The 110,160-nt window shown below is 71.1% G+C and carries 109 protein-coding genes, 1 tRNA gene, 1 other RNA gene, 4 pseudogenes and 2 riboswitches; of the genes and pseudogenes, 65 read left to right on the top strand and 50 right to left on the bottom strand.

Annotated features, from left to right (window positions below; translation table 11 throughout):
- Positions 1–62: 62 nt before the first annotated feature.
- The 5 genes from ACFYZZ_RS11535 to ACFYZZ_RS11515 all read left to right on the top strand — a co-directional run bounded on the left by ACFYZZ_RS11535 (position 63) and on the right by ACFYZZ_RS11515 (position 4,007).
- Complete coding sequence (locus tag ACFYZZ_RS11535; RefSeq protein WP_386572191.1) at positions 63–521, top strand: peroxiredoxin; 459 nt, start codon at positions 63–65, stop codon at positions 519–521.
- A gap of 138 nt (positions 522–659) precedes the next feature.
- On the top strand, positions 660–1,235 hold the full coding sequence (locus ACFYZZ_RS11530; protein ID WP_386572193.1) for a TerD family protein: 576 nt from the start codon (positions 660–662) through the stop codon (positions 1,233–1,235).
- A gap of 106 nt (positions 1,236–1,341) precedes the next feature.
- A complete protein-coding gene (locus ACFYZZ_RS11525) occupies positions 1,342–1,920 on the top strand; it encodes a TerD family protein (protein WP_389173997.1) in 579 nt (192 codons plus the stop codon).
- Positions 1,921–1,969: 49 nt separating this feature from the next.
- The gene (locus tag ACFYZZ_RS11520; protein WP_389173994.1) at positions 1,970–3,115 is read left to right on the top strand and encodes a DUF475 domain-containing protein; all 1,146 of its coding nucleotides are present in this window, start codon (positions 1,970–1,972) and stop codon (positions 3,113–3,115) included.
- A gap of 157 nt (positions 3,116–3,272) precedes the next feature.
- Complete coding sequence (locus ACFYZZ_RS11515; protein WP_386572465.1) at positions 3,273–4,007, top strand: Tellurium resistance; 735 nt, start codon at positions 3,273–3,275, stop codon at positions 4,005–4,007.
- A gap of 23 nt (positions 4,008–4,030) precedes the next feature.
- Here the strand turns inward: ACFYZZ_RS11515 and ACFYZZ_RS11510 are convergent, their stop codons facing one another.
- Positions 4,031–4,834, bottom strand: coding sequence for a TerD family protein (locus ACFYZZ_RS11510; RefSeq protein WP_386572197.1), 804 nt, complete (start codon positions 4,832–4,834; stop codon positions 4,031–4,033).
- A 177-nt stretch (positions 4,835–5,011) separates the two neighbouring features.
- Between ACFYZZ_RS11510 and ACFYZZ_RS11505 the strand changes: the two genes are divergently transcribed.
- From ACFYZZ_RS11505 to ACFYZZ_RS11495, 3 genes are read left to right on the top strand one after another with little or no spacing between them, the layout of a single operon-like run.
- The gene (locus ACFYZZ_RS11505) at positions 5,012–6,178 is read left to right on the top strand and encodes an HpcH/HpaI aldolase/citrate lyase family protein (protein WP_389173990.1); all 1,167 of its coding nucleotides are present in this window, start codon (positions 5,012–5,014) and stop codon (positions 6,176–6,178) included.
- A 22-nt stretch (positions 6,179–6,200) separates the two neighbouring features.
- Positions 6,201–8,648, top strand: a complete 2,448-nt coding sequence (locus ACFYZZ_RS11500) for a phosphoribosyltransferase (RefSeq protein WP_389173987.1) — start codon at positions 6,201–6,203, stop codon at positions 8,646–8,648.
- Positions 8,648–9,460 (top strand): HAD family hydrolase, encoded by an 813-nt coding sequence (locus ACFYZZ_RS11495; RefSeq protein WP_389173985.1) that lies wholly within the window; start codon positions 8,648–8,650, stop codon positions 9,458–9,460. Before ACFYZZ_RS11500 ends, ACFYZZ_RS11495 begins: the two co-directional genes overlap by 1 nt.
- Positions 9,461–9,475: 15 nt before the next feature.
- Here the strand turns inward: ACFYZZ_RS11495 and ACFYZZ_RS11490 are convergent, their stop codons facing one another.
- Complete coding sequence (locus ACFYZZ_RS11490) at positions 9,476–9,694, bottom strand: zinc ribbon domain-containing protein (RefSeq protein WP_389173982.1); 219 nt, start codon at positions 9,692–9,694, stop codon at positions 9,476–9,478.
- 334 nt (positions 9,695–10,028) lie between these two features.
- Here ACFYZZ_RS11490 and ACFYZZ_RS11485 point away from each other — a divergent pair, with 334 nt between their 5' ends.
- The 3 genes from ACFYZZ_RS11485 to ACFYZZ_RS11475 all read left to right on the top strand — a co-directional run bounded on the left by ACFYZZ_RS11485 (position 10,029) and on the right by ACFYZZ_RS11475 (position 14,803).
- Positions 10,029–12,167 (top strand): transglycosylase domain-containing protein, encoded by a 2,139-nt coding sequence (locus tag ACFYZZ_RS11485; RefSeq protein WP_389175718.1) that lies wholly within the window; start codon positions 10,029–10,031, stop codon positions 12,165–12,167.
- 53 nt (positions 12,168–12,220) lie between these two features.
- On the top strand, positions 12,221–13,516 hold the full coding sequence (locus tag ACFYZZ_RS11480) for a hypothetical protein (RefSeq protein ID WP_389173979.1): 1,296 nt from the start codon (positions 12,221–12,223) through the stop codon (positions 13,514–13,516).
- Positions 13,517–13,675: 159 nt separating this feature from the next.
- Positions 13,676–14,803 carry an amidase domain-containing protein gene (locus ACFYZZ_RS11475; protein ID WP_389173976.1) on the top strand — a complete coding sequence of 376 codons (1,128 nt, stop codon included), beginning with the start codon at positions 13,676–13,678 and terminating at the stop codon, positions 14,801–14,803.
- Here ACFYZZ_RS11475 and ACFYZZ_RS11470 read toward each other — a convergent pair.
- Together ACFYZZ_RS11470 and ACFYZZ_RS11465 are read right to left on the bottom strand one after the other, a co-directional pair.
- Positions 14,791–15,330 carry a DUF4383 domain-containing protein gene (locus ACFYZZ_RS11470; RefSeq protein ID WP_389173973.1) on the bottom strand — a complete coding sequence of 180 codons (540 nt, stop codon included), beginning with the start codon at positions 15,328–15,330 and terminating at the stop codon, positions 14,791–14,793. The two genes, ACFYZZ_RS11475 and ACFYZZ_RS11470, sit on opposite strands and share 13 nt — an antisense overlap.
- 81 nt (positions 15,331–15,411) lie before the next feature.
- Positions 15,412–16,791 carry a hypothetical protein gene (locus ACFYZZ_RS11465; protein ID WP_389173970.1) on the bottom strand — a complete coding sequence of 460 codons (1,380 nt, stop codon included), beginning with the start codon at positions 16,789–16,791 and terminating at the stop codon, positions 15,412–15,414.
- Between the two features lie 183 nt (positions 16,792–16,974).
- On the opposite strand from ACFYZZ_RS11465, the gene ACFYZZ_RS11460 reads away from it, so the two are divergent.
- Positions 16,975–17,049, top strand: a tRNA-Val gene (locus tag ACFYZZ_RS11460).
- Positions 17,050–17,096: 47 nt separating this feature from the next.
- On the opposite strand, the gene ACFYZZ_RS11455 is transcribed toward ACFYZZ_RS11460, so the two are convergent.
- The gene (locus ACFYZZ_RS11455; protein WP_389173967.1) at positions 17,097–17,441 is read right to left on the bottom strand and encodes a hypothetical protein; all 345 of its coding nucleotides are present in this window, start codon (positions 17,439–17,441) and stop codon (positions 17,097–17,099) included.
- Positions 17,442–17,525: 84 nt separating this feature from the next.
- Positions 17,526–18,422: a ketopantoate reductase family protein gene (locus ACFYZZ_RS11450; RefSeq protein WP_389173965.1), complete on the bottom strand. Its 897-nt coding sequence runs from the start codon at positions 18,420–18,422 to the stop codon at positions 17,526–17,528.
- A gap of 93 nt (positions 18,423–18,515) precedes the next feature.
- On the opposite strand from ACFYZZ_RS11450, the gene ACFYZZ_RS11445 reads away from it, so the two are divergent.
- The 6 genes from ACFYZZ_RS11445 (at position 18,516) to ACFYZZ_RS11420 (ending at position 23,809) form a co-directional block, all read left to right on the top strand.
- Positions 18,516–18,749 (top strand): DUF2277 domain-containing protein, encoded by a 234-nt coding sequence (locus ACFYZZ_RS11445; protein ID WP_386572215.1) that lies wholly within the window; start codon positions 18,516–18,518, stop codon positions 18,747–18,749.
- 116 nt (positions 18,750–18,865) lie between these two features.
- Positions 18,866–19,816: a MerR family transcriptional regulator gene (locus ACFYZZ_RS11440; protein WP_389173962.1), complete on the top strand. Its 951-nt coding sequence runs from the start codon at positions 18,866–18,868 to the stop codon at positions 19,814–19,816.
- 29 nt (positions 19,817–19,845) lie between these two features.
- Positions 19,846–20,427 (top strand): GNAT family N-acetyltransferase, encoded by a 582-nt coding sequence (locus ACFYZZ_RS11435; protein WP_389173959.1) that lies wholly within the window; start codon positions 19,846–19,848, stop codon positions 20,425–20,427.
- 145 nt (positions 20,428–20,572) lie between these two features.
- Entirely contained in the window at positions 20,573–22,495 is a 1,923-nt protein-coding gene (locus ACFYZZ_RS11430) for an FAD/NAD(P)-binding protein (RefSeq protein ID WP_389173956.1), read from the top strand.
- 121 nt (positions 22,496–22,616) lie between these two features.
- A complete protein-coding gene (locus ACFYZZ_RS11425) occupies positions 22,617–23,072 on the top strand; it encodes a DoxX family protein (protein WP_389173953.1) in 456 nt (151 codons plus the stop codon).
- A 137-nt stretch (positions 23,073–23,209) separates the two neighbouring features.
- A complete protein-coding gene (locus ACFYZZ_RS11420) occupies positions 23,210–23,809 on the top strand; it encodes a DedA family protein (protein WP_389173950.1) in 600 nt (199 codons plus the stop codon).
- An 87-nt stretch (positions 23,810–23,896) separates the two neighbouring features.
- On the opposite strand, the gene ACFYZZ_RS11415 is transcribed toward ACFYZZ_RS11420, so the two are convergent.
- On the bottom strand, positions 23,897–24,541 hold the full coding sequence (locus ACFYZZ_RS11415; RefSeq protein ID WP_389173947.1) for an HNH endonuclease family protein: 645 nt from the start codon (positions 24,539–24,541) through the stop codon (positions 23,897–23,899).
- Between the two features lie 377 nt (positions 24,542–24,918).
- Between ACFYZZ_RS11415 and ACFYZZ_RS11410 the strand changes: the two genes are divergently transcribed.
- Both ACFYZZ_RS11410 and ACFYZZ_RS11405 read left to right on the top strand, forming a co-directional pair.
- Positions 24,919–25,500, top strand: a complete 582-nt coding sequence (locus ACFYZZ_RS11410) for a TMEM165/GDT1 family protein (RefSeq protein ID WP_389175716.1) — start codon at positions 24,919–24,921, stop codon at positions 25,498–25,500.
- 145 nt (positions 25,501–25,645) lie between these two features.
- On the top strand, positions 25,646–26,314 hold the full coding sequence (locus ACFYZZ_RS11405) for an HAD-IA family hydrolase (protein ID WP_389173944.1): 669 nt from the start codon (positions 25,646–25,648) through the stop codon (positions 26,312–26,314).
- A 255-nt stretch (positions 26,315–26,569) separates the two neighbouring features.
- Here ACFYZZ_RS11405 and ACFYZZ_RS11400 read toward each other — a convergent pair whose 3' ends face one another.
- Entirely contained in the window at positions 26,570–27,547 is a 978-nt protein-coding gene (locus ACFYZZ_RS11400; protein WP_389173941.1) for a peptidoglycan-binding protein, read from the bottom strand.
- A gap of 161 nt (positions 27,548–27,708) precedes the next feature.
- On the opposite strand from ACFYZZ_RS11400, the gene ACFYZZ_RS11395 reads away from it, so the two are divergent.
- Positions 27,709–29,748, top strand: a complete 2,040-nt coding sequence (locus ACFYZZ_RS11395) for a DHA2 family efflux MFS transporter permease subunit (RefSeq protein WP_389173938.1) — start codon at positions 27,709–27,711, stop codon at positions 29,746–29,748.
- On the opposite strand, the gene ACFYZZ_RS11390 is transcribed toward ACFYZZ_RS11395, so the two are convergent.
- Positions 29,741–30,259: a GNAT family N-acetyltransferase gene (locus ACFYZZ_RS11390; protein ID WP_389173935.1), complete on the bottom strand. Its 519-nt coding sequence runs from the start codon at positions 30,257–30,259 to the stop codon at positions 29,741–29,743. The two genes, ACFYZZ_RS11395 and ACFYZZ_RS11390, sit on opposite strands and share 8 nt — an antisense overlap.
- Positions 30,260–30,343: 84 nt before the next feature.
- On the opposite strand from ACFYZZ_RS11390, the gene ACFYZZ_RS11385 reads away from it, so the two are divergent.
- From ACFYZZ_RS11385 to ACFYZZ_RS11375, 3 genes are all read left to right on the top strand, one after another.
- Positions 30,344–31,063, top strand: coding sequence for a helix-turn-helix transcriptional regulator (locus ACFYZZ_RS11385; protein WP_389173932.1), 720 nt, complete (start codon positions 30,344–30,346; stop codon positions 31,061–31,063).
- Between the two features lie 114 nt (positions 31,064–31,177).
- Complete coding sequence (locus ACFYZZ_RS11380; protein WP_389173930.1) at positions 31,178–31,597, top strand: nuclear transport factor 2 family protein; 420 nt, start codon at positions 31,178–31,180, stop codon at positions 31,595–31,597.
- A 65-nt stretch (positions 31,598–31,662) separates the two neighbouring features.
- Entirely contained in the window at positions 31,663–32,112 is a 450-nt protein-coding gene (locus tag ACFYZZ_RS11375; RefSeq protein WP_389173927.1) for a hypothetical protein, read from the top strand.
- 4 nt (positions 32,113–32,116) lie between these two features.
- On the opposite strand, the gene ACFYZZ_RS11370 is transcribed toward ACFYZZ_RS11375, so the two are convergent.
- Complete coding sequence (locus ACFYZZ_RS11370) at positions 32,117–32,587, bottom strand: DUF1992 domain-containing protein (RefSeq protein ID WP_389173924.1); 471 nt, start codon at positions 32,585–32,587, stop codon at positions 32,117–32,119.
- Between the two features lie 121 nt (positions 32,588–32,708).
- On the opposite strand from ACFYZZ_RS11370, the gene ACFYZZ_RS11365 reads away from it, so the two are divergent.
- Positions 32,709–33,101 carry a hypothetical protein gene (locus tag ACFYZZ_RS11365; protein WP_386572236.1) on the top strand — a complete coding sequence of 131 codons (393 nt, stop codon included), beginning with the start codon at positions 32,709–32,711 and terminating at the stop codon, positions 33,099–33,101.
- Positions 33,102–33,179: 78 nt separating this feature from the next.
- Here the strand turns inward: ACFYZZ_RS11365 and ACFYZZ_RS11360 are convergent, their stop codons facing one another.
- From ACFYZZ_RS11360 to ACFYZZ_RS11345, 4 genes are all read right to left on the bottom strand, one after another.
- Complete coding sequence (locus tag ACFYZZ_RS11360; RefSeq protein WP_389173921.1) at positions 33,180–33,851, bottom strand: O-methyltransferase; 672 nt, start codon at positions 33,849–33,851, stop codon at positions 33,180–33,182.
- Positions 33,852–33,920: 69 nt separating this feature from the next.
- Positions 33,921–35,048: a DUF2330 domain-containing protein gene (locus tag ACFYZZ_RS11355; protein ID WP_389173918.1), complete on the bottom strand. Its 1,128-nt coding sequence runs from the start codon at positions 35,046–35,048 to the stop codon at positions 33,921–33,923.
- Between the two features lie 4 nt (positions 35,049–35,052).
- On the bottom strand, positions 35,053–35,793 hold the full coding sequence (locus ACFYZZ_RS11350) for a DUF6193 family natural product biosynthesis protein (RefSeq protein WP_389173915.1): 741 nt from the start codon (positions 35,791–35,793) through the stop codon (positions 35,053–35,055).
- Positions 35,777–36,220: an ATP-binding protein gene (locus tag ACFYZZ_RS11345; RefSeq protein ID WP_389173913.1), complete on the bottom strand. Its 444-nt coding sequence runs from the start codon at positions 36,218–36,220 to the stop codon at positions 35,777–35,779. The genes ACFYZZ_RS11350 and ACFYZZ_RS11345 overlap by 17 nt, the downstream gene beginning before the upstream one ends.
- Positions 36,221–36,292: 72 nt before the next feature.
- Here ACFYZZ_RS11345 and ACFYZZ_RS11340 point away from each other — a divergent pair, with 72 nt between their 5' ends.
- Complete coding sequence (locus ACFYZZ_RS11340; protein ID WP_389173911.1) at positions 36,293–37,120, top strand: helix-turn-helix domain-containing protein; 828 nt, start codon at positions 36,293–36,295, stop codon at positions 37,118–37,120.
- The gene (locus tag ACFYZZ_RS11335) at positions 37,101–37,283 is read left to right on the top strand and encodes a DUF397 domain-containing protein (RefSeq protein ID WP_389173908.1); all 183 of its coding nucleotides are present in this window, start codon (positions 37,101–37,103) and stop codon (positions 37,281–37,283) included. The genes ACFYZZ_RS11340 and ACFYZZ_RS11335 overlap by 20 nt, the downstream gene beginning before the upstream one ends.
- Here the strand turns inward: ACFYZZ_RS11335 and ACFYZZ_RS11330 are convergent.
- Positions 37,267–38,436 (bottom strand): steroid 3-ketoacyl-CoA thiolase, encoded by a 1,170-nt coding sequence (locus ACFYZZ_RS11330; protein ID WP_389173905.1) that lies wholly within the window; start codon positions 38,434–38,436, stop codon positions 37,267–37,269. The two genes, ACFYZZ_RS11335 and ACFYZZ_RS11330, sit on opposite strands and share 17 nt — an antisense overlap.
- 230 nt (positions 38,437–38,666) lie before the next feature.
- On the opposite strand from ACFYZZ_RS11330, the gene ACFYZZ_RS11325 reads away from it, so the two are divergent.
- A complete protein-coding gene (locus ACFYZZ_RS11325; RefSeq protein WP_389173902.1) occupies positions 38,667–39,902 on the top strand; it encodes a cytochrome P450 in 1,236 nt (411 codons plus the stop codon).
- A gap of 69 nt (positions 39,903–39,971) precedes the next feature.
- On the opposite strand, the gene ACFYZZ_RS11320 is transcribed toward ACFYZZ_RS11325, so the two are convergent.
- Positions 39,972–40,403 carry a hypothetical protein gene (locus tag ACFYZZ_RS11320; RefSeq protein ID WP_389173899.1) on the bottom strand — a complete coding sequence of 144 codons (432 nt, stop codon included), beginning with the start codon at positions 40,401–40,403 and terminating at the stop codon, positions 39,972–39,974.
- Between the two features lie 125 nt (positions 40,404–40,528).
- Here ACFYZZ_RS11320 and ACFYZZ_RS11315 point away from each other — a divergent pair, with 125 nt between their 5' ends.
- A complete protein-coding gene (locus ACFYZZ_RS11315; protein ID WP_389173897.1) occupies positions 40,529–41,212 on the top strand; it encodes a hypothetical protein in 684 nt (227 codons plus the stop codon).
- A gap of 27 nt (positions 41,213–41,239) precedes the next feature.
- Here ACFYZZ_RS11315 and ACFYZZ_RS11310 read toward each other — a convergent pair whose 3' ends face one another.
- Together ACFYZZ_RS11310 and ACFYZZ_RS11305 are read right to left on the bottom strand one after the other, a co-directional pair.
- Positions 41,240–42,499, bottom strand: coding sequence for a hypothetical protein (locus ACFYZZ_RS11310; protein WP_389173894.1), 1,260 nt, complete (start codon positions 42,497–42,499; stop codon positions 41,240–41,242).
- Between the two features lie 59 nt (positions 42,500–42,558).
- Positions 42,559–43,245 (bottom strand): YoaK family protein, encoded by a 687-nt coding sequence (locus tag ACFYZZ_RS11305; protein ID WP_389173890.1) that lies wholly within the window; start codon positions 43,243–43,245, stop codon positions 42,559–42,561.
- Positions 43,246–43,348: 103 nt separating this feature from the next.
- Between ACFYZZ_RS11305 and ACFYZZ_RS11300 the strand changes: the two genes are divergently transcribed.
- Positions 43,349–44,602 carry an alpha/beta hydrolase family protein gene (locus ACFYZZ_RS11300; protein ID WP_389173887.1) on the top strand — a complete coding sequence of 418 codons (1,254 nt, stop codon included), beginning with the start codon at positions 43,349–43,351 and terminating at the stop codon, positions 44,600–44,602.
- Between the two features lie 42 nt (positions 44,603–44,644).
- On the opposite strand, the gene ACFYZZ_RS11295 is transcribed toward ACFYZZ_RS11300, so the two are convergent.
- The 6 genes from ACFYZZ_RS11295 to ACFYZZ_RS11270 form a co-directional block, all read right to left on the bottom strand.
- Entirely contained in the window at positions 44,645–45,058 is a 414-nt protein-coding gene (locus ACFYZZ_RS11295) for a transglycosylase SLT domain-containing protein (RefSeq protein WP_389173884.1), read from the bottom strand.
- Between the two features lie 339 nt (positions 45,059–45,397).
- Positions 45,398–46,228, bottom strand: coding sequence for an ECF transporter S component (locus ACFYZZ_RS11290; protein WP_389173881.1), 831 nt, complete (start codon positions 46,226–46,228; stop codon positions 45,398–45,400).
- Positions 46,225–48,066: an ABC transporter ATP-binding protein gene (locus ACFYZZ_RS11285; RefSeq protein ID WP_389173878.1), complete on the bottom strand. Its 1,842-nt coding sequence runs from the start codon at positions 48,064–48,066 to the stop codon at positions 46,225–46,227. The genes ACFYZZ_RS11290 and ACFYZZ_RS11285 overlap by 4 nt, the downstream gene beginning before the upstream one ends.
- Positions 48,063–49,253, bottom strand: coding sequence for a CbiQ family ECF transporter T component (locus ACFYZZ_RS11280; protein WP_389173875.1), 1,191 nt, complete (start codon positions 49,251–49,253; stop codon positions 48,063–48,065). Before ACFYZZ_RS11280 ends, ACFYZZ_RS11285 begins: the two co-directional genes overlap by 4 nt.
- On the bottom strand, positions 49,246–49,899 hold the full coding sequence (locus ACFYZZ_RS11275; RefSeq protein ID WP_389173873.1) for an SCO2322 family protein: 654 nt from the start codon (positions 49,897–49,899) through the stop codon (positions 49,246–49,248). The genes ACFYZZ_RS11280 and ACFYZZ_RS11275 overlap by 8 nt, the downstream gene beginning before the upstream one ends.
- Positions 49,896–51,125, bottom strand: a complete 1,230-nt coding sequence (locus ACFYZZ_RS11270) for a prenyltransferase/squalene oxidase repeat-containing protein (RefSeq protein WP_389173870.1) — start codon at positions 51,123–51,125, stop codon at positions 49,896–49,898. The genes ACFYZZ_RS11275 and ACFYZZ_RS11270 overlap by 4 nt, the downstream gene beginning before the upstream one ends.
- A gap of 109 nt (positions 51,126–51,234) precedes the next feature.
- Positions 51,235–51,370, bottom strand: a riboswitch (cobalamin riboswitch).
- A 58-nt stretch (positions 51,371–51,428) separates the two neighbouring features.
- Between ACFYZZ_RS11270 and ACFYZZ_RS11265 the strand changes: the two genes are divergently transcribed.
- Positions 51,429–52,094, top strand: a complete 666-nt coding sequence (locus tag ACFYZZ_RS11265; RefSeq protein WP_389173867.1) for a phosphotransferase family protein — start codon at positions 51,429–51,431, stop codon at positions 52,092–52,094.
- Positions 52,095–52,343: 249 nt separating this feature from the next.
- Here the strand turns inward: ACFYZZ_RS11265 and ACFYZZ_RS11260 are convergent, their stop codons facing one another.
- Positions 52,344–53,390, bottom strand: a complete 1,047-nt coding sequence (locus tag ACFYZZ_RS11260; protein WP_389173864.1) for a hypothetical protein — start codon at positions 53,388–53,390, stop codon at positions 52,344–52,346.
- 249 nt (positions 53,391–53,639) lie between these two features.
- On the opposite strand from ACFYZZ_RS11260, the gene ACFYZZ_RS11255 reads away from it, so the two are divergent.
- The 4 genes from ACFYZZ_RS11255 to ACFYZZ_RS11240 all read left to right on the top strand — a co-directional run bounded on the left by ACFYZZ_RS11255 (position 53,640) and on the right by ACFYZZ_RS11240 (position 57,626).
- Positions 53,640–54,242 carry a helix-turn-helix domain-containing protein gene (locus tag ACFYZZ_RS11255; RefSeq protein ID WP_389173861.1) on the top strand — a complete coding sequence of 201 codons (603 nt, stop codon included), beginning with the start codon at positions 53,640–53,642 and terminating at the stop codon, positions 54,240–54,242.
- Positions 54,243–54,365: 123 nt separating this feature from the next.
- Positions 54,366–54,965: a hypothetical protein gene (locus ACFYZZ_RS11250; RefSeq protein ID WP_389173859.1), complete on the top strand. Its 600-nt coding sequence runs from the start codon at positions 54,366–54,368 to the stop codon at positions 54,963–54,965.
- Positions 54,965–56,221, top strand: a complete 1,257-nt coding sequence (locus ACFYZZ_RS11245; protein WP_389175714.1) for an MAB_1171c family putative transporter — start codon at positions 54,965–54,967, stop codon at positions 56,219–56,221. Before ACFYZZ_RS11250 ends, ACFYZZ_RS11245 begins: the two co-directional genes overlap by 1 nt.
- Entirely contained in the window at positions 56,214–57,626 is a 1,413-nt protein-coding gene (locus ACFYZZ_RS11240; protein ID WP_389173856.1) for an FAD-dependent oxidoreductase, read from the top strand. Before ACFYZZ_RS11245 ends, ACFYZZ_RS11240 begins: the two co-directional genes overlap by 8 nt.
- Here the strand turns inward: ACFYZZ_RS11240 and ACFYZZ_RS11235 are convergent.
- On the bottom strand, positions 57,619–58,062 hold the full coding sequence (locus tag ACFYZZ_RS11235; protein ID WP_389173853.1) for a nuclear transport factor 2 family protein: 444 nt from the start codon (positions 58,060–58,062) through the stop codon (positions 57,619–57,621). The genes ACFYZZ_RS11240 and ACFYZZ_RS11235 overlap by 8 nt on opposite strands.
- Positions 58,063–58,102: 40 nt before the next feature.
- Positions 58,103–59,143, bottom strand: coding sequence for an MBL fold metallo-hydrolase (locus ACFYZZ_RS11230; RefSeq protein ID WP_389173850.1), 1,041 nt, complete (start codon positions 59,141–59,143; stop codon positions 58,103–58,105).
- A 167-nt stretch (positions 59,144–59,310) separates the two neighbouring features.
- Between ACFYZZ_RS11230 and ACFYZZ_RS11225 the strand changes: the two genes are divergently transcribed.
- The 4 genes from ACFYZZ_RS11225 (at position 59,311) to ACFYZZ_RS11210 (ending at position 62,895) form a co-directional block, all read left to right on the top strand.
- The gene (locus tag ACFYZZ_RS11225; protein ID WP_389173847.1) at positions 59,311–60,192 is read left to right on the top strand and encodes a GNAT family N-acetyltransferase; all 882 of its coding nucleotides are present in this window, start codon (positions 59,311–59,313) and stop codon (positions 60,190–60,192) included.
- A gap of 81 nt (positions 60,193–60,273) precedes the next feature.
- Positions 60,274–61,725 carry an aldehyde dehydrogenase gene (locus tag ACFYZZ_RS11220; RefSeq protein WP_389173844.1) on the top strand — a complete coding sequence of 484 codons (1,452 nt, stop codon included), beginning with the start codon at positions 60,274–60,276 and terminating at the stop codon, positions 61,723–61,725.
- A gap of 3 nt (positions 61,726–61,728) precedes the next feature.
- A complete protein-coding gene (locus tag ACFYZZ_RS11215; protein ID WP_386572275.1) occupies positions 61,729–61,962 on the top strand; it encodes a ferredoxin in 234 nt (77 codons plus the stop codon).
- Positions 61,963–62,031: 69 nt separating this feature from the next.
- Positions 62,032–62,895, top strand: a complete 864-nt coding sequence (locus tag ACFYZZ_RS11210; protein WP_389173841.1) for a tetratricopeptide repeat protein — start codon at positions 62,032–62,034, stop codon at positions 62,893–62,895.
- Positions 62,896–62,983: 88 nt separating this feature from the next.
- A riboswitch (TPP riboswitch) is annotated at positions 62,984–63,159 on the top strand.
- Between the two features lie 64 nt (positions 63,160–63,223).
- Here ACFYZZ_RS11210 and ACFYZZ_RS11205 read toward each other — a convergent pair.
- Together ACFYZZ_RS11205 and ACFYZZ_RS11200 are read right to left on the bottom strand one after the other, a co-directional pair.
- A complete protein-coding gene (locus ACFYZZ_RS11205; RefSeq protein WP_389173839.1) occupies positions 63,224–63,619 on the bottom strand; it encodes a hypothetical protein in 396 nt (131 codons plus the stop codon).
- Positions 63,616–64,257 (bottom strand): TetR family transcriptional regulator, encoded by a 642-nt coding sequence (locus ACFYZZ_RS11200; RefSeq protein WP_386572280.1) that lies wholly within the window; start codon positions 64,255–64,257, stop codon positions 63,616–63,618. Before ACFYZZ_RS11200 ends, ACFYZZ_RS11205 begins: the two co-directional genes overlap by 4 nt.
- A gap of 221 nt (positions 64,258–64,478) precedes the next feature.
- Between ACFYZZ_RS11200 and ACFYZZ_RS11195 the strand changes: the two genes are divergently transcribed.
- From ACFYZZ_RS11195 to ACFYZZ_RS11185, 3 genes are read left to right on the top strand one after another with little or no spacing between them, the layout of a single operon-like run.
- Positions 64,479–65,939, top strand: coding sequence for a glycosyltransferase family 4 protein (locus ACFYZZ_RS11195; protein WP_389173836.1), 1,461 nt, complete (start codon positions 64,479–64,481; stop codon positions 65,937–65,939).
- Entirely contained in the window at positions 65,933–66,724 is a 792-nt protein-coding gene (locus ACFYZZ_RS11190) for a class I SAM-dependent methyltransferase (RefSeq protein ID WP_389173833.1), read from the top strand. The genes ACFYZZ_RS11195 and ACFYZZ_RS11190 overlap by 7 nt, the downstream gene beginning before the upstream one ends.
- The gene (locus tag ACFYZZ_RS11185) at positions 66,721–67,791 is read left to right on the top strand and encodes a prenyltransferase (RefSeq protein ID WP_389173830.1); all 1,071 of its coding nucleotides are present in this window, start codon (positions 66,721–66,723) and stop codon (positions 67,789–67,791) included. The genes ACFYZZ_RS11190 and ACFYZZ_RS11185 overlap by 4 nt, the downstream gene beginning before the upstream one ends.
- 21 nt (positions 67,792–67,812) lie before the next feature.
- Here the strand turns inward: ACFYZZ_RS11185 and ACFYZZ_RS11180 are convergent, their stop codons facing one another.
- Positions 67,813–68,109 (bottom strand): hypothetical protein, encoded by a 297-nt coding sequence (locus ACFYZZ_RS11180; RefSeq protein ID WP_389173827.1) that lies wholly within the window; start codon positions 68,107–68,109, stop codon positions 67,813–67,815.
- A 150-nt stretch (positions 68,110–68,259) separates the two neighbouring features.
- On the opposite strand from ACFYZZ_RS11180, the gene ACFYZZ_RS11175 reads away from it, so the two are divergent.
- Positions 68,260–68,826 carry a hypothetical protein gene (locus tag ACFYZZ_RS11175; RefSeq protein ID WP_389173824.1) on the top strand — a complete coding sequence of 189 codons (567 nt, stop codon included), beginning with the start codon at positions 68,260–68,262 and terminating at the stop codon, positions 68,824–68,826.
- On the opposite strand, the gene ACFYZZ_RS11170 is transcribed toward ACFYZZ_RS11175, so the two are convergent.
- The 5 genes from ACFYZZ_RS11170 to ACFYZZ_RS11150 all read right to left on the bottom strand — a co-directional run bounded on the left by ACFYZZ_RS11170 (position 68,823) and on the right by ACFYZZ_RS11150 (position 74,483).
- Positions 68,823–69,833 (bottom strand): LLM class F420-dependent oxidoreductase, encoded by a 1,011-nt coding sequence (locus tag ACFYZZ_RS11170; RefSeq protein ID WP_389173821.1) that lies wholly within the window; start codon positions 69,831–69,833, stop codon positions 68,823–68,825. The genes ACFYZZ_RS11175 and ACFYZZ_RS11170 overlap by 4 nt on opposite strands.
- A gap of 105 nt (positions 69,834–69,938) precedes the next feature.
- Positions 69,939–70,772 carry a DUF5336 domain-containing protein gene (locus tag ACFYZZ_RS11165; RefSeq protein WP_389173818.1) on the bottom strand — a complete coding sequence of 278 codons (834 nt, stop codon included), beginning with the start codon at positions 70,770–70,772 and terminating at the stop codon, positions 69,939–69,941.
- Between the two features lie 85 nt (positions 70,773–70,857).
- Positions 70,858–71,814 carry an N-acetylmuramoyl-L-alanine amidase gene (locus tag ACFYZZ_RS11160; protein WP_389173817.1) on the bottom strand — a complete coding sequence of 319 codons (957 nt, stop codon included), beginning with the start codon at positions 71,812–71,814 and terminating at the stop codon, positions 70,858–70,860.
- Positions 71,815–71,901: 87 nt separating this feature from the next.
- Complete coding sequence (locus tag ACFYZZ_RS11155) at positions 71,902–72,555, bottom strand: class I SAM-dependent methyltransferase (RefSeq protein WP_389173814.1); 654 nt, start codon at positions 72,553–72,555, stop codon at positions 71,902–71,904.
- Positions 72,556–72,749: 194 nt separating this feature from the next.
- Complete coding sequence (locus ACFYZZ_RS11150) at positions 72,750–74,483, bottom strand: MFS transporter (protein WP_389173811.1); 1,734 nt, start codon at positions 74,481–74,483, stop codon at positions 72,750–72,752.
- Between the two features lie 163 nt (positions 74,484–74,646).
- On the opposite strand from ACFYZZ_RS11150, the gene ACFYZZ_RS11145 reads away from it, so the two are divergent.
- The 4 genes from ACFYZZ_RS11145 to ACFYZZ_RS11130 all read left to right on the top strand — a co-directional run bounded on the left by ACFYZZ_RS11145 (position 74,647) and on the right by ACFYZZ_RS11130 (position 78,809).
- Positions 74,647–75,834, top strand: a complete 1,188-nt coding sequence (locus ACFYZZ_RS11145) for a beta-ketoacyl synthase N-terminal-like domain-containing protein (RefSeq protein ID WP_389175712.1) — start codon at positions 74,647–74,649, stop codon at positions 75,832–75,834.
- A gap of 75 nt (positions 75,835–75,909) precedes the next feature.
- The gene (locus ACFYZZ_RS11140) at positions 75,910–77,397 is read left to right on the top strand and encodes an MFS transporter (RefSeq protein ID WP_389173809.1); all 1,488 of its coding nucleotides are present in this window, start codon (positions 75,910–75,912) and stop codon (positions 77,395–77,397) included.
- Positions 77,398–77,448: 51 nt separating this feature from the next.
- Positions 77,449–77,988 (top strand): SigE family RNA polymerase sigma factor, encoded by a 540-nt coding sequence (locus ACFYZZ_RS11135; RefSeq protein ID WP_389173806.1) that lies wholly within the window; start codon positions 77,449–77,451, stop codon positions 77,986–77,988.
- A 29-nt stretch (positions 77,989–78,017) separates the two neighbouring features.
- Positions 78,018–78,809 carry a hypothetical protein gene (locus ACFYZZ_RS11130; protein WP_389173803.1) on the top strand — a complete coding sequence of 264 codons (792 nt, stop codon included), beginning with the start codon at positions 78,018–78,020 and terminating at the stop codon, positions 78,807–78,809.
- 13 nt (positions 78,810–78,822) lie between these two features.
- Here ACFYZZ_RS11130 and ACFYZZ_RS11125 read toward each other — a convergent pair whose 3' ends face one another.
- Complete coding sequence (locus ACFYZZ_RS11125) at positions 78,823–79,434, bottom strand: response regulator (RefSeq protein ID WP_386572306.1); 612 nt, start codon at positions 79,432–79,434, stop codon at positions 78,823–78,825.
- Between the two features lie 226 nt (positions 79,435–79,660).
- Between ACFYZZ_RS11125 and ACFYZZ_RS11120 the strand changes: the two genes are divergently transcribed.
- Entirely contained in the window at positions 79,661–81,229 is a 1,569-nt protein-coding gene (locus ACFYZZ_RS11120) for an alpha-L-arabinofuranosidase B (protein WP_389173800.1), read from the top strand.
- Here the strand turns inward: ACFYZZ_RS11120 and ACFYZZ_RS11115 are convergent.
- Positions 81,207–82,484, bottom strand: coding sequence for a sensor histidine kinase (locus tag ACFYZZ_RS11115; RefSeq protein WP_389173798.1), 1,278 nt, complete (start codon positions 82,482–82,484; stop codon positions 81,207–81,209). The two genes, ACFYZZ_RS11120 and ACFYZZ_RS11115, sit on opposite strands and share 23 nt — an antisense overlap.
- A 313-nt stretch (positions 82,485–82,797) precedes the next feature.
- Between ACFYZZ_RS11115 and ACFYZZ_RS11110 the strand changes: the two genes are divergently transcribed.
- From ACFYZZ_RS11110 to ACFYZZ_RS11100, 3 genes are read left to right on the top strand one after another with little or no spacing between them, the layout of a single operon-like run.
- Entirely contained in the window at positions 82,798–83,673 is an 876-nt protein-coding gene (locus ACFYZZ_RS11110; RefSeq protein ID WP_389173795.1) for a MaoC/PaaZ C-terminal domain-containing protein, read from the top strand.
- A 24-nt stretch (positions 83,674–83,697) separates the two neighbouring features.
- Positions 83,698–84,774 carry a Zn-dependent alcohol dehydrogenase gene (locus tag ACFYZZ_RS11105; RefSeq protein WP_389173792.1) on the top strand — a complete coding sequence of 359 codons (1,077 nt, stop codon included), beginning with the start codon at positions 83,698–83,700 and terminating at the stop codon, positions 84,772–84,774.
- Positions 84,775–84,786: 12 nt separating this feature from the next.
- Entirely contained in the window at positions 84,787–85,728 is a 942-nt protein-coding gene (locus tag ACFYZZ_RS11100; protein ID WP_389173789.1) for a 3-oxoacyl-ACP reductase, read from the top strand.
- Between the two features lie 343 nt (positions 85,729–86,071).
- Here ACFYZZ_RS11100 and ACFYZZ_RS11095 read toward each other — a convergent pair whose 3' ends face one another.
- On the bottom strand, positions 86,072–87,250 hold the full coding sequence (locus tag ACFYZZ_RS11095) for a hypothetical protein (RefSeq protein WP_389173786.1): 1,179 nt from the start codon (positions 87,248–87,250) through the stop codon (positions 86,072–86,074).
- Between the two features lie 188 nt (positions 87,251–87,438).
- On the opposite strand from ACFYZZ_RS11095, the gene ACFYZZ_RS11090 reads away from it, so the two are divergent.
- From ACFYZZ_RS11090 to ACFYZZ_RS11080, 3 genes are read left to right on the top strand one after another with little or no spacing between them, the layout of a single operon-like run.
- Positions 87,439–88,296: a Nif3-like dinuclear metal center hexameric protein gene (locus ACFYZZ_RS11090; RefSeq protein WP_389173783.1), complete on the top strand. Its 858-nt coding sequence runs from the start codon at positions 87,439–87,441 to the stop codon at positions 88,294–88,296.
- Positions 88,293–89,036 (top strand): zinc ribbon domain-containing protein, encoded by a 744-nt coding sequence (locus tag ACFYZZ_RS11085; protein ID WP_389175710.1) that lies wholly within the window; start codon positions 88,293–88,295, stop codon positions 89,034–89,036. Before ACFYZZ_RS11090 ends, ACFYZZ_RS11085 begins: the two co-directional genes overlap by 4 nt.
- A gap of 12 nt (positions 89,037–89,048) precedes the next feature.
- Positions 89,049–90,284: a bifunctional RNase H/acid phosphatase gene (locus tag ACFYZZ_RS11080; protein WP_389173780.1), complete on the top strand. Its 1,236-nt coding sequence runs from the start codon at positions 89,049–89,051 to the stop codon at positions 90,282–90,284.
- On the opposite strand, the gene ACFYZZ_RS11075 is transcribed toward ACFYZZ_RS11080, so the two are convergent.
- Together ACFYZZ_RS11075 and yaaA are read right to left on the bottom strand one after the other, a co-directional pair.
- On the bottom strand, positions 90,256–90,921 hold the full coding sequence (locus tag ACFYZZ_RS11075; protein ID WP_389175708.1) for a bifunctional 4-hydroxy-2-oxoglutarate aldolase/2-dehydro-3-deoxy-phosphogluconate aldolase: 666 nt from the start codon (positions 90,919–90,921) through the stop codon (positions 90,256–90,258). The genes ACFYZZ_RS11080 and ACFYZZ_RS11075 overlap by 29 nt on opposite strands.
- 97 nt (positions 90,922–91,018) lie before the next feature.
- Positions 91,019–91,801, bottom strand: coding sequence for a peroxide stress protein YaaA (yaaA, locus tag ACFYZZ_RS11070; protein ID WP_389173777.1), 783 nt, complete (start codon positions 91,799–91,801; stop codon positions 91,019–91,021).
- Between the two features lie 69 nt (positions 91,802–91,870).
- Between yaaA and ACFYZZ_RS11065 the strand changes: the two are divergent.
- A pseudogene (locus ACFYZZ_RS11065) lies at positions 91,871–91,993 on the top strand (hypothetical protein); the annotation flags it as partial.
- A gap of 13 nt (positions 91,994–92,006) precedes the next feature.
- On the opposite strand, the gene ACFYZZ_RS11060 reads toward ACFYZZ_RS11065, so the two are convergent.
- The gene (locus ACFYZZ_RS11060; protein ID WP_389173775.1) at positions 92,007–93,611 is read right to left on the bottom strand and encodes an FAD-dependent monooxygenase; all 1,605 of its coding nucleotides are present in this window, start codon (positions 93,609–93,611) and stop codon (positions 92,007–92,009) included.
- 48 nt (positions 93,612–93,659) lie between these two features.
- On the opposite strand from ACFYZZ_RS11060, the gene ACFYZZ_RS11055 reads away from it, so the two are divergent.
- From ACFYZZ_RS11055 to ACFYZZ_RS11025, 7 genes and pseudogenes are all read left to right on the top strand, one after another.
- A complete protein-coding gene (locus ACFYZZ_RS11055; protein ID WP_389173773.1) occupies positions 93,660–94,280 on the top strand; it encodes a TetR/AcrR family transcriptional regulator in 621 nt (206 codons plus the stop codon).
- Positions 94,281–94,488: 208 nt separating this feature from the next.
- The gene (locus tag ACFYZZ_RS11050; protein WP_389173771.1) at positions 94,489–94,671 is read left to right on the top strand and encodes a hypothetical protein; all 183 of its coding nucleotides are present in this window, start codon (positions 94,489–94,491) and stop codon (positions 94,669–94,671) included.
- Positions 94,605–95,423 carry an AraC family transcriptional regulator gene (locus tag ACFYZZ_RS11045; RefSeq protein ID WP_389173769.1) on the top strand — a complete coding sequence of 273 codons (819 nt, stop codon included), beginning with the start codon at positions 94,605–94,607 and terminating at the stop codon, positions 95,421–95,423. The genes ACFYZZ_RS11050 and ACFYZZ_RS11045 overlap by 67 nt, the downstream gene beginning before the upstream one ends.
- A gap of 26 nt (positions 95,424–95,449) precedes the next feature.
- A pseudogene (locus ACFYZZ_RS11040) lies at positions 95,450–96,229 on the top strand (DMT family transporter); the annotation flags it as partial.
- Between the two features lie 118 nt (positions 96,230–96,347).
- An RNA gene (gene rnpB / locus ACFYZZ_RS11035) (RNase P RNA component class A) lies at positions 96,348–96,752 on the top strand.
- Positions 96,753–96,800: 48 nt separating this feature from the next.
- A pseudogene (locus tag ACFYZZ_RS11030) lies at positions 96,801–97,516 on the top strand (transposase); the annotation flags it as partial.
- A gap of 337 nt (positions 97,517–97,853) precedes the next feature.
- The gene (locus tag ACFYZZ_RS11025) at positions 97,854–99,782 is read left to right on the top strand and encodes a BTAD domain-containing putative transcriptional regulator (RefSeq protein ID WP_389173767.1); all 1,929 of its coding nucleotides are present in this window, start codon (positions 97,854–97,856) and stop codon (positions 99,780–99,782) included.
- A gap of 75 nt (positions 99,783–99,857) precedes the next feature.
- Here the strand turns inward: ACFYZZ_RS11025 and ACFYZZ_RS11020 are convergent, their stop codons facing one another.
- The 4 genes from ACFYZZ_RS11020 to ACFYZZ_RS11005 form a co-directional block, all read right to left on the bottom strand.
- Positions 99,858–100,568: a DUF4097 family beta strand repeat-containing protein gene (locus tag ACFYZZ_RS11020; protein WP_389173765.1), complete on the bottom strand. Its 711-nt coding sequence runs from the start codon at positions 100,566–100,568 to the stop codon at positions 99,858–99,860.
- A gap of 113 nt (positions 100,569–100,681) precedes the next feature.
- Positions 100,682–101,107, bottom strand: coding sequence for a hypothetical protein (locus tag ACFYZZ_RS11015; protein WP_389173763.1), 426 nt, complete (start codon positions 101,105–101,107; stop codon positions 100,682–100,684).
- Between the two features lie 127 nt (positions 101,108–101,234).
- Entirely contained in the window at positions 101,235–101,504 is a 270-nt protein-coding gene (locus ACFYZZ_RS11010) for a hypothetical protein (protein WP_389173761.1), read from the bottom strand.
- Positions 101,505–101,506: 2 nt separating this feature from the next.
- A complete protein-coding gene (locus ACFYZZ_RS11005; RefSeq protein WP_389173759.1) occupies positions 101,507–101,869 on the bottom strand; it encodes an ArsR/SmtB family transcription factor in 363 nt (120 codons plus the stop codon).
- A gap of 72 nt (positions 101,870–101,941) precedes the next feature.
- On the opposite strand from ACFYZZ_RS11005, the pseudogene ACFYZZ_RS11000 reads away from it, so the two are divergent.
- Positions 101,942–102,283: pseudogene (locus ACFYZZ_RS11000) on the top strand (AMP-binding protein); the annotation flags it as partial.
- A 655-nt stretch (positions 102,284–102,938) separates the two neighbouring features.
- Here the strand turns inward: ACFYZZ_RS11000 and ACFYZZ_RS10995 are convergent.
- The 5 genes from ACFYZZ_RS10995 to ACFYZZ_RS10975 form a co-directional block, all read right to left on the bottom strand.
- The gene (locus ACFYZZ_RS10995; protein WP_389173757.1) at positions 102,939–104,006 is read right to left on the bottom strand and encodes a hypothetical protein; all 1,068 of its coding nucleotides are present in this window, start codon (positions 104,004–104,006) and stop codon (positions 102,939–102,941) included.
- Between the two features lie 381 nt (positions 104,007–104,387).
- Positions 104,388–105,098: a DUF4097 family beta strand repeat-containing protein gene (locus ACFYZZ_RS10990; RefSeq protein WP_389173756.1), complete on the bottom strand. Its 711-nt coding sequence runs from the start codon at positions 105,096–105,098 to the stop codon at positions 104,388–104,390.
- A gap of 14 nt (positions 105,099–105,112) precedes the next feature.
- On the bottom strand, positions 105,113–105,613 hold the full coding sequence (locus ACFYZZ_RS10985) for a hypothetical protein (RefSeq protein WP_389173754.1): 501 nt from the start codon (positions 105,611–105,613) through the stop codon (positions 105,113–105,115).
- A gap of 121 nt (positions 105,614–105,734) precedes the next feature.
- Entirely contained in the window at positions 105,735–106,004 is a 270-nt protein-coding gene (locus ACFYZZ_RS10980; RefSeq protein ID WP_389173752.1) for a hypothetical protein, read from the bottom strand.
- Positions 106,001–106,369: an ArsR/SmtB family transcription factor gene (locus tag ACFYZZ_RS10975; protein WP_389173750.1), complete on the bottom strand. Its 369-nt coding sequence runs from the start codon at positions 106,367–106,369 to the stop codon at positions 106,001–106,003. The genes ACFYZZ_RS10980 and ACFYZZ_RS10975 overlap by 4 nt, the downstream gene beginning before the upstream one ends.
- Positions 106,370–106,555: 186 nt before the next feature.
- Here ACFYZZ_RS10975 and ACFYZZ_RS10970 point away from each other — a divergent pair, with 186 nt between their 5' ends.
- On the top strand, positions 106,556–106,774 hold the full coding sequence (locus ACFYZZ_RS10970) for an MbtH family protein (protein WP_389173748.1): 219 nt from the start codon (positions 106,556–106,558) through the stop codon (positions 106,772–106,774).
- Positions 106,775–106,834: 60 nt separating this feature from the next.
- Positions 106,835–110,160: amino acid adenylation domain-containing protein (locus ACFYZZ_RS10965; RefSeq protein WP_389173746.1), on the top strand; the 3,326-nt coding region annotated here is incomplete at its 3' end.

The following is a 110,160-nucleotide window of genomic DNA, read 5'->3' as shown; positions in this document are numbered from 1 at the left end:
TAGGGTGGTTCCGAGCGTTTGCACGCTCTCACCCGATCAGCCCACCGAAGGGATGCAGGACGATGGCGATCCAGGTCGGCGACAAGGCGCCCGACTTCGAGCTCAAGGACAACCACGGCCGCTCCGTGAAGCTTTCCGACTTCCGCGGCGAGAAGAACGTGGTGGTGCTCTTCTACCCCTTCGCCTTCACCGGCGTGTGCACCGGCGAGCTGTGCGAGCTGCGCGACAACCTGCCGCAGTTCTCGGACCGCGACACCCAGCTGCTCGCCGTCTCCAACGACTCCATCCACACCCTGCGCGTCTTCGCCGAGCAGGAGGGCCTGGAGTACCCGCTGCTCAGCGACTTCTGGCCGCACGGCAACGTCTCGCGTGCCTACGGCGTCTTCGACGAGGACAAGGGCTGCGCCGTCCGCGGCACCTTCATCATCGACAAGGAGGGCGTCGTGCGGTGGACCGTGATCAACGGCCTGCCGGACGCGCGCGACCTGAACGAGTACGTGAAGGCGCTCGACACCCTGTGATCCGGCCTCGAGGCCGACACCTGTGAGTCATCGGGTCCAGGGTCTGCGGGGGCGGGAACCCGTCACTAGGATCGGCACGTTGATCCCATATCCGAGCACGACGGGGCTCCCCGCCCCTGGACATCACATGGAGGACTCGTGGGAGTCAGCCTCAGCAAGGGCGGCAACGTATCGCTGACGAAGGAGGCCCCGGGCCTGACCGCCGTCATCGTCGGTCTGGGGTGGGACGTGCGCACCACGACCGGCACCGACTTCGACCTCGATGCCAGCGCGCTGCTGCTGAACACTTCCGGCAAGGTCGCGAGCGACCAGCACTTCGTCTTCTTCAACAACCTCAAGAGCCCCGACGGCTCCGTGGAGCACACCGGTGACAACCTCACCGGTGAGGGCGAGGGCGACGACGAACAGATCAAGGTCAACCTGGCCGGCGTCCCGGCCGACGTCGACAAGATCGTCTTCCCGGTTTCGATCTACGACGCCGAGAACCGCCAGCAGTCCTTCGGGCAGGTCCGCAACGCGTTCATCCGCGTCGTCAACCAGGCGGGCGGGCAGGAGATCGCCCGCTACGACCTCAGCGAGGACGCCTCGACCGAGACCGCCATGGTCTTCGGCGAGCTGTACCGGCACGGCCCGGAGTGGAAGTTCCGCGCCATCGGCCAGGGGTACGCCTCCGGTCTGCGCGGCATCGCCCAGGACTTCGGCGTCAACGTCTGATCCCAGCAGGGTTCCGACACCCTTACCGTCCGGCGCCGCACCGTTTACGGTCGGCGCCGGACGCGCAGGACAACCAAAGAAGCACCACAAGGGGAGGACCAGCATCATGGGCGTCACGCTCGCCAAGGGAGGAAACGTCTCCCTGTCCAAGGCCGCACCGAACCTCACCAACGTCATGATCGGGCTCGGCTGGGACGCGCGCTCCACCACCGGCGCCCCCTTCGACCTGGACGCCAGCGCCCTGCTGTGCGGCGCCGGGAACCGGGTGCTGGGCGACGAGTGGTTCGTGTTCTACAACCAGCTCACGAGCCCCGACGGCTCGGTCGAGCACACCGGTGACAACCTCACCGGTGAGGGCGAGGGCGACGACGAATCGATCCTGGTGGACCTGGCCAAGGTCCCGCTCCAGTGCGAGAAGGTCATCTTCCCCGTCTCGATCCACCTGGCCGACGAGCGCGGCCAGACCTTCGGACAGGTCTCCAACGCCTTCATCCGCGTGGTCAACCAGGCCGACGGCCAGGAGCTGGCCCGCTACGACCTCAGCGAGGACGCCTCCACCGAGACGGCCATGATCTTCGGCGAGCTCTACCGCTACCAGGGCGAATGGAAGTTCCGTGCGGTGGGCCAGGGGTACGCGTCGGGGTTGCGCGGCATCGCTCTAGACTTCGGAGTCAACGTTTCGTAAAGCTGAGTACGGCTCGGGGGAGACCCGTACCAACACGATGGGGTAGCCAGTGCTTCTGAAAACCTTCGGCTGGTCGTTCGCGGTTACCGCGATCGGTCTGGTCGCTGCGGTCTTCTACGGGGGGTGGGAGGCCTTCGGCATCGTGGCGATCCTCTCCGTCCTCGAGATCTCGCTCTCGTTCGACAACGCGGTGGTCAACGCCGGAATCCTGAAGAAGATGAATGCCTTCTGGCAGAAGATCTTCCTCACGGTCGGTGTTCTCATCGCGGTCTTCGGCATGCGGCTGGTCTTCCCCGTCGTCATCGTCGCGATCAGCGCCAAGATGGGCCCCATCGAGGCCGTCGACCTCGCTCTCAACAACAAGGACCGCTACCAGGAGCTGGTCACCGACGCCCACCCGGCGATCGCGGCCTTCGGCGGCATGTTCCTGCTGATGATCTTCCTCGACTTCATCTTCGAGGACCGGGACATCCAGTGGCTGCGCTGGATCGAGCGGCCCCTGGCCAAGCTCGGCAAGGTCGACATGCTGTCGGTCTGCATCTCCCTGATCGTCCTGCTCATCACCTCCTTCACCTTCGCCACCAGCGCCCACCAGCACGGCGGCGCCCACGTCGACAAGGCGCAGACGGTCCTGATCGCCGGCATCGCCGGCCTGATCACGTACATGATCGTCGGCGGTCTCTCCGGCTACTTCGAGGACAAGCTGGAGGAAGAGGAGGAGCGCGAGCACGAGGAGGAGGAAGAGGCCGCCCGCACCGGGAAGAAACGTTCTCCGGTGGTCCTGGCAGGCCAGGCCGCGTTCTTCATGTTCCTCTACCTCGAGGTCCTGGACGCCTCCTTCTCCTTCGACGGTGTGATCGGCGCCTTCGCCATCACCAACGACATCGTCCTGATGGCGCTGGGCCTCGGCATCGGCGCGATGTACGTCCGTTCGCTGACGGTCTACCTGGTCCGCCAGGGCACCCTCGACGACTACGTCTACCTGGAGCACGGCGCCCACTACGCGATCGGCGCCCTGGCCGTGATCCTCATGGTCACCATCCAGTACGAGATCAACGAGGTCATCACCGGTCTCGTCGGCGTCGTCCTGATCGCCTGGTCCTTCTGGTCCTCCGTCCGCCGCAACCGGGCCCTGGCGGCCGCGGAGGGGGAAGCGGGCTCGGACGAGAAGGCCGAGATCTCGTCCGGGGTCTGACATCCGGAGACCCCGCGACCCCTGAGCGCGCCCCTTACGGGCAAGATCAGGGACGTGACGGGGTGTGGCATCCCGTCCGGTGAGGAACGCTCTGTTCGGGGCGGCCGACGTGGTCGGCCGCCCCGACGGCGTTCGGGACGAGTACGTGGGGGCGGCAATGGGGTTCTTCGACGGGCTGCGGGGCAGCCGGGCCGAGTTCGACTCGGGCAGCGCGGCGAGCAACGCGATCGAGCTGACCCGGCGGCACCACCAGGTGTCGCTCACCAAGCAGGACGCGGCCACCGGGCATCTGCGCGTCAACCTGACCTGGCGGATGCGGACCACCGACTTCGACAGCAACCAGCGCACCAGCCTCTTCCGGCACCCCTTCAAGGCCCTCAAGCCGCCGGAGGTGCTCGGGCACGGGCAGAGCATGGTCAACGTCGACCTCGACCTGGGCTGTCTGTACGAGCTGGCCGACGGCACCAAGGGGGTCGTCCAGCCGCTCGGCGGCTACCTCGGCGATGTCAACGCACCGCCGTACATCAAGCTCAGCGGGGACGACCGGTTCGGGTCGGCGTCCGGCGAGACGATGTACATCAACCTGGACCACCGGGACGCGATCAAGAGGCTGCTGGTCTTCGTGTACATCTACGACCAGACGCCGGCGTTCGACCGTACGCACGCGATCGTGACTCTTTACCCGAGCAATGGGCCTCGTATCGAGATAGGCCTGGACGAGCGGCATCCTCAGGCTCGGTCATGTGCGGTGGTGATGATCGAGAACGTGAAGGGGGAGCTGGTCGTCCGGCGCGAGGTGAAGTTCGTGTACGGGTTTCAGGGGGAGCTGGACCGGTTGTACGGGTGGGGGCTGACCTGGGGGCGCGGGTACAAGTCCAAGGTGGAGAAGTAGTCGCCTTCTGGGTCGGCCGTCCCCTAGCGGCCGATGAATTGTGGCCCTTGGGGCGGCAGCTGGAAATTCGGGTCCGGGGCTGTCGGGGCCGGCTGGGGCTGGGGATAGCCGTAAGCGGGCTGGCTCGTCGGCTGGGGGTAGCCGTAGGCCGGCTGCTGCGGTGACGTGGGCTGCGGGTAGCCGTAGGCCGACTGGGGCGGGACCGTCGTCGGCTGCTCGGGGGGCAGGGGCTGGGACGTGGTTTCGGGCAGGGGCAGGGGCTGGTGCGCCTCCTCCTCCGGCTCCGACTCGTCCACCGAGATGCCGAAGTCCGTGGCGAGGCCCTTCAGGCCGTTCGAGTAGCCTTCACCCAGCGCGCGGAATTTCCAGCCCTCCCCGCGCCGGTACAGCTCGCCGCAGATCATGGCGGTCTCCGCGCCCGTCTCCGGCTTGATCTCGAAGTGGGCCAGCGGCTCGCCGTCGACGACGGCGGCGTCGTACAGCAGGATGCACAGGGCCGGGACGCGGTCGAAGGTCTCGCCGTCCGCGGAGGCGACCAGCAGGATGCGGCCGACGCCGGGCTCGACCGCCGAGAGATCTGACTGGATGGTGTCGGTCAGGCCCTCGGTGATCCGCTTCTTGCCCAGCCGCCAGACCTTGCCCGAGGGGTGCCGGGGCTGGTTGTAGAAGACGAAGTCCTCGTCGGAGCGCACCCGGCCGTCGGTGCCCAACAGCAGCGCCGAGGCGTCCACGTCAGGGACCCCCTGTCCGGGGGTCCAGCGCAGCACGGCGCGCACCGTGGTGGCTTCGAGCGGGACGTTGGACCCCTTCAGCATCGCGTGCGTCATGCGGTCATCCTGCCTTCTTGGTCCTGGCCACGACAATGCGGGGGGTGTCGGCACCGACACAGGTGAGTTACCGGAAATTCATGCCCGAGGGGAACCTTCGACATGGATCCCTACGTACTATTACCGGCCACCCTTTACCCAATCCACAAGCTCGGCTTGCGCGCACTGAGGAGCCGTATGCGTCATTTCGGGCACATCGCCCCTGAGGTGCGGCAGCGCCTCTTCCACCAGGAGCCGTGCGAGTTCACCGCCGACTCCCCGGCCCGGCTGCTCTCCGCGGCCCTCGGTGCCACGCTCTACAGCCCGGCAACCCGGCCGCGGCTCGCCGACGACATCGTCAAGCAGGCCGGCAGCGGCGTGGTCTCGATGGTGCTGTGCCTGGAGGACTCGATCGACGACGCGGACGTCGTGGCCGGCGAGGAGAACCTCGTCCGGCAGTTCGCCGACCTCGACTCCCGCGCGGGCGTGGAACCGCCCCTGCTCTTCATCCGGGTGCGTGCCCCCGAGCAGATCCCCGACCTCGTGCGACGCCTCGGAGTCACCGCGCGGCTGCTGTCCGGGTTCGTCATACCGAAGTTCACCGAGGAGCGCGGCCTCCCGTTCCTGGAGGCCCTCACCGCCGCCGAGGCCGAGAGCGGGCGCCGGCTGTTCGCCATGCCCGTCCTGGAGTCGCCCGAGCTGCTGTACCGCGAGTCCCGGGTCGACACCCTGGAGGGCATCGCCCGCGCGGTCGACAAGTTCCGCGACCGGGTGCTGGCCCTGCGCCTCGGCGTCACCGACTTCTGCTCCTCCTACGGCCTGCGCCGGGCCCCCGACATGACCGCCTACGACGTCCAGGTCGTCGCCTCCGTGATCGCCGACGTGGTCAACATGCTCGGCCGGGCGGACGGCACCGGCTTCACCGTGACCGGGCCGGTCTGGGAGTACTTCCGGGTCCCCGAGCGCATGTTCAAGCCGCAGCTGCGGCAGAGCCCGTTCCTGGAGGTCCAGGCCGTCGAGCTGCGCGAGAAGCTCATCGAGCACGCGATGGACGGCCTGCTGCGCGAGATCTCCCTCGACCAGGCCAACGGCCTGCTCGGCAAGACCTGCATCCACCCCTCCCATGTGCTGCCCGTGCACGCGCTGTCCGTGGTCAGTCACGAGGAGTTCAGTGACGCCCAGGACATTCTGCGGCCGGAACGCGGCGGTGGGGGTGTACTCCGGTCGGCCTACACGAACAAGATGAATGAAGTGAAGCCGCACCGCGCCTGGGCCGAGCGGACCCTGCTCCGCGCCGAGGTGTTCGGCGTCGCACGCGAGGACGTCGGCTTCGTGGAGCTGCTCGCCGCCGGCATACCCGGCTGACTCTCATCAACCCAAGGAACGCATGAAGAACGCAGTGAACGACGGGGTCTGGTCCGGCACCTGGGTCGCCGAGCGGCTCGGCGTCGGACTCGAGGGCGACGACGGGCTCCAGGCCCTGCTCGGGCTTGCGCTGCGCCGCAACCCCAAGCGGGCCCACCTGCTGGTCTCCCACGTGCTCGGCAAGCACGTGCCGCAGTCGCCGTCCGTGGTCTACGGCCATGGCTTCCGCCTCGGCCGCCGGGTCCGCGAGCTGCTCGGCGAGACGGAGGCCGCCTCGGCGGTCGTCCTCGGCTACGCGGAGACCGCCACCGGCCTCGGCCACTCGGTCGCCGACGGCCTGGGCCTCGCCCCGTACCTGCACTCCACGCGCCGCCCGGTGGCCGGGGTCGCCCGGGCGGGCGGCTTCGAGGAGTCCCACTCCCACGCCACCTCCCACCTGCTGCTCCCCGAGGACGCGGTGCTCCTGGCCGGAGATGGGCCGCTGGTGCTGGTCGACGACGAGTTCTCCACGGGTAACACGGTGCTCAACACCATCCGTGACCTGCATGAACGTTATCCGCGGCGGCGGTATGTGGTGGTCGCGCTGGTCGACATGCGCTCCGCCCAGGACACCGCCCGCCTGGAGCGGTTCGCCACCGAGATCGGCGCCCGGGTGGACCTCGTCGCGGCCGCGACCGGGACCGTGCGGCTACCGGAGGGCGTGCTGGAGAAGGGGCAGCAGCTGGTCGCCCGGCACGAGCCCGTTCAGGAGGCACCGGAGCCGTCGTACGGCCGGATCACCCGCGTCGACCTCCACTGGCCCCCCGGCCTCCCCGACGGCGGTCGGCACGGGTTCACCCCCGCCCATCGCGCCCGGCTGGAGGCCGCGCTGCCCGCCATGGCCGCGCGGGTCGCCGAGGCGCTGCCCGCCGACGCCCGGCGGGTGCTCGTGCTCGGCTTCGAGGAGCTGATGTACGCCCCGCTGCGGATCGCCCGCGAGCTGGAGCAGGTGATCCCCGCCGAGGTGCGCTTCTCCACCACCACCCGCTCGCCCGCCCTCGCGGTCGACGACCCCGGCTACGCGATACGCACCCGCCTGGTCTTCCCCGCCCACGACGACCCGGCCGACGGCCCCGGCGACCGGTACGCCTACAACGTCGCCGGTGCCGGCTTCGACGCCGTCGTCGCCGTGGTCGACTCGGTCGCCGACACCCCCGCACTGCACGCCGCCGACGGTCTGCCGGCCCGCCTCGCCGCCCACACCCCGCACGTCCTGCTCGCGGTCGTCCCCTCGTACGTCCCCGAGCCCCTCTCCTCCCCCGAAAGGCCGGACATGCTGCCCGAGCCCCTCCGCGGCCCCGCCTTCTCCTCGTACGCCCCCGAAGAGGTCGGCTGGCTGCTGCAGGACCTCTCGGACGTGACGCTGGAGGCGCCGACCGAGGAGCGCGAGGAGGCCATCCAGAGCGGCGGCGCCCACTACGCCGAGTCGCTGCCGGTCGAGTACCAGCCCAGCGAGCAGTACCAGGAGCTGTTCCACAGCGCCCTGGACGCCTCCGCCGCCCGGATCGCCCAGGCCGTCGGTGTCGTGACCGAGACCGTCATCGCCGAGCGGTCGCCCCGCCCGGTGCTGGTCTCCCTGGCCCGCGCCGGCACCCCGGTCGGCGTGCTCATGCGCCGCTGGGCCCGATTCCGGCACGGCCTCGAACTCCCGCACTACGCCGTCTCGATCGTCCGAGGCCGCGGCATCGACGCCAATGCCCTGCGCTGGCTGGCCGCCCACCACGACCCCCGGGACGTCGTCTTCGTCGACGGCTGGACCGGCAAGGGCGCCATCACCCGCGAACTCGCCCAGGCCATCGAGGAGTTCGAGGACAAGGAGGGCATCACCGGCTTCGACCCGGAGATCGCCGTACTCGCCGACCCGGGCTCGTGCGTACGCACCTACGGCACCCGCGAGGACTTCCTCATCCCGTCCGCCTGCCTCAACTCGACCGTGTCCGGGCTGATCTCCCGTACGGTCCTGCGTGCGGACCTGGTCGGCCCGAACGACTTCCACGGCGCGAAGTTCTACCGCGAACTCGCCGGCGCCGACGTCTCCGTGGCCTTCCTCGACGCCGTCTCCGCCTGCTTCCCCGAGGTCGCCGACACCGTCGACGCGGCGGCCAAGGAGCTGATGGCCGAGGACCGCACCCCGACCTGGGAAGGCTGGCAGGCCGTCGAGCGGATCAGCGAGGAGTACGGCATCCACGACGTCAACCTGGTCAAGCCCGGCGTCGGCGAGACCACCCGGGTGCTGCTGCGCCGGGTGCCATGGAAGATCCTGGCCAAGGCCGGCGCGGGCGCCGACCTCGACCATGTGCGACTGCTGGCGGAGCAGAGAGGGGTTCCGGTGGAGGAGGTCGGCGAGTTGCCGTACACCTGCGTGGGTCTGATCCACCCCAAGTACACCCGGGGCGCCACGGGCGCCGACGGCAAGGCGGTGAACGTCTGATGCCGGTGCTGGTGGCGAGCGACCTCGACCGCACGCTGATCTACTCCTCGGCGGCCCTCGCGCTGACCATGCCGGACGCGCGGGCGCCCCGGCTGCTGTGCGTCGAGGTCCACGAGAGCAGGCCGCTGTCCTACATGACCGAGACGGCCGCCCAGCTGCTGACCGACCTCGGCGACACGGCCGTCTTCGTGCCGACCACGACCCGCACCCGCAAGCAGTACCAGCGCATCAACCTGCCCGGCCCGCAGCCGGCCTACGCGATCTGCGCCAACGGCGGGCATCTGCTGGTCGACGGCGTCACGGACCAGGACTGGCACGCACAGGTGCTGGCCAGGCTCGCCGAGGAGTGCGCGCCGCTGGCGGAGATCCGCGAGCACCTGATGACCTCCGCCGACCCCCTCTGGGTGCGCAAGCACCGGGTCGCCGAGGACCTGTTCGCCTATCTCGTCGTGGAACGCGAGCTGCTGCCCGAGGAGTGGGTGAAGGAGCTGGCGGCCTGGGCGGAGAACCGGGGCTGGACGGTCTCGCTCCAGGGCCGCAAGATCTACGCCGTCCCCAAGCCGCTCACCAAGAGCGCGGCCGTACGCGAGGTCGCCCAGCGCACCGGCGCCCATCTCACCCTGGCCGCCGGGGACTCCCTGCTCGACGCCGACCTGCTCCTGGCCGCCGACCGCGGCTGGCGCCCCGGCCACGGCGAACTGGCCGACAGCGACTGGAGCGCACCGGAGATCAGCGCGCTCCCCGAGCGTGGCGTGCTGGCCGGGGAGCGGATCGTACGCGAGTTCCTACGGGCCTCCCGCCCGAGGGCCTGACCCGCACGGTCGGCGTCAGCCGCAACAGCCTCCGCCGCAGCAGCCGCCCCCGCCGCCCGCCCGGGGCGCCGGGGCCGGCGCGGCGGAGCTGCCGCCCACGGCCACCGTCGACAGCAGCTTGACCGTGTCGTCGTGGCCCGCGGGGCAGGCGGCAGGCGCGCCGGACTCCGCCATCGGACGGCTCAGTTCGAAGGTGTCACCGCACGTACGGCAGCGGTACTCATAGCGAGGCATGCGCACAGGTTAACCGGAGTGGCGCTTGTCACAGCACCTCAAAGTTTTATGAGTGTTCGCTTGTGCCCGAAACTGGTGCGGAGATTTTGAAAAGATCGCTGATAACTTAGCTTAGCCGCGAGGAGCCGTAAGACCGGGGGAAAAGGGGGGTTCACCGCGCCGCGATGAACGACCATCGCGGCGGTGTCCACCTTGCTGAGTCTGAACCGCGCGCGCAAGGACCAGTGCGAGGGGAGACGCAGCCTTGGCCAAGTCATGGCAGCGGCCAGAGGGCGACGGGGACGACGAGAGTGCCCGGCCCGAGGAGCGGCAGCCGCAGGAGACGGACGCCACTCTGCATCTGAAGGTCGACGCCCTCCGTGCGGACGTCACCATGCAGTTGCGGGTGCCCCCGCCGCCAGAGCCTGCCGCCTCCGGCGGCCGCGCACAGCGCCGGCGCAGCTCCCGCCTCCCGGCGCGCGCCCGCCTCACCGTCGCCGCCACGTCCGTCCTCGCCCGGCTGCGTGCCGTCGCGGGCCCCCGGCTCGCGCCGCTCGCCCCGTACGCCCGCCGCCTCAGACCGCTGTACCCGCGCCCCGGCCGAATAGGCTGGCGCCGCTGGATACCCTCCTGGCGCCAGTGGCTCGGCGCCGCGCTGTCCGGCTTCACCGTGCTCAGCCTGTTCCTGTTCATCGCCTACGAGATGACGGACATACCGAAGAACCTCAATACCTTCGCCACCCAGCAGGACAACGTCTACTTCTGGTCCGACGGGACGCCGATGACCCGCACCGGCTGGGTGCGGCGCCAGGACATGCCCCTCAAGGACATACCCGAGCAGGTCCGCTGGGCGGTGCTCGCCGCGGAGAACGCGAGTTTCTACTCGGATCCCGGTATTTCCGTCAAAGGCATCACCCGCGCCGTGTGGCGCACCGTCGGACAGGGGGACACCGAGGGTGGTTCCACCATCACCCAGCAGTACGTCAAGAACGTCTACCTGAATCAGAACCAGACCTTCAGCCGCAAGTTCACCGAGGCGATGATCTCCCTCAAGCTCGACAACAAGATGAGCAAGGACCAGATCCTGGAGGGCTACCTCAATACCAGCTGGTTCGGCCGCGGCACCTATGGCATCCAGCGCGCTTCCCAGGCCTACTACGGCAAGGACGTCAGCAAGCTCAACGCCAGCGAGGCGGCAGTGCTCGCCTCCATGCTGAAGGGCGCCGCCCTCTACGACCCCACGCTCAGCGAGGCCAACCACAAGCGGGCCGTGGAGCGCTGGTCCTGGATCCTGGACCGGATGGTCGACATCGGCAAGCTGTCGCCGGCCCAGCGGGCCACGTACCGGACGTTCCCCGAGCCGCTCAAGTCGGGCGCGGTCTTCGACACCGGCAAGCAGAGCGACTACCTGGTGGAGCTGGCCCAGCAGTACGCCAAGAAGGCCGCCCACATCTCCGACCGGGACTTCGACCTCGGCGGCTACCAGATCTACACGACCTTCGACCGCAAGCGGGAGAACGCGCTGACCGACGCCGTCGCCAAGGCCCGCGAGCAGGGGAAGAAGGACCACCCCCTGCAGGCGAAGGCCGCCCACTACGGCGCCGCCTCGGTCGCCGCCGACGGCCGGATCCTCGCCGTCTACGGCGGTCCCGACCACCGTAAGCAGGGCTACAACGAGTCCAACGCGACCACCGTCAAGGCCGGCTCGGCGTTCCTGCCCTTCGTCTACGCCGCCGGTCTGGAGCACGGGGTCCACAAGAGCCGCGGCGGACCCGCGACGCCCGTCACACCCGAGACCGTCTACGACGGCGACGACGGCGTCCCCGTCACCACGCCCGAGGGCCCCTACTGGGACCGCAGCGGCAAGAAGGTCGCCGCCCACAACGACGGTGAGACGTCCTACGGGCAGATCACCCTGGACAAGGCCCTCGCCCAGTCGGTGAACACGCCCTTCATGCAGCTCGGCATGGACACGGGCCTGGACAAGGTGAGCGAGACCGCCGTGGCGGCGGGCCTGCTCTCCTCCAGCATGGGCCCGCAGGTGCCCGCCCTGTCGATGGGCAACTCCACACCCAGCGCGATCCGGATGGCGAGCGGATACGCCACCTTCGCCGCCTCCGGCACGCACACCGAGCCGTACTCGGTGCGCCGCATCACCCGCAACGGCACCCAGGTGCCCCTGGCCACCCCACGCCCGCAACGGGCGATGGGCGCGGACGTCGCCGAGAAGGTCGAGCGCGCGCTGACGGAGTCCTACCGCCGCGCCCACCCGACCAGCACGGCCCAGGTGTCGGGCAAGGCCGGCACCACCGACGACGACAGCGCCGCCTGGTACGTCGGCACCTCCGCGTCCGTGTCCACCTCCGTCGTCGTCTACCGCATCGACCTGACCAAGTCCCTGGAACCCCTGTCGCTCGACGGGCTCGCCGGAACCACCGCCGACGACGTCGACGTCCCGTACGGCATCTGGGCGCACGCCACGGGCCTCGGCTGACCCCCGGGGCTCCGCGCCGACCTCCCTCCCCTCGCACCAGAATGAGCCGCCGCATGAACAAGAAGCCGCAGACCGGTCGTCGCCGCCGGGCCAAAGCCCGCCCCCGTCCCACGGGCGTCGGGATGCGGACCCTGGCCGCCCTCCTCGCCGTCGCGTCGGCGACCGCGGGCTACCTGGTGCTCAGCCACCGGGACGACACCGCGCCCGCCGCCTCCAGCAAGGACTCCTCCAAAGCCGCCGCGCCGAAGCCCGGCAAGACGGCCGCGTGGGACGGCAGGACGAAGATCCTCGGCGACGGCTCCACCTCCTACACCGGCCCGCAGAAAGGGCAGTTGGTACCCAAGCCGCTCAAGCCCGGTGAGAAGCCGCCCCAGTTCGTCGTCTTCTCCTGGGACGGCGCTCTGGAGGGCAGCGACCACCTCTTCTCGCACTACCGGGAGCTGGCCAAGGAGTACGACGCCCACATGACCTTCTTCCTCACGGGCATCTACCTGCTGCCCAAGGACAAGAAGACCCTTTACCACGGCCCGCAGCACGACCCGGGCGACGCCGCCATCGACTACGCGACCGACGACCACATACGCACCACCCTGGAGCAGCTCCGCGCGGCCTACGACCAGGGCAACGAGATCGGCACCCACTTCAACGGCCACTTCTGCGAGAAGAAGGGCGGCGGCGACTGGAGCGTCGAGGAGTGGAAGAGCGAGATCGACCAGTTCTACGACATCGTCGAGCACTGGAAGACCAACACCGGCTTCAAGGACATCGCCGCGCTGCCCTTCGACTTCAAGAAGGAGGTCGCCGGCGGCCGCGCGCCCTGCCTGGAGGGCCAGAAGAACCTGCTGAAGGCCATCAAGGCCTACGGCTACGGCTGGCGTTACGACGCCAGTTCCACCGGCGACTTCCAGATATGGCCCGCCAAGAAGAACGGCGTCTGGAACTTCCCGCTCCAGCTGCTCCCCTACGAGGGCGGCGACTACCAGGGCCTGTCGATGGACTTCAACTTCCTCGCCAACCAGTCCGACGGCCAGACCGACGGCAACCCGGCCGACTACCCGCAGTGGGAGAAGGAGACCGTCGACACCTACATGGCGGGCTTCAACCGCGTGTACTACGGCAGCCGGGCACCGCTGTTCATCGGCAACCACTTCGAGAACTGGAACGGCGGCATCTACATGAAGGCCATCGACCAGGTCGTCAAGAACGTGTGCACGAAGAAGGGCGTCAAGTGCGTGTCCTTCAAGGAACTGTCCGACTGGCTCGACGTGCAGAAGCCGGCGACCCTGCAGCAGCTGCGCGCCCTTGACCCTGCGCAGTCGCCCCGTGACTGGTCCACGGTGGTCAAGTAACGTTCGTGCGCCGCAAGTTCCACTTGTGCAACCCCCTTCACAACTGGCGCACATGTCATGCGAAGATGCCCTCGCCCGGTCGGTGTGCCGGTGTAGAGGGGAACATCATTGAAATCAAGAAAACTGAGCCGTAAGGGGCGTCGCGCCGGCATAGTCTCGGTGGCGGCCGCCTCGGTCGTCGCCGGTGTGGCCCTGGTGCCCAACTGGAGCGCGGGTGCGGCGGTCGTGGACGACCCGACGGTGGACGCCGCGACCAAGGCGACCTTCCAGAAGCTGGCCGACGCGGTCTTCACGGACCGCACGGACGCCCTGGTGGACCGGAGTGACCAGCACGGGTCCAAGCCGCTGGCCTCCACCTTCTCCGGAGACGTCAAGCTGTCCTCCGGGCAGTCGCGCCAGGAGAACTCCGCGCTGAGTGAACTGCGCGGCCGCCAGTCCCGCCTCGCGAAGCTGGGCGAGAAGTACAGCAAGGCCAGCACCCGCGTCACGCTGGACGCGACGCGCGTGACCGGTCGTACGGCCAAGGCCGACGTCACCGAGACCACGTCGCTGACCTACGCGAAGGTCAAGGGCACCGAGCCGAAGACCACCGGCTTCCAGGCCCACCACGAACTGACCTTCAAGGCCGACCGGCAGGGCAACTGGCAGCTGACCGGTGTCCGTGACACGGACGGCGGCTACCTCGCCGTGAACCAGGTCGCGAGGCCGTCCTCCGTGAAGGCCAGCCCGGCCGACGACGGCCCGCCCGAGGCGCCCCGCGCGGCCACCTCGTGGCCCGCGCCGGCCAACCGGAAGAACGTCACCACCGGCGCCTACGACTACAAGGCGATGGTGGCGTACGCGACCAAGTACTGGAACAACTACAACCCGGACTACCCGGACTACAACGGGCAGGGCGCGGGCGGCGACTGCACCAACTTCGTCAGCCAGTCCCTGAAGGCGGGCGGCTGGAAGCACGTGCCCGGCTACACGTCCGACTTCCACAAGTGGTTCGGCAACGCCGACATCCAGTCGGACTCGTTCGTCGGCGTCAACGAGTTCTCCTGGTTCGCCCTGTCCTCCAAGCGCGTCACCAGCCTGGCCAACGTGTACCAGCTGGACATCGGTGACGTGCTGCAGATGGACTTCAACCGGGACGGGTCCAAGGACCACTCCATGATCGTCACGTACCGCAGCCCGTACGGCGTGCCGTACGTGACGTACCACTCCAACAACACCTACAACCGGTCGGTGGCGAGCCTCGTCGCGTCATACCCCAGCGCGGCTTTCTACGCCTACCGCACCTGATCCCCTGCTGCATCGGCCCGCTGCTCCGCGTCGGGGTGGCGGGCTCGCCAGTACGGGTTGTCGTGCGGCAGGGCCGAGCCGACTCTGCCGTACATCCCGAACACCATGAGCAGCACGCCGACCACGAAGCTGAACAGCACGTTCTGGATCTTGAAGGCCAGGAAGTTGTAGTCGCCGTCGAGCAGGGACAGGTTCAGGAAGCCGCTCAGGATGAACAGGATGCCCAGCGTCATGTTCAGCGTCGACGCGAAGTTCCCGCCGATCACCATCCCGACGAACAGCAGCAGCCCGACGCAGACGGACAGGACGCTCAACGCGCCGTTGGTGTTCAGGCCCATGGCGGTGTTCCCGCCGGTGTCGAAGAAGCCGATGTTGTCGGTGAGGCCGAGAATCCCGAAGGCGAGCAGGAACAGGCCCATCAGGCCCGCGCCGATCCGGTAGACCGTGTTCAGGCGGTGATCGACGGGGAGATGGTCGTCCAACCGCATCCGGTGACGCTCTGCCCTGTGCGTGGTGTGTGAGGCCATCTTCGCCTCCCTGTGCGTGCTGGCGGCGGCCCTACGTACCTTCCCCCCAATATCCGCCCGGTGCGGCCCGGCGGCAACGGCTCAGTGCCCGGGGCCCCCGCGCTCCTCCCGGATCTGCGCCACCACGCGGGCCGTGCTCTGCCGCACGGCGTCCGTCTCGGTCAGGAAGTGCCAGTAGTCGGGGTGCCGGCCCTCCAGTGTGCCGATCGCCCGTTCCAGCCGCGCCACCGCGTCGTCCAGCGGACGCGCGTGCCGCGGATCCGGGGTCGTACGGCCGGTCATGGCCAGCCGCTGGGCGTCCCGGATCGCGAACCGGGTCCGCTGGATCTCCTGCTCCGGGTCCTTCTGCACGGCGTTCAGCCGGGTCAGCCGGTCACCGGCGGCCGACACGGCCTCGTCCGTGGTGTTCAGCAGCGCCCGAACCGTCGACAGCAGCGAGGTGGCGTCCGGCCAGCGCTGGGCGTCCCGGGCGGCCTGGGCCTCGCGCAGCTTCAGCTCGGCCTGGTGCACGTTCTCCACGGCCTGCGTGGGCACCTGCTGCAGGTCCTGCCAGCACGCGGCAGCGAACCGCCGCCGCAGCTCGCTCAGCACCGGGTCCACCTGGCCCGCCCGGGTGGTCAGCGCCTGGGCCCGGGTGCGCAGGCTCACCAGCCGGTGGTCGATCTCGGCCGCCTTCTCCGGCAGCCGCTCCGCCTCGGCCCGGATCGCCGCGGCCTCCCGCTGGATCCGCTCGGCCCGCTCCAGCGTCGGCGCCACCCCGTGCCGGCCGGCTCCCTGGTTCAGCTTGGTCAGCTCGGGCGAGAGCACGGCGAGCCGCGCGGCGAGGTCGTCGGCCCTCAGGCCCTTCTCCCGTACGGCGTCCAGCGCGTTGCTCGCGCCCAGCAGCGCCTGCCGGGCCCGCTCCACCGCCGGGGCGAGCCGCGCCAGCTGGGTCTCGGCCTTGCCGAGCAGCGGCCCGAGCGAGCTGCCGAAGCGGTCCAGCTCCTGCTTGACCCGGACCAGTTCGTCCCTGGCCGCGGTCAGCTCGCCGCGCGCCCGGGCGGCCGTCGCGGCCTCCAGGTCGTCCCGGTCCAGGTCATGGGCGTCCACGGCCTGGATGTAGCGCTGGCTGACCTCGTCGATCCGGTTGCCCAGCGCCGCGAAGTCGGCCACCGCGCGCCGGGCGGCGGGGGAGTCGTCGACGGCCGAGATGGTCTCGATGGAGATCCGCAGGTCCCGCTGTGCCGTGTCCAGCTCGTAGAACGCGGCCGCGGCGGCATCCTTCGCGGCCTGCGCCTCGGCCCGCTGGCTCTCCGCGCGACCGCCGAACCAGCGCCGGGTACCGCCGCCGGCGAACGCGGCGGGCAGCGCGAGCGCGGCGAGCACCGGCAGGCTCATCAGGGTGAGGGTGTCGCGCAGAGCCGAGAGGGCGCCCGAAGGAGGGTACGACCTCGTCGCCGGCGTGCCCGGTGTCGCCGTCACATCCCTCTCCCGTGCTGTTGTTCGCCCTGGGTGGTGTCATTCTCCCACCCGTTCAGGACGAACACACGGGCCGGTCAGTTCGCCGTGTGCACCGTCACTTTTCCGTCCGGCCGGGAGCTGCCCGCGCCCCGGACGGGGTTTGCGGCACCGCCCCCCTGGCCATGTAGGCTGTCGACCTGTCCCGGGTGCGTAGCTCAGGGGTAGAGCGCCTGCCTTACAAGCAGGATGTCGGCGGTTCGAAACCGTCCGCGCCCACCAGGAGAAGCGAGAAGCCCCCGACCGGTCCCGGTCGGGGGCTTCTCGCGTCACTCCTTGTCCTCGGCCGTGTCTTCGTGGGCGTGCTTCAGCTTCGTGCGGGCCTCGACCCGCTCCGCCGCCGTGACCTCGGACCAGAAGCGGTGGCCGCTGACGAACACCGCCAGTTCGTGCTCGCGCCGCCGCAGCTTCTCCACCTCGGCCTGCTCGTCCGCCGTCCAGCCGGGGGAGGCGGGCCGCTCCACCTTCCGCCAGCCGTTGTCGTCGCTGAAGCCGTCCCTCGGCTCGACCGACCAGGGCAGCCGCTTGAGCAGGGCCGACAGCTCGGCCCGGACCTGATGCAGCTCCTCCTGACCGGCGAGGAGGTCACTGGGGAATTCATAGGTCTTAGCCACGCGGCAATGCTACGCCTGTTCGATTTTGGGTGGCGAGTTCGCTTGTGAGGTTCACGCGAACGAGTAGCGCCCGCTCCCCCCGGCTCAGTGGCCGGCGGCGCGCAGTTCCTGCACCAGACGGGCCGCCACCGGCACCGGTACGCCGTGCCGGTCCGCCGCGCGCAGCAACGCCCCGCCGATGGCGTCGAGTTCGAGCGGGCGGCCCGCCTCGGCGTCGCGCTGCATGGAGGACTTGGCGGCCGGCGGGAAGGCGTCGTACCGGGCCAGGGCCTGGGCCGGGTCCGTGGGCGCGCCGCAGGCCCGGCTGACCGCGGTGGTCTCGGCGACCAGGGCCTCCAGCTCCTCGCGGTGGCGGGTGCGGATCTCGCCGAGGGGGAGGCCGTAGCGGGTGGTGAGCAGGGCGAAGGGCGCCAGGAAGGACATCTTCGACCAGAGGGCCGTCGTCTCGTCCCCGAGTACGCGGGTGGTCACGCCCGCGCCGGAGAGGGCGCCGGCCAGGGCTTCGAGGCGGGGGCGGGGGACGGCGTCGCCCGTCAGGTCCATGTCCACGAAGTCGCTGCCGTGCTCGATCAGGCCGGGGGACAGGCGGGTCGACTCCACTCGGATCACCGCGGGGGCCACGCGGTCGGGCCGGTAGCGGGTGCGCAGGGCAGCGGGGTGTTCGACGCCGTTCAGGAGCGGTACGACGAGGGCGTCGCCGAGGACGGCGGACGGGACGCGGGTGAGGGCCGCGTCCAGGGTGGTGTGCTTGACGGCGATCACGCAGGCGTCCACCGGCTCGCGCAGCTCGGTGTCCGTCTCCACGGGTGCGGTGAAGTCGCCGAACTGGCGGCTGCGGACCTGGATTCCGGTGCCGCGCAGCGTGTCGGCGGTGGCCTGCCGGGCCAGACAGATGACGCGGTTGCCGGCGCGGGACAGGAGGGCGGCGAGGAGGCCGCCGGTGCCGCCGGGGCCGAGGATCGCCACGGTGTGCTTCGTCATGAGGATGTTCCTCTCGTCGGTCGGCCCCGGGAATCGGTGGCCGCCTTCGGTGGGATCTTCGCAGGGGCGCGCGCCGTGCGTGAGACTGGGGGCATGTGCCGGAGTATCAAGACGCTGCGTCCGCCCGTACTGCCCGGTGAGGCCACCGAGGACGACATCCACGCCGCCGCGCTGCAGTACGTGCGCAAGGTCTCGGGGTTCCGGGCGCCCGCCGCCCACAACCGCGAGGTGTTCGAACAGGCCGTGCAGGCCGTGGCGGAGGCCACGGCGCAGCTGCTGGGCGGGCTGGAGGTGCGCGGGCAGTCCGTGCGCGGCGCGGCGGGGTAGGACCTGCGTGCCGAGGTGGCCGGAGCGGCGGCCGGTCGCCGCTCGAGCCGGTCGCGCTGCCCGTGCCGTCGCCGGGCGCTTGAGTCTCCCGCAGGGGGAGACCCGAAGGTGGGGTCATGGACGGCGGCACCCTGTACTCGATGTACTCGATCGGTGAGCTGGCCCGGCGTACCGGGCTGACGGTCAAGACGATCCGGCTCTACTCCGATCGCGGCCTGGTGCCGCCGGCCGACCGCACGCCCGCCGGTTACCGCCGCTACGGCCCGGACGCCGTCGCACGTCTCGCCCTCGTACGGACCCTGCGCGAGCTGGGGCTCGGCCTCGACACGATCCGCCGTGTCCTGGACCGGGACCTCCCGCTCGGCCGGGTCGCCGCGGAGCATGCCGCTGCCCTGGACGTGCAGATCGGCATCCTGCGGCTGCGGCGGGCGGTGCTGGTCGCGGCGGCCGGGCGCGAGGCCACCTTCGAGGAGATGGAACGCATGCACCAGCTCGCCACCCTGTCCGAGGCCGAACGCCGGCGCCTGATCGACGACTTCCTCGGCGCCGTCTTCGGCGGCGCGGCGGATCGTACGGGCCCTGCCGGGGCCGCCCTGCGGTCGTTGACCCCCGAGCTGCCCGACCGGCCCACGGAGGAGCAGGTCACGGCGTGGGTGGAGTTGGCGGAGCTGTCCCTGGACCCGGACTTCCGGGCCCGGATGCGGGGGCTGGTCGAGGAGCACACGGGCGAACGGTTCGACGGCGCCGCCGTGCCGCCGCGGCCGGACGTCGTCGCCGTCACCCGTGATGTCGTGGCGGCGGCCGTGTCCTCGGGAGTCGGTCCGCGGTCCGAGCAGGCCGAGCCCGTCGTCGCACGCCTCACCGCGGCCTGCGCGGGCGTCGTCGGCCGGCCCGACGACGCCGAGCTGCGTGCCTGGCTGGTGCGTCACCTGGCCACGGTGAACGATCCCCGCTGGGACCGGTACGGCCGCCTCCTCGCCCTGATCAACGGCTGGCCCGCCCCGGATCCGCTGACTCCCGTGATCGAATGGGCAGTTGAGGCGCTGAGCACGGGAACGGCCCGGTGACAGTGCCGTCGAGCGATCGGGAGGACCGCATGTCCACGGCACGGGTGGAAGTGGCCGCCACCCCCTCAAACCCCGCTCTCCTGCTGAGGCCGTGGTGCCCGCAAGACGCGGCCGCGCTGGTCGAGGCGTACCGCGACGCCGCCCTGCGCCGCTGGACCAGCGGGGTGGTGGAGGACGAGGCGGGCGCGGCCCGGTGGATCGGGGAGCAGGCGCGCGGGTGGGAGGAGCGGCGCCGGTTCGCCTTCGCCGTCGTGGAGTCCGGGCCCGGACCGGAGCGGGTGCTGGGGCACGCGGTCCTGAAGTTCACCGAGGCCCCGGGCGCCTCCGCCGCCGAGGTCGGCTACTGGACGGCGGCCCCCGCGCGCGGCCGGGGAGTGGCGCCGCGCGCCCTGCACGCGCTGACCGAGTGGGCCTTCGCGGCCTTCGGCGGTGACGGGCTGACCCGCCTCGAACTGCTCCACCAGGCGGACAACGCGGCCTCGTGCCGGGTCGCGCAGAAGTGCGGGTACGCGTTGGCCCGGCTGCTTCCGGCGGCGCCGCCCGCGTTCCCGCTCGACGGGCACGTGCATGTGCGGGAGTACGGCCAGCAGCGCGCAGCCGTCGCGCGCTGAGTGTGCGTCCATGACCGGAATGACGGACAACTCGGGGCGGTGAAAGGCGTATCGGGGCGGGCGGGCCCAGGGGTCCGACCGCCCGGCGAGCCGCGGACCGGCATGATGAGGCGGACCGTCCGCTTCCTGTGGGCGGTCTGCTGCCATGCGCCCCACACGCCCGGGAGTCACGCCGTTGTCTGCACCGATCCAGGAATCCCCCACGGTCTCCGTCGCCCTGGTCGGGGCCGGACCCCGCGGAACCAGCGTCCTGGAGCGCCTCTGCGCCTCCGCACCGGAACTCGTTCCGCCGGGCGTCCGGCTGACGGTCCACGTGATCGACCCGGCGCCGCCCGGCCCGGGCCGGGTCTGGCGGACCGCGCAGTCGGCCGAGCTGCTGATGAACACCGTGGCGAGCCAGGTGACGCTGTTCACCGACGCCAGCGTGGACTGCTCGGGCCCGATCCGCCCGGGCCCCAGCCTGCACGAGTGGGCGGACGGCGAGCTGGGCCCGGACGACTACCCCACCCGCGCCCACTACGGCCGCTATCTGGAGTGGGTGTTCGCGCGGACCGTCCGGTCCGCCCCGCGTGCGGTGCGCGTCGAGACCCACCGGGCCCGTGCCGTACGGCTGGACGACGGACCCGGCGGCGGCCAGACGCTCACCCTCGACGACGGCCGGGTGCTGTCCGGGCTGACCGCGGTCGTCCTCGCCCAGGGACACCTGCCGACGGCGGCGGACGCGGAGCAGGAGCGGGCGGCCGGACACGCCGAACGGCACGGCCTGCGCCACATACCCCCCGCCAATCCGGCCGACGTCGACCTCTCCCCGCTCGCGCCCGGCGAACCGGTGCTGCTGCGCGGCCTGGGCCTCAACTTCTTCGACCACATGGCCCTGTTGACCACCGGCAGGGGCGGCCGCTTCGTCCGCGCTGCCGACGGCGTCCTGCGCTACCGGCCCTCCGGACGCGAGCCGCGCCTGTACGCGGGCTCACGGCGCGGGGTGCCGTACCAGGCGCGCGGCGACAACGCGAAGGGCCCGTACGGCCGTCATCTCCCGCAGGTGCTCACCCCCGAGGTGATAGCGGCCTTCCGCAAGCGCGCCGACTCGGGTGAGGCGCCCGACTTCCTGGCGGAGATATGGCCGTTGGTCGCGAAGGAGGTGGAGACGGTCTACTACGGCGCCCTGACCGGCCGGCCCGACTTCGCCGACCGCTTCCTCGCCGTCCCGCACGGCGATCCCCGGGAGGCGGCGCTGCTGGCGGAGTTCGGGGTCGGCGCCGGCGACCGCTGGAGCTGGGAGCGGATCTCCCGGCCGTACGGGGACCGGGAGTTCACCGAGGCCGGGCAGTGGCGGGCGTGGCTGCTGGCGTATCTGCGCGAGGACGCGGCACAGGCCGCCCTGGGCAACGTACGCGGACCGCTGAAGGCGGCGCTGGACGTGCTGCGCGACCTGCGCAACGAGATACGCCTGGTGGTGGACCACGGCGGCCTGACCGGCGCCTCCCGGCGCGCGCACCTGGACCGCTGGTACACCCCGCTCAACGCCTTCCTGTCCATCGGCCCGCCCCGGCGCCGGATCGAGGAACTGGCGGCCCTGGTCGAGGCGGACGTGGTCGAGGTGCTGGGGCCGCGTCTGGAGGTGCGGGCCGAGCAGGGGGCGTGGACGGCGCACTCGCCGGACGTGCCGGGGCGGGCGGTGCGTGTGACGACCCTCATAGAGGCGCGTCTTCCGGAACCCGATCTGCGACGGACCGCCGACGAGCTGCTCGCGGGGCTGCTGGCGAGCGGCGACTGCCGGCCGCACACCGTGGACGGGTACGAAACCGGAGGACTGGACGTGACACGGCGGCCCTGCCATCTGATCGACCGTCAAAGTCGCGTACACACAAGGCGGTTCGCGTTCGGTGTGCCGACAGAGGGCGTGCACTGGGTGACCGCCGCGGGCGCCCGCCCAGGGGTGGATTCGGTCACGCTTTCGGATGCCGACGCGGTGGCGCGAGCCGTCCTACGTGCGGCCGCGGCCGATGCGGAACCGCAAGCGGATGCGGAACCATGGCCAAATGTTGAACTTGCAAGCATGAATTAGGTCCGCCTAACCTGGGTCCCTCGTTCGGTACCGCCGCCCCCACGACCGGCCTGGCACCGCTTTGTCCGGCTACTCCGGACGGCCTGGCCGGCCACACCGACACCGAAGAGGAGCACCCCCCATGTCCGCACGCCTCAACTCCGCTCAGCCGTACGTCATCGGCATCTTCCGCATCGTCATCGGCCTGCTGTTCGCCGTGCACGGTGCCGCCTCGCTCTTCGGCGTCCTCGGCGGCGCCGCCGGCACAGACGGCGGCACGATCCCGTCCGGCACCTGGCCCGGCTGGTACGCGGCCGTGATCCAGCTGGTCGCCGGCGGCCTGGTCCTGCTCGGCCTCGGCACCCGCGGCGCCGCGCTGATCGCCTCCGGCTCGATGGCGTACGCGTACTTCGACGTCCACCAGCAGGCCGCCCTGTGGCCCATCCAGAACGGCGGCGAGCTGTCGGTCCTGTTCTGCTGGACCTTCTTCCTGCTGGTCTTCACCGGCTCCGGCGCCTTCGGCCTGGACCGGCTGTTCGCCCGGCGCGCGGGTGAGACGCAGCAGTCGGCCGCGGAGCGGGCCACGATCGCGGCCTGACCGCCGTCGCGCGTGTTCACGCGCGCGAGTGCGTGCGTGAACACACTGCGTCGATCACATGTGCCCCCCACGAACCTCCTGTCACACCCTCGGCGTACGCTGTATGGCTGTCATGGGGGAACAACGGGGGAGTTGTCGTGTGGGAGAGCGTGGGGTCACTGGCCGCCGTTCCATGGATCTACGCCATGGTGGCCCTGTCGGTACTGCTCGACGTCTTCGTGCCCGTGCTGCCGAGCGGAGTGCTCGTCATCACGGCGGCCACGGCAGCGGCGGCGGGTACGGGCGCGGCGACCGGTGACGTGCCGGACATCGTCACCCTGATCCTCTCCGCCGCGACCGCCTCGGTCCTCGGCGACCTGCTGGCCTACCGGCTGGCCTGGCGGGGCGGTGAGCGCCTGGACCGCACGATCGCCCGGTCCCGCCGCCTGACCGCCGCGCAGGAACGTCTCGGCGAGGCCCTGTCCCGCGGTGGCGGCGCCCTGGTCGTCCTGGCCCGCTTCGCCCCCGCCGGCCGCTCGGTCGTCTCGTTCTGCGCGGGCGCCGCCCATCGCCGCGCCCGCGACTTCGTCCCGTGGTCCGCCCTGGCGGGCCTGTCCTGGGCCGTCTACAGCGTCGCCCTCGGCTACTACGGCGCCCGCTGGCTCGGCGCCACCTGGCTGGCCACGGGTGTGTCCGTGGCGGCGCTGTTCGGCGCCGGGGCCGCGGCCGGCTACCTGATGCGGCGGCGGCCGGCGTAGCCGTCCGGACAGCCGACCGCCCTCCGCGACGGCCCGCCCGCGGGCGGAGGTCGAGGAGGGCGGAGGAGGGCGGGGGAGCGGCAGCGGTCAGCAGCTCGCCAGGTAGTTCGTCAGCGCGGTCTTCTCCGCGGAGTCGACCGAGAGGTCGTAGTAGTACTTCACCTGCACCCAGGCGCGGACGTAGGTGCACCGGTACGCCGTGCGCGACGGCATCCAGGTGGCCGGGTCCTGGTCGCCCTTGGCCTGGTTCACGTTGTCGGTGACGGCGATGAGCTGCGGGCGGGTCAGGTCGTTGGCGAAGGCCTGGCGCTGGGAGGTCGTCCACCGGCTGGCGCCGGAGTCCCAGGCCTCGGCGAGCGGGACGAGGTGGTCGATGTCCAGGTCGGCGGCGGCGGTCCAGGTGGCGCCGTCGTACGGGGAGTACCAGCTGCCGCTGGTGGCCGCGCAGGAGGAGTCGGTGACGACGTTCGAGCCGTCCCGCTTGAGGACGGTCTCGCGGGTGTTGCAGGCGCCGCTGATGGTGATCCAGTGCGGGAAGAGGTCGCGGCTGTAGCCGGTGCGGTTCTCGGTGGCCACGGTCAGCTGGGAGAGGTAGCTGCGGGCGGTGGCGCCGCTGACCGGTGTGGGGAGGGCGGCGGAGGCGCTCGGAGAGTTGAACAGGGCGACGGAAGCTATGAGTCCGGTAAGGACGGAGAGTATGCTCAGGCGTCGACGCGCGTAGAACTTCGGCATGCGAACTCCCTGGTGGGGTGGGGGTGTTGGAGCGCGAGCGAGGGAATGCTCGCGGTGCCGTGTTGCCGGAAGGTGAGCGCTCGGTAAGAAGCTAGTGACGTGTTCATGACATGACAAGCGCCACGGCGGAACTTTCGCCTCGCGTACTATGGGATGCGCAGAAGGGGAGTAGCTCTTCGCCGGACCGTCGACATACTGCTCAGCCAGCCTGAGCCGGCGCCCGGAGGCGGGTCCTTCCAGGACCGCCCAGCGAGACCTTCGGCAAGCAGTGCACGCCCGTGCCCCACGGCATGGGCGCCGAGTGTGCTGCCATGCCGAGGTGTCTCATGTGAGGTCCAGCACTCTCGGCGGGGCAGCCCCCGACCGATTGAGGAATGTTGATCAGCATCACCGTGACGGCGCTCGTGTTCGGCGTCATCTTCCTTGCCGAACTGCCGGACAAGACCGCGCTCGCCGGCCTCGTCCTCGGCACCCGCTACCGCGCCTCGTACGTCTTCGCGGGCGTTGCCGCCGCCTTCCTGCTGCATGTCCTGCTCGCCGTCGCGGCCGGCAGCGTGCTGACCCTGCTGCCCCGGCAGATCGTGCACGCGATCACCGGTGTCCTCTTCCTCGGTGGCGCCGCGACGCTGCTGATGAAGAAGGGCGAGGACGAGGAGGAGATCCGCAAGCCGGCCGACCAGTCCTTCTGGAAGGTCGCGGGCGCGGGTTTCATGCTCATCCTCGTCGCCGAGTTCGGTGACCTCACCCAGATCATGACCGCCAACCTCGCCGCCCGCTACGACGCCCCCGTCTCCGTCGGCCTCGGCGCGGTCCTGGGCCTGTGGGCCGTGGCCGGGCTCGGCATCGTCGGCGGAAAGGCCCTGATGAAGCGGGTGCCGCTGCGGCTGATCACGCAGATCGCGGCCCTGCTGATGCTGGGGCTCGGTGTGTGGAGCCTGTACGAGGCCGTGGTGGCCTGAGCTGAACGGTCGGTGAACGCTCGCCGGAGGCGGTGGCGGACCCGGGGCATGTTTTGTACCGTGGAGGAACAAAGTGGCTCCCGCCCGTTTTCCCTGACCGGCGGGCGGGGCCGCCTTGTCCCGTTCTCCCTTCTTGGAGCTGCCGATGCCGGCCACCGCCCCTACCACCGTCCTCACCGCCCGCGCCCTCCTGCTCGACATGGACGGCACCCTCGTCAACTCGGACGCCGTGGTCGAGCGCATCTGGCGGCGCTGGGCCGAGCGGCACGGGCTGGACGGCGACGAGGTCATGAAGGTCGTCCACGGGAGGCAGGGCCACGCCTCGATGGCGGTGCTGCTGCCCGAGCGGCCGGTCGAGCAGAACCTCGCCGACAACGCCCGCATGCTCGCGGAGGAGACCGCCGACGTGGAGGGTGTGGTCGAGGTTCCTGGTGCGGCTGCGTTCCTCGCCTCGCTGCGGGGTGTGCCGCACGCGCTGGTCACCTCCGCCGACGTCGCCCTGTCCACCGCGCGCATGGCTGCCGCCGGGCTGGCGCTGCCCGAGGTGCGCATCACGGCCGAGTCGGTCGGCGCGAGCAAGCCCGACCCCGAGGGCTTTCTGAAGGGGGCTGCCGAGCTGGGGATCGATCCCGGGGAGTGTGTGGTCTTCGAGGACTCGGGTGCCGGTATCGCGGCGGGGCGCGCTGCTGGGATGCGGGTCGTGGGGGTAGGGCCGCGGGCCGGCGCCCACGGGCCCGATGCCGTCGTACGGGACCTCACTCAGGTGCGGGTCGAGGTCGTGGGGGACGGCTCCGTCCGTCTGCACGTGGGATAAGCGGGTTCTCCGCCCCCGCCGCCCCTACCCGTCCCATCCCCAGGGGCTCCGCCCCTTCGACCCGGCCAGGGGGCTCCGCCCCCTGAACCCCCGATCGGCCTGAACGGCCTCGTCCTCAAACGCCGGACGGGCTGAGATACCCGAGGCCCCCTTTTCGACCCACCGAGTCGGGTGGTGGGTGGGCATAGGTCGGGGGTCCAGGGGGCGGAGCCCCCTGGGACGGTGGGGTGACTCCGTTGGACCGGCCTCAGAGGGTCACGGCTTCGTCGTCTCCGACTCCAGGCTCTCCCGGGTGGCCGGCCCGTACACGCCGAGCGGGTCGTCCGTAAGACCCCGGGCCCACTGGTATGTGCGTACCGCGTCCTCCACGGGGCGGGTGAAGGCGCCGTTCACCTCGTCGTCGTAGAGGTTCAACTGCTGCAGGCGGAGCTGGAGTTCCGTGACCTCCGGACCCCTGTCGCCACGCTGCAGCACCGGCGCGGAGCCGGTGGGCGCCGCGTTCGGGGTGCCCAGGGTCGTCGCCGAGGGGGTGGGGGAGGCGGAGGGGGACGGGCTGTGGGAGCGGGTGGGCGTCGGGGTCGGAGAAGCGGACGTGGCCGTCGGGGTCGGGGTCGGGTCCAGCGACGGGGACGCGGGTGGTGAGGAAGGGCGGGGCGAGACAGGCGCCGCGGGGGCCGACGAGGTGCCCGGTGTCGTCGTGTCGGGGACGCTCGGGCGTACCTCCTGAGCCGCCCGGTCCCGGGCCGGCGGGTGGTACGAGAACAGCCCGCTCGCCATACCGGCCGCCGCCACGACCGCGATCGCCGCACCGGCGACGGACAGCAGAACCGTACGGCGGGAACGACGCGGGGGTGCGTCGTCCGCCGGGCTCGCCTCGGGCTCGTCAGGTGGTTCCTGCTCGAAGAGGCTCAGGTCGGCGGTGCTCGCGCCGGGCATCGGACGCAGCGGAAGAGTGGCCTCGACGACCGGCACCGGGCGCGTCTGCGCCGCCGAACCCTCGTCGGAGGCACCCGCACCCGCACCCGCGCCCGCGCCCGCCCCCGCGTCCGTGCCTGCGACCTCGACATACGGGCGGATGCGCAGCGGGTTGAAGTCCTCCGCCGCTGCCGCCTGCGCCGTACGCGCCTCGCGCAGGGCGTCCGACGCCCGCTGGGTGCAGTCGCAGGACGGGGTGTTGTCCGCCCCCCTCGGCGCCCCGCATTCCGGGCAGGTGTGGCCCGTCGGTTCCGTCACGCGTAAGTCCCCTCCCCTCGGGAACTCCCGAGTTTATGCAGACCTCCTCCACATCCACCGAACCGGGACACGCGGCAAACCGGCCACAGAGGGACCTCAACAGGCCATAAACGGCCACACCGCCGAGGATGGTAGGAGTCCCCGAGCCCCGGGAGGTCTCCATGACCCTGGAAACGCACGGTACGGCGAAGGAGATGAAGGCCGCCGAGCAGGTCCCCGGCAACGTCCTCGTCTCGATCGGTGCCCTCCTGCTCGGACTGCTGCTCGCCGCGCTCGACCAGACCATCGTGTCGACCGCGCTGCCCACCATCGTCAGCGACCTGGGCGGGCTGGAACATCTGTCCTGGGTCGTCACCGCCTATCTGCTCGCCTCGACCGCCGCCACCCCGCTGTGGGGCAAGCTCGGTGACCAGTACGGGCGCAAGAAGCTGTTCCAGACCGCGATAGTGATCTTCCTCATCGGGTCCGCGTTGTGCGGCATGGCGCAGAACATGCCGCAGCTGATCGGCTTCCGGGCGCTGCAGGGGCTGGGCGGCGGCGGACTGATGGTGCTGTCGATGGCGATCGTGGGCGACATCGTGCCGCCGCGTGAACGCGGGCGATACCAAGGGCTGTTCGGTGCCGTGTTCGGTGCGACCAGTGTGCTCGGGCCGCTGCTCGGCGGGCTGTTCACCGAGCACCTGAGCTGGCGCTGGGTGTTCTACGTCAACCTGCCCGTCGGCGTCGTCGCCCTCGCCGTGATCGCCACCGCCCTGCGCATCCCGCGCCGGGCCGCGCACCACGTCATCGACTACCTCGGCACGTTCCTGATCGCCGCGGTCGCCACCTGCCTGGTGCTGGTCGCCTCCCTCGGCGGTACGACGTGGGCGTGGGGCTCCCCGCAGATCATCGGGCTCGCCGTGCTGGGCGTCGTCCTCGCCATCGCGTTCGTCGCCGTCGAGCGGCGGGCCGCCGAACCGGTCCTGCCGCTGGGGCTGTTCCGCATCCGCACCTTCAGCCTCGCCGCCGTCATCAGCTTCATCGTCGGCTTCGCCATGTTCGGCGCGATGACCTATCTGCCGACCTTCCTCCAGGTCGTGCACGGCATCTCGCCGACCATGTCCGGCGTGCACATGCTGCCGATGGTGATCGGCCTGCTCCTGTCCTCGACCGCCTCCGGGCAGATCGTGAGCCGCACCGGCCGCTGGAAGGTCTTCCCGGTCACGGGCACCGCCGTCACCGCCATCGGCCTGCTCCTGCTGCACCGGCTGGACGCGCACAGCTCGACCGCCGTGATGAGCGTCTACTTCTTCGTGTTCGGCCTGGGCCTCGGCCTGGTCATGCAGGTCCTCATCCTCATCGTGCAGAACGCGGTCTCGTACGAGGACCTGGGCGTCGCCACCTCCGGAGCCACGTTCTTCCGCTCCATCGGGGCCTCCTTCGGCGTCGCCGTCTTCGGCACCGTCTTCGCGAGCCGTCTCGGCGACAGTCTCGCCGCCGCCTTCCGGGGCGTGCGTCTGCCGCCCGGTGTCTCGGCCGACGCGCTCCAGTCCGACCCGCGCGGCATCGCCGCCCTGCCGGCCTCGCTGCGCCCGGCCGCCCTGGACGCCTTCTCGTCCTCCATCACCGACGTCTTCCTGTACGCCGCCCCGGTCGCCTTCCTCGGCTTCGTGCTGGCGTGGTTCCTGAAGGAGGACCGGCTGCGCGGCTCGGTCACCGCGCCGGACGTCTCCGAGACCATCGCGCCCAACCCGGTCGAGCGCTCCTCCTACGACGAGGTGTGCCGCGCGCTGTCCGTGCTCGGCACCCGCGACGGACGCCGCGAGATCTACCGGAAGATCACCGAGCGGGCCGGGTACGACCTGCTGCCCGCCGCCAGCTGGATGCTGCTGCGCATCCGCAGGTACGGCTCGGTGGAGCCGGGGCAGCTCGCCGAGCGCACGGACGTGCCGATGCAGGCCGTACTCGCCGCCGAACGCCAGCTGGAGGAGCGGCACCTGGTCGACCGCCAAGGCCTGGACCTGACGTTCACCGAGTCCGGCCGTGAGGCCGCCGAACGGCTCGCCAAGGCCCGCGAGGAGTCCCTGGCCGAGCTGCTCGGCGACTGGTGGCAGCCGGGCCGCTCCACCGACCTGGTCCAGCTGGTGAAGGAACTCACCGGCGAACTGTGCGGCTCGGAGCGCGAGCGGCCCCGCGACGGGGCTTCGACCAGGCTCAGTTGACGGTCTCGGGGGCCGACAGGTCCTTGCGGAACCAGTGTTCGGCGTACTGGTCGTCGTTGTGGGGCCCGGTCTCCGTGTAGCCGAGACGGGCGTACAGGGCGCGGGCCTCCACCAGGTCGCTGCGGGTGTCGAGGATCAGTTGCCGGGCACCCAGCGCGCGGGCGGCCTCCTCGGCGGCGCCGACCAGGAGCGCGGCCCCGCCCCGGCCGCGCATCGCCTCGTACACGAACACCCGGGTGAGTTCGGCCGTGTCCGCGTCGAGCAGCCGTACGCCCGCCGAGCCGGCCGGTGCACCGTCGTACCGGGCGATCAGCAACTGCCCGGTGGGCGGCGCGAGTTCGACACCCGTCTGGGCCGCGACCTCGCGCTCCAGCTCGTCCGGTTCGGTGCGGTGCCCCTCGTGCAGGAGGTACCAGCGGTCGCTGACCTCCGTGTAGTACGCCCGCCACAGTGCGGCGGCGGCCGGGCAGTCGTACGGTTCCGGGGCGATCGTCCAGGTCATGCGGGCCATTCTCGGGCGCCGGCGCGGACCCTCCGCAAGCGAATATGCGCGACCTCGGGTGAGTCGCGCACCCGCGTGCGGAGACTGTCTGTCGTGAACCGAACCGACCGTCTCTACGCCCTGGTCGAGGAGCTGCGCGCCGCCGCACCCCACTCGCGCAGCGCCCGCGCGCTGGCCCGGCGCTTCGAGGTCAGCGTCCGCACCATCGAGCGCGACCTGCTGGCGCTGCAGCAGTCCGGGGTGCCGATCCACGCCGAGCCGGGCCGCACCGGCGGGTACGTGCTCGACCGGGAGCGCACCCTGCCCCCGCTGACCATCACCCCGGCCGAGGCGACCGCCCTGGCCGTCGGGCTGCACACCCTCGCCGGGACGCCGTTCGCGGCGGACGCGCGCAGCGCGCTGCACAAGGTGCTGGCCGTGATGCCCGGCCGGGAGCGGCGGGCGGCGGCGCAGCTGGCCGGGCGCGTGCGGCTGCTCGTACCGGCCGCGCGCCCGGCCCGCAGCGCCGAGCCGGTGGTGCCCGCCGCGCTGCGGGAGGCGCTGTCGGCGGGGAAGGTGCTGCGCCTGCAGTACGCCGACGCGGCGGGCGCCGCCACCGCCCGCGACGTCGAACCGCTCGCCTTCCTCGGCGGCGAGGAGCACTGGTACCTGGCCGCCTGGTGCCGGCTGCGGGACGCCCCGCGCGGCTTCCGCCTCGACCGCATCCGTACGGTTGCGGCGCTCGACGAGCGGGCCCCGGAGCGCGCCGTCGACCTGGCCGCGCTCGACACCCTCGGCTCGGACCTCGTCCCCCTCGGCGAGCTGGGAATGTGACGGCAATCACCGACAGGGGGGTGTCGCGGGGGAGGCGGAGGCTGGTGCCGGTTCCGATCAGCGACGACCGATACCGACGACCGATACCGACGACCAGTACCGGAGGCACCAGAAATGACGACCACGGCATCCCCGACCCCGACGGCCGGCACCCTCACGCCCGCCCGCGGCGGCACCCTCTTCGACCGCTGGACCGCCCTGTGGAACGGCGACTTCAGCGACCCGGAGGCCTTCCTCGCGCCCGACTTCCGCATCCGCTTCGGCAACGACCCCGACAACGCGGCCACCGACGAGATCCACGGCCCGGCCGGCATCGTCGCCTTCATCTCCGCCTTCCGCACGCAGAAGCCCGGGCTGCGGTTCGTCGTCGAGGGGACCGCGCTGGTGGACGGCGGGCTGGGGCAGGCCGCCGTCCGCTGGTACGTGACCGGGCCGGACGGGGCCGACAAGAGCGGCATCGACCTGATCGAGGTGGCGGACGGACGCATCGCGACCGTGTGGTCGGTGACCGGGCTGCGCCGCTTCGCGTCCTGACGGCCGTTTGTGGCCCGCCCGCCGGGGTCACCCGGGGGGAGAACCGGCCGAAGGAGAGGTGGGCCATGGTCAAGGACTGGGAGACCGGGCCCGTGCGGCCCGCACCCGCCATGGACGACGAGATGCCCGAGGACGGGCTCGGCGTGCCCTCCCCGGGTGGGATCACCGCACGCGAGGCGGCGACGACGGAGGGCCGGGCGGCGGACGCCTGGCCGGCGCCGCCCGGCCCGGAGGGCATGGCGCTGCGCGTCCCGCTGCTGCCGCACGAGGAGCGGGAGCAGTGGGAGCGGCGGCTGCTGCAGACGGCGGCCGGGTTCGTGGACGCGCCGCGCACCGCGGTCGAGGAGGCCGACCGGGAGCTGGAGGAGATCGCCACACGGTTCACCGAGGCCGTGACGCGGCGCCGCCGGACCCTGCGCATGTCCTGGCAGGAGGGGGTGGAGAGCGACACCGAGCAGCTGCGCCTGGCCCTGCGGGACTACGAGGAGCTGGCCGGACGCCTGCTGCACTTCTGACCGGCTACCCGTGCGAGCCCGGAACGTCCCCCGAGACGTCCCCCGACACGTCCCCAGTGACGTCCTCCGTGGCGGCAGCCCTCCGCTGCCGCCACTCCCGTACGACCTCTTCGACGTCGTACGGCTTCTTGCCCAGCGGCGGGCCGGGCGGCGGCTTGAACATCATGTCGCGGATCTTCACGTTGACGTCGGTGATGATCTTCCGGACGATCCGCTCCGAGGGTGCCGCGTAGGCCGCCGCGAGCGCGTCCTCGGCCTCCTTGCGCAGCGCCAGCGCCGGCGGCAGCACCGCAAGACCCTCGCGGGCCATCTTCCGCTTGACCCACCACAGTTCGTCGTACGTGGAGTCGACGCCGGCGGGCAGCGGCTCGCCCGCGCCCGGCAGATGATCGAACTCACCCCGCTGCTGGGCGACGCGGATCTGGTGATCGACCCAGGACTCGAACGGGACACCCGGTGGCTTTCGCTCGGTCATGAACCCATTGTGCCGGACGCGACCCGGCCGGGCGTTTTATCATGCGGCGGCGGTGCACACAGTCACCGCACAAGACGTTTCCGACGTCTCAGCTTCTTCGGGTCCTCCAGGGGGAACGCACGTGCTCGAACTGACCATGGCCACCGTCTCCGGGGCCGACGCGGGCGCCACGGCCGGCATGACGATGGCCGACGCGCCCAGCGAGCCGGGCGCCGTGCTCCGGGTGGGCCGGGACGCGTCCGTGTGCCGGCTGGTCACGCCCGACGACTGGCTGTTCGTCTCCCGGGTCCACCTGGAGTTCCTGTGCGGCCCCGACGGCGGCTGGCAACTGTCCTGGCTGCGCGGCTCGCAGGCCGAGCCGTCCGCCGAAGTCCGGCTGATCGTCGGGGAGTACGCGCAGACCATCGCCTACGGCGGGGTCGTGACGCTGCCGCGCGGCGGCTCCGGCGAGGTCATAGTCCAGGACCGCACCGCGCCGCGCAGCATCAACGTGGGCTTCTTCCACGAGGCGTGAGCCCCGTCCCGCGAGGGCCTGGGTCCTGCAAGAGCCTGGGTCCGCTAGGGCCTGGGTCCCACAAGGGCCTGCGGGCTGTCAGCCCAGCACTCGGGCCAGCGCGAAGCCGTCGTACCCCTTGCTGCCCACCGTCTGGACCGCGGTGCCGGTCAGCCTGGGGTGGGCGGCGATCAGTTCGACGGCGGCCCGGGTGCCGACGATGTCCGGTTCGGTGCTGTCGGCGTCGGCGACCCGGCCGCCGCGCACCACGTTGTCCACGACGATGAGGCTGCCCGCGCGCGAGAGCCGCAGCGCCCACTCCACGTAGTGCCGGTTGTTGGCCTTGTCGGCGTCGATGAAGACCAGGTCGAAGGGGGCCGGGTTCTCGTCGGCGAGCTTGGGCAGCGACTCCAGGGCCGGGCCCACCCGCACCTCCACGATCCGGTCCAGGCCCGCCCGGGCGATGTTGCGCGTCGCCACCTCGGCATGCTTGGCGCTGTACTCCAGCGAGATCAGTCTGCCGTCCTCCGGCAGGGCGCGGGCCAGCCAGATCGTGCTGTAACCGGCGAGGGTGCCGATCTCCAGGATGTGCCGGGCACCCTGGATCTCGGCGAGCAACTGGAGGAACTTGCCCTGCGGGGCCGTGACACTGATGTGCGGCAACCCCGCGGCCTCGCTCTCGCGCAGGGCCGCCTGGAGCACATCGTCCTCCGGTGAGAGATGGCTGCTGAAGTAGAAGTCGACGTCGTCCCAGAGCTGCGACCCGCTCATCGCCTGCTGCCTTTCCCGAGTGTCCCTCGGGTCAATTCCCGAGGCTTCCTGCCTTCACCTTGAATGGTCTCAGCCGATCGGCGCGGACGGGGGCAAAGGCGGCGGGGACTGCACGGGCGGCGGGGGAGTCACCGACCGCCGCGAGCGCCGTACGACGACCAGCGCGACGACTGTGAGGGCCGCGAGCAACCCCAGCAACCCCCCACCGACGGTGATCAGCCACGCCGGGATCCCGGCCACCTCGCGCAGCCGGTCCTCGTAGACGACGTTCTGGACCCGGGTGTCGACGGCCGCGCGGCGCAGCTCGTGGTCCCCGGAGATCCGGGCCGGGTCCGGGAACCGCTGGGTCAGGGCCGTCAGGTACGGCGTCCCCTTGGCGAGCGCGCCCAGCGAGCCGCCCGGCTTGTCGAGGCGGCCCGCGAAGACGACCTCGGGCTGCTCCCCGCCGATCGTCGTGCGCGTCTTCATACGGTGCGCGGCGAGGACGTACAGGCCCAGGGACTGCGGGGTGCGGGCCAGGCGGGACAGTCGCATCGGGTAGACCGCGCGGTCGCTGGCGAACGTGAGGTGGATCGGGTCGAGGGCGCCGTAGAGGGGGGTGCGCGAGGCCTTCGGGGCGAGCCGGACGGCCACGTACTCCCAGTGCCGGTCGATGTACGGCTGCAGTGCGGTCCTCAGCCTGGCCGGGAAGGTGAAACCGTGCTCGTGCAGCCAGGTGTCCAGCGCCGCCGGGTCGGTCGCGGTCAGCCGGGCCACGTCGAACGGGCCCAGCCGCTGCCGGCCGACCACGCCGACGCCGTCAGCTGCGGGGGGCGCGGCGGCGCCGACCTCGTCGTGGCTGTCGAAGGGCCAGTCGCCGTTCTGCGGCCAGAAGTGGTACCGGGTGCGATGCACCGGAGCCATGGCGGCGGCCAGCTGGCCGAAGAGGTCCGGGTCACCGAGGCGGACCGTCGCCCGGTGCGGGACCGGCATGATCCAGGCGGCCCGGTCGGCGTCCCCGCCGACCGTCAGCCGCATCACGATCTGCTCCTGCCGCCCGTCCCAGCGCAGCACGGACTGCTCACTGGAGACCGCGATCCGCTGCGAGGGGTAGGGGACCATCGCGCCGCATCCGCAGGCGTATGCGGGGGCGATCAGCCAGCTGAGCTGGACGCCGAGGAGGGCGAGGACAACTGCGAGTATGCGGCCGCGTTTCACGGGGCTACAGACGGTGCCGGTACGTGATCGGTTCCGACGACGGCAGGTGGTGCACTGCCACTGCCACGGCCTCTTGCGCTGTGGCGAATACGCCGAGGTCCTGGGTGATGAACCCCCTGCCCACTCCGTACGTGTCGTCGTTCGCGATCAGGCACGGTCCGACCGTGGTCAGGTCCGGGCGGGTGGTGGTCGAGAAGCGCAGCGCCCAGTGGCTCGTGAACGGGTAGAGAGCGCGCAGCGCCGGCTCCGCGTGCGCCGCCTCGAGCAGGTTTTGGTACGTCGCCTGCCAGGCGTACTCCAGATCGGCCGCTTCCTGGAGCATGCCCTGCCATTCGGATTCCGTCAGGCGCGCGGGATCGTTGTCGGGCACCTCGAACCGGCCCGTCAGGTGCACGAATGGGGCCACCTGTCGGATGTCCTTCAGGGCCGCCCCGTCGTGCCACGCTCGGGCGGCCTTGGCGACCTGCGCCAGGTCGTCCGTCCAGCCGTCGATGAGGGGCATTCCCTGGAAGGATTCCTCACCGCGGATCGACCACAGCTGTTCGTGTGACCAGGGTCCGATCTGCAGCGGCTTGCGGTGCGGCAGGACGCTTGCGACGCTGGCGAAGCGCAACGGATCAGAGATCGAGGCCGTGACGGGGACGGTGTCGAGGCAGCCTTCCGCCTGGGCTCGAAGTGCTGTGGCGAGACTGCCGCAAGCCGCGACGTCGGGATGCAGGGCAGCGGGATCAGGTGAGGCGGGCATGGCTCTGATTCTGCCCGAGCCGCCACTCCGGCCCCCCTCCGATACCGCACTCGAACCAGATCGTCTTCCCGCCGCCGAGGCTCGGTGCCACGCCCCACTTGTCGACCACGGCGTCGAGCAGGCACAGGCCCCGCCCGCCTTCCGATTCCTGGTCCAACTCGGCTTCCAGGCAGGGGAGTCGAGCAGAGCCGTCGGTCACTTCGGCCCGCACTCCCGCTGTCTGCCGTGCGATGACGAGGGTGCAGCGGCGGTCGGACACATGCCGTACGACATTGGTGACCAGTTCGCTCACGCCCAGCTCCACGGCGAACGTCAGCTCCGTCAGCTCCCAGTCGTCGAGCAGCGAGCGGACGATACGGCGGATGTGACGCACCGAGTGCTCTCCGACGGTGAGGCTCATGCGGTAGTGGGGGAAGTGGTAGTTCACGGGACGAGACTGACCTTGGATCACTACGGTGGGCTACAGGATGAACACAACGGGTCCGAGAGGGGACTTGGCATGGTGAACATCAACACCCTCGACCCGGGCGCCTCACCGCTCGATTACTACGGCTATGAGCTGCGCCGCTGTAGAGAGGCGGCCGGTCTGACGCAGCGGCAGCTCGGGGAGATCCTCAATTACACGGGGTCGCTGGTGGGGCAGGTGGAGACGGCCCGGAAGCTGCCGACGCCCGAGTTCAGCGAACGGGTGGACGCGGCGCTGGGGACGGGTGGGTTATTTTCGCGCCTCGTTGAGCTGGTGATGCGAAGTCAACTTCCGGCCTGGTTTCAGCAGGTGGCGGAACTCCAAGCGCGGGCAGCGGGGATCTACTCCTTCGAGATGGGCATGGTGCCTGGTCTCCTGCAGACGCGGGCATACGCGCGGGCGGTGCTCGGGGCGCTCGACCAGACCGACCTCGACGACCGTACCGCCGTACGACTGGACCGACAGCGCATCTTCGAGAAGGAGGAGCCGCCCGTTTTCTGGCTGGTCCTCTTCGAGGCGGCTCTGAACCTGGAGATCGACGGACCCGAGACCATGCGGGAGCAACTGGCCCACCTCTTGTCCTTCGAGCACAACCCCCTGATCAACGTCCAAGTGCTGCCGTTCAAGGCCGGGGCGCACGCAGGAATGACAGGCTCGTTCGATGTCTACCGCTACGCCAGTGACCCAGCCATCGTCTATACGGAGGGCTACGGCAGCGGGCACCCGACTGCAAACCCGGACACCGTCAAGGACTGCTCGCTCCGTTACGATCATCTTCAGGCCGCCGCCCTATCCCTCAAGGACTCGGCGGAGTTGATCCGGCGCGTGATGGAGGACCGCTATGGAGAGCAACTGGCGTAAGTCCAGCTACAGCAGCGACCAGGGCGGCAACTGTGTAGAGGTCGCCGAATTCCCCGGCGCCACCGTAGCCGTACGCGACTCCAAGAACCCCACGGGCCAGCGGCTCGACTTCCGGCCCGAAGCCTTCAACGCGTTCCTCGGTTGGACTACAGCCGCTGGATGATCGTCCCCGTGGCCAGTCCACCGCCCGCGCACATCGTGATGAGCGCGAACTCCTTGTCGGTGCGCTCAAGTTCGTGCAGGGCGGTGGTGATCAGGCGGGCCCCCGTCGCCCCGACCGGATGCCCCAGCGCGATCCCACCGCCGTTCACGTTGACCTTCTCCAGGTCCTGCTCAAACACCTGAGCCCAGCTCAACACCACCGACGCGAAAGCCTCGTTGATCTCGACCAGGTCGATGTCCTTCAGGGACATTCCGGCCTTGCCCAGCACCGCCTTGGTCGCGTCGATCGGACCATCCAGATGGAAGTGCGGGTCGGCACCCACCAGCGCCTGTGCCACGATCCGCGCCCTCGGCTTCAACTTCAGGGCGCGGGCCATCCGCTTGGAGGCCCACATGATCGCGGAAGCGCCGTCCGAGATCTGTGAGGAGTTGCCGGCCGTGTGGACGGCCGTGGGCATCACCGGCTTCAGTCCCGCCAGCGCCTCCATCGACGTGTCCCGCAGCCCCTCGTCCTTGTCGACAAGGCGCCACATGCCCTGCCCGGCGTGCTGCTCCTCCTCGGTGGTGGGGACCTGCACGGCGAAGGTCTCCCGCTTGAAGCGCTCCTCCGCCCAGGCGTGTGCAGCCCGTTCCTGTGACAACAGGCCCAGTGCGTCCACGTTTTCCCGCGTCAGCCCCCGGTGCCGGGCGATCCGCTCGGCCGCCTCGAACTGGTTGGGCAGGTCGACGTTCCACTCGTCGGGGAACGGCTTGCCCGGGCCGTGCTTGGAGCCCGAACCCAGCGGCACGCGCGACATGGCCTCGACGCCGCAGCTGATCCCCACGTCGATCACGCCCGCCGCGACCATGTTGGCCACCATGTGCGAGGCCTGCTGCGAGGAGCCGCACTGGCAGTCGACGGTCGTCGCCGCGGTCTCGTACGGCAGCCCCATGGTCAGCCAGGCGGTGCGCGCGGGGTTCATGGACTGCTCGCCGGCGTGGGTGACCGTGCCGCCGACGATCTGCTCGACCGCGTCGGCGGGCATGCCGGTGCGGCCGAGGAGTTCACGGTAGGTCTCGCCCAGGAGGTAGGCGGGGTGCAGATTGGCGAGCGCGCCGCCGCGCTTGCCGATGGGAGTGCGTACGGCTTCGACGATCACGGGTTCGGCGGCCATGGGTGCGGGTCCTCTCCGAGAGGGCTCTCCTCCAGAACTAGTACGCGTTCTAGTTCTCTGTGCAGTCTGCTGACGTGATGTCCATCACCGCAAGGGTCTTGCAGGTGCCGAAGTCGCGATCTGCACGAACTCCGCACGGATTGGGGGTGCCGCACCCCTTGCCAGTTTTAGAACCCGTTATTACGTTCACGGCACTTGCTGATGGACCGTCAGATGGCTGGGAGTCGCCCATGCACTGCCCCGCGCTGCCCGACGGGTTCGACTTCACCGACCCCGACCTGCTGCACCACCGTGTGCCCTTCCCGGAGTTCGCCGAGCTGCGCCGCACCGAGCCGGTCCGCTGGATCCCGCAGCCGCACGGCCTGGCGGGCTTCGCCGACGACGGCTACTGGGCCGTGACCCGGCATGCGGACGTCAAGTACGTCTCCACGCACCCCGAGATCTTCTCCTCGACCCTCAACACCGCGATCATCCGCTTCAACGAGCACATCGAACGCGACGCGATCGACGCGCAGCGGCTGATCCTGCTGAACATGGACCCGCCCGAGCACACCCGGGTGCGCCAGATCGTGCAGCGCGGTTTCACGCCCCGCTCCATCCGTGCCCTGGAGGAGCGCCTGCGGGCGCGCGCCGGGGCGATCGTCGAGGCGGCCCGCGCCCGCTCCGGGCCCTTCGACTTCGTCACCGAGGTCGCCTGCGAACTGCCCCTGCAGGCCATCGCCGAGCTGATCGGCGTACCGCAGGAGGACCGGTCCAAGATCTTCGACTGGTCCAACAAGATGATCGCCTACGACGACCCCGAGTACGCGATCACCGAGGAGGTCGGCGCGCAGTCGGCCACCGAGATCATTGCCTACGCGATGAACATGGCCGCCGAGCGCAAGCAGTGCCCGGCCCACGACATCGTGACGACGCTGGTGGCGGCGGAGGACGAAGGCAACCTGAACTCCGACGAGTTCGGCTTCTTCGTGCTGATGCTGGCGGTGGCGGGCAACGAGACGACCCGCAACGCCATCACCCACGGCATGCACGCCTTCCTCACCCACCCCGACCAGTGGGACCTCTTCAAGCGCGAGCGCCCGGCTACGACGGCCGAGGAGATCGTCCGCTGGGCTACCCCGGTCAACTCCTTCCAGCGCACGGCCACCCAGGACACGGAACTCGGCGGTGTGCAGATCCGGAAGGGCGACCGGGTGGGCCTCTTCTACGCCTCCGCCAACCACGACCCGGAGGTCTTCGCCTCGCCCGATGCCTTCGACATCACCCGTGACCCCAATCCTCACCTCGGCTTCGGCGGTGGCGGCCCCCACTTCTGCCTCGGCAAGTCCCTGGCGGTCCTGGAGATCGACCTCATCTTCACCGCGATAGCCGACGCCATGCCGGACCTCCGCCTGGTCGGCGACCCCCGCCGGCTGCGCTCGGCCTGGATCAACGGCGTCAAGGAACTCCAGGTCACCACGGCCTGACCCACCGATCGGGGCCGACGGCTTCCGGCACCGCCGGCCCACCCCGAGGGAGGCAGGAACATCCCGTCCCTATGCCCGGTTCCTGCCTCCCCCGAGGTCTGGGTGCGGCGAGACACGCGGAGTCGTCGGCCTGCCGGGCCGGGGCTCGGCATCGCCGAGGTCGTAGACGGCTCCCGACTCACGGCGCGGTGTGCTCACGAGCAGCCAGCCGACGATCCGTCCCCGCGTGTCCCGGACCTGCCAGGGATCGGGGCCCGCCCCCCAGTACACCCGCTGCTCGGAGCGTTCTCCGGGGGCGAGCCGACCGCTCATGTCGTGGCAGTCGTGCCCACGGCTGTCGCCGCATTCGAACAGGACGGCCGGGGACCCGGTGTCGTTGACGAACACGACCGAGCTGAAGTTGGCGGAGTCCGTGGGATCCAGGCCGGCCGGATCGCAGGCACTCAGAACTCCCACGACGAGTACGGCGACCGGCCAGGTTCTGCGCCGAGAAGTACCCACGTTCAGGCTCCCGTTCGGTGACGACGCTAGTGTCTGGGCCCGATGGATCGCCTGGGGGTGGCGATCCCGGTCACAGGGGGAGTGTGCACGTGGGGAATCGGGCGGCGAGACGCGGGGTGCTCGTCATGATCGGAGCTGTTCTGGTCGCGGGGTGCGGGAGCGGGCACGAGCGGCCGAGTGCGACCGAGACGGCCCGGGCGCGGGCGTCTCATGCTGCGGATGCCGCGCCGCTGAGCGTCCGGCAGCTCAAGGCCCTCACCTTCCGCGACGGGGAAGTGCCTCAGGTACATGGGGGTGAGGTGCCGTTGGAGCCGAGCCATGCGGAAAAGGGCGGCGGCAGGACGTTCCCTCCGGTGTCGGATCCGGCGTGCCAGGTCGTGATGGACACCCGTGACGCGAAGGGGTCGTTCGCCCGGATCTCGCAGATCTTCAACTGGAAGGACAGCATCTGGCCGGGGGCGTCGACCCTCGCGTCCTATGAGGGGGGCAAGGCCGTCGCGGCCTTCGGGCGTCTCCAGGGCGGTCTGAAGACCTGCCGGTCCTACACCGGCACCGGCTGGGTCGGCCCGTTCAAGGCGGAGTTGACGCCCGAGAAGGCGCCCCGCCTGGGGGACGAAGCCGTGAGTTACGAGGTCGCCATCCCCATGCCGGAGGACAAGCGGCTCAACCAGTACCAGTACACCGTCGTCCGGGTCGGTTCCGTCATCGTCACCTTCAGCACACAGGACCTCGGCAGGCACGCCTCGTTCCCGGCCGACCTGATGCGCAAACAGGTCGAGCGGATCAGCGCTGCGCAGCGGAAACGCTGAAGCCGGCAGCCTTCCGGAGGCGGTCGGCTACAGGACCGCCTCCGTGGATCCGCTGTTCAGATACGTGAATCCATACTTCTCCCGTTCCTGCTCCCAGTCGGCATAGGTCGGTTCCGTCTGCTCTCCTCCCGGAGTCTCCAGATCGGCGACCAGTGGTGTGATGGGGGTGCTGTTCTCCTTGCCCAGCACCCACCACAGAGTGATATGCCTGGGCCTTCTCGTGAAGTTCAGGATCTGATTGCTGTAGTGGACGGGCACCTGGTACCTGATGTAGTCGGAACCGGCGTCCGCCCCCGCGTAATCCGTGACCCACTTGGGAACTTTTTCCTTCTTGTCGGACCATGAGTAATAGGTGGTCGGGGCGGCGCTGTAGATCATTCTGTCCTTCCTCAGCAAATAAGCCTCGCTTTGGATCTGGACAGCCCGGAACGTCTTGGTCGGCAACTCGATGGTTTTTTCTTGGGTGTACTTTTCGCCCGGATTCAACTCGTAATCGCCGAGCTTCTGGAGCAATCCGATGCTGACGGTGTAAGCCTGCGGCTTGTCGGCGTACGTATGCAGATCGGTCAATGCGTCGGTGTCGATGTCCTTCTCCCACTTCTTCAGGTCTCTGGGGTTCTCGTAGGCCGACTTCCAGTCGAGCCCGGTGAGCGAGTAGCTCGCCCCGACCACGTACGCGCCTACCTCGCCGGTGTTCTCCAACTCGAACGTCACCGGCACATACGTGGTGACCTCGTCTTTGTGAATGCTTCCGATCTTCGCGGACATGATGACCGTCATGGGAGACGAATAGGGCTCGTAGATCTGCGAGTAGACGAAGTTGGCGGCGGTGATGAGCGCAGTGAAGGAGACGATGGCCGCGAAGTTGCGTCGAAAAGTGATGTCCCGCCACGCTTGCCGGCGGTGAAGGAGATCCCAGAGCGCCCAGCACGCCCACACCGAGAGGCCGAGCCAGAGCCAGAGCCAGGGTGTGTACTCCCCGATCTGAACCGTCAGAAGGAGCAGACCGGCACCCAGTGCGGCCAGTACTCCGAAGAGAGTGATCGCGGTCGTGTATTTCGTTCCGCGTCCGAGGAGCCTGTCCACGACGACGCAGATGGCCGCGACGAGGGCCGTCAGTCCCGCGGCGACCAGAAGGCCCCCGGCAAGCCGGCCGGCGTAGGACAGCGCATGAATGATGTCCTGCCGTCCCAAACAGATGAGTACGGCCGAAGCCGCGACGAGGCCGGCGATCATGAGGGCGCCGGATATCTTTCCGCGGAGGTTCGCGGGAGGTCTGAGTCCCATGACGCCATGCTCATGCCCTACAGCTCGGTGCGCCCGGGTTGTTACTCCGAACAGACGAGCTATTCCCGACCCGACGCCACCACGGCCAGCACCCCCGACAGCGCCGCCGCGAGCAGCAGCGGGATGCCCAGGCCGTGGTGGAGGACCAGCCAGGCGCCGAGGGCGGCGCCCGCGAGCATCGCGAGCACCGCCGCCGTGCGGCGCGGGGAGCGGTGGCCCGTGGCGTCGCCGAGGCGGGACTCGGAGGCCAGGCCGGTCAGGGTCATGGTGAGGACCGTGGTCGTCAGGTCGGGGATGCCCAGTTTGCGGACCGTCGCGTTGCGCAGGCCCATCGCGAACGCGGTGAGGGCGATGAGTGCGTAGCGGGTGCCGGTCGTGTCCGGCCAGGCGAAGGCCACCGCCGCCGATCCCCCGACCAGGAGCGTCTCCGCCGTCAGGGTCAGCCGGGCCCACCTGCGCCGCGAGCCGTCGCCGTGCCGGGCCGCCACCCGGCCGCCGGTCGCCGCGCCCAGCAGGAAGGCGGCCAGTGAGGTCGCGGTGTGCGGGACGGAGAAGTCGGGCGCGCCGGCCGCCGCGAAGCCGAGCACCACCACGTTGCCGGTCATGTTGGCCGTGAAGACCCGGCCCAGGCCCAGATAGCTGACCGCGTCGATCAGGCCGCTGACCACGGTCAGCGCCAGGAGTACGACCACCAGCCGCACCCCCCGCGCCTCCGGGTCGGGCAGGGGCGGTGACGGCGTCGTCATGCTTCCTCCGGTCGGCCGGACGGGCAGGGTGGTGACAGGTCCACCACGGGCGCGGGGGACTCTCGGATGTCCCGGCGAAGCGTGCGTCCGTAGCGTTCGGGACATGACAGAGGACACGCGCAAATCAGGAGAAAATAAGCCCAGTTGGCGTATGCGGAAGGCGGGTGCGGTCGCGGCTGTCGCGCTGCTCGCCGGCGCGGCCGCCGCTCCGGCCGCCGTCGCCGGGCCGCGCGGCGACCGCCGGGGAGAGGTGGTGTCCGTCGTGCCGGTCGCCCGGCACAGCCGTGCCGAGGTCGCCCGCGGCCTGGTGGAACTTCAGGTGGGGACCGACTCGCTGCGGTACGGCGTCCGTGCGTACCGGGTGACGTACCGCACCGTCGACCCGTACGGGCGGCCCACCACCGCGACCGGTCTGCTCACCCTGCCCGAGGGCGGCGGCCGCACCCTCGACCTCGTCTCCGACACGCACGGGACCATGACCGACCGCGCCTACGCACCCTCCGTCGCGGAGGACGCGCGGGCCCAGTCGTACCTCTTCGCCTCGGCCGGGCACGCCGTCGCCGCGCCCGACTACCTGGGGCTGGGCAAGGGGCCGGGCCGCCATCCGTACATGGACACGCGGTCCGCCGTCACCGCCTCCGTCGACATGCTGCGGGCGGCCCGGACGGCCGCGGGCCGACTCGGGCGCACGGTGAACGGGAATCTGTACGCGACCGGCTTCTCGCAGGGCGGGCAGGTCGCGATGGCCGTGGGCCGGGCGGTGCAGCACGGGGACGCGCCCGGATTCCGGCTGAAGGCGCTGGCGCCGGTGGCGGGGCCCTACGACCTGGCGGGGACCGAGGTGCCCGCGCTCACGGACGGGCGGGTCAACGGCATCAGCGGAGTGCTCTACATCTCCTACTTCCTCGTCGCGCAGAACCGGCTGCACCTCATATACAAGGACCCGTCCGAGGTGTTCCGGGCGCCGTACGCGGACCGGGTCGAGGGGCTCTTCGACGGGCGGCACGAGGAGGAGGACATCGTCCGGCAGCTCGCCCCGAACGTGCGGGAGCTGCTGACGGACGACTTCTACCGGCAGCTCACCCGGCCGACGGGAGCCTTCCGCGAGGCGCTGCGGGCCAATGATCACAGCTGCGACTGGAAGCCCGACGTGCCGGTGCGGCTGTACGCCGGCGACAACGACACCGACGTGCCGATCGGCAACGCCCGGACATGCACGCGCACCCTCGCCGAGCAGGGGGCGAGGGTGCGGGTGCTGGATATGGGGCCCGTCGACCACGGAGGGTCGTACCGGGCGGCGCTGGCCGGCATCGCGCGCTTCTTCGGCGGCGCGGTGGCCTGGGGCCGGGTGGCCTGAGGCCGAGGGGGCCTGGGGCCGGGGGGCCGGGAGCCGGGTGGCTCAGTACCAGCCGTTGGCCTGCCAGAAGCTCCAGGCCTGGACCGGGCTGCCGTAGCGGGAGTTCATGTAGTCCAGACCCCACTTGATCTGGGTGGCCGGGTTGGTCTTCCAGTCGGAACCGGCGGAGGACATCTTCGAGCCGGGCAGGGCCTGGACCAGGCCGTAGGCGCCGGAGGAGCTGTTGGTCGCGGCCGGGTTCCAGCCGCTCTCGTGCTCGACGATCTTGCTGAAGGCGTTGAACTGCGCGGCGTCCGGGATCATCTTGTGCGCGATCGCCTGGGCGGAGGAGGCCTGGGTGGTGGCGGCCTGGGCGGGCGCTGCGGTCAGCGCCAGACCGGCGGCAGCGGCGGCCACGGCGGCGGTGGTGAGGGCCTTCTTCGGGGAAGCGATGCGGCGGATGAAGGAGACGGACACGGAGAACCTCTTACGTCGGGGACAGTTGATCGCCTGTATGTCGCAACCCCCCGGTGTGGGGGCCTGCCGCATACGTCGGCGCCGCGACCCGTTCGGGCTCGTGGCGCCTGGCGACGTCCACTACAGAAACAGGCTCGAGGCGGGTCCGCAATGACCCCTTTTACTAGTTGTGGCCGGATCGGGCGGAAAGGTCGTTCGTGTGGCGTGGGTCTCAAAGTGCAGGTCAGAAGGGGTGCACGAAGGGATGAATCGGACATAGCGAACAACGACCCTGGACCGTAGGTGACCTGCGTCATGTGGGGTGCTTCACCGGGGAGCTGACAGCCCGGATACAGCGCCTCACGCAGCGGGTGCGTCGAATGTGACCGCGGTCTCGAAAGCGGCACGCCTGGTGGCCCGGCGGAGCGCGCGCAGCAGCGCCGGACCGAGAACGAGGGTCAGAACGACCGTGCAGACCGCCCGGCCCAGGTCCCAGCCCATGGAGGTGGCCAGGCAGTAGGCGACGAACCGGGCCAGGTTGGCGCGCACCGTCCCGTCCGGGTCGAAGGCGATGTTCGAGGTCAGGGCACCCATGAAGGGCCAGCCGGCCAGATTCATGACCGTGCCGTAGGCGAACGCCGCGAAGAAGCCGTAGCCGGCCAGCAGGAGCCGCTCGCCCCGGCCGCGCAGCCGGACCTGGCCCGGCAGGAGCCCGGCGCCCATGGTGAACCAGCCCATCGCCAGCATCTGGAACGGCATCCAGGGGCCGACCCCGCCCGTGAGCAGCGCGGACGCGAACATCGTCACCGAGCCGAGCACGAACCCGAAGCCCGGGCCGAGCACCCGCCCGCTCAGCACCATCAGGAAGAACATGGGCTCGATCCCGGCCGTGCCCGCGCCGATCGGGCGCAGCGCCGCCCCGGTCGCGGCCAGCACGCCCACCATCGCGACGGCCTTCGGGCCGAGACCGGACTCGGAGATCGTCGCCGACACGACCGCGACCAGCAGGATCAGCAGGCCCGCGAACAGCCAGGGCGCGTCCTCGGCGTGTGCGCCGATCTGCGAGCCGGGCGGGGCGAGGAAGGGCCAGCAGAAGCCGACCACGCCGACCGCGCTGACCAGGATCAGAGCGGCGAGGGAGCGGGGGCCGAGCCGGACGGCGCGGACCCGGGCCCGCGAGGTGGTGGTCATGCCAGGGCCTCCCGGACCGCGGCGACGGTCAGCCAGGGCTGCGGGGCCAGGATCTTGGTGACCTGCGGGGCGAAGGAAGGGGAGGAGACCACGATCTCCGCCGTCGGGCCGTCGGCGATCACCTCGCCGTCGGCGAGCAGCACCACCCGGTGCGCGATCTCCGCCGCCAGCTCCACGTCGTGCGTGGCCAGCACGATCGCGTGTCCCTCGGCGGCCAGCTCCCGCAACACGGTGACCAGGCGGGCCTTGGCCGCGTAGTCCAGGCCCCGGGTCGGCTCGTCGAGCAGGAGAAGGGGAGGCCGGGCGGTGAGGACGACCGCCAGGGCGAGCGCCAGACGCTGGCCCTCGGAGAGGTCGCGGGGGTGGGTGTCGTCCGTGATGTCAGGCAGCAGCTCGGACACCAGGGCCCGGCAGGTGCCGGGCGCGGCGGCCGCGTCCCGGTCGGCGGCCGTGCACTCCGCGCCCACCGTGTCCGCGTACAACAGGTCCCGGGGCTCCTGCGGCACGAGACCGACCCGGCGTACGAGGTCCCGGGGCGGCATCCGATGCGGTACGGCTCCGCCGACTCGGACGGTACCGGCGGTGGGCTCCACCAGTCCGACGAGGGAGCCGAGCAGGGTGGACTTGCCGGCGCCGTTGCGCCCCATCAGTGCGACGGTCTCGCCCGGGGCCACGGTCAGGTCCATGTGCCGCAGGGCCGTGATCCCGCCCCGGCGGACGGCCAGGGAGCGGACCTCGGCGATGTGTGGGGCAGCGGTGGCCGTGGGAGCGGGGGTTCGCCGGAACATCCGCTGCCAGCGGGATGCCTGCGGCGCGTTGGCCGTGACGATCCTCGCCTCGGCTTCGCCTTCGGCGCGGATCTCGTTCCCACCCGCACCACCCGTACAGCTTTCGTCGTCGGGTGCGGGTGGCCCCTGTGGGGCGTCCTCGCCGTCGGCGGCCACCGGACCGTCCACAGCAGCCACGACCTGCTGCACCTCGGCGGGCGTCTCCGGCCGTGCTTCGGGCGCGGGTGTCGGTGCCTGGGCCAGGAGTTCCCGGAGCTGGGCTGCTCGGCGGCGGGCGTCGCGGACGGTCAAGGGGAGGGGGGTCCAGCCCGCCAGGCGGCCCAGGTCCACCACGGGTGGGTACACCGGGGAGACGGACATCACCTCGGCCGGGTCGCCGTGCAGTGGGGCGGCGCCCGGGGAGGGCAGCAGTACGACCCGGTCGGCGTACTGGATCACACGCTCCAGGCGGTGCTCGGCCAGCAGGACCGTCGTGCCCAGGTCGTGGACCAGGCGCTGCAGGACCGCCAGGACCTCCTCCGCGGCGGCCGGGTCGAGTGCCGAGGTCGGCTCGTCGAGGACCAGCACCCGTGGGTGCGGGGTGAGGACCGAGCCGATCGCGACCCGCTGCCGCTGTCCGCCGGAGAGCGTGGCGATGGGGCGGTCGCGCAGGTCGGCGAGGCCCAGCAGGTCCAGGGTCTCCTCGACCCGGCGCCGCATCACCTCCGGAGCGAGCCCCAACGACTCCATGCCGTAGGCGAGTTCGTCCTCCACCGTGTCCGTCACGAAGTGCGCGAGCGGGTCCTGCCCCACCGTGCCGACCACGTCCGCGAGTTCGCGCGGCTTGTGGGTCCGGGTGTCCCGGCCGGCCACCGTGACACGGCCGCGCAGGGTGCCGCCGGTGAAGTGCGGGACCAGCCCGCTGACCGCGCCCAGCACCGTCGACTTGCCGACCCCGGACGGGCCGACGAGCAGCACGAGTTCGCCCTCGGGGACCTCGAAGTCCACGCCCCGGACGGTCGGTTCGGCCGCGCCCTCGTAGGTGACGCTGACCTCCTCGAAGCGGATCACGACGGCTCCTTGGGGTCCTGGGGGTCCTTGGGGACGATGAAGGCGGGCAGCAGGGCCGGCAACACCGCGGCCGCGGGCCACAGGGGCAGGGTGGGGGCCACCAGAGGTACTACGCCCGGGTGCAGCGCGTCCGGGGCGCGGACGGAAGCGAGCGCGAGCAGCGCCGCGACCGCGGCACCCGAGCCCGCGACCAGCCACGCGTGCACACCCCACGGCTCCGGGCGGTACCGGGTGCGCGGGGTGCGGCGGCCGCCCAGGCGCAGGCCCGCGAGCGCGGCGACGACTCCGGCTCCCAGCACCGGCAGCCCGTACGCGCCGCCCTCCGCGGTGAGCAGCCCGTACGTCCCCGCACACACGCCGAGCAGGCCGCCGAGGGTGAGCGCGGACGTCGTACGGCGCACCCGGGCGGGGACGGCGGCGGTACGGCCGTAGCCGCGGGCGTCCATCGCGGCCGCGAGGGCGACCGAACGTTCCAACGCGCCCTCCAGGACCGGCAGTCCGACCTGGAGCAGGCCCCGTACCCCGCGGTCCGGGCGGCCGCGCAGCCGGCGGGCGGCGCGCAGCCGCTGGACGTCGGCGATCAGGTGCGGCGCGAAAGTGAGCGCTACGACCACGGCCACGCCTGTCTCGTACAGGGCGCCGGGCAGGGACTTGAGCAGACGCGCCGGGCTGGCCAGGGCGTTGGCGGCGCCGACACAGATGAGGAGGGCGGCGAGCTGCAGGCCGTTGTAGCCGGCGAAGAGCAGCGCTTCCGCGGTGACCTCACCGCCGAGCTGGATGCCCTGCGCCCAGTGGGGGAGGGGCACTTCGGGGAGGGTGAGCAGGACGTGCGTACCGGGGACGGGGGAGCCGAGGACGACCGTGAACGCGAGGCGGATGAGCAGCACGGCGACGGCGAGCTTGGCGAAGGCGGCGTAGGAGCGGGCCCAGGGCGCGCTGGAGCGGTGGGTGGCCACCACGTAGCCCGCCGCAGCTATGAGGAGGCCGAGGAGGAGCGGGTTGGTGGTCCGGGTGGCGGCCGTACCGAGCCCGAGCGACCAGAGCCACCAGGCACCGGGGTGGAGTGGGGCGCGGTGCTGGTGCCGGGCGGGGGTGGGTTTCGCTTGCCCGCGCTTGCGGGGTGCCGACCAGGGGCGCGGGGAACTGCGCGACCAGCCCCCACCCGCCCGCGCCCGGAAACTACGCATCCCTGCGCCGCCGGGCCTGCCACACCGCCGCCCCCGCCAGGAGAACGACCGCGCCCACGCCGATCGGCAGGCCGAGGGAGGGGCCGCTGTCCTTCTGCCGGGGCTTCTCGTCGGCAGCCGTCGGCTTCTTCTCCGTGCCGTCGGCGGACACCTGCTCCCCGCAGCCCTTGTGGGGATACCCGGCGATCGCGCACAACAGGGCGTTGGTGTCGTAGCGGAGCGGCTTCGCGGTGGCTGCCAGGGCCTCGGCCGTCGTCGCGTCGGGGGAGACGCGCGCGCAGGCGGTGCGGCGGGTCGGCGGGGTCTCGCCGGACGGGGCGTCCGCGGGCGTGCCGAAGTCGATGACGAGGGCGACCCGCTTCGTACCCGGCTTCGCGGGCGTCCCCGCGCAGATCGTGGCGAAGTCCGCCGTGCCGCGCGGCCGGCTGGCGTCCGCGGAGTCCTCGCTCACCGCGAAGCGGAAGCCCTGGATCGCGCCGTCGTCGGGACGGGCGGTCGACGGGCCCTGGGTGGCGTACGTCCAGCGGCCGCCGTCCCGCTCCCAGAACGACCAGTAGCGGTAACCGGTGGCGTGCGCCTGGGCGGCACCGGCGAGGAGGACGAGCGCGGCGACCAGCAGGGCCGCGGCACGGCGGACGGCGGTCACAGCTGCTGCCGCTTCCGGCGGCCGCTGAGCAGGATGCCGATGCCGACGCCGAAGACGAGGCCGGCACCTACGATCCACCAGACACCGGTGCCCGAGTCGTGCTCGGCGCGCTTGCCGGGCTCCGCGGTGGCGGCGGCCTTCTGCGGCGCCGGGCCCGTCGCGTTGAGCGCCTGCGCCAGGTCCGTGCCGCCGAAGTCGTGCGGGTCCTCACCCATCGCGTGCGCGGCGAAGACCAGCTCGGCGTAGGCGGCCGGGCCGCTCTGCTCCGCCCACTTCGCCGCGTTCTTCTCCAGCCAGGCGTACGGCTTCTTCGCCTGCCCCGCCCAGCCCTTCGCGGCGAGCGCGACGACCGCGTCCGCCGTGTTGCCGTAGTCGGGCTGGTCCTTGGCCCCGGGCAGGGCGGACTTCAGGTACCCGTCGGAGTTCATGGCCTTCCCCAGGTAAGCGGCGCCGTCGCTCGCCACCTCGGCCGGGGTGGGCTTGTCGGAGTTGCGGCAGATGGAGCTCTGCTCCGGGGCCTTCCCGGCCTTCGGCGCGAACCCCTTGTCGAGCGCGCCCAGCACGCCGGCCGCCGTCGCGTCCGCGTTGGCGACCAGCTTGCCCTTCTTGTCCGGCTGGTAGGCGAGCGCTCCGCCCCCGGTGCCGTCGCACGGCAGGGAGAACTTGGCCAGCAGCTCGTACGGGCTCTTGCCCCGAACGTGCAGCTTGGCGGGGTCCTGGCCGACCGCGGCGAACGCGCCGATGACGACTCCGGTGGAGTTGGTGTCGCTGGGAGCGCCGGGTGAGTAGCCCCAGCCGCCGTCCTCGTTCTGCAGCGTCGTCAGCCAGACCAGGGCCTTGCGGACCTCGGCGTCGTGACCGCCGACCGCCTGCAGCGCCTGGACGGCGGCGGCCGTGCTGTTGGTGTCGGGCTGGGCGCCGCCCTTGCCCTCGCAGGGCTTGGCGGTGTCGGCCCGGAACGCGGCGAAGCCGCCCTTGTCGCACTGCTGCCCGACCAGCCAGTCCACGGCCGAGCCGGCCGGGCGGTAGCCGAGCGTCCGCTGGGCGAGCAGGGCGAGCGACTGGCGCCAGACACCGTCGTACGTGGGGTCCGTCTTGCCGAACAGACCGGCCGGGATCGTCACCTTCGCAGGCGCGGACGGGGACGGGCCGGCGGCCATGGCGGGTGCGGCGGCGGCCAGCACACCTACGGCGGCGAGAGCCGCTGCACTGCGGCGGACGTTCATGGTCGGCGACTGCCTCTCCTGCGGGGAACCGGCAGCGCACGGGAACACCCGGGCGGCTCGGCTCCGTAAACCTCGACGGTGCCGTGCGCTGCGGGTCGCCGCGCACGCGAGCCGGTCAACGTCCCGGGCGGGGCAGTCCGGCTCACCGTCCGGGGCGGACGATTTACGGTTGCGGGTCAGCGCCGGAATTGCACCGGCTTCCCCCCGTACGGGTGTGATGACGACGCCGCCACTTTACCGGCAGCCGTGCGCGCGCTGAGGGGTGGCTGTGGGCACAGCGGGACGGTGACTAGGGTCACGGCCATGACAGCTACGGGGAGACTGCTGGGGTCGGGGCGTTCAGCCGATGTGTACGAGATCGACGAGGCGTGGGTGCTGCGCCGGGACCGCGAGGGCTGGGGGGACGCGGCCGCCGAGGGGGCCGTGATGGAGCACGTGCGCAGGCATGGGTACCCGGCGCCCCGGGTGCGGCACTCCGGCTCGCGCACCGACCTGGTGATGGAGCGGCTGTCCGGGCCGACGATGCTGAGCGGGTTCGCCGAGGGCCGGATCGACGCCCGGGAGGCGGGCGCGCTGCTGGCCCGGCTGCTGCGGCAGTTGCACGCGGTGCCCGGTCGGGACGCCGATGACCCTGAGGCCCGCGTGCTGCATCTGGACCTGCACCCGGACAACGTGATGCTCACCCCGGACGGGCCCCGGGTCATCGACTGGTCCAACGCCGAGGATGGGCGTCCGGGGCTCGACTGGGGCATGACCGCGGTGATCCTCGCTCAAGTCGCCGTCGGCGGCGAACCGCTCGCCCCTCCGGCCCTCGCGATGCTCACGGCCCTGCTCGCCGACCCCTCCGATCTCACGGAAGCGGGACTGGCCGAGGCCCGCCGGCGCCGGGCGGTCAATCCGACGATGAGCCGCCGGGAGGTCGAACTGCTCGGGGATGCCGAGAAGTTGATCCGGTCGCTGGCTTTCTAGTGCCGGGACACTGGTCCGCATGCGGCCGGGCCGTGGGGCCGACGGCCGCGCTCAGGTGGTGGGCCATGTGGCGCAGGGTGTGAGTGGAGTCCGTGGGGGTTTCGCCCTTTGCCGCCCAGTGGCGAGGGGGTCTTCGGGGTCTGCGTGGGCGGCTGCTGTGACGTGGTTGCTGGGTTGCGAGGTGAGGGCGATGCGGTCGGGTGGTGGGCGCGAGGTCGAGGGGGTGTAGCCGGTGCGGGTGTTGGCCTGCTAGGCGGCGTACGGCTGGGCCGGTGGGGTGACGGCCACGGTCAGGTGGCGGGCCATGCGGCGCAGGGTGTGCGCGCAGTCCGTCGGGGTCTCGCCCTCCGCCACCCAGTGCGCGAGGCGGTCCTCGGGGTCGGCGTGGGCGGCCGCCGTGACGTGGTCGCCGGGCTGCCGGGTGAGGACCATGCGCTCGGCGGACGGCTCGTACGCGGCGGCCGGGTCCATGTCCAGGTGGGTCAGCCGGCCGGTCGTGGCCGGGTAGGCGAACTGGATCGAGGCCGCCCGCTGCCGGGTCGGCGCCAGGTCAGGGAGCCGGCCGACGGCCAGAGCGGCGGCGGCTCGGGCGAGGTCGACTCCGGTGGCCCGCTCGACCAGCAGCGGGATCAGATCGCCGGGCAGGTGCGGGACGACGTCCGTGACGCGGGGGCCGCGGGCGGTGAGCCGCAGGCCGATGTGGGCGACGGTGTGCGCGAGACCGAGCGCGCGCACGGTCCGCTCCACCGTCTGCCGCAGGAAGCGGTTGTGCAGCAGCCCGTCGTGGGCGTGCACGGAGTGCCGCAGCGGCTGCCGGGCGGGCAGCGGGCCCGGTGCCGTACGGGTCAGTGCGGCGATGCGGACCTCGTCGTCCAGGACGACGGTCTCGGCGCGGACGAGCGGGGCGTCGGCGTCCTCCCGGCCGGCCGGGGGAATCCCGTGCCGGGCGAGCAGCACCTGGGCCGCGGCCGGATCGGCGCAGGCGACGGCCGTCTCGTACGGGATGCCGGGCAGGCCGAGCCGGGCTGTGATGCGTGCGGCGGCGGGCAGGTACTCCCTGGTCCAGGTCAGTACGCCGCTCACCCGGTGCCGTAACGCGTAGTGCGCGACCGCCTCCGCGGCGGCCGCCTCCTGGCCGGGGTCCACGGCGATGTGCCCGGCCAGGTACGGGCGTGCCCAGACGGGCGGGAACGGGTCGACCAGCACCACCGGGTGGACCGCCGCGATGCGCTCCAGCGGGTACGCGTCGTACGCGGCCCGGTGGCTCACTCCGAGGAGCAGGACGGCATGCGGCATCGAAGGCTCACCTTCGTGGGGAGAAGGCGGACAGAGGTACGCCCCGGATGCTGCTCCCCCATAGGCAGCACCCGAGGCGGGTCGATCTTGCTCTCTGTGCCCCGATCCTCACCCACCGCACCGTCAACTGTCAACGATTGCTGCCTAATTCCGCAGTGGGCGTTGTCATGTCTGGTCGGCGCACGGGCGACCGGGTAGCCTCGCGTCAGCTCAGCCACGGACCGGACGACACGCCCAGGGGGGACCTCGGTGAGTGACGCCTACGCCCCGCTGGCCGACGTACTCGACCGCCTCGGTGAGCTGACCGGCCGGCCCGGCCGGCTGCCGGAGGTCCTGGACGTCGCCGGCCTCTCCCACCGCACCGGCATCCCGGTCGGCGTCGTCGTCGAGCTGCTCTCGGGCGGCCGGGTGCCGGAGGGCTGCCTCGCCGGGCGGGTGCGGCAGCGGCTGGACTTCGTCCGCGAGACCCGGCGCCGGCCCGACGGCAAGCGGTACTCGCTGGACGAGCTGGCCCGGATCGCCGGAACCAGCCGGCAGTGGCTGAGCGAGTGGCGCAAGAGCGGCATGCCGAGCCTCGAACACATCGACCGGCTGCGCAGGTTCTTCGGTCTGCCCGCGGGCTTCTTCACCGCGGACGAACAGGAGGCGCTGCAGGAGGCGTTGCAGCCGGTGCTGCAGGACCTGGAGGCGGAGGCGGACCCGCTGCTGCGGCTGCGGGAGAGCGGACTGGTCCGACTGGCCGCGCGGGCCCCGCAGATGAACGCCCGTCAGCTGGCCACGCTCGCCGACCTGGCGGAGATGATCATCGCGTCGGAGCAGGCCGGGCAGGCCGGGGGCGCCGGGCGTGCCTGATGCGCTTCCGGCCGTAACTGATCCAGTTCTGGCCGTAAATGATCGTTGCGGCTGCGGGAACGTGCCGTTACCGTCGTCCCCGCTTTATGGTCGCCGCACGCCCGCCGACCGCAAGGACGACGCATGAGCCCCGACAGAGCGCCGAAGTCCCGCAGACCCACCAGGTCGCCGAAGCGGTTCCTCGACCGGCTCGTCCGTGACACCGCCCGGACACTGACCCCGCCCACCGAGCCGAAGGCGTTCCTGCACGCGGTCTGCGCCACGCTCAGCCCGCAGCTGGACCGACCGGTCCGGCTGAAGTTCGTCACCTTCCCGCCGGGCCTGGACGTCTCCGGGGTCACCTTCGCCATGGACGAGCAGTACGTCGTCGTGGTCGAGGACCGGGCGCCCGACGAGCACAAGTTCGTCATCGCGGGGCACGAGATCGGCCACATCCACTACCAGACGCTGGACGTGCACTACCCGGCCGGCATGCCCGCCGCGGCCCGCCGGCTGCTCGCCCAGGCCGAGGACGACATCCCCTGGGACCAGGTGGTCGCCATGGCCACCCGGTCGCCCGCCGCGGCGGCGGCCGAGGCGGAGTGGGAGGCCGAGGAGTGCGGGCTGCGGCTCGCGGCGAAGTTCTCCAAGGTCGTCGGGCCGGGCGCGGCGGCCGGGCGGACGACCCAGGACACCCTCACCGGACGGCTGGCGTCCTCGCTGGGCAACATCGGCGGGCCGTGATGCGCTGGGACATGGCGGGTTCGCTCGCCGCCTACGCCGTCCCCGCGGTGCTGCTCGCGGTGGCCTTCGTCATCAAGCTGCCGCTGCTGCGACGGGCCTGGCAGGACCCGATCCTGCGGGCCACCGCGCTGCTGCTCGGCATCGGCGCGGTCGTCTTCGCCTCGCTGCCGCCGGGCAACCTGCACGGCATCAACGAGATCACCGGCATCCCCAACTTCGCGGGCCTGTGGGTCTACTCACTCCTCACCGCCTACTGCGGGGCCTGCCTCTGGCTGATCATCACCTGGCGCGAGCCCCCGTCCGCGGTGCGCGGCCGGCGTACCCGCACGGTCTGGATGGTCTACGGCGCCATCATCCTCGGCCTGTGGACGACGTTCCTGCTCGGCGACCACCACGTGGAGCGGCTGCGGGACCTCGACACCTACTACGCCAACACGCCCTGGATGCGGGAGTTCGCGCTGCTCTACCTGGTCGCGCACATGATGTCCGCGCTGGTCGCGGCGGGCATCCTGTGGGCCTGGTTCAAGGAGGTCGAGGACACCTGGCTGCGCCGGGCCGTGGTCTGCCTCCAAGTCGCCTACGCGCTCGGGCTCATCTTCGACGTCGCCAAGCTCGCCGCGATCGGCGCACGCTGGAGCGGCCGTGACTGGGACTGGCTGTCGACGTACGTCGCCCCACCGTTCGCCATCGCCGAGGCGGGACTGGTCGCCGTGGGCTTCATCGCCGGGCAGGCCGGCCCGGTCGTCGACGAGCGCCGGGACCTCGTCCGCACCCACCGGCGCCTCAAGCCCCTGTGGCAGGCGATGCTCACCGTCACGCCCCCGGCCGCCCCGGCGACCGGCCGGGTCAGCGGCGCCGCCCTGCGCCTGGAACTGCGTCGAGCCGCCATCAACGACGGCCTGCTCAAACTCTCCCCGCACCTCAGCCCCGCCCGCCGCCACCGGGCCCACCAGGCGGCAACGGCGGCCGGCCACCCCGACTCCGTGGCCCGGGGCATCGCCGGAGCGGTGGACATCCTGATCGCCACGGACATCCTGCGCTCACCGGGGACCGGGGACGAGCCGCCGGAGACAGGGCACAGGGAGCCGGCGCCCGCGGGCGGATCCGGGTTCGGGCCCGACCCCGCCTCCGGCGGCAGCCCGGAGCGCGACGGCGAGCTGGAGTGCATCGCGCACGCTCTGCGGTTCCACTCGTCGGTTGTCGACACGTTCCGCCGAGAGGCGGTCGCCACAGAAGGTCTCGCCATTCATGCCTGACAGAGTCACCGCCCGCCGCACCGCCATCGTCATCGGCGGGAGCACGGCCGGCATGCTCGCCGCCTCCGTGCTCGCGAGCCGCTTTCACGAGGTCACGATCGTGGAGGCGGACCGGCTGCCGGAGGGCCCCGAGCCGCGCAAGGGGCTGCCGCAGGCCCGCCACGCCCACCTGCTGTGGTCCGGCGGGGTGGCCGCGCTGGAGGAGCTGCTGCCGGGTGTCACCGGGGAACTGGTCGGCAGGGGCGCCGGGCTGATCGACGTGATGACCGACCTGGTGAGCAAGGCGCCCTCGGGGCAGTGGTTCCGGCGCTTCACCGACTCCCGGCACCACATGATCGTCTGCAGCCGGGACCTGCTGGACGCGGTGATCCGGGCCGACGTCCTCGCCCGGCGCCGGATCACGCTGCGGGACGGGACACGGGTGGCGGGCCTCGTGGGCGACAAGGGGCGGGTGACGGGAATCCGGGTGCCGGACGGGCCCGGCGGGCAACTCACCACCCTCCGCGCCGACTTGGTGATCGACGCCGGTGGCCGCGCCTCCCAGGCGCACAAATGGCTGCAGCAGCTGGGCCACGCCCCGGTGGAGGAGCGAGTCGTCGACGCGGGCGTCGCCTACGCCAGCCGGGTCTACGCGGCCCCCGACGGTACGGCCGCCCTGCGCTACCCCGTCGTGAACGTCCAGGCCGACCCGCGCGACGCGCCCGGCCGGGGCGGAGTCGTCGTACCGATCGAGGGCGACCGCTGGCTGGTCACCCTCTCGGGCACCCGTGGCGGCCAACCGACCGCCGACCCCGACGAGTTCGAGCACTTCGCGCTCACCGGACTGGGTGACCCGATCATCGGCCGGCTCATCGCCGGGGCCAAGCCGCTCACCGACCCGGTCACCACCCGCAGCACCGCCAACCGCCGCCGCTACTACGAGAGTTCCGAGACCTGGCCGGACGGCTTCGCGGTCATCGGGGACGCCGTCGCCGGCTACAACCCCGTCTACGGCCACGGCCTCTCCGTCGCCGCGCAGAGCGTGCAGGAACTCGGCCGGGTCCTCGACCGCCACGGCTCCACCGCCCCCGGCACCGCCCGCCGCATCCAGCGCGCGGTGGCCCGGCCGGTCGCCAACGCCTGGAACCTGGCCGTGGGCCAGGACGCGTACTACCCCGGCGCGGCGCCCCAGCCGCCGACCGCCGTCGAGCGGCTGCTCACCGCGTACGTCGACAAGGCCGTCGCCGCCGGCTCCGGGAACCCGCGCGCCCTGCGCGGACTGCTGGACGTGATGAGCCTGAAGACCCCGGCGGCCCGCCTCTTCGCCCCCGACATGCTGTGGACCATCTGCTTCGGCCCCCGCAAGGGCCCCCTGCCCGGCCCGCCACTGAGCCGGACCGAACGGGAGGCCGCCGGGCTCAGCTGACCTTCGGCGTCGGGCCCGCGAACGCCAGGTGCAGGACGCGGGTCTCCAGCAGCCATCGGCCGTCGACGCGTCGGAAAGTGTCCTCGTAGTGGCCCACCTGGACGGGTGGTTCGGCCGGGACGAGGCCGCCCTGGAAGCCGTCGACGCGGTAGGTCGAGAAGTACGAGGTGGCGGTGGCCGTGTCCGGGGACGTCACGGTGACGAGGACGTTGGACATCAGGCGGCGCGAGAGCCGGTCGGCCGGCCGGGAGCCGAAGTACTCGCGCAGCGCCTCCCGGCCCTCGACCCGGCGTCCGCCCTCCGGCCACGCCCAGCTGCCGCCCTCGGTGAACAGCTCGGCCACAGATGACGGTTCACCCAGGTCGAGCCGGTGGACGAAGTCGAGGATCAGGCGCTCGCAGGCGCGTTCGCCGAAGAGTTGCTCCAAAGGGTCCATGAGGCCATCCAACAGCCCCGCTCTCCCCACCGCGATCCACTCACACCGCCACGTACGCCACCGGCTCGCCCCCCGCCACCGGCTCCGCCCGCCCCAGCTTCACCAGGCGCCGCAGATGTGCCTCGGCCTCCGAGACCGCGATGTTCCTGGACGGGTACGGGATGTCCGGCCAGGGGCGGTTCCACTCCATGCGCTCGGCCAGCTGCCAGGGCGTGAGCGGCTCGGAGAGGAGGGCCAGCAGGTCGGTGAGGCGGTCCTCGTGGTGGGTGAGCAGCTGCCGTACCCGGGCCGGTGCGTCGGTGAAGGCGTACTGGTGGGCGGGGAGCACCTCGGCCGGGGTGAGGCGGCCGACCCGCTCCAGGGAGTCCAGGTAGTCGCCGAGCGGGTCGGTCACCGTGGCGTCGTCGGGGTCCTCGTACAGGCCGATGTGCGGAGTGATCTCCGGGAGGACGTGGTCGCCCGAGAACAGGCGCCCGCTGCCGGGCAGTCGGTCCGGATGCTCCTCCTCCAGGTGCAGGCAGACGTGGCCGGGTGTGTGGCCCGGGGTCCAGACCGCGCGCAGCCGCCGGCCCGGCAGGTCGAGGAGTTCACCGGGGACGATCTCGCGGTCGGGCAGGGCGGGGGAGAGTCCGGGGAAGGTGCGGCGGCCGCGGGCGGCGCGCAGGGGAGCGACGTGTTCCTCGGGCGCGCCGGCCGCCGTCAGCTTGGCGGCCATGTACGCGTACCAGCGCTCCGGACGTGTCTCGCGCGTCCTGCGCACGATCGCCGCGTCGGCCGCGTGCATCGCCACCCACGCCCCGGAGGCCTCGCGGACCTGCCCCGAAAGACCGTGGTGGTCCGGGTGGTGGTGGGTGACGACCACCCCGCACACCTCCGCGACCGAGGTGCCGCAGGCCGCCAGCCCGGCGGTCAGGACCTCCCAGGACGCCGGGTCGTCCCAGCCCGAGTCCACCAGCACCGGACCCCGGTCGGTGTCCACGACGTACACCAGCGTGTACCCGAGCGGGTTGTCCGGAATGGGGACCCGGATGGACCGTACGCCCCCGCCGTGATCGAACGTCTCCGCCAAGTGTCCCGTCATGTGTCCTCCACCCCGCCGCCGCCCGCACCCCACGACCGTTGCCCACTATAACCAGACCTGACTGACCGTCAGATACGCCAAGTGCCCCTGGTTTAACCCTTTGCCGCGTCCGAGCCGGAGCAACTACGTTCTCCGGGCCGCTGATCACCCCGGCCGATGGAGACACCTTGACCATACGCATCACCCCGCTGACCGACCCCGACGCCGGACTGTCCTCCCGCCGTCTGGCGTGGCTGGCCTCCGACGCCGACTCGGTCCCCGTCGGATCGGCGTTCCTGCGCCTCTACACCAGGGCCGGGCAGGAGCATCTCGCCGAACTGGAGCTGCAGGTCCACCCGGCCGAGCGGCGCAAGGGCGCCGGCACCCGGCTCCTGGAGGCGGCCGTGGCCGCCGCACGCGAGGACGGCCGGCGCTGCGTCATCACCCAGGCCGAGGCCGGCTCTCCCGGTGACGGGTTCCTGCCGGCCCGGGGCTTCCACCGGGTCCTGACCCTGGTCTTCACCCGGCTCCCGCTGGCCGAGGCGGACGTCACGGCTCTCACCGGGATCATCGAGGAGCCGCATCCCGGCTACCGGCTGACCTCCTGGGAGGGCACGGTCCCCGACGACCTCGCCGAGACGTATGTCGAGTCGCGTCACGCCATGGACGACATGCCGATGGGCAGCACCGACTTCGGCACGGTGACCTGGGACCTGGAACGGGTCAGAGCCGCCGCCGCGGCCGTCGAGAAGCGGGGCGACCTGCTGCACACCGTCGCCGCCGTCGACGAGTCGGACGGCTCGATCGCCGGGTTCACCGAACTGGTGGTCCCGGGTGACGGCAAGGGCGACGGCCAGCACTACGGCACCGGTGTCCTCCCCCGGCACCGCGGGCGCGACCTCGGCCGCTGGATGAAGGCCGCCTCCATCCGGCACGCCCGGGAACGGCACCCGGATCTCGGCGGCCTGCTGACCGACACCGCCGACAACAACCCGTACATGATGCGCATCAACGACGCGCTCGGCTACGCGCCGACCCACACGAGGTTCGAGTACCAGCTCGACCTCTGACGTCTGGCTTACCGCGACTAGAACTGGTATCAGTTCTGAAACAGCGTCAGAAACAGGCGGTGCGGCGGGAGGCAGTCGGCCATGACCGAGCTCGTGGAACACGGACAGCTGTTCATCGGCGGGGAGTTGACCGACCCGCTGGGCGGGGACGTCATCGAGGTGATCTCGCCGCACACCGAGGAGGTCATCGGCCGGGTGCCGCACGCCTCCAAGGGAGACGTCGACCGGGCGGTGGCCGTCGCGCGCCGCGCCTTCGACGAAGGCCCCTGGCCACGCGCCACATTGGCCGAGCGGATCGAGGTCGTCACCCGGATCAAGGACGGCATCCTCGCCCGGCACGAGGAGATCGCCCGCGTGATCTCCTCGGAGAACGGCTCCCCGTACTCCTGGAGCGTGCTCGCCCAGGCGCTCGGCGCGATGATGGTGTGGGACTCGGCGATCAAGGTCGCGCAGAACTTCCCGTACGAGGAGCGCCGCGACGGCGTCCTCGGCCCGATCCTCGTGACGCGCGAACCGGTCGGCGTGGTCGCGGCCGTCGTCCCGTGGAACGTGCCGCAGTTCGTCGCCGCCGCCAAGCTCGCGCCCGCGCTGCTGACCGGCTGCACGGTCGTGCTCAAGCCGTCCCCGGAGTCGCCGCTGGACGCGTACCTCCTCGGCGAGATCGCGCGCGAGGCCGGGCTGCCCGAGGGCGTCCTGTCCATCCTCCCCGCCGACCGCGAGGTCAGCGAGTACCTGGTCGGGCACCCCGGCGTCGACAAGGTCTCCTTCACCGGCTCGGTCGCGGCCGGCAAGCGGGTGATGGAGGTGGCCGCCCGCAACCTCACCCGGGTCACCCTGGAGCTGGGCGGCAAGTCGGCGGCGGTCGTCCTCCCGGACGCGGACGTCCAGGCGGCGGTGTCGGGCATCGTCCCGGCGGCCTGGATGAACAACGGGCAGGCGTGTGTCGCCCAGACCCGCATCCTCGTCCCGCGTACCCGCTACGACGAGTTCGCCGACGCCTTCGCGCAGGCGGCGAACGCCCTGAAGGTCGGCGACCCGCTGGACCCGGCCACCCAGGTCGGCCCCCTGGTCGCCCGGCGCCAGCAGCAGCGCAACCTCGACTACATCCGCATCGGCCAGGAGGAGGGCGCCAAGATCCTCACCGGCGGCGGCCGCCCGGCCGGACTCGACCGCGGCTGGTACGTCGAGCCGACCCTCTTCGGCGACGTGGACAACTCCATGCGCATCGCCCGCGAGGAGATCTTCGGCCCGGTGATCTGCCTTCTCCCCTACGGCGACGAGCAGGAGGCCGTGAAGATCGCCAACGACTCGGACTACGGCCTGTCCGGCAGCGTGTGGACGGCCGACGTCGAGCACGGCATCGAGGTCGCCCGGCAGGTCCGCACCGGCACCTACTCCGTGAACACCTTCAGCCTGGACATGCTCGGCCCGTTCGGCGGCTACAAGAACTCGGGCCTGGGGCGGGAGTTCGGCCCCGAGGGCTACGGCGAGTACCTGGAACACAAGATGATCCACCTCCCGGCGGGGGCATAGCTCATGGGCGACCGCTGGCACGTCGAGGTCGACCGGTCCGTGTGCATCGGCTCGGCCCAGTGCCTCCACCACGCCCCGGACGGCTTCCGCCTCGACTCCGCCCGCCAGTCCCACCCCGTCGAACCGGACACCGACGCGAGCGAACAGGTCCTGGCGGCCGCCGAGAGCTGCCCCGTGGAGGCCATCATGATCACGCTGGTGGGCAGCGCGGAGCCGGTGTTCCCACCCGAGGACTAGAGGGCGTCGGAGCCGCGGGGTACGCTCCTGCGGTTCCGAAGATCCTCGTACCGACCAGGGTGGGAAAGCGTGCGCAAGTCCGAGGCCAAGCGGCTGATCGACGAGGCCTACGAGGCGTGGAACGCCGAGGAGTGGCTCACCGCGGCCGGCCTGCTGGAGCAGGTCCTCGCGCACTACCCGGACGAGAAGCGCAGCGCGGTGTGGTGGTACGACGCCGCGCTCGCCCACAAGTTCCTGCGCAACTGGGCGAAGGCGTACGAGCTGGGCCGCGAGGCCGCCGCCCGCGCCCCGCGCGGCGAGGGCGACCCGGCGTACTGGAACCTCGGCATCGCCGCCACCATCCAGCGCGACTGGGCCACCGCCCGCGCGGCCTGGACCGGCTTCGGCATCGAACTCCCGGACGGCGAGGGCGAGATCCGTGGCCGCTTCGGCCCTGCCTGTGTCCGCCTGGACACCGGCGGCGAACGGGAGGTCGTCTGGATCGACCGCCTCTGCCCGACCCGCGGCCGGGTCATGAACGTGCCCGTGACCGGCGGCCGCCGCTTCGGCGAGATCGTCGTCCACGACGGCGAACCCAAGGGCCACCGGGTCGTCGACGGCCACGAGTTCCCCGTCTTCGACGAACTCCTCCTCTTCGAGGCCTCCGACCTGCCGACGCTGACGGTGACCGTGAACGCGGGCGCAGCTGCCGACCTGGACGCCCTGATCACCCTGTTCGTGGAGCAGAACTACGGCGCCGAACCGGCGAGCAGCCTGAACGTCCTGTGCGCCTGCTGCAGCGAGGGCACCCACGAACAGGAGCGCACGGTCCACGCGGGAGCACAGAGCGTGTCCCTGGCCGCCCCCGAACCGGAAGCCCGCCGCCTGCTCGACCAGTGGGCCGGTGAGGCGCTGCCGGGGCGGAGCTGGAGCGGGCTGGAGCCGGTCGCGTAGGCGTAACCGCAGGTCGGCGCCGTGGTGAAAAATAACCCCATTTGTCGGGTTCCTTGAGGCGCTGCCGGGGTATCCTAATAAGTGCCTACGAGGCGAGTGAGGGAGTCCCACCGGAGTAGCCGACTTTGGCGAGACGCGCAAGCATCCGCCGGGGCCGACAGCGACGGTAGGGCTGAGAGGCCGAAAAGCAGCAGTCAGGCTGGACGGCGACCCCCATCACCTGATCCGGACCATGCCGGCGAAGGGAACCCGTCTCGTAGGTTCTTGCATGTCCAGGGGCAGGCAGAAGGTGATGTTGGGCCGTCGGGGAGTCGTCCGACAGGCCACTTCAACGCCGCCTGGCGACGAAGTAATCGTCGATGTCCGCGATCTCGTCCTGGCTCAGCACCGGGGGTTCGCCGTTTCTTTCGTGTACGCGCTGGATGAAATCCCGCCCGGGTGACACCCCGTAGACCTCTACATACTGTGCGGCGTCGCCACGCCAGTAGAATTCACCGTCGGTAAAGATCCCGCTTCCCCCGGGCGTGGCGAACTGTGCTTCCACGATGTCGGTCGTGTGCTCCATGAGGGCGAGGACGACACTGCCTCGCTTCATGTACGAGGCGATGAGGGGCCGCTCGTCGGGCGCCAGTGCGTCAGCCTGCTCAAGCTTGGCTCTCCGCCGGGCGTAGGTCTTCTGCCCTTCGAGAAGGCTCAGAATCCCCAGCGATCGGACCGGCTTCACGGATGTTTCTCCGGCGATCCCGGCTCCGTCAGGTCGATCAACCGGCACACCGTCTCGATGTCGATCTTCACCTGGGCGATGGAGGCGCGGCCCGAGAGCCAGGTGATCAGGGCCGAGTGCCAGGTGTGCTCGATGACGCGGACTGCGGAGAGCTGCTCGGGGGTCGGGTGGTCCAGGCCCACCGCGTCCAGGATGATCGCCGTGGTCTGCCGGGAGACCTGGTCGACCTCGGGGGAGACGCTGCGGTCGGCGAAGGTCAGGGCGCGGACCATCGCGTCGGCCAGGTGGGGCTCGCGCTGCAGTGCGCGGAAGGCCCGCATCAGGGTCTCCGCGACCCGCTCGGCCGCCGTGTCGCCCGCCGGCGGCTTCTTGCGCAGCGCCCCGTGCATGTGCTCCAGCTGGTCCTGCATGGTCGCGACCAGCAGATGCACCTTGGACGGGAAGTAGCGGTACAGCGTGCCGAGGGCCACCTGTGAGGACTCGGCGACCTCGCGCATCTGCACGGCGTCGAAACCGCCCCGGCTGGCCAGCTGCGCGCTCGCGTGCAGGATCCGGCGGCGGCGGGCCTCCTGCCGCTCGGTCAGCGGCGCCGAAGGGGGCCGGACGCTACTGGCTTCCAGCTTGGATTCCGCAGGCATGGGTCCCGTTCCGTGACAGTCGGTGAGGGCGTCTGTTGGGGCTTGTGATCATCCTGCACGGAGGGGGTCCCCGTCGTGGCGTGAATCACCTGATCCACTGCTCACAGGGCCCCTACCTGCCGGTAGATTCAGAGCCTCTTGAACGATCAAGTCTGAAACTTGTTCTAGATTAGCGTCCCGTCGTAGTCTCGCGGGACAGTGCAGGGAGAAGGGGGTCCAGAGTGACCGCTGAGGCCAGGGAGGCCGGGTCCCCGAAGGACCTTGCAGCCGACGGCGAGCGACCGCTCAACATCGCGCTTCTCACCTATAAAGGGAACCCGTTCTGCGGCGGCCAGGGCGTCTACGTACGACACCTCTCCCGCGAGCTGGCCCGCCTCGGCCACCGGGTGGAGGTCATCGGCTCACAGCCCTACCCCGTACTCGACGAGGGGTATCCCCAGCTCACCCTGACCGAGCTGCCCAGCCTCGACCTCTACCGCCAGCCCGACCCCTTCCGCACCCCGGGGCGGGACGAGTACCGGGACTGGGTCGACGCCCTGGAAGTGGCGACGATGTGGACCGGTGGCTTTCCCGAGCCGCTGACCTTCTCCCTGCGCGCCCGCCGCCATCTGCGTGCCCGGCGCGGCGAGTTCGACGTCGTCCACGACAACCAGACGCTCGGGTACGGGCTGCTGGGGGACGTCGGCGCCCCCCTGGTCACCACCATCCACCACCCCATCACCGTCGACCGGCAGCTGGAGCTGGACGCGGCCGAGGGCTGGCAGCGCCGCTACTCGGTGCGCCGGTGGTACGCCTTCACCCGCATGCAGAAGCGCGTCGCCCGCCGCCTGCCCTCCGTACTCACCGTCTCCGGCACCTCCCGCCAGGAGATCGTCGACCACCTCGGCGTCCGGGACGACCGCATCCACGTCGTCCACATCGGCGCCGACACCGACCTGTTCGCGCCGAATCCGGCCGTGGCCGAGGTGCCCGGCCGGATCGTCACCACCTCCAGCGCGGACGTGCCTCTCAAGGGCCTGGTCTTCCTCGTCGAGGCTCTCGCGAAGGTGCGCACCGAGCACCCGGCCGCCCACCTGGTCGTCGTCGGCAAGCGCCCCACGGAGGGCCCGGTCGCCCAGGCCATCGAGCGCTACGGCCTCGAAGGCGCCGTCGACTTCGTCAAGGGCATCTCCGACGCCGAACTCGTCGACCTGATCCGCTCGGCCGAGGTCGCCTGCGTGCCCTCGCTCTACGAGGGCTTCTCGTTGCCCGCCGCCGAGGCCATGGCCACCGGCACCCCGCTGGTCGCCACCACCGGCGGCGCGATCCCCGAGGTCGCCGGACGCGACGGCGAGACCTGCCTGGCCGTACCGCCCGGCGACGCGGGGGCGCTGGCCGCTGGGCTCGGCCGGCTGCTGGGGGACCCGCAGCTGCGGGTGCGGCTCGGCGCGGCGGGCCGCGAGCGAGTGCTGGAGCGGTTCACCTGGGCCCGCGCCGCCGAGGGAACGGTGTCCCGGTACCGCGAGGCCATCGCCGGCTCCGCGAGCACGGCACCCGGCCGCTCCGCGGCAGGCGTCCACCGCTCCGCGGTCGCAGAACCCGGCCGCTCCGCGACCGCAGCGAGTGCTGCCCCGGCAGCCGCCACGACCGCAGCCGCCACGACCGACACCGGCATCTCTTCCGAAAGCAGGGCCACGTGCTGACCGTCGACTTCTCCCGGTTCCCGCTCGCCCCGGGCGACCGTGTCCTGGACCTCGGCTGCGGGGCCGGCCGGCACGCCTTCGAGTGCTACCGGCGCGGCGCGCACGTCGTGGCCCTCGACCAGAACAGCGAGGAGATCCGCGAGGTCGCCAAGTGGTTCGCGGCGATGAAGGAGGCCGGCGAGGCCCCCGCCGGCGCCACCGCCACCGCCATGGAGGGCGACGCGCTGGCGCTGCCCTTCCCGGACGAGTCCTTCGACGTCGTCATCATCTCCGAGGTGATGGAGCACATCCCCGACGACAAGGGGGTGCTGGCGGAGATGGTGCGCGTGCTCAAGCCGGGCGGGCGGATCGCCATCACCGTGCCCCGCTACGGGCCCGAGAAGGTCTGCTGGACGCTGTCCGACGCCTACCACGAGGTCGAGGGCGGACACATCCGCATCTACAAGGCCGACGAACTGCTCGCCAAGATCCGCGAGGCGGGCCTCAGGCCGTACGGCACCCACCACGCGCACGCCCTGCACTCGCCGTACTGGTGGCTGAAGTGCGCGTTCGGCGTGGACAACGACAAGGCGCTGCCGGTGCGGGCGTACCACAAGCTGCTGGTCTGGGACATCATGAAGAAGCCGCTCGCCACCCGGGTCGCCGAACAGGCGCTGAACCCGCTGATGGGCAAGAGCTTCGTGGCCTACGCGACCAAGCCGCACCTGCCCCGGCTCGCCGAGACCGAGAACGAGACCAAAACCAAGACCAAGACCAAGACCGAAGCCGAGGCGGCCGCCAAGTGACGACCCCCCGGACAGAACACCTCGTCCTGCCCGGGGTCCTCACCGCCGAGCAGGCCGCCGCGACCGTGCGCGGCATCCTCGCCGTACAGCGGGAGGACGGCGCGATCCCGTGGTTCCGCGGCCATCACCTCGACCCGTGGGACCACACCGAGGCCGCGATGGCCCTGGACGCGGCCGGCGAACACGAGGCCGCCGAGCGGGCGTACACCTGGCTCGCCACCCACCAGAACGAGGACGGCTCCTGGTACGCCGCCTACGCCGACGGCGCCCACGACGACGTCACCGACCGCGCCCGCGAGTCGAACTTCGTCGCCTACATAGCGGTCGGGGTCTGGCACCACTACCTGTCCACCGGCGACGACACCTTCCTGGACCGCATGTGGCCCACCGTCTACGCGGCCATGGAGTGGGTGCTGCGGCTGCAGCAGCCCGGCGGCCAGATCGGCTGGCGCCGCGACGACGACGGCACGCCCACCCCGGACGCGCTGCTCACCGGCAGCTCCTCCGTCCACCACGCCCTGCGCTGTGCCCTCGCCATCGCCGAACAGCGTGAGGAGCCACAGCCGGACTGGGAGTTGGCGGTGGGCGCCCTGCGCCACGCGATCCGCCTCCACCCCGAGCGCTTCCTCGACAAGGACCGCTACTCCATGGACTGGTACTACCCGGTCCTCGGCGGCGCCCTGACCGGAGCGGAGGCCAAGTCCCGCATCGAGGCGGACTGGGACCGCTTCGTCGTACCCGGTCTCGGCGTGCGCTGCGTGGTCCCCAACCCCTGGGTGACCGGCGGCGAGTCCAGCGAGCTGGCCCTGGCCCTGTGGGCGATGGGCGAGTCCGACCGCTCCCTGGAGATCCTCCAGTCCATCCAGCACCTGCGCGACGCGGAGAGCGGCCTGTACTGGACGGGCTACGTCTTCGACGACGACGCGATCTGGCCCCGCGAGCTGACCACCTGGACGGCGGGCTCCCTGCTGCTGGCCGTCGCCGCCCTGGGCGGCCACGACGCCACCTGCGCGGTCTTCGGAGGGGAACACCTGCCCACCGGCCTGGACCCCGACTGCTGCCGCTGAGGGATCCAGGCCGGTCCGGACCTAGTGCCGGTGGCGCATCATCCGGTTGGCGATGGCGTGGCCCACGAACAGGTAGACCACGGCGGCGATGCCGTAACCGACGACCACCTGGGCCCAGGCCTGGTCGAGGGTGAAGAGGTGGAGGGACCAGCCGGCCAGCCAGGTGGCGGCGTCATGCACGAACCGGACCAGGCTGTTGGCCCGGTTCGCATCCAGCAGGTACAGCAGAATCCACAGGCCGCAGATGAGAGCCATGGCGTCGGCGACGAACACGATGACCTTCCCGGCCGGATTCGCACCAGGGCGATACCGGAACATACCCTTCGGATTTCCGCTTCTCGGGCGGTGAAACCCCAGCGGGAACCCGGCCGGAGCCCCGGACGGCGTCGCACAAGTGGCGCACACCCGCCGTCCGGGTGAGGCTTCCGAAGGAAACACCCGCTCGGGGAGACACGTCCGGAGGACCTCGTGCCCGTACCGATACGGCGTCTCTGCGTGGCGCTCACCCTGTGCTGCGCCCTGCTCGCCGGTTCCACCGCCTGCGGCAGCAACGAGAAGACCACTACGAAGGACACCTCGCAGGTGGCCGGCCTCGACGCGGCCACGCCCAGTCCGAGCACGTCGGCCGAGCGCCAGAAGTTCGCCAAGGCCCGGTTCGTGGCGAACGCGGGTCTTGCGGCCGGCGCCGTCTACCAGTGGATCGTCAAGCCCTGGAAGGACGGCAAGTTCAAGAAGGGCGCCAAGGGCCGCAAGCTGACCCTGGTGAAGGCCGGCCTGGCCGGCGCCTTCGCCTACAACCGGCTCAAGGCGGCCCAGAAGAACGCCCAGGGCGATCCGCTGCTCTCCAAGGCCCTGGCACCGCTCACCGCGGGCATCGAGGGCCTGAAGAGCCTGCCGTCCAAGCTGCGCAGCGGCGACGAGGGCGCGGCCGGTGCCTTCGACGACATCATCAACAAGGTGAAGGACGCGGGCCAGAGCGCCGGCGCCCCCGTCAAGGAGCAGGTGCCGTCCGCCTCGCAGCTGAGCGGCGGCTAGGCGTTCAGCTCCGCCAGCACCCTGAGGGTGTGCGGGTCCGGTGACAGGGCCAGCAGGTCCGTCACCGGCCCCTTGCGCCACAACTCCAGGCGTTCCGCGACCCGTTCGCGCGGGCCGACCAGGGAGATCTCGTCGGCGAAGGCGTCCGGCACGGCCAGCACGGCCTCCTCACGGCGCCCGGCCAGGAACAGCTCCTGGATCCGCCGGGCCTCCTCCTCGTAGCCCATGCGCGCCATGAGGTCGGCGTGGAAGTTGCGGGCCGCGTGGCCCATCCCGCCGATGTAGAAGCCGAGCATGGCCTTCACCGGCAGCAGACCCTCGGCCACGTCGTCGCACACCTTCACCCGGGCCATCGGCGCCACCAGGAACCCCTCGGGCAGCTCCCGCACCACGTCCCCGTACACCTCGGGCCGGCACGGCGCCCAGTACAGCGGCAGCCAGCCGTGGGCGATCCGGGCCGTCTGCGCCACGTTCCTGGGGCCCTCCGCACCCAGCAGAACGGGCAGGTCGTTCCGCAGGGGATGGGTGATCGGCTTCAGCGGCCTGCCCAGTCCCGTGCCGTCCGGCCCCCGGTACGGCAGCGGATGGAAACGGCCGTCCGACTCCACCGGCCCCTCCCGCCGCAGCACTTGCCGTACGACGTCCACGTACTCACTGGTCGCGGTCAGCGGCGACTTCGGGAACGGGCGGCCGTACCAGCCCTCCACCACCTGCGGCCCCGACAGCCCCAACCCCAGCATCATCCGCCCCCCGGAGAGATGGTCCAGGGTGAGCGCGTGCATCGCGGTCGCGGTCGGCGACCGGGCCGCCATCTGGGCAACGGCCGTACCCAGCCTGATCGTCGAGGTCTGCGCGGCGATCCACGTCAACGGGGTGAAGGCGTCCGAGCCCCAGGACTCGGCCGTCCACACCGAGTGATAGCCGAGCCGTTCGGCTTCCTGCGCGAGGGGCACGTGGTCCGCGGAAGGGCCGCGGCCCCAGTAGCCGAGTGCGAGACCGAGCCGCATGCCTGCCTCCTGACGCTCCGTCAGTCGATGAGCGGGAGGCGACTGTACGGCAACGGCCCCCCACCCGGAAGGGCGAGGGGCCGTCGGCGATGGTACGGGTGGGACTCAGCCGCGCTGGATCCCGGAGGTGTCCTGCAGCACACCACGGCGGCCGTCCTGGGTCTGCGCGACCAGCGCGGCACCGCGCTGCTCGACCGCCAAGTACCAGGTGCCGGGCGCCAGTTCGGCGATCGGCGTCGGCGAACCGTCCTCGGCGAACAGCTGCCGGGCCACCGGCACGGCGAACCAGAACGGCGAGAAGTCCCCACCGGCGGCCGGCTGCGGCGCCGGGGCGGGGGCTGCCTGCGGGCCCGGCTGCCCGAACGGCTGGCCCGGCTGCGGCTGGGCACCGTACGGCTGCTGCGGCTGGGCGGCGCCCGGGTAGCCGTAACCACCGGGCGGCTGGGCGCCGTAGGGCTGCGGGGCGGCCGGCTTGGGAGCCGGGACCAGGCCCGCCTGCAGGGCCGGGACCAGCGGGGTGGCGATGGCGGCGGCGGCCATGACCAGGGTGGCGATGAGGGCGAGGATCAGGCCCGTGCCGGCGTCCGGACCACCATCGTTGGAGCCGCCGAAGTTGTTCAGGCCGCCGGCGGGGTCGATGACGTTGCCAAGGGCGCTCCATGCGGCGAACACCGCGAAGGCGGCACCGAACTGGCCGAGGTCCAGACCGGCGACCTTGCGCGGCTGCGGCAGGGCCCGGGCAACGACGACGAGCGCGGCTCCGATGATCCCCGCCAGGACGACGCTGAGCAGGACCGGTCCGCTTTCCCACAGATTCGGGAGATCGTAACCGTCCGGTACCCCGTCATTGGAGTAGTTGTCGAGGAACGACGCGATGAACAGCAACACCGCTGCTCCGATCACCACGCCGTCGCCTCTAGTGAGGGAGCGGATATTCACTTCAAAGGTCCTTCGTGAGTCGTCTCGTCGTCGGTAGACACTATCGTCCACAAGATCCCGCTGTCCGGCCGGTTCCGCCCGCCGGTCACGACTCGCGCAGGAAACTCACGATTCCCTCAGAGATCCCTTGCGCCGCCTTCTGCCGCCAGGCGCCGCTGGTCAGCAGTGCCGCGTCCTTGCTATCGCGCATGTTGCCGCACTCGATGAAGACCTTGGGAACCGTTGACAGATTGAGACCGCCCAGGTCCTCACGTGTGACGAGACCGGTACCTTTGCCGACGTAGTTGGAGGGCGGTTCACCGGTGACACGGAGGAAGTTGCCCGCGACGCGCTCGCCGAGGTCGCGTGAAGGACCGACGATCGGGCGGGTGTCGGCGGCTCCCGCGTGCACGGACGCCGGGAGGATGACGTGGAAGCCGCGGTCGCCCTCCGCGGAGCCGTCGGCGTGGATGGAGATGGCGGCGTCCGCGTGCGCCGTGTTGCCGATCCGGGCCCGCTCGTCGACGCAGGGCCCCCAGGGCGGGGTGTCGCCGTCGTGCGTCAACTTCACTGTGGCACCCTGCTGTTCCAGGATCGTGCGCAGCCGGTGGGCCACGTCCAGCGAGAACCGGGCTTCTGTGTAACCCGAGTTGGTGGACGTGCCGGTGGTGTCGCACTCCTTCTTGTTCGTGCCGATGTCCACCTGGCGGTTGATCTCGGCCGCGTGCGAGAAGTTGCCGGGGTTGTGGCCCGGGTCGATGACGACGACCTTGCCCTTGAGGGGGCCGTCGGCGGTCGACGTGTGCGACGGCGAGGGACTCTTCTGCTTGTCGTCGTCGGTGGCCGGCGCCGACCAGGGCTCGGCGGTGCTCGGCGAGGCAGCGGAGGTCTGCGGGCCCGCCGTGTCCGAGCCGGAGCCCGAACCCCCGGACCCACCTACCGCCTCGTACACCAGCCAGCCCAGCAGAGCACCGGGCACGAGCGCGGCGAGCGCGACGGTCAGCGGCCCTCGCCGGGGTCGGCGGGGCTGCGGGGGATCGAAGTCCGGGCCTACGTACGACACGCCTGCCACCCTAGCGGCCACACAGGTCCTTCACATGACCGAGTGGGCCGGGCGGGTGGCAGGACCGCCTCGGATGCCACGGACGGCTCAGAGACTACGGATCCCGGTCCGCCGCAGTACGCGCAACGATCCGGTCACCGAGACCTCCGTGAACGCGCCCGACTCCAGCGCGCGCAGATAGACGCGGTACGGCGCCTGGCCGGTGAACTCGTCCTCGGGGTGCGGGAAGACGTCGTGGATGAGGAGCAGGCCGCCCTCGGCGACGTGCGGTGCCCAGCCCTCGTAGTCGGCGGTGGCGTGCTCGTCGGTGTGGCCGCCGTCGACGAACACGAAGCCGAGCGGGGAGTTCCAGATCGCCGCGATCTGCGGCGAGCGGCCGACGAGCGCCACCACGTGCTCCTCCAGGCCCGCCTTGTGCAGGGTCCGGCGGAAGGTCGGCAGCGTGTCCATCAGACCGATCTCGGGGTCGACGGTCTCCGGGTCGTGGTAGTCCCAGCCCGGCTGCTGCTCCTCGCTGCCCCGGTGGTGGTCGACGGTGAGCGCGGTGACGCCGGCCTGCCGGGCCGCGTCCGCGAGCAGGACCGTCGAGCGGCCGCAGTACGTCCCGACCTCCAGCAGGGGCAGCCCCAGCCGGCCCGCCTCGACCGCGGCCGCGTACAGGGCGAGCCCCTCGTCCACGGGCATGAAGCCCTTCGCGGCCTCGAACGCGGCCAGGATCTCGGGCTTGGTTGCGGCGGGCATGGGGGGCCTTTCGGTCGTACGGCTGTCTGGCCGCCCATGCTGCCGCACCCCTGGTCGCATGACGACAGGGGGTGCGGACGGCGCCCCGAAAGGGGCGCGGGGCTGTGTCGATTTGCGGCTCCGCCGCGTGGGCGCGACAAGCCACGGCGGTGCCGCAGTCGCCGGACGACACACAGCGGCACCCCGGTGGAGCGCTAAGCGCTCACCGTCTCGCCCGGCAAGGCCAGATCCAGCTCGACCGCCCGCTCCTCACCGTGGTGCGTCGCGGACGACGCAAGCGGCCCATGCCCGGACGCCCTTGCGGCCAGCACATACGCACCCTCGGACGGCACCGCCAGGGCGTAGCTGCCGTCCGCCTCGGAGAGGGTCGCTCCCGCCTGGCGGCCCCGCCGGTCGATCAGGGTGACCTTGGCGCGGGCGACCGGGGTGCCCTCGGCGTCCAGGACCCGGCCGCGGAAGCCGCGCAGGACCTCCTCGGCGCGCTTCAGGTTCGCGTCCTCCTCGCTGCTCGCCCGCAGCTGCGGTGCGCGGTCCGGCTTCGGCAGGAAGAGGGCCAGCAGCAGGCCCACCGCCACCGCGGCCGTCGCGATCAGGAAGGAGACGTGGAAGCCGCGCATGGTCGGGATCTCCAGCCCGCCCACGTTGTGCGCCGTGTTGGCCAGCACCATGCCGATGACGGCGCTGGAGACGGACGTGCCGATGGACCGCATCAGGGTGTTCAGGCCGTTGGCCGCGCCGGTCTCCGAGGCCGGGACCGCGCCGACGATCAGCGCGGGGAGGGAGGAGTAGGCCAGACCGATGCCCGCGCCCAGGACCACGGACGTGACGATCGTCTGCCAGGCCGCGTCCATCAGGCCGAGGCCGCCGCCGTAGCCGACGGCGATGATCAGCAGGCCGATGATCAGGGTGACCTTGGGGCCGAAGCGGGCGGACAGCCGGGCGTACACCGGCGCCGTGAACATCATCGTCAGGCCCAGCGGGGCCACGCACAGGCCCGCGACGACCATGGACTGGCCGAGGCCGTAGCCGGTCGCCTTCGGCAGCTGGAGCAGCTGGGGCAGGACGAGCGAGACGACGTAGAAGCTGACGCCGACCATGATCGAGGCCAGGTTGGTGAGCAGCACCTCGCGGCGGGCGGTGGTGCGCAGGTCGACCAGGGGCGCCTGGACGCGCAGCTCGTACAGGCCCCACAGGACGAGTACGACGACGGACGCGGCGAACAGGCCGAGCGTCGTGCCGGAGGACCAGCCCCAGTCGCTGCCCTTGGTGATGGGCAGCAGGAGCAGTACCAGGCCGGTCGACAGGCCTGCCGCGCCGAGCAGGTCGAAGGAGCCCTCGGCGCGCATCGGGGACTCCGGTACGACGAGGAGGGTCACGACGATGGAGAGGGCGCCGAGGCCGGCGGCGCCGTAGAACAGCGCGTGCCAGTTCATGTGCTGGGCGACCAGGGCCGCGGCGGGCAGCGCGAGGCCGCCGCCCACGCCGATCGAGGAACTCATCAGGGCCATGGCCGAGCCGAGCTTCTCGCGCGGCAGCATGTCCCGCATCAGGCCGATGCCGAGCGGGATCGCGCCCATGGCGAAGCCCTGCAGGGTGCGGCCCGCGATCATGGTGAGCAGCTGGCTGGTGAGCGCGCTGACCAGGGCGCCGACCACCATCACGGCGAGGCTGAGGATCAGCATGCGCCGCTTGCCGTAGAGGTCGCCGAGCCGGCCCATGATCGGGGTGGCCACGGCGCCGGACAGCAGGGTCGAGGTGAGGACCCAGGTGGCATTGCTGGGGGCGGTGTCCAGCAGCAGCGGCAGGTCCTTGATGACCGGTACCAGCAGCGTCTGCATCACCGCGACCACGATGCCCGCGAAGGCGAGCACCGGGACCACGGCTCCGCCGGCCCTCCGGTGGGGCTGGTCGGTCGTCGTGTGCGTCATTGAGTGAGGCCTCCCGCCTGACATGAGTGGTGGGTAAACCTCGTATGCACAGGCAACTATTCCGTTGCTTCGGGCCCCTAATGAATCCTTGACCGGCTCATGGGTTTCTGAACTGCCGTCAGGCTCTGGTGTGTTGATGGAACACGTTCTAGTCTGGCGCGCCATGAAGGCCTATGTCGCCGGGGTCGGGATGACCCGCTTCGAGAAGCCCGAGACCCGGGAATGGCAGTACTGGGACATGGTGCGGGAGGCAGGGGGCGCGGCGCTCGCCGACGCCGGGGTCGCGTACACCGATGTGGAACAGGTTCCCGTCGGCTACTGCTTCCAGCCCTCGACCGCCGGCCAGCGCGCCGCCTACGAACTCGGCCTGACCGGGGTCCCCGTCTACAACGTCAACAACAACTGCGCGACCGGCGCCACCGCACTGATGCTGGCCCGCCAGCTGGTCGAGGGCGGTGCCTGCGACTGCGTGCTGGCGCTGGGCTTCGAGAAGATGAAGAAGGGGGCGCTCGGGGGAGGGACCGACGGAGGAGACTTCTCCACGTCACCCGTCGCCCGGCACTACGGGATCATGGCCGCCCGGCACGGCTTCGAGATGACCCCGCCGACCGCGCAGATCTTCGGTGACGCGGCCCGCGAGCACATGGAGCGGTACGGCACCACCGACGCCCAGCTCGCCGCGGTCGCCGCCAAGAACCACCGCCACTCCGCACACAACCCCTACGCCCAGTTCCGGGACGTGTACGAGGTGGCCGACATCCTTGCCGCACGCATGGTGCACCGGCCGCTGACCAAGCTGCAGTGCTCGCCGACCTCGGACGGCGCGGCGGCGGCCGTGGTGGTGTCGGAGCGGTTCGCCGAGGAGCGCTCGCTGACCGGCCTCGTCGAGATCGCCGGGCAGGCCATGACCACCGACACCGAGGAGTCGTTCGCGTCCGGCTCGTGCATCGACGCCGTCGGACAGCCCATGTCCCGCGAGGCGGCACGGCAGGCGTACGAGCGGGCCGGGCTCGGCATCGAGGACGTGGACGTCGTGGAGCTGCACGACTGCTTCTCCGTCAACGAACTGCTGACGTACGAGGCGCTCGGCATGTGCCCGGTGGGCGAGTCCGGCAAGCTCGTGGAGTCGGGGGCGACGACGTACGGCGGCCGCTGGGTGGTGAACCCCTCCGGCGGGCTGATCTCCAAGGGACACCCGCTGGGCGCGACCGGCCTCGCCCAGGCCGCCGAACTGGTCTGGCAGCTGCGCGGCCAGGCGGGGGAGCGGCAGGTGCCCGGAGCCCGGGTGGGCCTCGCCCACAACATCGGGCTGGGCGGGGCGGCGGTGGTCACCGTGCTGCGGGCGGGGTAGGCCGGGTGTAGGTCGTACGGCCCAGGACCCGGTGGTCCGAAATGCCGATGCAAGGACCGTAACCGGGTTGAGAGCATGACATCCATGCTGGAAGCCGCCGACACCTCGCCCCTCATATCCCGCCGCGTCGCCCTGCCCACCTGGCTGGTGGTGGCGCTGGCCTGTGCCGGGCAGTTCCTGGTGGTGCTCGATGTGTCCGTGGTGAACGTCGCCCTGCCGTCGATGCGCACCGACCTCGGGCTGAGCGCGTCGGGCCTCCAGTGGGTGGTGAACGCGTACGCGATCGCCTTCGCCGGGTTCATGCTGCTCGGCGGGCGGGCCGGTGACCTCTACGGCCGCAAGCAGATGTTCCTCGTCGGGCTGGGCCTGTTCACGCTGGCGTCGCTGGGCGGCGGGCTGGCCCAGGACGGCTGGCAACTGCTGCTGGCGCGGGCCGTGCAGGGGCTGGGTGCGGCGGTGCTGGCGCCCTCGACCCTGACGCTGCTGACGGCCGCGGTGCCCGAAGGGCCGTCCCGGGCCCGGGCGATCGCGACCTGGACCGCGGTGGGCGCCGGCGGCGGGGCCGCGGGCGGGCTGGTCGGCGGGGCCCTGGTGGACGTGCTGGACTGGCGGTGGGTGCTGCTGATCAACGTGCCCGTCGGCGCGGTGGTGCTCGCCGGCTCGCTGCGGTGGCTACCGGAGAGCCGGGCGGATGGGGGTCCCCCCTGCTCGAACGAAGTTGAGAAGCTTGGGGGAGGGCGGCGGCTCGACCTGCCGGGCGCGGTGCTGGTGACGGCGGGTCTGGCGACGCTGGCGTACGGCATCTCGCAGACCGAGGCCGAGGGGTGGACGGCGGCGGCCACACTCGTGCCGCTGGCCGCCGGGCTCGCACTGGTCGGGCTCTTCCTCGCCGTCGAGGCGCGCGCCGCGGCCCCGCTGATGCCGCTCGGACTGTTCCGGCTGCGCTCGGTGGCGTCGGCGAACACGGCGATGTTCCTGAGCGGTTCCGCGATGTTCTGCATGTGGTTCTTCATGACGCTGTACGCGCAGAACGTCCTCGGCTACTCGCCGCTGGGCGCCGGACTCGCGCTGGTGCCCAGCTCCCTCGCGGTGGTGCTCGGCTCCAAGCTGGCGCCCCGCTTCCTGCCGGCGCGGGGCGCGCGCACCGTGGCCGTGGCGGGGGCGCTGATCGCGGCCGCCGGGTTCGCCTGGCAGTCGACGATGACCGCGCACGGCGCCTACCTGACCTCCGTCATGGGACCGGGAATCCTGATGATGCTGGGCGCCGGGCTCTCGGCCACGCCGCTGGCCGCGCTCGCCACCTCGGGGGCGTCGGCCTCGGACGCCGGGCTGGTGTCCGGGCTGGTCAACACCTCCCGCACGCTGGGCGGTTCGCTGGGGCTCGCGGTCATGTCGACGATCGCGGCGGCGCGTACGGCGCACACCGGGAGCGGCGTCGGGGCCGAGGCGCTGACCGAGGGGTACGCGCTGGCCTTCCGGACCGGGACCGGGGTGCTGCTGGGCGGGGTGGTGCTCATGCTGCTGTGGCTGCCGAAGAAAATTTCGGCGAGTTCTGCGAGATGAGGCAACGGTCCGGGCGGCCCATGGACTCCTTTTGACATCTAGGAGGTGCCCATGGGGGACGGGAAGCAGGCTCGGAACGAGGAGTTCCAGAGCTTCATGATCGGCCGCTGGCCGCGGCTGATGCGTACGGCATTTCTCCTCACGGGGGAGCAGCACGCCGCGGAGGACCTGGTCCAGTCGACCCTTGAGCAGGTCTACGTGGCCTGGCGCAGGGTCGGCTCGGCCGACGATCCGGAGGCGTACGTACGGCGCGTGATGATCAACGCGCATGCGCGCAAACACAGGAGAAGGCTGAAGGAGTTCCTCGCGCCGAGGGACGACTCGGGCCTGGTGCACGAGGTGCCCGACACGGGCGACCGCATCGCGCAGGCCGACGACCGCAGCGCCCTGCTCAAGGCGCTCGCCCAACTGCCCGCGCGGCAGCGCGAGGCGGTGGTCCTGCGCTACTGGGAGGACCTGACGGAGACCCAGGCGGCGGAGGCGATGGGCTGCTCGGTCGGCACGGTGAAGAGCAACGCGGCCAAGGGGATCGCGAAACTCCGCGCCATACCGGGACTTTCCGAGATGGTGACGCAGGGAGGGCGGAAGTGATGAGCGCGGACCGGAACAGGAACGACGACATGAGCCAGACGGACATCGCCCTCCTCCTCGCGGACGCCGCGGACGAGGTCGAGATCGGTATAGCCCCGGTGCAGGCGGTCATCCGCGGCGGCCGGCGGCGCAGAGCACGGCGCTGGGCGGTGGCGTCGGTCACGGCGCTGGTGGTGGCCGGGACGACGGGCGCCCTCGCGGTGACGGGGCTGCCGGGCGGCGGCCCTGCGGACCGGCAGGCGCACGTGGCGAAGCCGCCGGCCTCGGCGGAGGCCCGGCATGTGTACGAGCCGCAGCGGACCGAGCTGGGACGGGGGACCTACCGGGGCAAGGAGTGGAGCGTCGGCGTCCAGGTGTGGGGAGCGCCGCGCAACGAGGCCGAGGCGGAGCGGCAGTTCGAGGCCATGGCCGGGCTGGGCCTGGAGCCGGCTGATGCGCACAAGCCCGCCGACCTGATCGGCAAGATCTCGTTCTTCGCGACCCGGGGCTGGGGCGATCACCGGCCGCAGCAGGTGATGTTCAACTCGGTCGAGAAGTTCGAGCGTTACTCGGGCAAGGACATGGAGTCCATGGCGACCCGCCTGGGATACGGCGGCGAGACCTCCGGCCGGCTGGTGATCGGCATGGTCGCCAAGACCGCCCGGGAGGTCACCTGCCACTGGAAGGACGGCAGGACGGCCGTGGCAGAGCGGACCGACGGCTTCTCCCTTCGCACCATGGGATCCGCGATCCGCTCGATCGACGGCTTCCAGGGGGCCAACTGGTTCGTCTGCACGGCACCGGCAGGGACGTCCTTCGGGTCGGCGGAGGTGACGAAGTAGCACCGCCGGGAGGTCACAGCCACCCCTGCTGCCGGGCCTCCCGCACCGCCTCCGCCCGGTTCCGCGTGCCCGTCTTGCCGATGGCGGACGACAGGTAGTTGCGGACCGTGGACTCGGACAGATGGAGCCGGCCGGCGATGTCGGCGACCGTCGCCCCGTCCGCCGAGGCCTTGAGTACATCGCATTCCCGGGCGGTCAGTGGGTTCGGCCCGGCGCTGAGCGCGGCCGCGGCCAGCGCCGGATCGACCACGGTCTCCCCGGTGAGCACGCGCCGGATCGCCTGGGCCAGTTCCTCCACCGGCCCGTCCTTGACCAGGAAACCGGCCGCTCCGGCCTCCATGGCCCGGCGCAGATAGCCGGGCCGGCCGAAGGTGGTCAGGATCAGCACCCGGCAGTCGGGTGCCTGCTCGCGCAGCTCGGCGGCCGCGTCCAGGCCGCTGATGCCCGGGAGTTCGATGTCCAGCAGGGCCACGTCCGGCCGGTGCAGCAGCGCGGCCGCCACGATCGCGTCACCGGTCGCGACCTGGGCGACCACCTCGATGTCGTCCTCCATGCCGAGCAACAGGGCGAGCGCGCCGCGCATCATGCCCTGGTCCTCGGCGAGGAGGACCCGGATGTTCTTCACGGTCCCAGCGTAGCCAAGGGCGGGAAATTAAAGACTCGTCATGGTTCGAGTCCGCAGGGGTTGACGGCCCACGGGAACCCGCAAAACAATCGCCTCTGCATTTCCGGTAATTGTTCGGCATTTCGACGTCGAATGGGTTCGGTATTTCGATCGAACGACGTTCGGTATATCGACCCACTCGGCCACCCCCACCCGCACCGCCCTACGAGGAACCGAAGAGGTGCACGTGCTCCCCACACTCCTGCGCTCATGTCCGCGGCGGCTCAGAAGAGCCGCCCTGTCCGCACTCGCGGCCTTCGCGACCATCGCCGCGCTGGTCGTCGGCGTAGGCGCCCCGCAGGCCGCCGCCGCGAGTTCGCTGCCCTGTGACGTCTACGCGGCCGCGGGCACGCCCTGCGTCGCCGCGCACAGCCTGGTCCGGGCGCTGTACTCGTCGTACGGCGGCTCGCTCTACCAGGTGAAGCGGGCCTCCGACGGCGCCACCGCGAACATCGGCTTGCTGGCCACCGGCGGCTACGCCAACGCGGCCGCCCAGGACTCCTTCTGCTCCCGCACGACCTGCATCATCACCGAGATCTACGACCAGTCCCCGCGCCACAACCACCTCACCATCGAGGGCGCGGGCGGGGCCGGCGCGGCCGACGTCGGGGCGCCCGCCGACGCCCTGCCGGTGACCGTCGGGGGACACCAGGTCTACGGCCTGGAGATCTCCGCCGGCATGGGCTACCGCGACAACTCCACCTCGGGCGTGGCCGTGAACGGGCAGGCCGAGGGGATGTACATGGTGACCTCCGGCACCCACGTCAACGGCCGCTGCTGCTTCGACTACGGCAACGCGGAGACGAACAACCTGGACACCGGCAACGGCCACATGGACGCCATCAACTTCGGTACCGAGTGCTGGTTCTCGCCCTGCTACGGGCAGGGGCCGTGGGTGCAGGCCGACCTGGAGAACGGGCTGTTCCAGTCCGACGCCGGGTACAGCAAGAACACGTCCAACACCGGCACCGGACCGCTGCCGTTCGTGACCGCGCTGTTGAAGAACAACGGGCAGAACCATTTCGCGCTGAAATACGGCAATGCGCAATCCGGCGGGCTCACCACCACCTACTCCGGCGGTGAGCCGACCGCCAGTGGCTACTCACCGATGCACCAGGAGGGCGCGATCGTCCTCGGCACCGGCGGCGACAACAGCAACGGCTCCATCGGGTCCTTCTTCGAGGGCGTGATGACCTCCGGCATCCCGACGGACGCCGCCGACGACGCCGTCCAGTCCAACATCGTCTCCGTCGGCTACGGCGGCCCGACCGGCAGCACCGGCACGCTCGGCGCCGGCTCGGAGATCTCGCTGCGCGCGACGACCTCCTGCTGCACCACCGACTACGTCCGCCACCAGAACGACGCGGCCGTCATCTCCTCGGTCACGTCGAGCAGTTCGTCCCTCGACAAGAGCGACGCCACCTGGATCGTGCGCCGGGGGCTCGCCGACAGTTCCTGCGTCTCCTTCGAGTCGCGGAACTACCCCGGCGACTTCCTGCGCCACTACAACTACCGGCTCTACCGGCAGCCCATGGACGGCACCGGCCAGTTCCGGGCCGACGCCACCTTCTGCCCGCAGACCGGCAAGAGCGGCACGGGCACCTCGTTCGCCTCCTACAACTACCCGACGAGATACCTGCGCCACTACAACTTCAACGTCTACATAGCGAGCAACGGCGGCTCCAACGCCTGGGACAGCAGCACCTCGTGGAGCGACGACGTCAGCTGGGCGGTCAGCTCGCCCTGGGCGCAGTAGCCGCTGCCACGGCGGTCGGTTCCGTCGGCTCCACCGGGAGTTCGGCGGTGACCGTGAAGCCGCCGCGCGGCGACGGGCCGGCCCTGAGGGAGCCGCCCGCCGCCGCGAGGCGCTCGGTCAGGCCCGTCAGACCCGTGCCGCCAAGGCCTTCCGTGGGGCGTGTGACGGCCTGGCCGGTCCCGTTGTCGGTGACCGTGAGCCGGGCCTGCTCGACGGTGCTCTCGATGGTGATCTCGCAGCGGGTGGCGTCGCTGTGCCGGACCACGTTGGTGACCGCCTCGCGCACCACCCAGCCGAGCAGCGCCTCGGCCTGCGGGGCCAGTGGCGTCCCGGACTGACGCACCACCGGCTCCACACTCGACGCGGACAGCGCCGAGCGGGCCCGGGTCAGCTCGGTGGCCAGGCTGCCCTCGCGGTAGCCGGTCACCGCCTCGCGGATCTCGGTGAGCGCCTGTCGGCCCACCGACTCGATGTCACCGATCTGCGTGAGCGCCGCGTCCATGTCCCGCGGAGCCAGCCGCCGGGCGGCCTCCGACTTCACCACGATCACCGACAGGGTGTGACCGAGCAGGTCGTGCAGATCGCGGGAGAAGCGCAGCCGCTCCTTCTCCACGGCCCGCCGGGCCAGCTCCTCCCGGGCGGCGCGCAGTTCCCGCACGGCCTCGGACAGGCCGAGGATCGCGGCGGTCACCATGCTCGACAGGAAGGTCGCGTAGCCGATGTTCGTCGCGTCCCCCCAGCCGTCCCGGACACCGGAGACGGCCCCCGCGTACACCGAGAGCAGCACGCCGGTGCGGCCCAGCCAGGGGCCGCGCAGGGTGGCGCCGGTCGCGAGGCCCAGCAGCGGGAAGAACATCAGCCAGTTGCCGCCGTATCCGACGGCCAGGCCCGTGGTCAGCAGGCCCATCAGCCCCAGCGCCACCCGGGTGGAGACCGCCTCGCGCTTGTCCCGGTCGAAGGCGCGGAAGGTGACGTAGACGTACAGCGAGTTGAAGGCGAGCAGCCCCAGGCCGCCGACCCACGGGTTCGGGGTCCGGCCCTGCAGCAGGTTGGAGAAGGACCCCATCCCCATCAGCAGCCAGGGCAGCAGCGCGAAGCCGGTGGGCGGCGGGCCCGGGTGGTCGACGTCCGCGGCGTGCCCGCTCTTCCGGGCGGCCCGCTGCGCGACCCGGAACCGCTCCATGTCCGCCTGCCACCGGGCCCGTGCCTCCCGTACGGCCCGGATCCGGCGTTTCGCCCGCGTCCACCACGACATCTCTTCGTCCCCCGATCAACTGGTCCCCGCCGCACGATGATCGCACCGGGCGCGGCGCGCCGCGTCTGCGTCATGCCTACGACGGTAGGAGTCCGGGACCGGCCCCCGGCAGATGCGGATGTCCGCACTCGGGCAGTACAAATGTCACTGCCCGACCACCTGACACAGCGTCAGGAGCCTTCACAAGTGCGGAGTGCTGGGCTATACAAGGGGCGCCGGACTGGAACGCGTTCTAGATCCGCCCGTGGACGACCTCGGTGCGGCCGACGGTGCGGACGTCCGCACCGAGGTCTTGAGACCCGTCAGGAGCCCCATGCCCATCGACGCAGCCTTGGCCCTCGCCGCCGAGCCCCGGACCGGTGAGATCACCTGGACCACCAAGGACGTCCAGCTCTACCACCTCGGCATCGGCGCCGGAGCGAACCCGGACAAGGACAGCCCCGCCACCGACCCCGACGAGCTGCGCTACACCCTGGAGTCCCGGCTGCACGTGCTGCCGAGCTTCGCCACCGTCGCCGGCTCCGGCTCGCCCGGGGTCATCGGCGGTCTGTCCCTGCCCGGCATCGAGGTCGAGCTCGCCAAGGTCCTGCACGGCGGCGAGACGCTGCGGATCCACCGCCCCATCCCGGTGACGGGCACCGCGACGTCCACCCGCCGTGTGGCCGCCGTGTACGACAAGGGCAAGGCGGCCGTTCTCGTCCTGCGCACCGAGGTCACCGACGCCGACGGGCCGCTGTGGACCGACGACGCGCAGATCTTCGTACGGGGAGAGGGCGGCTTCGGCGGCGACCGCGGTCCCTCCACCCGACTGGAGCCGCCCACCGGCGAACCCGACCGGACCGTCGAGCGCCCGGTCCGCGCCGACCAGGCCCTGCTCTACCGCCTCTCCGGCGACTACAACCCGCTGCACGCCGACCCCGAGTTCGCCAAGCTCGCCGGGTTCGACCGACCCATCCTGCACGGGCTGTGCACCTACGGCATCACGCTCAAGGCGGTCGTGGACACGCTGCTCGGCGGCGACGTGACCCGGGTGCGCGAGTACACCACGCGGTTCGCCGGGGTCGTGTATCCGGGCGAGACCCTGCGCATCCGGATGTGGCGCGAGCAGGGTCAGGTCCGGGTCGCCGTGAGCGCCGTCGAGCGGGAGGACGCGCCCGTCCTGGCCGACACCATCGTTCAGCACTCCTGAAGAGCCTCCGAGGGGAGCCGCACCATGCGCGCAGCCGTACTGCACGAGATCGGCCAGGAAAAGCTGGAGATCCTCGACGACATCGAGGCGGTGGGCCTTGGCCCCGGCAAGGTGAGGGTACGGGTGCGGGCCGCCGGACTGTGCCACTCGGACCTGTCCGCGATGAACGGGGTGCTGCCCCAGCCGGCCCCCTTCGTGCCCGGTCACGAGGGCGCCGGCGAGATCCTCGAAGTCGGCGAGAACGTGACCCGCCTGAAGCCCGGCGACCGGGTCGTCATCTGCTGGCTGCCCTCCTGCGGCGCCTGTCCCGCCTGCAAGCGCGGCCAGACCGAGCTGTGCCTGACCGGGTTCATGAACGCGGGCACCCCCAACTTCAAGCGCTCCGGCGGTGACGTCTTCGGCTTCGCGGGCACCGGCACCTTCGCCGAGGAGGTCGTCGTGGACGCGGGCTGCGCGGTGCCGATCCCGGACGACGTGCCCTTCGACATCGCCGCCCTCATCGGCTGCGGGGTGACGACCGGACTCGGCGCCGCCCTCAACACCGCCGACGTGGAGGCCGGTTCGTCGGTCGCCGTCATCGGCTGCGGCGGCGTCGGCATCTCCGCGGTGCAGGGGGCACGGCTCAAGGGCGCCGCCGAGATAGTCGCCGTGGACCCGGTCGCCTCCCGGCGCGAGTCCGCGCTGAAGTTCGGTGCCACGAAGGCCGTTTCACCGGAGGAGCTGGCCGACGCCAAGCAGCAGGTCACCGGCGGCGAGGGCTTCGACTACGTCTTCGAGGTCGTCGGCAGGTCCGCCACCGCCCGCACCGCGTACGAGAACACCCGGCGCGGCGGCACCCTCGTCGTGGTCGGCGCGGGCGCCATGGACGACTTCCTGCAGCTCAACATGTTCGAGCTGTTCTTCGACGAGAAGCGGATCCTGCCGTCCATGTACGGCGGCGGGGACGTCCTCAGCTCCTACGAGCGCACCATCGCCCTGTGGCGCGCGGGCCGCGTCGACCTGGCCGGCCTGATCACCCACCGGGTGCCGCTGGCGGAGATCAACGAGGCCCTGGACCAGATGCGTACCGGGACGGCCCTGCGTACGTGCATCGAGATCTGAGGACGGACCGGAATGCCACTGCCACTTGAGGGACTGTCCGCCGTCGTCACCGGCGCCGGGCGCGGTCTCGGCCGGGCCGAGGCGCTCGAACTCGCCCGGCTCGGCGCGGCCGTCGTCGTCAACGACTACGGACAGCCGGGCCGTGACGGCTCCGGCCAGGCATCGGCCGGGCCCGCCGCGGAGGTCGCCGCCGAGATACGCGAGAGCGGCGGCCGGGCGGTCGCGCACACCGGAGACGTCGCCGACTTCCAGCAGGCCCGGGAACTCGTCGGCCTGGCGATCACCGAGTTCGGCAAGCTGGACATCCTCGTGAACAACGCGGGCATCCTGCGCGACCGCATGATCTTCTCCATGACCGAGGACGAGTGGGACTCGGTGATCCGCGTCCACCTCAAGGGACACTTCAACACCACCCACTTCGCCGCCGCACACTGGCGGGATGGCGCCAAGGCGGCCGGGGCGGAGGTGTACGGGCGGATCGTGAACACCTCCTCGGAGGCGTTCCTGGCCGGCTCCGCCGGACAGCCCAACTACGCGGCGGCGAAAGGCGGGATCGTCGGCCTGACCACCTCCACCGCCCTCGCCCTAGCCAAGTACGGCGTCACGGCCAACGTGATCTGCCCGCGCGCCCGGACCCGGATGACCGCGGACGTCTTCGAGGGCTTCCAGGAGCCGGACGAGGGCAGCCTCGACCCGCTCGCCCCCGAGCATGTCGCCCCGCTGGTCGGCTACCTGGCCTCACCCGCCGCCGCCCGGGTCAACGGGCAGCTGCTCGTCGTCCACGGCGGCATGGTCGCCGTGGTGGAACGGCCGCGGGTGCAGGCGAAGTTCGACAGCAAACAGGAAACGTTCACCTACGACGAGCTGGACGCGCTGCTCACCCCGCACTACGCGGAGCGGCCGCCGAGGGAGACGTTCGCCGCGGCCGAGGTGCTGGGCCTCAAGCGCGGCTGAGGACCGGGCCTCAACCAGGGCTGAACACAACGGAAGAACGAGAGAGGGGGTGCCCGCCGGTCGGACGGGCACCCCCTCTTTCTCACTACCGTCAGGCAGCCGCCTCGGCGGTCTCCTGAGTCGGCTTACGGTGACGCCCGTGCGGCGCCGTCTCATTGTCCTGCACCGCGATCGGGCCCCGGTGCCGGCCGTGTCCGGCCGCGTTCTGAGAGTCGGCAGACAGCGGCTGAGTCGTGCTGGTGTCGCTCATCGGAAGAATTCACCCCGTCACAAGATCTCTTACAGCGCGGCGAGTGTAACCGCCACACCACGGGCCGAATCCAGGCGGGCACGCCGACCGGTGCTACTTCGTTACAAGTCCGTCGAGAGGTGCCTCCTGGAGCGGTACCGGACGGACCGTCACCGGTCCCGGAGGATCCGGTTCCGCCGCCTCCCAGGGCACCTCGGGCACCCCGGCAGCCGTGCCGTTCCGGACCGGATCCCCCGGACCCGCGTCCCCCATGGGTGCCGTCAACTCCGCCACACCGCAGGGGACTTCCCCGGTGGCGTACGGCAGCCGCAGCACCCCGTCCTGTGTCCATAGCCCGGACCCCGTCAACCACCCCTCGGGCGCCGGGAGATGGCACACCTGTCGCTCGGCCGGCCGCCAGATGCCGATCCAGCTGCCGAACTGCCCGTCGAGGCGCAGCGCCACCGCACAGCTCTCCGGCATCAGCGCCTGCCCCGGCTGGATCGCGAAGGGCGTCACCGCACAGTCCTTCAGCCGCAGGCACTCCGGGAAGCGCACCGGCAGCGTGCTGCCCATGACCCCCCAGCCCAATCGTTCCTGCCCGGGGGAGGGTGCGTCCGAGGAGATCAGCAGCAGCCCGCTGTCCGGTTCGCAGAGCAGCAACCGGTCGTCGCTGCCCTCCGCGATCTGCAGCAGGGGCGAGATCTCGCCGCCTCGCTCCAGGTCGACCACGACCGTCTTGGTGCGCCCGCCCAGTTCCCGGTCCAGCGCGAGCAGCCGCCCGTCACGGTCCAGCCAGACCCCGCCCGAGCAGCGCCCCGGCACCTCCGCCAACTGCTCGGGCCCGAAGGCGCCGCCCGTCACCAGCCACACCGCGCTCGAACGCGGACCGACCGCGAGGGCGTACGCGCGCACCCCGCCCGGCGCCGGCGGCAGCAGCGCGAGCCGGGTGCCCGGCTCCCGGCACTCCACCGCGCCCAGCGGCAGCTCGCCGGTGCCGGGGCCGGTCGGGTACAGCAGCGCGAAGGTGTGCCGGCGCTCCACCAGCCGCTGGATCAGCACCCGCCCGTCCGCCATCGGCTGCACCTGGGTGCCGGGCTCCTCCGGCTGGTTGCCGGGCAGCGGCACCGCGTACGGCTCCGGGCCGTCCAGCGTCCAGCGCTCCGGGAACCAGGAGTCGCCGCCCAGCGCCAGGCGGGCGGCGTACGCACCGTCCGCCGTGATGGCGCACCGCGTCCCCGGCACACCGTCGTCCTCACCGGTGGAGGGGGGTTCGATCGCACAGGCAGTCATCGTTCGGTCACCTCCGGCGACGAAGCTAGTTTTCGTACGCGCAGGCGTGGGATCGCCCGGCCCGGGCTTCACACATACGGGTGGCGCAGAAGCGATTCCTCTGAGGAGACCGGGGCGTTTGTGCTGAGCGGGACCAGCGGGAGCGGATGCGGTACAGCCCGGCAGAACGGCCAGGTAGCCTTTTCCCCGTGCCCCGTCTGTCTGAAGTCATCGCCGCGCTGGAGAGCCTGTGGCCCGCCGAGCGGGCCGAGTCCTGGGACGCGGTCGGCACGGTCGTGGGCGACCCCGACCAGGAGGTCACCCGGGTCCTGTTCGCCGTCGACCCGGTGCAGGACATCGTCGACGAGGCGGTGAAGCTGGGCGCCGACCTGCTCGTCACCCACCACCCGCTCTACCTGCGCGGTACGACCACGGTCGCGGCCACGCACTTCAAGGGCCGGGTCGTGCACACGCTGATCAAGAACGACATCGCGCTGCACGTCGCCCACACCAACGCCGACACCGCCGACCCGGGCGTCTCGGACGCCCTCGCCGGCGCGCTCGACCTCCGCGTCGTACGACCCCTCGTGCCGGACCCGACCGACCCCGAGGACCGCCGGGGCCTGGGCCGCGTCTGCGAACTCGACCACCCGCTGACCGTGCGCGAGCTGGCCGCCCGCGTCGCCGAGCGGCTGCCCGCCACCGCCCAGGGCATCCGGGTGGCCGGCGACCCCGAGGCCGTCGTCCGTACGGTCGCCGTCAGCGGCGGCTCCGGCGACAGCCTCTTCGACCAGGTCCGCGCGGCCGGCGTCGACGCCTTCCTCACCGCCGACCTGCGCCACCACCCCGCCTCCGAGGCGGTGGCCCACAGTCCCCTCGCGCTGCTCGACGCGGCGCACTGGGCCACCGAGTGGCCCTGGTGCGAGCTGGCCGCAGCCCAGCTCGACGAGATCTCCGACCGCCACGGCTGGGACCTGCGCGTCCACGTCTCCAAGACGGTCACCGACCCCTGGACCGCCCACGCGGCGTCCAACATCACCACTAGTCAACCGGGAGCCCCCAACTGAACGCCGCGCCCGCCGACCAGATCCGACTCCTCGACGTCCAGGCCCTCGACGTCCGCCTGCAGCAGCTGGCACACAAGCGGAGGTCGCTGCCCGAGCACGCCGAGATCGAGTCGCTGAACAAGGACCTGACGCAGCTGCGCGACCTGCTGGTCGCCGCGCAGACCGAGGAGAGCGACTGCGCCCGCGAGCAGACCAAGGCCGAGCAGGACGTGGACCAGGTGCGCCAGCGCGCCGCCCGCGACCAGCAGCGCCTGGACTCCGGCGCCGTGACCTCGCCGAAGGACCTGTCCAACCTCCAGCACGAGATCACCTCCCTCGCCAAGCGCCAGGGCGACCTGGAGGACGTCGTCCTCGAGGTCATGGAACGCCGTGAGGCCGCGCAGGAGCGGGTGACCGAGCTGACCGAGCGGGTCGGGTCCGTGCAGTCGAAGATCGACGACGCGGGCTCCCGCCGGGACTCGGCCTTCGAGGAGATCGACGGCGAGGTCGCCTCGGTGACCAAGGAGCGCGAGGTCATCGCCGCCTCCGTCCCTGCGGACCTGCTCAAGCTGTACGACAAGCTGCGCGAGCAGCAGGGCGGCATCGGCGCGGCCAAGCTGTACGCCCGCACCTGCCAGGGCTGCCGCCAGGAGCTGGCCATCACCGAGCTGAACGAGATCCGTTCGGCAGCGCCGGACACGGTGGTCCGCTGTGAGAACTGCCGCCGCATCCTGGTGCGTACGGCCGAGTCGGGTCTGTAAGGGGCCGGGGCGGTGCGGGAGTTCATCGTCGAGGCCGACGGCGGGTCGCGGGGCAACCCGGGGCCCGCGGGCTACGGATCCGTGGTGATCGACGCGGCGACGGGGGAGGCCCTGGCGGAGACCGCGGAGTACATCGGCATCGCCACGAACAACGTGGCCGAGTACCGGGGCCTGCTGGCCGGCCTGCGCGCCGCGCACGACCTCGACCCCACCGCCCGGATCCACGTCCGCATGGACTCCAAGCTCGTCATCGAGCAGATGTCGGGCCGCTGGAAGATCAAGCACCCCTCCATGAAGCCTCTCGCGGCGGAGGCGGGCCGGGTCTTCCCCGCGGACCGGATCACCTACGAGTGGATCCCCCGCGAACAGAACAAACACGCCGACCGCCTGGCCAACGAGGCCATGGACGCGGGATCCAAGGGCGGCCAGTGGTCCCCGTCGGAGTCCAGGGCTGCCCTGGCAGCCGACGTAGCTGCGGGCAGTCGTGCCGCTGGGGCGGCACGGGTGGGCGCAGCGGCACCTCCCAGCGAGCAGCACCTTTCCAGCACCGGAGGGGAAAGCACCGCGACCTCCACCGAGCAGCACCCCTCAACCCCGGGTTGGAGCGCGGCCCCAGACATGGGCGCCCCCGCCACCTTCGTCCTCCTCCGCCACGGCGAAACCCCTCTCACCCCCCAGAAACGCTTCTCCGGCAGCGGCGGCACCAACCCCTCCCTCTCGGCCGCAGGCCGCGAGCAGGCCCACCGAGCAGCAGAGGCACTCGCCAGACGAGGCACGATCCAGACGATCCTCGCCTCCCCCCTCGCCCGCACCCGCGAGACCGCCGGCATCGTCGCCGCCCGCCTGGGCCTGGACGTCACGATCGAAGAAGGCCTGCGGGAGACCGACTTCGGCGCCTGGGAAGGCCTCACCTTCGGCGAGGTCCGCGAGCGCCACCCGGACGACCTGAACGCCTGGCTCGCCGACCCCGAGGCCCACCCCACCGGCGGCGGCGAGAGCTTCGCGGAGACCGCCACCCGGATGGAGGCCACCAGGGAGAAGCTGGTCGCGGCCTACGCCGGCCGCACGGTCCTGCTGGTCACGCACGTCACCCCGATCAAGACCCTCGTCCGCCTCGCCCTGGGCGCCCCGCCCGAGTCGCTGTTCCGCATGGAACTCTCCGCCGCCTCCCTGTCGGCGGTGGCGTACTACGCGGACGGCAACGCGAGCGTGCGGCTGTTCAACGACACGTCCCACCTGCGTCCCTGAGCCCACCTGCGTCCCTGAGCCCGGCGGCGGCCCGCGCCAGCTCCTCGATCCGGTCCCAGTCCCCGGCGGCCACCGCCTCCGCCGGGACCATCCAACTCCCGCCCACACAGCCGACGTTGGGCAGGGACAGATACTCCGGCGCGGTCGCGGGTCCGATCCCGCCCGTCGGACAGAAACGGGCCTGCGGCAGCGGACCGGCCAGCGACTTCAGATAGGCGGTCCCGCCCGCGGCCTGCGCGGGGAAGAACTTCATCTCCCGCACCCCGCGCTCCAGCAGTGCCACCACCTCCGAGGTGGTCGACACCCCCGGCAGGAACGGCACCCCGGACGCCCGCATCGCCGTCAGCAGCGCGTCCGTCCACCCGGGGCTGACCAGGAACCGCGCCCCGGCCGCCACACACGCGCCCACCTGCTCCGGCACGATCACGGTGCCCGCCCCGACCGCTGCGTCCGGCACCTCACCGGCGATCGCGCGGATCGCGTCCAGCGCGGCCGGCGTCCGCAGCGTCACCTCGATCGCGGGCAGCCCGCCGGCCACCAGCGCACGGGCGAGCGGTACGGCGTCGGCGGCATCCTCGATGACGACGACGGGCACGACGGGCGCGAGGTCCAGCACAGACGAGGCCATGCCGCTCATCCTGCCGGCGCGATGCAGGGTACGCAAAGGACGTTGCATATATTGCAACGCCAGCCACATGCCTTCAGTGAAGGCTCTCAGCGAAGGCTCAGAAGGCTCAGTGGATCTCCTCCACCAGCACGTCCAGCGCCCACGCCTGCCCCGCCTTCGCCGGCGCCTGGACCTCCACGACGTACCCGAGGTCCCGCAGCGCCTCCACCAGCTCGGCCGGCCCCTTCGGTGCGGCTCCGGCAGACAGCAGGCTCCGTACGATCCGCCCCTTCGTCGCCTTGTTGAAGTGGCTGACGACCTTCCGGGTCGGCGCGTGCAGCACCCGTACGGTCGCCGTACGCCCGGCCACCTCGCCCTTCGGCTTCCAGGCGGCCGCGTACGCGGCGGATCGCAGGTCCAGGACGAGCCCGTCCCCCGCGGCCTCGGGCAGCACCGACGCCATCGGTGTGCGCCAGTGGGCGCCCAGCGCCCCGAGCCCCGGCAGCTTCACGCCCATCGAGCACCGGTAGGAAGGGATACGGTCGTTGACGCGCACCGCGCCCCACAGCCCCGAGAACACCAGCACAGACCGCGCGGCCCGCCTCTTCGCGGCCGCGTCGAGGGAGGCCAGGTCGAGGGCGTCGTACAGCACACCCGTGTAGATCTCCCCGGCGGGCCGGGCCCCGGCCGTGCGCAGTCCGGCGTTCTTCGCGACCTCGCCGCGCAGCCCCTCGCTCAGCCCGAGCACCTCACGCGCCTTGTCCTCGTCACCGGCGCACAGCTCGACCAGCTCCCCGAGCACCGCCTCCCGCGCGTCGCTCAGCCCCGGCAGGGACAGCGACTCCAGCTTCAGCGGGGCACCACGGCCCGAGGACGCCTTGCCTTCCGAGGGCGGCAGCAGGACAAGCACGGGTGGTACTCCTTCTCTCCGGTTCTGCGCCAGGGTACGGGGTGCTGCCCCAGCCCCTTCGACCTACGCCGGATCGAGGGCGAGCACCTCCCGCTCGGCGAACGCCTGCGGGTCCGCCTCACCCGAGCGGATCCGGGCACGGCGAAGATCCTGTTCACAGTCCAATCCGCATGGGACCAGTACAGACGTTGACGTCGCGGCAGGGTCAAGCGGCGGGCTGGGCGGCGTCCGCGGGTGCGCCGAGCCAGCGCTCCAGGACTTCGGGCAGGGCCTTGCCGTCCTCATGGCCGCCCGCCGTCCACGCCACGAACCCGTCCGGCCGGACGAACAGCGCGGCCAGGTCCGGCCGCCCGGGGCAGGCGACGGTCAGGACGTCCAACCGCTCGCCGTACCCCGCGGCGCGGGCGCGCAGCTCGGAGTCGTCCGCGAGGTCGAGCAGCAGGGCCCGTCCGGTGTGCAGATGCTCGCCGAGCCGGGTGCCGTCGGCGAGTTCCAGGTCGGGGGCGCTGCGGCCGGTCAGCGGGTGGTCGCCGGGCAGGTCGTACCGCTGCCAGACACCGGAGATCTGCGTGACCAGGTAGGTGGTGCCGGTGGTGGTCAGAGCCATGTCGGTCACCACCTTGCGCAGGGCCCGGGCGTGCCGGTCGGGGCGCATCAGCGCGATCTGGGCGCGGGTCCAGTCGAGCACCCAGGCGCCGAGCGGGTGCCGTTCCGCGGTGTAGGTGTCCAGCAGGGCCTCGGGCGCCCGGCCGCGCACCACGGCGGCGAGCTTCCATCCGAGGTTCATCGCGTCCCCGATGCCGAGGTTGAGCCCCTGCCCGCCGAACGGCGAGTGCACATGCGCCGCGTCGCCCGCGAGCAGCACCCGACCCCTGCGGTAGTCGGTGACCTGGCGTGCGTTGTCGGTGAACCGGGTGGCCGTGACCACCTTCGTGATGCTCACCTCCGGTACGCCCGACACCCGGCGCAGGCTGGCCTGCAGCTCCTCGGCGGTGACGGGCGCCGACCGGTCGGCCGGGGGCCCGTCGAACTCCACGCTCAGGATGCGACCCGGGAAGGGCCCGTGGACGTACGTCCCCACGTCGGTCGTGTTCCAGCCCGCGCCCAGCCGCTCGGTGCCGGCCATCTCCACCACTGCCTGGTAGCCGGTGATCTCCGGGTCCGTACCCGGGAAGTCGAACCCGGCGAGCTTGCGAACGGTGGAACGACCTCCGTCGCACCCTACGAGCCAGCCGGCCCGGATCTCCTCGGGTCCGCTCTCGCGATCACGGATGTGTACGGTCACCCCGTCCGCGTCCCCGTCCGCATCCGCCGTGAAGCCGGTCAGCTCCACGCCCCGGCGCACCTCGATGCCGAGTTGTGCGGCCCGCCGGGCCAGGATCCGCTCCAGCTCGGCCTGCGGCACACCGAGACCGGCCTCGGCGGCCGGGCCGACCTCCGCCCACAGCGGGTCGGAGCCGTCGAACAACTCGGGGTCCATCATGATCCCGGCGAAGTGCCCGGCGAACTTGGGGGGCATGCGGGGCCGGTCGCCTTCGCCGCCTTCCTTCCGGAAGGCGCGCATCCGTTCCAGTGCCGCCTCCCACACCGCCGCCATCTCCGGCAGCAGGCCCCGCCGGTAGAACGCCACCGCGCTCGGGACGTTGACCGCGCCCGCCTTGATCGTCTCGTCGACCTCGGTCAGCCGCTCCACGACCAGCACCCGGGCTCCACCGAGCCCCAGCTCACAGCCGAGGAAGAGCCCCACGGGCCCGGCGCCTGCCACCACCACGTCGTAATCCGTCGTCGTCATGTTCTCGTTCGCCGTCATAGGCATCACTGTAGTCACTAAAAATTTCGAGCGGCTATAGTTTTTGCCATGAACAAGGGCCCGGGTCCAGAGCCTTCTCTGAGGGAGCGCAAGAAGCGGGAGACGCGGCAGCGGATCTCGGACATCGCCACGCTGCTCTTCGCACAGCGCGGCTTCGACGCGGTGACGGTCGCCGAGGTGGCCCGCGAGGCGGGCGTCTCCACCATGACCGTCTTCAACTACTTCCCGCGCAAGGAGGATCTGTTCCTCGACCGCATCCCCGAGGCGGCCGAACTGTTCGCCGCAGCCGTACGCGACCGCACCCCCGGCGAGCCCCCGCTGGCCGCCCTGCACCGCCTCGCGCTCCAACTCCTCGACGAGCGGCACCCGTTGGGCGGCATGGCGGAGAGGTTCGTGCACTTCTGGCGGGTCGTCATCGACTCGCCGGCCCTGCGCGCCCGTGCCCGCGAGGGGGTCGAGGAGGTCGAGTCCGCCCTGGCCGCAGCCCTGGCCGAAACGGAGGTTGCCGACCCGTACCTGCTCGCCGCCCTGACGGTCGCCGCGTACCGCACGGTGTACGTCACCTCGGCGCGCCGGCTGATGGCCGGGGATCCGGTGGAGGAGGTCGCGGAGGATCACCGCGCCCGACTGGAGGCCGCGTTCGCCGCGCTGGAGCGGACGGTCTTCTAGGGGGCACCCCGGTCCACAGGCGTCGGGGCGGAGTGTCCGGGAGAGTGTCCGCGCTACCCGGTGCCGCCCGTCCTGCCTGGCCACGGAACAACCCCTCCCGCGCACCGAACTCCCCGAAGGCCTCGAAGACCGGGCCGCCCTGCCACTCCTGCGGGCCTGCGCCGGCGACCTCGACCTGGCCCGCGCCGTCTGGGCCTTCGCCCACGGCATGGTGATCCTGGAGATCCACGGCCGGTTTCCGGTAGACGCCGACCTGGACGCGGCATGGAAGCGGGGCCTGAAGGCGTTGCACCCTTGGCAGGGAGTACGGCAGGGGAGTGGGCGATGGCGGAACAGGCGCTGTGGACGAGGGCGCGACTGGGTCGTTGCGGCCCCCCGCTCGACCTCCTGACCGCGAACTTCCACCGGCACACCTACGCCCCGCACGCCCACGACGAGTACACGATCGGCGTCTGCGTGGGCGGCTCCGAGGTGATCGACTACCGCGGCGGCCACATCCGCACCGGCCCCGGCACGATCGTCGTCCTCGAACCGGGCGAGATGCACACCGGCGGCCCCGGCACCCCCACCGACGGCTACGCGTACCGAGCCCTGTACGCGGAGCCGTCCCTGCTGGCGGACGGCACCGTCGGCGCCCTCCCGCACTTCCGCGAACCACTCCTGGAAGACCCCGAACTGGCCAGGGTCCTGCGCGTGACCCACACGGAACTCAGCAGGTGCCCCGACCCCCTGGAAGTCGAATCCCGCCTCCCCTGGCTCCTGACGGCCCTGTCCCACCGCCACTCCACGGCAAGACCGATCGCGCACCACATCCCAGGCGCCGCCACCCTGGCCCTGACGGTCCGCGACCGCCTGGCAGACGAACTGACGGCCCCACCCTCCCTCTCCCTCCTCGCAGCCGACCTAGGCCTCTCCCGCTACCAGCTCCTACGAGCCTTCCGTACGACGATGGGGGTACCGCCGTACGCCTGGCTGGCCCAGTACCGAGTGACACGGGCACGCACCCTGCTGGAGGCCGGACTGCGCCCGGCCGAGGTGGCGGGCCTGGTGGGCTTCGCGGACCAGGCGCACCTCACCCGCTGGTTCCGCCGCGTACTGGGGGTGACCCCGGCGGCGTACCGCAACAGCGTTCAAGACACCTGACGCGGGGACGACCGAAACTCGACCCCATGACTGCACGCGGCTGGTTCCTGTTCTCCCTGATGGGAGTGGTCTGGGGCATTCCCTATCTGATGATCAAGGTGGCGGTGGGCGACCTGTCCCCCGCCATGGTGGTGTTCACGCGCTGTGCGCTCGGCGCGCTCCTCCTGCTCCCGTTCGCGATCCGCCAGGGCGACCTGATCAGGGTCGTCCGCGCTCACTGGCGTCCCATGCTGGCCTTCGCGTGCATCGAGATCATCGGCCCGTGGTTCACCCTCACCGACGCCGAACGGCACCTGTCCAGCTCCACGGCGGGTCTGCTGATCGCGGGCGTACCGATAGTCGGAGTCCTCCTCGCCCGCTTCTTCGGCGACACGGAACGCCTCGGCGTGCGACGGGTCGCGGGCCTGGCCCTGGGCCTCTCCGGCGTGGCGGTCCTCACCGTTCCCCACCTCACCGGCGGCGACGCGCGCTCGCTCGGCGAGGTCCTGCTGACCGTCCTCGGCTATGCGACGGCCCCGCTGATAGCCGCGCGGTGGCTGAAGGACGTCCCCACCCTCCAGCTCACGGCCCCGTGCCTGACCCTGGCCGCCCTGGTCTACGCCCCCGCGGCAGCGGCCACCTGGCCGTCCGCCGTACCGTCTGGCCAGGTCCTGGCCTCCCTCGCCGGCCTGGGCGTCATCTGCACGGCACTGGCCTTCGTGGCCTTCCTGGAACTGATCAAGGAGGTCGGCCCGACCCGCTCCACAGTCATCACGTACGTCAACCCGGCGGTGGCGGTGGCGGCGGGAGCCCTGTTCCTGAACGAGCCGCTGACCTCCGGCATCCTGGTCGCCTTCACCCTGATCCTGGCGGGCTCGGTACTGGCCACGGCGACCGCCGGCCCACGCCGCCCCGCACGCCCGGTACCATGGTCGACACGGCAGACGAGCCGGGCGGACGGCCGCGTGGAGTCCCCCTAGGGGGCTTCCCGAGGAACGTCCGGGCTCCACAGGGCAGGGTGGTGGCTAACGGCCACCCGGGGTGACCCGCGGGACAGTGCCACAGAAAGCAAACCGCCGGGGGCTTCGGCCCTCGGTAAGGGTGAAACGGTGGTGTAAGAGACCACCAGTGCCCAGGGTGACCTGGGCAGCTAGGTAAACCCCACCCGGAGCAAGGTCAAGAGGAGCGCCGTAAAACGCGCTCTGCGCGGACGTTCGAGGGCTGCCCGCCCGAGTCCGCGGGTAGACCGCACGAGGCCGACGGCAACGTCGGTCCTAGATGGATGGCCGTCGCCGAGAGGTTCGCGAGAACCCCTCGGAACAGAACCCGGCGTACAGCCCGACTCGTCTGCCGCTACCTGCGGCTTTGCCTGAGAAAGGGCCTTGATAGTTCCGTCGGTCTCAGCAGGCGGCTCTGCGACCGTCCCGTGAGGCGGGATGTGGTGTCCGTTGCAGCGTGGGCACAAGAGCGACGCGACAGTATGTCGACATCGATGGCGTCCTCGTCCCGGCCAACTCTGGGAAGCAGGACGCCGCCGCGACCTGGAAGAAGACGCTCGGGCACCACCCGCTGACGGGGTTCGCCGACCACGGCCGCGGTGGGTCCGGCGAGCCGGTCGCGGGCCGACCTGCGGCCCCCCCCGCAACGCGGGCTCCAACACCTCGCCGAACACATCGAGGCACCCAAGCCGGCCCTGGCTCAGCTGCTGAAGCGGTTGGGGCGCGGCCGGTGGACGTTCATCCGTACATCCGTACCGACTCCGGCGGCGGCCTCATGAGTTCGTCGTCTGGCCCGCCCGGCGCGGAAGGTGGCTGTCGTACTTGGTCGGCATGACCATCACCGACGCCATCCACCAGGCCGTCTGGAAGGTCCCGGCCTCGGCTTGGACACCGGCCGTGGAACCCGACGGCGACGTCCGTGACGGCGCCTGGGCCGCCGAAGTCGCCGGCGACTGCCTCACGGGCCGGCCGAGGGGGCTGCGGCTGATCGTACGCAAGGAACGACGGCACCCCGGTGCCCAGTCACGCTTCACCGACGCCGGCGGTATGCGATTGCCTTGCTTCGCCACCAACACGGCGGGCGAGGCGCTCGCCGCCCTCGAGCTGCGAAGCCGGCGAGGCGAGAGGGTACCGGGTTGCGGGGGCGGCTGGGTTGCCCATGATCTCGGACGGAACAGGGCGTCATGGGTCGTTCGCGGGCCGGATATTGGTGGAATACAGGCGGCGTATAGCGGCAGGATGCCGGCAGGACTGAGATGTGCGGAAAACTTGGCCGACCTGTGTGTGATAGGAAAACTTGGGCCGACCTGTGCGTGATACATGCATCGAGCTGCTATAGGATCTGGCTACACGATCTTGGGGCGACTTGACCCGTTGCCTTTTCAATTTCTGTTGCGCGAGCCCTTGGGGACGCCACCGCGTTCGGACGGGTGCTCTCGCCTTGGGGGAAGAAATGAAATTCCTTGTCCTCGGGCCGATACGGGCTTGGAGTCAAGACAGGGAGGTGGAGCTACGGGGTTCGAAAATCACCAGCGTACTGGCTGCGCTGCTTCTTTCACGAGGGCGTGTGGTGTCCGACAGCGTCCTGGCGGACTTGCTGTGGGGTGATGCTCCGCCGGCCACTGCGCAGGCACAGATACAGACGTACGCCTCCCGGCTGCGCCGCCTGCTCGGACCTGAGGTTCGAATCGACCGACAGCGCCCCGGATACCGAATCAGCAGAGGGGGGCACAGCGTCGACCTGCTGGAGTTCGAGCGGCTGACCGGCCTGGGGCGCAACGCCGTGGCGGCCAACCGTCCGGAGGAGGCGTCAGCCCACTTCACGGCGGCGCTCGCCCTGTGGCGGGGGCCCGCGCTCGCGGGGGTGAGCGAGTACCTTGCCGCCGTGGAGGTACCGAGGTTAGAGGAAGCGCGACTGGTCGTCCTGGAGGACAGGATCGACGCCGACCTGGAACTCGGACGGCACGGTGAGGTGATCGCGGAGCTGATGGCCCTGGTGGCCGAGCATCCGCACCGGGAACGACCCCGCACCCAGCTCATGCGTGCGCTGCACCGCGCCGGCCGCCGAGTTGAGGCACTGGGGGTCTACCACGACTATCGGGAGCTGCTGGTCAACGACCTGGGACTGGATCCCGGCGCACAGTTGCAGGATGCCCACCACATGGTGCTCAATGGGGACCCCGGCGCGCCCCAACCGGCTCGGACCGCTGCGCGTGGCACACCGATGGCTCAACCCGGCATCCGCGTCGCGGAGCCTGCCGACCCCTGGGTGCCATTGTCCGTCCGGCCGGCTGAACTGCCCCCGGCACCAGTGGACTTCACGGGACGTGCGGCCGAGGTCGAGGCCCTGTGCGATTGGATGACGGCCCCTGGTCTGTCAGAGGGAGCCCCGCCGGTGTGCGCGATCCAGGGCATGCCGGGGATCGGCAAGACGGCACTGGCGCTGTACGTGGCACACCGGCTGCGCGGACAGTATCCGGACGGCCAGATCCACATCGATCTGGCGCAGGGCGGGGCCGCGGCCGAACCCACGCAGGTGCTGCGCGACTTGCTCCACACGCTGGGGGTTGGCAACGCTGTCATGCCGGACAGCCAGGAGGATCTGGCCCGGTTCTACCGCAGCCGGGTGTCCGACCGCAGGCTGCTCGTCGTCGTCGACAACGCGACCGCCGCGGAGCAGGTCCGACCGCTGCTTCCGGGCACCTCCGGCTGTGGTGTGCTGATCACCGCTCGTGGCCGGCTGGCCGCTGTGGAGGGCGTTCACTCCCTCGATCTACACGAGCTGTCGGACGACGAGTCGCGTCAGTTGCTGAGCCGTATCGTCGGCGAGGCCCGGATGGCCGCGGAGCCGGGGGCCGTATCCACGGTCCTGGAGCAGTGTGCCGGCCATCCGCTCGCCCTCCGGATCAGCGGCGCCCGGCTCGCGGCCCGGCCGCACTGGTCGCTCGCCCGCCTCGCCGCCCGCCTCACCGGTCGGCAGGCCGTGCTGGACGAGTTCACGCTCGGGGACCGCGAGGTCAGAGCGGGTTTGCAGGAGAGTTACCGGGCGCTCCCCGACGAGGCGCAGCGGGCCTTGGTGTCCCTGTCCGCGCTCGGTACCGCGCCGTTCTCCCTGACGCGTGCGGCCAGGGCGATCGGGTGCTCGGTGGAGGAGACCCAGAACCTCGTCGACGAACTCGTCGACGCTCATCTTCTCGGCATTGCCGACGCCCCGCCCGGCTGCTATCGGCTGCATCGGCTGACCTGGACTTTCGCCACCGAACTGGCGTCGACGGCCGGAGACATGCCCGGCGGTCCCGTCGTTGCCGTCCCCGGCTGGCGCCCCACGGCCGGCACATCCCTGGATTGCCAGACCGGGGTCCGGCTGCCGATTTTCGCCTGACCCGGAGCGGCCGAGCCGGAGCACTCCTCCGGTTCGGCCGCACCTGCCACGCCGGTGTCGGCCAGCCTGTGGCTTTCAGCCAGTGGCCTCCACGCTGACGTCGCCGCCTTCTGTGTGTGCCCTGACCTTGTGCGGGGAGGAGGAGTCGGCCTTCACGTCAACCGCGCGATGGCCACCTTCGGTGGTGGCGTCCACGGCGTACGTACCCTGCGGCAGCCGGACGGTGGCGTCGCCGCCCTCCGTGCTCGCGTCCACCTTGTCCGGCACGCCCGTGAAGGATGCGGTGACGTCGCCGCCGCCCACACTCGCCGTGACGGCCTTGGCGGAGGAGTCGGTGACCTCCACCGAACCGCCTTCCGACTTGGCGTAGGTGGTGCCCGACAGGCCCCGGACGGTGATGTCGCCGCCGCCGAGTGTCAGGTGGGTGGCGGCGTTCGCCGGAACCTCCACGCGGTAGCGCACCGAGCACTTGTCGGCGTCCGAGCCGCACCCGGAATTCTTCAGTACCAGTTCGCCGCCGTTGACAGAGTGCGTGGTCTGCGGCCGGCCGTCGGTGTACTCGTATTTCTCGGTGACCTTGGCGGCGCTGCCGGTGCCGGGCACAACTTCGATGGCCCCCGCGTAGTCGTCGACCCGCAAGGAGGTGATCGTGCCCTTGATGTCGTACGACGACTGGTCGGTCTTGGACTGGTTCGAACAGCCCGTCAGGAGAACCGAGGCGGTGGCCGCGCACAGGGCGGCCTTCGTCGCTGCGGTCGCGAGGCGGCGGGAGAGCGGCTTGGTCATCGGAAAGGTGGTCCTTTTCTCTGCTGGACACAGACGGGTGTTGTCTGCGGACCGCGAATGGGCCGGTGTCTTGTGGACGATGAGAAGGGCGGCGCAGGTGTCCGAGGCGTCGGTCAGGCCGCGCGGGACATCAGGCGCCAGGAAGAGCGATCCGTGAACGCGGCGACGTGCCGGTAACGGCCTGTTGTTTCGGCCACCCAGAAGCGCTCCGCGATGATGACGGGCGGAACCGGATGGCACCGGCGTGACTGCCGGAACGCGACACGCACGTCCTGGACGTTGTCCGGAACCTTGCCCCATGCCAGGGTCCAGCACTGGTCGTCGCGTTCGCCCCACCACGCATCGCGCAGCAGCGTTGGTGCGAGGAACGAGGAGACCATCGCGTCGACGCAGCTTCCTTCGGTGTCGTAAACTGCCAACGTGGCCCGTCCCCGGTCGCGTCGGCTGATCCGCAGGGACCAGCCGCTGAGTGGCAGGGACAGTTCGCGCAGATCGGTGCCGGCGAAGCCGTCGTCGATGGACTTGCTCTTGAGCAGCATGAACTGCTCTCCCTTCGCGGAGAGATGCGTTCGACAGGATCTGTCCTGGGGCCAGGACGCGTTGCTCTCTGTTCTGGGTCGTCGGGTGGCAGCCCGGCGGCCCAGTTTTCGTTCACTGGTCTTCGGCTTACTCGATTTCCTTGAGGGCACGCTCCATCGATGCCACCCGCTTGCTGATGTCCGCGAGCGTGATGCTGATCTCAGCGAGCTTGTGGTCCGTTAGTTGCTGGGTGCTCACGGCGAGTTCGGTCAGCCGTTGGTATTCCTGCTCACGGGCCAGCTTCGCCTTCGCTCGAGCCGTGGCGCCGGACTGGCGAATGGCCACGATGATCACCGGGACGACAAGGACGAGGGCGCCCAGCGTCCAGACGACGGTGTCCGGGTCGTAGAGCCTCACTGTTACTCCTTCTGGTGACTTTCATCGTCTGACGCGCCCTCGATATGCAGTGTCTCGGCAGCGGTCGCGATGCTCTGCGGGGTGAGGTGGATGGCGAAGGGCGTCGACTCGTAGAACTTCATCGCCTTGCCGTCCTCGGAGAGTTCGAGCTTCGCGGACACCAACCCGGCGGCTTCCAGCTTGCGCAGATGGATCTGCAGCAGCGCCCGGCTGATGCCCAGCTCCCGCGCGAGACGGCTCACATAGTTCCGTTGCTGGGCGACGGCAGCCACGACCCGCAGGCGATGCGGGCTGGAGAGCGCCGCCATGACCCGCACCAGGTCGTCCCCGGTCAGACCGGAGGTCGCACCGTCCCCCTTGCTCATGCCAACAGAAGTTAGCAGGTGCCAGGAAGGTAGATCAACGCCAGGAGGTGGTTTTCGGCCTGAAGGAACCGCGTGACGGTACGTCAACAACACTGGTGGGGTGCGATACAGAGTGCATACGCAATCCACGAGGAGTTCTCGGCCAGGGGTGCGGAACTGGACGGCTGGGCCCACCAGTTGACGCGGTTCCTGCGGGACAGCGACGCTCGACCGGAGACTCCGGTCGCGGTGTGCCGACGACGCGAACCCGACCTGATGGTCGCGCTGCTCGGCGTTTGGAAGGCCGGCGCAGCCTACGTGCCCCTCGCCCCAGACCGCCCCTGGCAGCGCACCGCGTGGGTCCTCGACGCCACCGGTGCCGGTCTGGTGTTCAGCCCTCGACTCCGCCGCCGACCCGGCGAACACCCCCCACGTCCTGTGCACCTCCTGAACCAGCGGGCAGCCCAAGGGAGTGGTGGTGAGCCACGTAGCCGTCGCCAACCTCAGCCGCTGGATGGCCGACATCCGCTCCCTCGCCGGCGGCAACCGTGTCCTGCAGAAGACGCCCCTGACGTTGGACGCGTCCTGCTGAGAACTCTTCGCTCCGCTGATCGCCGGTGCCACCGGCGTCATGTCCCGGCACGGCATTGAACGCGACCCCGCCGCGCTGCTGCCGACCACGGCACCACCGTCCTCCAGGTCGTCCCCTCCACCCTGCGGCGGCTGGTCGAGGAGGACGGCAGGGCAGACCGCACAGTGCCGCGCCTGGCGCTCTCCGGCCGCGCGTGGAGGCGCTGGAGGCGTATCAGGACTACTGCCGGCTGCTGGTGAGCGGCATGGGTCTGGGGCCGGGCGGGCTGCTGCAGGACGCGCACCGGATGGTGCTCACCGAAGACTCGGCCGCACAGGCGCCCGTGGAGTACGGTGCGCGCACCACCGCCGCTGCGTCGGCCGTCGGCGTTGCGCCTGACGCGGGGCGCTCCCTTGTCGGGGCACCGCATGGAGCCCTTGCGGCGGCAGCGGTCGCGTCATGCACCCAGCCCCCGGTGGCGCCTCCCCCCTTGGAGAAGGTTTGTGCTGGGTCCCGTCGTCAGCTGCAGCGCCAGACGGCCGGGAAGTTGGCGGACTTGCTGCCCACGGCCGGAGCAGAGCCGGTGATCGTGGAATCGGCGGCGACGGCGGTGAGCGAACCCGCGCCGGTGAGGGCGGGCTTGGCCCGGGTGAGCTGCCAGAGGTTGGTCTTGCCGGTGCCGAGGATCAGGCCATCCGTGTTGATGGCGGTGGCGTTCGTGCCACCCGGCAGCTTCTTGACCCTGCCATCCTTGTCCCACAGGACGGCGAAGTAGCCGAAGTCGGCGGTGAGGCCGTGGCCCACGACGCGGCCGTTGGAGATCGCCGAAATGCTGGCGTTCGGCGCACCGGAGGGGAGTGGCAGGGTTTTGGCGACGCCGTCCTTCCAAATGTACGGGCGCCAGGTGCCCTCGGGGTTGGAAACTGCGGTGACGGCGACAGTGCCGTCGGCATCGACGCCTTCCACCTCGCTGCCGCGCGGGAAGCCGGTGGGCTCGACCACCGTGCCGGGCTTGTCGGCGGGCCACATGTACACCTTGGTGTAGTTGTTGTCGTCGGCACCGTACCCGTAGCCGTAGATGTCCCCCCGCTCCGTGACGGCCGTCGCGATGACGTCGTGTGCCCCGGCGGGAACGGGAAGTCGCTCGAGCTTGCCGTCACGGGAGCGGACGGGGTAGTTCTCGGTCTGCGGCCAGCCCTCGGTGTGGCCGGTGACCTTCATGGCCCCGCCGACCACGGTGCCGTTGCTGTTGACGCCCCGGACCCAGAGGCCGTCCTCGGCGTCCGCCACGGTGCCGAGGTCGGTGTACTTTCCCCCGGTCCACAGCGCGGCGTGCGTCTTCGCGGAGCTGGAGCCGTCCGGGACCTCGACTGTGCCGGCGTAGACATCCTTTTTGGCTAGGGCGGCGACGGTGCCGGCGGTGACGCCCTGGCCCACTGGCAGGTACGTGGGCTGCCGGTAGCTGCAGGCCGCCCCGCCGGTCTGCGCGGCCGGGGTCGCCTGGGCGGCGGGAGCGAGGGCCGCAGCACCGGTCGCGGTCAGTGCTGCGGCGAGGAGGGAGGTGGCAATGCGTTGCTTGTTCGGCATCAGACATCCTTTGCAGAGCACAAATGTGTTCCGCGCAAGCATTGGTGGCTGCCCTATATCCGCCCCATACGGCAGCCATGGCGACCCCGTTCGGTGTGGAACTCCTGCTGCCCCGACAACGCCCCGGGAGTGAACCGATCGATCAATATATGATCTTCGCGTCTCCTGGTCAGGCCCAATGATCGGTTCGTGGCGGGGAATTGCGATTTCATGTAATGGGGCATGGAGCCGTTGCGTCGGCGGCATCGGCCTCCCCCTTGAGTGCGGCTTGGCGCGCCCGACCGGCGGTGGTCTTCTGCCGCTGGCCGCGACCGCCCGCGGCTGAGCCCGGTCGAGGGCCCAGCCGCGGGGTCATCCCCGCCGGGGGTTACGGGGACGTCATCAGGCGGACAGGACGCTGACGTCTCCGCCATCGGTGTGGGCCTTGATCTTGTGCGGGGAATCCGGGCCGGTCTTCACGGAGACCTTGCGATCCCCGCCTTCGGTCTTCGCGTCCACGTCGTACGTGCCCTGGGGCAGGCGGACAGTGACGTCGCCTCCGCCGGACTCCACCCTCACCCGGTCGGGGACGGCGGAGAAGGACGCGGAGGCGTCGCCCCCGTCCACGAGGGCGGTTACCGCCTTGGCGCCGGACTCCGAGACCTGCACGGAACCGCCCTCGGACTTCGCGTAGGTGGCACCGGACAATCCGCGGACGGTGATCTCGCCACCGCCGAGCGTGAGATGGGTGGAGGTCGACGCGGGCACCTCTACGATGTACTTCACGCCGCACTTGTCGGCGCCGGAGCCGCAGCCGGAGTTCTTCAGCAGCAATTCCCCGCTCTTGGCAGAGTGTTCGGTCTGCGGTTTGCCATCGCTGTACTCATACTTCTCGGTGACCTTGACAGTGTCGCCGTTGCCACCGACGACCTCGATGGATCCCGCATAGTCGTCGACGCGCAGCGACGTGATCTTCTCAGTGACGTCGTACGACTCTTCACCAGTCTTGGGCGGCGTCAAGGAGCAGGCAGTCAGCAGGGAGGCGGCGACCGCGCACAGCGCGGCCACCTTCGCTCCGCCGGTGATACGGAGGGATTGCGGCTTGGTCGTCATGGCAGTGGAGTTCCTCATGCTGTGCTGGAAGCGGTGATGGGACGAGGCTGTCGGGGAGAGAGTGCCGAAGGCCGCGAACCGGCCGCCGGCCGGCTCGCACGCGCCCTCAGGCGCCAGGACGATCCGTCGGCGAAGGCCGCGACGTGTTTGAAGCGACCGGTGGTCTCGGCGACCCAGAAGCGGTTGGCGATGATGATCGGCGGGACCGGCAGTACCCGCCGCGTCTGCCGGAAGGCGACATGCACGTCCTCGACGTGGCTGGGAACCTTCCCCCAGGCGACGGTCCAGTGCTGCCCGTCTCGTTCACCGTGCCACGCATCGCGCAGCAACGTGGGTGCGAGGAAGGACGAGGCCATGGCATCCACGCAGTTGCCCGCGCTGTCGTAAACTGCCAGCGAGGTACGCCTTTCGTCGCTCCGGCCGATCCGCAGGGACCAGCCGCTGAGCGGGAGGGACAGTTCCCTCACATCGGTGCCGGCGAAGCCGTCGTCGGTGGACTTGCTCTTGAGCAGCACGAACTGCTCTCCCTTCGCGGAGAGATGCGCTTGACGGGATTCCTCCCGGGGTGAAGATGCGTGTTTCTCTGACCTGGGTCGTCGGGTGGCCGCCCGGCGACCCAGATTTTTTACGGGGTTTCTACTCGATCTCCTTGAGGGACCGTTCCACCGAGGTTACGCGCGCACTGATGGTCGCAAGCTGCTCGGCGATCTCACCGAGCTTCTGGTCCGTGAGTTCCTGGGCGGTCACGGACAGTTCGGTCAGCCGCTGGTATTCCCGCTCCCGTGCCAGCTGGGCCTTGGCTCGTGCCGTGGCTCCTGATTGGCGTATGGCCACGATCAGTACCGGCGCGATGAGGACAAGCGATCCGAGAGTCCAGACAATAGCGTCCGGATCATAGAACGTCACAGCTGCTCCTTCTGATTGCTTTCACCGTCCGACGCGCCCTCGATGTGCAGCGTTTCGGCAGCGATCGCGATGCTCTGCGGTGTGAGGTGGAAGTCGAAGTGCGTCGTCTCATAGAACTTCATCGCCTTGCCGTCCTCGGAGAGTTCGAGCTTGGCGGAGACGAGCCCTGCTGATTCCAGCTTACGAAGGTGGATCTGCAGCAATGCCCTGCTGATGCCCAGCTCCCGTGCGAGCCGGCTCACATAGTTGCGTTGCCGGGCGACAGCAGCCACGACCCGCAGGCGGTGCGGGTTCGACAGTGCCGCCACGACCCGCACCAGTTCATCGCCGGTCACACCGGTCGTCGCGGCGTTCCCCTTGCTCATGCCAAGAGAAGTTAGCAGGTGCTAGATCGTCGAGCAACGCCCTGTTGTCGGTGGGGCCTTGGCGACTGACCGCCCGGGGTGGAGGCCAAGTGCCGGATATGGGGCCCGTATAGGGCTGGTATGCCGCCCTGCAGGGGTGGGGTGAGTGAATCGCCCCACCTACGAATCCTGCGAGGAGTTCTTTCCATGGCTGAAGAGCGGATCGACGACCGCACCTACCGCGTCGTGCTCAACGACGAGGAGCAGTACTCGATTTGGTGGACCGACAGGGATCTGCCGGCCGGCTGGCGTGCCGAGGGCAAGGAGGGCACTCGAGAGGAGTGCCTCGCCCACATCGACATCATCTGGACCGACATGCGTCCGCTGAGCCTGCGCCGCCGCATGCAGGAGCAGGCCGCCGCCTGACCTGCCCCGGTCCCGCACCGCTTTCCCCGCTCACCGCCGCTGATCATGCAAAGGAACGCCATGTCCCCTGAGCCGCAGTCGGGCGACTTCTCCGACGAGAACGCGCTCACTCACGTACTCATCGCCGGCCAGGCCGCGGCCTCGCCCGCACGCACGGCGGTCATCTCAGGTGAGACCGCGCTGAGCTACGCCGAACTGGACGCACGGGCCAATCAGTTGGCTCACTTTCTGCGGGACAGCGGCGCGGGACCGGAAACACTCGTCGCCGTCTGTATGCGGCGCGGCACCGACCTGCTGGCGGCCCTGCTCGGCATCTGGAAGGCGGGCGCCGGCTACGTACCCCTTGACCCTGGGCACCCCCGGCAGCGGACCGAGTGGGTCCTGAAAGACACCGGAGCGGCCCTCGTCCTCACCGACGAGGCGTCCGCCGACGCCGTACTCGGCACCACGGCCCGCCCCCTCGTCATCGAGGCCGTCCGCGAGCAGGTCGCCGCCCATCCCACGGATCCCCCCGTCTCCGCCGTGGGGCCGCAGAACACCGCCTACGTGCTGTACACCTCCGGCACCACCGGCCGGCCCAAGGGCGTCGTCGTCAGTCACGCGGGCGTAGCCAACCTCAACCGCTGGATGGCCGGCACCCACCAGCTCACGGACACCGACCGCGTCCTGCAGAAGACCACCCTTACCTTCGACGCCTCGTGCTGGGAGCTGTTCGCCCCGCTGATCGCCGGCGGCACCGTCGTCATGGCACCTCACGGAGCCGAGAGCGACCCCGCGGCCCTCGTCCGTGCCGTCGCCGTACACGACATCACCGTCCTGCAGGTCGTGCCCTCCGTCCTCAGGCTCCTGATCGAGGAACCCGCCTGGGCGGACTGCACCGCGCTGCGCATGGTCCTCTCCGGCGGCGAACCCCTGCACGCCGAACTCGTCCAGCGGCTGCTCCAGCGGACCGACGTCGAGGTCTGGAACAGTTACGGCCCCACCGAGTGCACGGTCAACGCCACCGAGCACCGCGTCGACTCCGCCCAGACTGTTGGCTCCGTACCCATCGGCCGCCCCATCCACCACACCCAGGCCCTCGTCCTCGACCTCTACGGCATGCCCGCGCCCATCGGCGTCACCGGTGAACTCCACCTGGGCGGCGCGGGCGTCGCCCGCGGCTACCTCGGCCGCCCCGGGCTGACCGCCGACCGCTTCGTCCCCGACCCCTTCGGCCGCCCCGGCGCCCGCCTGTACCGGACCGGTGACCTCGTCCGTTGGCGCCCAGACGGCACCCTGGAGTACGTCGACCGCGTCGATCACCAGGTCAAGGTCAACGGCGTCCGCATCGAGCCCGCGGAGATCGAGGCCGCCCTCTTCGCCCACCCCGGTGTCCAGGCTTGCGCCGTCACCGCGGTCAAGACCGACGGCACGGCACGCCTCGTCGCCTACGTGCGCCACGACGGCCCTCTCGACCCCACCGGGCTGCGCGCCTTCCTGCGCGGCCGGCTTCCCGAGACCCATCTGCCGTCCCTTTTCATCCAGCTCGATGCCTTCCCCCTCACCGCCAGCGGCAAGATCGACCGCGCCGCGCTGCCCGCCCCCGACCAGGCGCCCGCCACCGGACGACCCACGCGCGTCCCGCCCCGCACCTCCGCCGAGCACACCGTCGCCGCCGCCTGGCGCGACATCCTCGGTACGGACACGGGGCAGGACGATGACGGACTCGGCGTCCTCGACGACTTCTTCCAGCTCGGCGGCTCCTCCCTCCAGCTGACCCGCCTCGCCAACAAGCTGCGCGCCGCCTCGGGCATGACCATCCCGCTGCGGGCTCTGCTCACCGCCACCACCATCGAGGCCCAGGCCCGGCTCATCGCCCCCGAAGGCACGGCCGACCGCTCGGTCCTCCCGGCCCCCCGCGACGGCGCCGCCCTGCCGCTGTCCTTCGGCCAGCGACGCCTGTGGTTCCTCGACCGCATGGCACCCCGCAGCCCCGAATGGGTTACCGGCCTGTGGCTGCGCGTCCCCAGGGGCCTGGATGCCGACGCCGTACGACACTGCCTCGACGTCCTTGTCGCCCGGCACGAAGTGCTGCGCACCACGTACGCCGCCGTCGATGGCGAGCCGGTACAGATCCCGGCCACCGACGGCACCATGCCGATACGCACTGTCGAGACCACCCGGGCGGACCTCACCGCGACGCTGCGCGAAGAACTGAGCCATGGCTTCGACCTGACCATCGGACCCGTGGCCCGGGCCCTGCTGGTCCGGCTGCCGGACGAACAGGACGGCCTGCTCCTCACCCTGCACCACATCGCTTCCGACGGTTGGTCCTCCGGTGTCCTGGAGCGCGAACTGCGCCGCCTTCTCACCGACCGCGCCGCCGACCGCGACAGTGAACTCCCGCCCCTTTCCGTCCAGTACGCCGACTACGCCGTGTGGGAGCGGCAGCGGCTCACCGACGAGGTGGTGGACGCCGAACTCACCCACTGGCGACAGGTCCTCGACGGCATCGAGCCGCTGGCGCTCCCCACCGACCGGCAGCGCCCGCCCGTGCGGGACTCCCTCGGCGACAGCGTCCCCTTCACCGTTCCCGCCACCGTCGCCGAGAACCTCGCGACTCTCGGCCGGCAGCACGGTGCGACGCCGTTCATGACCCTGCTCACCGCCTACGCCACCCTCCTGGCCCGGCACACCGGCCAGTGGGACATTCCGGTGGGCACCCCCACGGCAGGCCGTGACCGGCCCGAGCTGGAGGGCGTGGTCGGCTTCTTCCTCAACAGCCTCGTGCTGCGCTGCCGACTCGACGGCAGCCTGGACTTCGCCGAGGCCGTCCAGCGTGTCCGTGATGTCTGCCGCGATGCCTTCGCCCACGGGACGCTTCCCTTCGAGCGCCTGGTGGAGGCCCTGGAGCCCGAGCGCGACCTGTCTCGCACGCCGCTCTACCAGGCCGCCTTCGACCTGCACGACGAGCTCTTCGGCGGTTCGGCGGAGGCAGCCGGGGCAGTGGAGGCCGCCGAGGACATGAGCGTCGTCCAGAAGGCGCTGAGCGTTGCCAAGACGGACTTGACGCTCTACATGAAGCGGCAGCCCGATGGCTCGTTCGCCGGCAGCTTCGAATACGCCACCTCGCTGTTCGAGCGCGCCACCGTCGAGCGGATCGCCGCCCGCTACGTACGCCTGCTGGAAGCCTTCGCCGCCCGGCCGCACAGCCGCTTGGACGGGTTCGACCTCCTGACGCAGGAAGAGCGCGGCCGGCTTGCCGAGTGGGCTACCGGCCCACGCGCCGAGACTGAGGCCGTCTCTGTACGGGAGTTGGTGGAGCGGCAGGTTGGGGTGTCGCCGGATGCGCCGGCTGTGGTGGGTGTTGATGGGTGTTTGTCGTTCGCGGAGTTGGATGCGCGGGC

Origin of the sequence: Streptomyces sp. NPDC001816 (genome assembly GCF_042892235.1) — a bacterium.
GTDB lineage: Bacteria > Actinomycetota > Actinomycetes > Streptomycetales > Streptomycetaceae > Streptomyces.
This window is presented reverse-complemented; position numbering and strand designations above follow the sequence as displayed.

What these genes read in the sequence shown, in the direction of transcription:
- ACFYZZ_RS11535 (WP_386572191.1), top strand. Translation starts at nt 63, where the DNA reads ATGGCGATCCAGGTCGGCGACAAGGCGCCCGACTTCGAGCTCAAGGAC.
- ACFYZZ_RS11525 (WP_389173997.1), top strand. Translation starts at nt 1,342, where the DNA reads ATGGGCGTCACGCTCGCCAAGGGAGGAAACGTCTCCCTGTCCAAGGCC.
- ACFYZZ_RS11515 (WP_386572465.1), top strand. Translation starts at nt 3,273, where the DNA reads ATGGGGTTCTTCGACGGGCTGCGGGGCAGCCGGGCCGAGTTCGACTCG.
- ACFYZZ_RS11510 (WP_386572197.1), bottom strand. Translation starts at nt 4,834, where the DNA reads ATGACGCACGCGATGCTGAAGGGGTCCAACGTCCCGCTCGAAGCCACC.
- ACFYZZ_RS11505 (WP_389173990.1), top strand. Translation starts at nt 5,012, where the DNA reads ATGCGTCATTTCGGGCACATCGCCCCTGAGGTGCGGCAGCGCCTCTTC.
- ACFYZZ_RS11500 (WP_389173987.1), top strand. Translation starts at nt 6,201, where the DNA reads ATGAAGAACGCAGTGAACGACGGGGTCTGGTCCGGCACCTGGGTCGCC.
- ACFYZZ_RS11495 (WP_389173985.1), top strand. Translation starts at nt 8,648, where the DNA reads ATGCCGGTGCTGGTGGCGAGCGACCTCGACCGCACGCTGATCTACTCC.
- ACFYZZ_RS11490 (WP_389173982.1), bottom strand. Translation starts at nt 9,694, where the DNA reads ATGCCTCGCTATGAGTACCGCTGCCGTACGTGCGGTGACACCTTCGAA.
- ACFYZZ_RS11480 (WP_389173979.1), top strand. Translation starts at nt 12,221, where the DNA reads ATGAACAAGAAGCCGCAGACCGGTCGTCGCCGCCGGGCCAAAGCCCGC.
- ACFYZZ_RS11470 (WP_389173973.1), bottom strand. Translation starts at nt 15,330, where the DNA reads ATGGCCTCACACACCACGCACAGGGCAGAGCGTCACCGGATGCGGTTG.
- ACFYZZ_RS11450 (WP_389173965.1), bottom strand. Translation starts at nt 18,422, where the DNA reads ATGACGAAGCACACCGTGGCGATCCTCGGCCCCGGCGGCACCGGCGGC.
- ACFYZZ_RS11445 (WP_386572215.1), top strand. Translation starts at nt 18,516, where the DNA reads ATGTGCCGGAGTATCAAGACGCTGCGTCCGCCCGTACTGCCCGGTGAG.
- ACFYZZ_RS11440 (WP_389173962.1), top strand. Translation starts at nt 18,866, where the DNA reads ATGGACGGCGGCACCCTGTACTCGATGTACTCGATCGGTGAGCTGGCC.
- ACFYZZ_RS11435 (WP_389173959.1), top strand. Translation starts at nt 19,846, where the DNA reads ATGTCCACGGCACGGGTGGAAGTGGCCGCCACCCCCTCAAACCCCGCT.
- ACFYZZ_RS11430 (WP_389173956.1), top strand. Translation starts at nt 20,573, where the DNA reads ATGCGCCCCACACGCCCGGGAGTCACGCCGTTGTCTGCACCGATCCAG.
- ACFYZZ_RS11425 (WP_389173953.1), top strand. Translation starts at nt 22,617, where the DNA reads ATGTCCGCACGCCTCAACTCCGCTCAGCCGTACGTCATCGGCATCTTC.
- ACFYZZ_RS11415 (WP_389173947.1), bottom strand. Translation starts at nt 24,541, where the DNA reads ATGCCGAAGTTCTACGCGCGTCGACGCCTGAGCATACTCTCCGTCCTT.
- ACFYZZ_RS11405 (WP_389173944.1), top strand. Translation starts at nt 25,646, where the DNA reads ATGCCGGCCACCGCCCCTACCACCGTCCTCACCGCCCGCGCCCTCCTG.
- ACFYZZ_RS11395 (WP_389173938.1), top strand. Translation starts at nt 27,709, where the DNA reads ATGACCCTGGAAACGCACGGTACGGCGAAGGAGATGAAGGCCGCCGAG.
- ACFYZZ_RS11390 (WP_389173935.1), bottom strand. Translation starts at nt 30,259, where the DNA reads ATGGCCCGCATGACCTGGACGATCGCCCCGGAACCGTACGACTGCCCG.
- ACFYZZ_RS11380 (WP_389173930.1), top strand. Translation starts at nt 31,178, where the DNA reads ATGACGACCACGGCATCCCCGACCCCGACGGCCGGCACCCTCACGCCC.
- ACFYZZ_RS11375 (WP_389173927.1), top strand. Translation starts at nt 31,663, where the DNA reads ATGGTCAAGGACTGGGAGACCGGGCCCGTGCGGCCCGCACCCGCCATG.
- ACFYZZ_RS11370 (WP_389173924.1), bottom strand. Translation starts at nt 32,587, where the DNA reads ATGACCGAGCGAAAGCCACCGGGTGTCCCGTTCGAGTCCTGGGTCGAT.
- ACFYZZ_RS11360 (WP_389173921.1), bottom strand. Translation starts at nt 33,851, where the DNA reads ATGAGCGGGTCGCAGCTCTGGGACGACGTCGACTTCTACTTCAGCAGC.
- ACFYZZ_RS11350 (WP_389173915.1), bottom strand. Translation starts at nt 35,793, where the DNA reads ATGCCCGCCTCACCTGATCCCGCTGCCCTGCATCCCGACGTCGCGGCT.
- ACFYZZ_RS11340 (WP_389173911.1), top strand. Translation starts at nt 36,293, where the DNA reads ATGGTGAACATCAACACCCTCGACCCGGGCGCCTCACCGCTCGATTAC.
- ACFYZZ_RS11335 (WP_389173908.1), top strand. Translation starts at nt 37,101, where the DNA reads ATGGAGAGCAACTGGCGTAAGTCCAGCTACAGCAGCGACCAGGGCGGC.
- ACFYZZ_RS11330 (WP_389173905.1), bottom strand. Translation starts at nt 38,436, where the DNA reads ATGGCCGCCGAACCCGTGATCGTCGAAGCCGTACGCACTCCCATCGGC.
- ACFYZZ_RS11325 (WP_389173902.1), top strand. Translation starts at nt 38,667, where the DNA reads ATGCACTGCCCCGCGCTGCCCGACGGGTTCGACTTCACCGACCCCGAC.
- ACFYZZ_RS11315 (WP_389173897.1), top strand. Translation starts at nt 40,529, where the DNA reads ATGATCGGAGCTGTTCTGGTCGCGGGGTGCGGGAGCGGGCACGAGCGG.
- ACFYZZ_RS11310 (WP_389173894.1), bottom strand. Translation starts at nt 42,499, where the DNA reads ATGGGACTCAGACCTCCCGCGAACCTCCGCGGAAAGATATCCGGCGCC.
- ACFYZZ_RS11305 (WP_389173890.1), bottom strand. Translation starts at nt 43,245, where the DNA reads ATGACGACGCCGTCACCGCCCCTGCCCGACCCGGAGGCGCGGGGGGTG.
- ACFYZZ_RS11300 (WP_389173887.1), top strand. Translation starts at nt 43,349, where the DNA reads ATGACAGAGGACACGCGCAAATCAGGAGAAAATAAGCCCAGTTGGCGT.
- ACFYZZ_RS11290 (WP_389173881.1), bottom strand. Translation starts at nt 46,228, where the DNA reads ATGACCACCACCTCGCGGGCCCGGGTCCGCGCCGTCCGGCTCGGCCCC.
- ACFYZZ_RS11280 (WP_389173875.1), bottom strand. Translation starts at nt 49,253, where the DNA reads ATGCGTAGTTTCCGGGCGCGGGCGGGTGGGGGCTGGTCGCGCAGTTCC.
- ACFYZZ_RS11270 (WP_389173870.1), bottom strand. Translation starts at nt 51,125, where the DNA reads ATGAACGTCCGCCGCAGTGCAGCGGCTCTCGCCGCCGTAGGTGTGCTG.
- ACFYZZ_RS11265 (WP_389173867.1), top strand. Translation starts at nt 51,429, where the DNA reads ATGACAGCTACGGGGAGACTGCTGGGGTCGGGGCGTTCAGCCGATGTG.
- ACFYZZ_RS11260 (WP_389173864.1), bottom strand. Translation starts at nt 53,390, where the DNA reads ATGCCGCATGCCGTCCTGCTCCTCGGAGTGAGCCACCGGGCCGCGTAC.
- ACFYZZ_RS11250 (WP_389173859.1), top strand. Translation starts at nt 54,366, where the DNA reads ATGAGCCCCGACAGAGCGCCGAAGTCCCGCAGACCCACCAGGTCGCCG.
- ACFYZZ_RS11245 (WP_389175714.1), top strand. Translation starts at nt 54,965, where the DNA reads ATGCGCTGGGACATGGCGGGTTCGCTCGCCGCCTACGCCGTCCCCGCG.
- ACFYZZ_RS11240 (WP_389173856.1), top strand. Translation starts at nt 56,214, where the DNA reads ATGCCTGACAGAGTCACCGCCCGCCGCACCGCCATCGTCATCGGCGGG.
- ACFYZZ_RS11235 (WP_389173853.1), bottom strand. Translation starts at nt 58,062, where the DNA reads ATGGACCCTTTGGAGCAACTCTTCGGCGAACGCGCCTGCGAGCGCCTG.
- ACFYZZ_RS11230 (WP_389173850.1), bottom strand. Translation starts at nt 59,143, where the DNA reads ATGACGGGACACTTGGCGGAGACGTTCGATCACGGCGGGGGCGTACGG.
- ACFYZZ_RS11220 (WP_389173844.1), top strand. Translation starts at nt 60,274, where the DNA reads ATGACCGAGCTCGTGGAACACGGACAGCTGTTCATCGGCGGGGAGTTG.
- ACFYZZ_RS11215 (WP_386572275.1), top strand. Translation starts at nt 61,729, where the DNA reads ATGGGCGACCGCTGGCACGTCGAGGTCGACCGGTCCGTGTGCATCGGC.
- ACFYZZ_RS11200 (WP_386572280.1), bottom strand. Translation starts at nt 64,257, where the DNA reads ATGCCTGCGGAATCCAAGCTGGAAGCCAGTAGCGTCCGGCCCCCTTCG.
- ACFYZZ_RS11180 (WP_389173827.1), bottom strand. Translation starts at nt 68,109, where the DNA reads ATGTTCCGGTATCGCCCTGGTGCGAATCCGGCCGGGAAGGTCATCGTG.
- ACFYZZ_RS11170 (WP_389173821.1), bottom strand. Translation starts at nt 69,833, where the DNA reads ATGCGGCTCGGTCTCGCACTCGGCTACTGGGGCCGCGGCCCTTCCGCG.
- ACFYZZ_RS11155 (WP_389173814.1), bottom strand. Translation starts at nt 72,555, where the DNA reads ATGCCCGCCGCAACCAAGCCCGAGATCCTGGCCGCGTTCGAGGCCGCG.
- ACFYZZ_RS11150 (WP_389173811.1), bottom strand. Translation starts at nt 74,483, where the DNA reads ATGACGCACACGACGACCGACCAGCCCCACCGGAGGGCCGGCGGAGCC.
- ACFYZZ_RS11145 (WP_389175712.1), top strand. Translation starts at nt 74,647, where the DNA reads ATGAAGGCCTATGTCGCCGGGGTCGGGATGACCCGCTTCGAGAAGCCC.
- ACFYZZ_RS11140 (WP_389173809.1), top strand. Translation starts at nt 75,910, where the DNA reads ATGACATCCATGCTGGAAGCCGCCGACACCTCGCCCCTCATATCCCGC.
- ACFYZZ_RS11135 (WP_389173806.1), top strand. Translation starts at nt 77,449, where the DNA reads ATGGGGGACGGGAAGCAGGCTCGGAACGAGGAGTTCCAGAGCTTCATG.
- ACFYZZ_RS11130 (WP_389173803.1), top strand. Translation starts at nt 78,018, where the DNA reads ATGAGCCAGACGGACATCGCCCTCCTCCTCGCGGACGCCGCGGACGAG.
- ACFYZZ_RS11115 (WP_389173798.1), bottom strand. Translation starts at nt 82,484, where the DNA reads ATGTCGTGGTGGACGCGGGCGAAACGCCGGATCCGGGCCGTACGGGAG.
- ACFYZZ_RS11110 (WP_389173795.1), top strand. Translation starts at nt 82,798, where the DNA reads ATGCCCATCGACGCAGCCTTGGCCCTCGCCGCCGAGCCCCGGACCGGT.
- ACFYZZ_RS11105 (WP_389173792.1), top strand. Translation starts at nt 83,698, where the DNA reads ATGCGCGCAGCCGTACTGCACGAGATCGGCCAGGAAAAGCTGGAGATC.
- ACFYZZ_RS11100 (WP_389173789.1), top strand. Translation starts at nt 84,787, where the DNA reads ATGCCACTGCCACTTGAGGGACTGTCCGCCGTCGTCACCGGCGCCGGG.
- ACFYZZ_RS11095 (WP_389173786.1), bottom strand. Translation starts at nt 87,250, where the DNA reads ATGACTGCCTGTGCGATCGAACCCCCCTCCACCGGTGAGGACGACGGT.
- ACFYZZ_RS11075 (WP_389175708.1), bottom strand. Translation starts at nt 90,921, where the DNA reads ATGAGCGGCATGGCCTCGTCTGTGCTGGACCTCGCGCCCGTCGTGCCC.
- ACFYZZ_RS11060 (WP_389173775.1), bottom strand. Translation starts at nt 93,611, where the DNA reads ATGACGGCGAACGAGAACATGACGACGACGGATTACGACGTGGTGGTG.
- ACFYZZ_RS11055 (WP_389173773.1), top strand. Translation starts at nt 93,660, where the DNA reads ATGAACAAGGGCCCGGGTCCAGAGCCTTCTCTGAGGGAGCGCAAGAAG.
- ACFYZZ_RS11050 (WP_389173771.1), top strand. Translation starts at nt 94,489, where the DNA reads ATGGTGATCCTGGAGATCCACGGCCGGTTTCCGGTAGACGCCGACCTG.
- ACFYZZ_RS11045 (WP_389173769.1), top strand. Translation starts at nt 94,605, where the DNA reads ATGGCGGAACAGGCGCTGTGGACGAGGGCGCGACTGGGTCGTTGCGGC.
- ACFYZZ_RS11025 (WP_389173767.1), top strand. Translation starts at nt 97,854, where the DNA reads ATGAAATTCCTTGTCCTCGGGCCGATACGGGCTTGGAGTCAAGACAGG.
- ACFYZZ_RS11020 (WP_389173765.1), bottom strand. Translation starts at nt 100,568, where the DNA reads ATGACCAAGCCGCTCTCCCGCCGCCTCGCGACCGCAGCGACGAAGGCC.
- ACFYZZ_RS11015 (WP_389173763.1), bottom strand. Translation starts at nt 101,107, where the DNA reads ATGCTGCTCAAGAGCAAGTCCATCGACGACGGCTTCGCCGGCACCGAT.
- ACFYZZ_RS11005 (WP_389173759.1), bottom strand. Translation starts at nt 101,869, where the DNA reads ATGAGCAAGGGGGACGGTGCGACCTCCGGTCTGACCGGGGACGACCTG.
- ACFYZZ_RS10995 (WP_389173757.1), bottom strand. Translation starts at nt 104,006, where the DNA reads ATGCCGAACAAGCAACGCATTGCCACCTCCCTCCTCGCCGCAGCACTG.
- ACFYZZ_RS10990 (WP_389173756.1), bottom strand. Translation starts at nt 105,098, where the DNA reads ATGACGACCAAGCCGCAATCCCTCCGTATCACCGGCGGAGCGAAGGTG.
- ACFYZZ_RS10975 (WP_389173750.1), bottom strand. Translation starts at nt 106,369, where the DNA reads ATGAGCAAGGGGAACGCCGCGACGACCGGTGTGACCGGCGATGAACTG.
- ACFYZZ_RS10970 (WP_389173748.1), top strand. Translation starts at nt 106,556, where the DNA reads ATGGCTGAAGAGCGGATCGACGACCGCACCTACCGCGTCGTGCTCAAC.